Origin of the sequence: Mediterranea massiliensis (genome assembly GCF_900128475.1) — a bacterium.
Classification (GTDB): Bacteria; Bacteroidota; Bacteroidia; order Bacteroidales; family Bacteroidaceae; genus Bacteroides; species Bacteroides massiliensis_E.
The window spans coordinates 543,222-658,564 of sequence record NZ_LT635838.1; the positions used below are offsets into that span (position 1 = coordinate 543,222).

87 protein-coding genes and 3 pseudogenes (2 of these 90 cut by a window edge) are annotated in these 115,343 nt (G+C 51.7%); 38 read left to right on the top strand and 52 right to left on the bottom strand.

The genetic code is table 11. The annotated features are described in order from the left end of the window. Together BQ7483_RS12190 and BQ7483_RS12195 are read left to right on the top strand one after the other, a co-directional pair. A protein-coding gene (locus BQ7483_RS12190) for a TonB-dependent receptor (RefSeq protein WP_204246014.1) crosses the window boundary here: on the top strand, window positions 1-1,250 show its 3' end. Its footprint begins 1,450 nt before the window's first position; the window shows 1,250 of its 2,700 coding nt (coding positions 1,451-2,700); its start codon lies beyond the left edge, outside the window; its stop codon occupies window positions 1,248-1,250. A 225-nt stretch (window positions 1,251-1,475) separates the two neighbouring features. Next, complete coding sequence (locus tag BQ7483_RS12195; RefSeq protein WP_072546066.1) at window positions 1,476-2,627, top strand: hypothetical protein; 1,152 nt, start codon at window positions 1,476-1,478, stop codon at window positions 2,625-2,627. Window positions 2,628-2,704: 77 nt separating this feature from the next. Here BQ7483_RS12195 and BQ7483_RS12200 read toward each other — a convergent pair whose 3' ends face one another. The 3 genes from BQ7483_RS12200 to BQ7483_RS12210 form a co-directional block, all read right to left on the bottom strand. Then, complete coding sequence (locus BQ7483_RS12200; protein ID WP_072546067.1) at window positions 2,705-3,961, bottom strand: mechanosensitive ion channel family protein; 1,257 nt, start codon at window positions 3,959-3,961, stop codon at window positions 2,705-2,707. A 25-nt stretch (window positions 3,962-3,986) separates the two neighbouring features. Then, a complete protein-coding gene (locus BQ7483_RS12205; RefSeq protein ID WP_072546068.1) occupies window positions 3,987-4,991 on the bottom strand; it encodes a DUF4435 domain-containing protein in 1,005 nt (334 codons plus the stop codon). A 62-nt stretch (window positions 4,992-5,053) separates the two neighbouring features. Then, window positions 5,054-5,905, bottom strand: coding sequence for an AAA family ATPase (locus tag BQ7483_RS12210; protein ID WP_072546069.1), 852 nt, complete (start codon window positions 5,903-5,905; stop codon window positions 5,054-5,056). Between the two features lie 295 nt (window positions 5,906-6,200). On the opposite strand from BQ7483_RS12210, the pseudogene BQ7483_RS12215 reads away from it, so the two are divergent. Next, window positions 6,201-6,716: pseudogene (locus BQ7483_RS12215) on the top strand (Arm DNA-binding domain-containing protein); the annotation flags it as partial. 205 nt (window positions 6,717-6,921) lie between these two features. Here the strand turns inward: BQ7483_RS12215 and BQ7483_RS12220 are convergent. The 8 genes from BQ7483_RS12220 to BQ7483_RS12255 all read right to left on the bottom strand — a co-directional run bounded on the left by BQ7483_RS12220 (window position 6,922) and on the right by BQ7483_RS12255 (window position 16,463). After that, window positions 6,922-7,950: a DUF4857 domain-containing protein gene (locus BQ7483_RS12220; protein WP_072546070.1), complete on the bottom strand. Its 1,029-nt coding sequence runs from the start codon at window positions 7,948-7,950 to the stop codon at window positions 6,922-6,924. A gap of 25 nt (window positions 7,951-7,975) precedes the next feature. Further along, window positions 7,976-8,647: a hypothetical protein gene (locus tag BQ7483_RS12225; RefSeq protein ID WP_072546071.1), complete on the bottom strand. Its 672-nt coding sequence runs from the start codon at window positions 8,645-8,647 to the stop codon at window positions 7,976-7,978. A 24-nt stretch (window positions 8,648-8,671) separates the two neighbouring features. Then, a complete protein-coding gene (locus tag BQ7483_RS12230) occupies window positions 8,672-9,559 on the bottom strand; it encodes an ABC transporter ATP-binding protein (protein ID WP_072546072.1) in 888 nt (295 codons plus the stop codon). A 166-nt stretch (window positions 9,560-9,725) separates the two neighbouring features. After that, window positions 9,726-10,301 (bottom strand): PepSY-associated TM helix domain-containing protein, encoded by a 576-nt coding sequence (locus BQ7483_RS12235; RefSeq protein ID WP_072546073.1) that lies wholly within the window; start codon window positions 10,299-10,301, stop codon window positions 9,726-9,728. Further along, window positions 10,285-10,869, bottom strand: coding sequence for a hypothetical protein (locus BQ7483_RS12240; protein WP_072546074.1), 585 nt, complete (start codon window positions 10,867-10,869; stop codon window positions 10,285-10,287). Before BQ7483_RS12240 ends, BQ7483_RS12235 begins: the two co-directional genes overlap by 17 nt. A gap of 18 nt (window positions 10,870-10,887) precedes the next feature. Continuing rightward, a complete protein-coding gene (locus BQ7483_RS12245; protein WP_072546075.1) occupies window positions 10,888-12,444 on the bottom strand; it encodes a DUF6850 family outer membrane beta-barrel protein in 1,557 nt (518 codons plus the stop codon). 45 nt (window positions 12,445-12,489) lie between these two features. Continuing rightward, a complete protein-coding gene (locus tag BQ7483_RS12250) occupies window positions 12,490-13,704 on the bottom strand; it encodes a DUF4876 domain-containing protein (RefSeq protein WP_072546076.1) in 1,215 nt (404 codons plus the stop codon). A 20-nt stretch (window positions 13,705-13,724) separates the two neighbouring features. Then, window positions 13,725-16,463 carry a TonB-dependent receptor gene (locus BQ7483_RS12255; protein WP_072546077.1) on the bottom strand — a complete coding sequence of 913 codons (2,739 nt, stop codon included), beginning with the start codon at window positions 16,461-16,463 and terminating at the stop codon, window positions 13,725-13,727. 219 nt (window positions 16,464-16,682) lie between these two features. On the opposite strand from BQ7483_RS12255, the pseudogene BQ7483_RS12260 reads away from it, so the two are divergent. The 3 genes and pseudogenes from BQ7483_RS12260 to BQ7483_RS12270 form a co-directional block, all read left to right on the top strand. Beyond that, window positions 16,683-16,829: pseudogene (locus tag BQ7483_RS12260) on the top strand (site-specific integrase); the annotation flags it as partial. Then, on the top strand, window positions 16,826-17,197 hold the full coding sequence (locus tag BQ7483_RS12265; RefSeq protein WP_072546079.1) for a virulence RhuM family protein: 372 nt from the start codon (window positions 16,826-16,828) through the stop codon (window positions 17,195-17,197). The pseudogene BQ7483_RS12260 and the gene BQ7483_RS12265, both read left to right, overlap by 4 nt. 271 nt (window positions 17,198-17,468) lie before the next feature. Beyond that, window positions 17,469-18,509 (top strand): annotated as a pseudogene (locus BQ7483_RS12270) (primase-helicase family protein); the annotation flags it as partial. Between the two features lie 680 nt (window positions 18,510-19,189). Here the strand turns inward: BQ7483_RS12270 and BQ7483_RS12275 are convergent. Then, on the bottom strand, window positions 19,190-19,753 hold the full coding sequence (locus BQ7483_RS12275) for a Crp/Fnr family transcriptional regulator (RefSeq protein ID WP_021928157.1): 564 nt from the start codon (window positions 19,751-19,753) through the stop codon (window positions 19,190-19,192). A 157-nt stretch (window positions 19,754-19,910) separates the two neighbouring features. On the opposite strand from BQ7483_RS12275, the gene BQ7483_RS12280 reads away from it, so the two are divergent. The 3 genes from BQ7483_RS12280 to BQ7483_RS12290 all read left to right on the top strand — a co-directional run bounded on the left by BQ7483_RS12280 (window position 19,911) and on the right by BQ7483_RS12290 (window position 22,951). Continuing rightward, complete coding sequence (locus BQ7483_RS12280; RefSeq protein ID WP_021928755.1) at window positions 19,911-20,237, top strand: DMT family transporter; 327 nt, start codon at window positions 19,911-19,913, stop codon at window positions 20,235-20,237. Window positions 20,238-20,252: 15 nt separating this feature from the next. Then, on the top strand, window positions 20,253-21,455 hold the full coding sequence (locus BQ7483_RS12285; RefSeq protein WP_072546245.1) for an MFS transporter: 1,203 nt from the start codon (window positions 20,253-20,255) through the stop codon (window positions 21,453-21,455). Window positions 21,456-21,814: 359 nt separating this feature from the next. Further along, window positions 21,815-22,951, top strand: coding sequence for an AAA family ATPase (locus BQ7483_RS12290; protein WP_072546080.1), 1,137 nt, complete (start codon window positions 21,815-21,817; stop codon window positions 22,949-22,951). A 134-nt stretch (window positions 22,952-23,085) separates the two neighbouring features. Here the strand turns inward: BQ7483_RS12290 and BQ7483_RS12295 are convergent, their stop codons facing one another. The 3 genes from BQ7483_RS12295 to BQ7483_RS12305 all read right to left on the bottom strand — a co-directional run bounded on the left by BQ7483_RS12295 (window position 23,086) and on the right by BQ7483_RS12305 (window position 29,642). Then, window positions 23,086-24,387: a DUF3472 domain-containing protein gene (locus tag BQ7483_RS12295; protein WP_083535728.1), complete on the bottom strand. Its 1,302-nt coding sequence runs from the start codon at window positions 24,385-24,387 to the stop codon at window positions 23,086-23,088. Window positions 24,388-24,790: 403 nt separating this feature from the next. Further along, the gene (locus BQ7483_RS12300; protein WP_072546082.1) at window positions 24,791-26,350 is read right to left on the bottom strand and encodes a RagB/SusD family nutrient uptake outer membrane protein; all 1,560 of its coding nucleotides are present in this window, start codon (window positions 26,348-26,350) and stop codon (window positions 24,791-24,793) included. 25 nt (window positions 26,351-26,375) lie between these two features. Further along, the gene (locus BQ7483_RS12305) at window positions 26,376-29,642 is read right to left on the bottom strand and encodes a SusC/RagA family TonB-linked outer membrane protein (protein WP_072546083.1); all 3,267 of its coding nucleotides are present in this window, start codon (window positions 29,640-29,642) and stop codon (window positions 26,376-26,378) included. Between the two features lie 302 nt (window positions 29,643-29,944). Here BQ7483_RS12305 and BQ7483_RS12310 point away from each other — a divergent pair, with 302 nt between their 5' ends. Next, window positions 29,945-31,450, top strand: coding sequence for a hypothetical protein (locus tag BQ7483_RS12310; RefSeq protein WP_072546084.1), 1,506 nt, complete (start codon window positions 29,945-29,947; stop codon window positions 31,448-31,450). A gap of 368 nt (window positions 31,451-31,818) precedes the next feature. Here BQ7483_RS12310 and BQ7483_RS12315 read toward each other — a convergent pair whose 3' ends face one another. Together BQ7483_RS12315 and BQ7483_RS12320 are read right to left on the bottom strand one after the other, a co-directional pair. Then, window positions 31,819-34,320 carry an autotransporter outer membrane beta-barrel domain-containing protein gene (locus BQ7483_RS12315; protein ID WP_139247648.1) on the bottom strand — a complete coding sequence of 834 codons (2,502 nt, stop codon included), beginning with the start codon at window positions 34,318-34,320 and terminating at the stop codon, window positions 31,819-31,821. Between the two features lie 938 nt (window positions 34,321-35,258). Further along, window positions 35,259-38,153: a hypothetical protein gene (locus tag BQ7483_RS12320; RefSeq protein WP_072546086.1), complete on the bottom strand. Its 2,895-nt coding sequence runs from the start codon at window positions 38,151-38,153 to the stop codon at window positions 35,259-35,261. 768 nt (window positions 38,154-38,921) lie between these two features. Between BQ7483_RS12320 and BQ7483_RS12325 the strand changes: the two genes are divergently transcribed. Further along, on the top strand, window positions 38,922-40,484 hold the full coding sequence (locus BQ7483_RS12325; protein ID WP_072546087.1) for an ATP-binding protein: 1,563 nt from the start codon (window positions 38,922-38,924) through the stop codon (window positions 40,482-40,484). A gap of 273 nt (window positions 40,485-40,757) precedes the next feature. Here the strand turns inward: BQ7483_RS12325 and BQ7483_RS12330 are convergent, their stop codons facing one another. Then, on the bottom strand, window positions 40,758-44,195 hold the full coding sequence (locus BQ7483_RS12330; RefSeq protein ID WP_139247649.1) for a hypothetical protein: 3,438 nt from the start codon (window positions 44,193-44,195) through the stop codon (window positions 40,758-40,760). 1,207 nt (window positions 44,196-45,402) lie between these two features. Continuing rightward, window positions 45,403-46,722 carry a site-specific integrase gene (locus BQ7483_RS12335; RefSeq protein WP_235847356.1) on the bottom strand — a complete coding sequence of 440 codons (1,320 nt, stop codon included), beginning with the start codon at window positions 46,720-46,722 and terminating at the stop codon, window positions 45,403-45,405. 952 nt (window positions 46,723-47,674) lie between these two features. Here BQ7483_RS12335 and BQ7483_RS12345 point away from each other — a divergent pair. The 9 genes from BQ7483_RS12345 to BQ7483_RS12380 all read left to right on the top strand — a co-directional run bounded on the left by BQ7483_RS12345 (window position 47,675) and on the right by BQ7483_RS12380 (window position 59,338). After that, on the top strand, window positions 47,675-47,992 hold the full coding sequence (locus tag BQ7483_RS12345) for a hypothetical protein (RefSeq protein ID WP_072546091.1): 318 nt from the start codon (window positions 47,675-47,677) through the stop codon (window positions 47,990-47,992). Further along, window positions 47,943-50,249, top strand: coding sequence for a hypothetical protein (locus tag BQ7483_RS12350; protein ID WP_139247650.1), 2,307 nt, complete (start codon window positions 47,943-47,945; stop codon window positions 50,247-50,249). Before BQ7483_RS12345 ends, BQ7483_RS12350 begins: the two co-directional genes overlap by 50 nt. A gap of 105 nt (window positions 50,250-50,354) precedes the next feature. Continuing rightward, window positions 50,355-50,759 (top strand): DUF1573 domain-containing protein, encoded by a 405-nt coding sequence (locus BQ7483_RS12355; RefSeq protein ID WP_072546093.1) that lies wholly within the window; start codon window positions 50,355-50,357, stop codon window positions 50,757-50,759. 213 nt (window positions 50,760-50,972) lie between these two features. Further along, window positions 50,973-52,718, top strand: coding sequence for an ATP-binding protein (locus BQ7483_RS12360; RefSeq protein ID WP_072546094.1), 1,746 nt, complete (start codon window positions 50,973-50,975; stop codon window positions 52,716-52,718). Window positions 52,719-53,388: 670 nt separating this feature from the next. Further along, on the top strand, window positions 53,389-53,514 hold the full coding sequence (locus BQ7483_RS18185) for a hypothetical protein (RefSeq protein ID WP_262493922.1): 126 nt from the start codon (window positions 53,389-53,391) through the stop codon (window positions 53,512-53,514). A 97-nt stretch (window positions 53,515-53,611) separates the two neighbouring features. Then, window positions 53,612-56,056, top strand: a complete 2,445-nt coding sequence (locus tag BQ7483_RS12365) for a hypothetical protein (protein ID WP_072546095.1) — start codon at window positions 53,612-53,614, stop codon at window positions 56,054-56,056. A 336-nt stretch (window positions 56,057-56,392) separates the two neighbouring features. Continuing rightward, window positions 56,393-58,012, top strand: a complete 1,620-nt coding sequence (locus tag BQ7483_RS12370; RefSeq protein ID WP_072546096.1) for an ABC transporter ATP-binding protein — start codon at window positions 56,393-56,395, stop codon at window positions 58,010-58,012. A 16-nt stretch (window positions 58,013-58,028) separates the two neighbouring features. Beyond that, the gene (locus tag BQ7483_RS12375) at window positions 58,029-58,889 is read left to right on the top strand and encodes a hypothetical protein (RefSeq protein ID WP_072546097.1); all 861 of its coding nucleotides are present in this window, start codon (window positions 58,029-58,031) and stop codon (window positions 58,887-58,889) included. After that, window positions 58,886-59,338: a hypothetical protein gene (locus tag BQ7483_RS12380; RefSeq protein ID WP_072546098.1), complete on the top strand. Its 453-nt coding sequence runs from the start codon at window positions 58,886-58,888 to the stop codon at window positions 59,336-59,338. The genes BQ7483_RS12375 and BQ7483_RS12380 overlap by 4 nt, the downstream gene beginning before the upstream one ends. A gap of 12 nt (window positions 59,339-59,350) precedes the next feature. On the opposite strand, the gene BQ7483_RS12385 is transcribed toward BQ7483_RS12380, so the two are convergent. Beyond that, window positions 59,351-60,466, bottom strand: coding sequence for a nucleotidyltransferase domain-containing protein (locus BQ7483_RS12385; protein ID WP_072546099.1), 1,116 nt, complete (start codon window positions 60,464-60,466; stop codon window positions 59,351-59,353). A 211-nt stretch (window positions 60,467-60,677) separates the two neighbouring features. On the opposite strand from BQ7483_RS12385, the gene BQ7483_RS12390 reads away from it, so the two are divergent. After that, window positions 60,678-60,878, top strand: a complete 201-nt coding sequence (locus BQ7483_RS12390) for a PqqD family protein (RefSeq protein WP_317041274.1) — start codon at window positions 60,678-60,680, stop codon at window positions 60,876-60,878. A 176-nt stretch (window positions 60,879-61,054) separates the two neighbouring features. Here the strand turns inward: BQ7483_RS12390 and BQ7483_RS12395 are convergent, their stop codons facing one another. The 4 genes from BQ7483_RS12395 to BQ7483_RS12410 all read right to left on the bottom strand — a co-directional run bounded on the left by BQ7483_RS12395 (window position 61,055) and on the right by BQ7483_RS12410 (window position 66,990). Further along, window positions 61,055-62,227 carry an OmpA family protein gene (locus BQ7483_RS12395; RefSeq protein WP_022021637.1) on the bottom strand — a complete coding sequence of 391 codons (1,173 nt, stop codon included), beginning with the start codon at window positions 62,225-62,227 and terminating at the stop codon, window positions 61,055-61,057. Window positions 62,228-62,463: 236 nt separating this feature from the next. Further along, window positions 62,464-63,570 (bottom strand): methylmalonyl Co-A mutase-associated GTPase MeaB, encoded by a 1,107-nt coding sequence (meaB, locus tag BQ7483_RS12400; protein ID WP_022021638.1) that lies wholly within the window; start codon window positions 63,568-63,570, stop codon window positions 62,464-62,466. Window positions 63,571-63,572: 2 nt separating this feature from the next. Continuing rightward, on the bottom strand, window positions 63,573-64,643 hold the full coding sequence (locus BQ7483_RS12405; protein WP_072546100.1) for a DUF1573 domain-containing protein: 1,071 nt from the start codon (window positions 64,641-64,643) through the stop codon (window positions 63,573-63,575). Window positions 64,644-64,857: 214 nt separating this feature from the next. Further along, on the bottom strand, window positions 64,858-66,990 hold the full coding sequence (locus tag BQ7483_RS12410; protein WP_072546101.1) for a cation:proton antiporter: 2,133 nt from the start codon (window positions 66,988-66,990) through the stop codon (window positions 64,858-64,860). A 302-nt stretch (window positions 66,991-67,292) separates the two neighbouring features. Here BQ7483_RS12410 and rplU point away from each other — a divergent pair, with 302 nt between their 5' ends. The 5 genes from rplU (at window position 67,293) to BQ7483_RS12435 (ending at window position 73,238) form a co-directional block, all read left to right on the top strand. After that, complete coding sequence (gene rplU / locus BQ7483_RS12415; protein WP_022021641.1) at window positions 67,293-67,610, top strand: 50S ribosomal protein L21; 318 nt, start codon at window positions 67,293-67,295, stop codon at window positions 67,608-67,610. Window positions 67,611-67,633: 23 nt separating this feature from the next. Then, entirely contained in the window at window positions 67,634-67,903 is a 270-nt protein-coding gene (gene rpmA / locus BQ7483_RS12420) for a 50S ribosomal protein L27 (RefSeq protein WP_022021642.1), read from the top strand. A gap of 131 nt (window positions 67,904-68,034) precedes the next feature. Continuing rightward, window positions 68,035-69,309, top strand: coding sequence for a serine--tRNA ligase (gene serS / locus BQ7483_RS12425; RefSeq protein WP_022021643.1), 1,275 nt, complete (start codon window positions 68,035-68,037; stop codon window positions 69,307-69,309). A gap of 101 nt (window positions 69,310-69,410) precedes the next feature. Beyond that, window positions 69,411-70,622 carry a glucose/galactose MFS transporter gene (gene gluP, locus BQ7483_RS12430; RefSeq protein ID WP_022021644.1) on the top strand — a complete coding sequence of 404 codons (1,212 nt, stop codon included), beginning with the start codon at window positions 69,411-69,413 and terminating at the stop codon, window positions 70,620-70,622. A 267-nt stretch (window positions 70,623-70,889) separates the two neighbouring features. Continuing rightward, window positions 70,890-73,238: a bifunctional dihydroorotate dehydrogenase B NAD binding subunit/NADPH-dependent glutamate synthase gene (locus BQ7483_RS12435; protein ID WP_022021645.1), complete on the top strand. Its 2,349-nt coding sequence runs from the start codon at window positions 70,890-70,892 to the stop codon at window positions 73,236-73,238. Between the two features lie 160 nt (window positions 73,239-73,398). On the opposite strand, the gene BQ7483_RS12440 is transcribed toward BQ7483_RS12435, so the two are convergent. Next, window positions 73,399-74,304, bottom strand: a complete 906-nt coding sequence (locus BQ7483_RS12440; RefSeq protein WP_072546102.1) for an IS982 family transposase — start codon at window positions 74,302-74,304, stop codon at window positions 73,399-73,401. A gap of 371 nt (window positions 74,305-74,675) precedes the next feature. Between BQ7483_RS12440 and BQ7483_RS12445 the strand changes: the two genes are divergently transcribed. After that, window positions 74,676-75,035, top strand: a complete 360-nt coding sequence (locus BQ7483_RS12445) for a hypothetical protein (protein ID WP_022021646.1) — start codon at window positions 74,676-74,678, stop codon at window positions 75,033-75,035. A 150-nt stretch (window positions 75,036-75,185) separates the two neighbouring features. Here the strand turns inward: BQ7483_RS12445 and BQ7483_RS12450 are convergent, their stop codons facing one another. Next, window positions 75,186-75,935 (bottom strand): LytR/AlgR family response regulator transcription factor, encoded by a 750-nt coding sequence (locus BQ7483_RS12450; RefSeq protein ID WP_022021647.1) that lies wholly within the window; start codon window positions 75,933-75,935, stop codon window positions 75,186-75,188. Between the two features lie 137 nt (window positions 75,936-76,072). Further along, entirely contained in the window at window positions 76,073-78,103 is a 2,031-nt protein-coding gene (locus BQ7483_RS12455) for a tetratricopeptide repeat-containing sensor histidine kinase (protein WP_407657215.1), read from the bottom strand. Between the two features lie 284 nt (window positions 78,104-78,387). Here BQ7483_RS12455 and BQ7483_RS12460 point away from each other — a divergent pair, with 284 nt between their 5' ends. The 9 genes from BQ7483_RS12460 to glmM all read left to right on the top strand — a co-directional run bounded on the left by BQ7483_RS12460 (window position 78,388) and on the right by glmM (window position 89,181). After that, on the top strand, window positions 78,388-78,951 hold the full coding sequence (locus tag BQ7483_RS12460; protein ID WP_022021649.1) for an L-threonylcarbamoyladenylate synthase: 564 nt from the start codon (window positions 78,388-78,390) through the stop codon (window positions 78,949-78,951). A gap of 5 nt (window positions 78,952-78,956) precedes the next feature. Then, window positions 78,957-80,747 carry a chloride channel protein gene (locus BQ7483_RS12465; protein ID WP_072546103.1) on the top strand — a complete coding sequence of 597 codons (1,791 nt, stop codon included), beginning with the start codon at window positions 78,957-78,959 and terminating at the stop codon, window positions 80,745-80,747. 37 nt (window positions 80,748-80,784) lie between these two features. After that, the gene (gene fmt / locus BQ7483_RS12470) at window positions 80,785-81,753 is read left to right on the top strand and encodes a methionyl-tRNA formyltransferase (RefSeq protein ID WP_072546247.1); all 969 of its coding nucleotides are present in this window, start codon (window positions 80,785-80,787) and stop codon (window positions 81,751-81,753) included. Window positions 81,754-81,783: 30 nt separating this feature from the next. After that, window positions 81,784-82,434 (top strand): ribulose-phosphate 3-epimerase, encoded by a 651-nt coding sequence (gene rpe, locus BQ7483_RS12475; protein WP_022021652.1) that lies wholly within the window; start codon window positions 81,784-81,786, stop codon window positions 82,432-82,434. A gap of 12 nt (window positions 82,435-82,446) precedes the next feature. Continuing rightward, entirely contained in the window at window positions 82,447-84,537 is a 2,091-nt protein-coding gene (locus BQ7483_RS12480) for a ComEC/Rec2 family competence protein (RefSeq protein WP_235847358.1), read from the top strand. A gap of 109 nt (window positions 84,538-84,646) precedes the next feature. Further along, a complete protein-coding gene (locus tag BQ7483_RS12485) occupies window positions 84,647-85,879 on the top strand; it encodes a Cof-type HAD-IIB family hydrolase (protein ID WP_072546104.1) in 1,233 nt (410 codons plus the stop codon). Window positions 85,880-85,993: 114 nt separating this feature from the next. Continuing rightward, the gene (locus BQ7483_RS12490; protein ID WP_072546105.1) at window positions 85,994-87,031 is read left to right on the top strand and encodes a DHH family phosphoesterase; all 1,038 of its coding nucleotides are present in this window, start codon (window positions 85,994-85,996) and stop codon (window positions 87,029-87,031) included. Window positions 87,032-87,139: 108 nt separating this feature from the next. Continuing rightward, the gene (locus tag BQ7483_RS12495; RefSeq protein WP_072546106.1) at window positions 87,140-87,751 is read left to right on the top strand and encodes a BamK family beta-barrel-assembly machinery protein; all 612 of its coding nucleotides are present in this window, start codon (window positions 87,140-87,142) and stop codon (window positions 87,749-87,751) included. Between the two features lie 41 nt (window positions 87,752-87,792). Beyond that, on the top strand, window positions 87,793-89,181 hold the full coding sequence (glmM, locus tag BQ7483_RS12500; RefSeq protein ID WP_072546107.1) for a phosphoglucosamine mutase: 1,389 nt from the start codon (window positions 87,793-87,795) through the stop codon (window positions 89,179-89,181). Window positions 89,182-89,247: 66 nt separating this feature from the next. On the opposite strand, the gene BQ7483_RS12505 is transcribed toward glmM, so the two are convergent. The 19 genes from BQ7483_RS12505 to BQ7483_RS12595 form a co-directional block, all read right to left on the bottom strand. Beyond that, a complete protein-coding gene (locus BQ7483_RS12505) occupies window positions 89,248-89,763 on the bottom strand; it encodes an NUDIX hydrolase (RefSeq protein WP_072546108.1) in 516 nt (171 codons plus the stop codon). 6 nt (window positions 89,764-89,769) lie between these two features. After that, complete coding sequence (locus BQ7483_RS12510) at window positions 89,770-90,144, bottom strand: HepT-like ribonuclease domain-containing protein (RefSeq protein WP_022021659.1); 375 nt, start codon at window positions 90,142-90,144, stop codon at window positions 89,770-89,772. After that, window positions 90,137-90,430 carry a nucleotidyltransferase family protein gene (locus BQ7483_RS12515; protein ID WP_022021660.1) on the bottom strand — a complete coding sequence of 98 codons (294 nt, stop codon included), beginning with the start codon at window positions 90,428-90,430 and terminating at the stop codon, window positions 90,137-90,139. Before BQ7483_RS12515 ends, BQ7483_RS12510 begins: the two co-directional genes overlap by 8 nt. A gap of 78 nt (window positions 90,431-90,508) precedes the next feature. Beyond that, window positions 90,509-91,732 (bottom strand): S-adenosylmethionine:tRNA ribosyltransferase-isomerase, encoded by a 1,224-nt coding sequence (locus tag BQ7483_RS12520; RefSeq protein ID WP_072546110.1) that lies wholly within the window; start codon window positions 91,730-91,732, stop codon window positions 90,509-90,511. 86 nt (window positions 91,733-91,818) lie between these two features. Next, the gene (locus tag BQ7483_RS12525; protein ID WP_072546111.1) at window positions 91,819-94,404 is read right to left on the bottom strand and encodes a hypothetical protein; all 2,586 of its coding nucleotides are present in this window, start codon (window positions 94,402-94,404) and stop codon (window positions 91,819-91,821) included. Window positions 94,405-94,417: 13 nt separating this feature from the next. Next, entirely contained in the window at window positions 94,418-95,719 is a 1,302-nt protein-coding gene (locus tag BQ7483_RS12530) for a TlpA family protein disulfide reductase (RefSeq protein ID WP_235847359.1), read from the bottom strand. Between the two features lie 398 nt (window positions 95,720-96,117). Next, a complete protein-coding gene (folE, locus tag BQ7483_RS12535; protein WP_072546113.1) occupies window positions 96,118-96,714 on the bottom strand; it encodes a GTP cyclohydrolase I FolE in 597 nt (198 codons plus the stop codon). A 76-nt stretch (window positions 96,715-96,790) separates the two neighbouring features. Further along, window positions 96,791-97,246 (bottom strand): SPOR domain-containing protein, encoded by a 456-nt coding sequence (locus BQ7483_RS12540; protein WP_072546114.1) that lies wholly within the window; start codon window positions 97,244-97,246, stop codon window positions 96,791-96,793. 122 nt (window positions 97,247-97,368) lie between these two features. Further along, window positions 97,369-98,124, bottom strand: a complete 756-nt coding sequence (gene tpiA, locus BQ7483_RS12545) for a triose-phosphate isomerase (protein WP_072546115.1) — start codon at window positions 98,122-98,124, stop codon at window positions 97,369-97,371. A 43-nt stretch (window positions 98,125-98,167) separates the two neighbouring features. Beyond that, window positions 98,168-99,502: a BT_3928 family protein gene (locus tag BQ7483_RS12550; RefSeq protein WP_083535729.1), complete on the bottom strand. Its 1,335-nt coding sequence runs from the start codon at window positions 99,500-99,502 to the stop codon at window positions 98,168-98,170. Next, a complete protein-coding gene (locus BQ7483_RS12555) occupies window positions 99,492-100,034 on the bottom strand; it encodes a DUF1599 domain-containing protein (RefSeq protein WP_022021668.1) in 543 nt (180 codons plus the stop codon). Before BQ7483_RS12555 ends, BQ7483_RS12550 begins: the two co-directional genes overlap by 11 nt. A 108-nt stretch (window positions 100,035-100,142) precedes the next feature. Further along, window positions 100,143-101,006 (bottom strand): M23 family metallopeptidase, encoded by an 864-nt coding sequence (locus BQ7483_RS12560; RefSeq protein WP_072546117.1) that lies wholly within the window; start codon window positions 101,004-101,006, stop codon window positions 100,143-100,145. A 271-nt stretch (window positions 101,007-101,277) separates the two neighbouring features. After that, a complete protein-coding gene (recG, locus tag BQ7483_RS12565; protein WP_072546118.1) occupies window positions 101,278-103,374 on the bottom strand; it encodes an ATP-dependent DNA helicase RecG in 2,097 nt (698 codons plus the stop codon). Next, a complete protein-coding gene (locus BQ7483_RS12570; RefSeq protein ID WP_072546119.1) occupies window positions 103,371-104,039 on the bottom strand; it encodes a 2-C-methyl-D-erythritol 4-phosphate cytidylyltransferase in 669 nt (222 codons plus the stop codon). The genes recG and BQ7483_RS12570 overlap by 4 nt, the downstream gene beginning before the upstream one ends. 4 nt (window positions 104,040-104,043) lie before the next feature. Next, window positions 104,044-104,595, bottom strand: coding sequence for a DJ-1 family glyoxalase III (locus tag BQ7483_RS12575; RefSeq protein WP_022021672.1), 552 nt, complete (start codon window positions 104,593-104,595; stop codon window positions 104,044-104,046). Window positions 104,596-104,618: 23 nt separating this feature from the next. After that, window positions 104,619-105,401, bottom strand: coding sequence for a TonB family protein (locus BQ7483_RS12580; RefSeq protein WP_083535730.1), 783 nt, complete (start codon window positions 105,399-105,401; stop codon window positions 104,619-104,621). Window positions 105,402-105,481: 80 nt separating this feature from the next. After that, window positions 105,482-105,895: an ExbD/TolR family protein gene (locus BQ7483_RS12585; protein WP_072546121.1), complete on the bottom strand. Its 414-nt coding sequence runs from the start codon at window positions 105,893-105,895 to the stop codon at window positions 105,482-105,484. Continuing rightward, a complete protein-coding gene (locus tag BQ7483_RS12590; RefSeq protein WP_022021675.1) occupies window positions 105,889-106,605 on the bottom strand; it encodes a MotA/TolQ/ExbB proton channel family protein in 717 nt (238 codons plus the stop codon). The genes BQ7483_RS12585 and BQ7483_RS12590 overlap by 7 nt, the downstream gene beginning before the upstream one ends. Then, window positions 106,602-107,318 (bottom strand): pyridoxine 5'-phosphate synthase, encoded by a 717-nt coding sequence (locus tag BQ7483_RS12595; RefSeq protein WP_022021676.1) that lies wholly within the window; start codon window positions 107,316-107,318, stop codon window positions 106,602-106,604. Before BQ7483_RS12595 ends, BQ7483_RS12590 begins: the two co-directional genes overlap by 4 nt. 105 nt (window positions 107,319-107,423) lie before the next feature. Between BQ7483_RS12595 and BQ7483_RS12600 the strand changes: the two genes are divergently transcribed. Then, a complete protein-coding gene (locus tag BQ7483_RS12600; protein WP_072546122.1) occupies window positions 107,424-108,296 on the top strand; it encodes an NAD kinase in 873 nt (290 codons plus the stop codon). Window positions 108,297-108,528: 232 nt separating this feature from the next. Here the strand turns inward: BQ7483_RS12600 and BQ7483_RS12605 are convergent, their stop codons facing one another. The 5 genes from BQ7483_RS12605 to rfbA form a co-directional block, all read right to left on the bottom strand. Continuing rightward, window positions 108,529-108,804, bottom strand: coding sequence for a hypothetical protein (locus tag BQ7483_RS12605; RefSeq protein ID WP_072546123.1), 276 nt, complete (start codon window positions 108,802-108,804; stop codon window positions 108,529-108,531). 195 nt (window positions 108,805-108,999) lie between these two features. Then, a complete protein-coding gene (locus BQ7483_RS12610) occupies window positions 109,000-110,142 on the bottom strand; it encodes a dTDP-glucose 4,6-dehydratase (protein ID WP_072546124.1) in 1,143 nt (380 codons plus the stop codon). An 83-nt stretch (window positions 110,143-110,225) separates the two neighbouring features. Then, window positions 110,226-111,140 carry a dTDP-4-dehydrorhamnose reductase gene (gene rfbD, locus BQ7483_RS12615; protein ID WP_072546125.1) on the bottom strand — a complete coding sequence of 305 codons (915 nt, stop codon included), beginning with the start codon at window positions 111,138-111,140 and terminating at the stop codon, window positions 110,226-110,228. A 242-nt stretch (window positions 111,141-111,382) separates the two neighbouring features. After that, the gene (gene rfbC, locus BQ7483_RS12620; protein ID WP_072546126.1) at window positions 111,383-111,940 is read right to left on the bottom strand and encodes a dTDP-4-dehydrorhamnose 3,5-epimerase; all 558 of its coding nucleotides are present in this window, start codon (window positions 111,938-111,940) and stop codon (window positions 111,383-111,385) included. 64 nt (window positions 111,941-112,004) lie between these two features. Then, entirely contained in the window at window positions 112,005-112,907 is a 903-nt protein-coding gene (rfbA, locus tag BQ7483_RS12625) for a glucose-1-phosphate thymidylyltransferase RfbA (RefSeq protein WP_072546127.1), read from the bottom strand. Between the two features lie 282 nt (window positions 112,908-113,189). On the opposite strand from rfbA, the gene BQ7483_RS12630 reads away from it, so the two are divergent. Then, window positions 113,190-114,539: an ATP-binding protein gene (locus tag BQ7483_RS12630; protein ID WP_072546128.1), complete on the top strand. Its 1,350-nt coding sequence runs from the start codon at window positions 113,190-113,192 to the stop codon at window positions 114,537-114,539. A gap of 109 nt (window positions 114,540-114,648) precedes the next feature. On the opposite strand, the gene BQ7483_RS12635 is transcribed toward BQ7483_RS12630, so the two are convergent. Beyond that, a protein-coding gene (locus tag BQ7483_RS12635) for a glycosyltransferase family 2 protein (RefSeq protein ID WP_072546129.1) crosses the window boundary here: on the bottom strand, window positions 114,649-115,343 show its 3' portion. 52 nt of this gene lie beyond the right edge of the window; the window shows 695 of its 747 coding nt (coding positions 53-747); the start codon falls outside the window, past its right edge — the gene reads right to left on this strand; it ends in the stop codon at window positions 114,649-114,651.

Below are 115,343 nucleotides of genomic sequence, written 5' to 3' on the forward strand. Positions count from 1 at the left end.
AGGAAACCATGCGCTACTACGGCGACCTGAACGAAGAAGAGTGGGTAGGAAACGTCGACCTGAAGTACAACTGGACCGAACAGAACTTTGTCAAGATGGGCGTGGCCTACAAGAACAAGGACCGCGACTACATGGGCACCCGCTTCTACTACAACGTCAACAAGCTCAACCCCACCATCGACAACATCTACGACACCGACAGCTTCCTCAACCAGGAGAACGTGGAGAACGGCAACATCGTCATCGAACGCAAGATGCAGCCCCACGACACCTACCGTGCCGGCATGGACATCTATGCGGGCTACATCCAGACCGACTTCTATCCGCTCAGCTCGTTGCTCGTCAACGTGGGCCTGCGCTACGAAATGACCAAGCAATGGGTGGAATATGCCATCGAAGGCGACCAGAAGTACCAGCGCCGCCGCGACCTGAACAAGAACGACCTCTTCCCTACGGTGAACCTGAAATACACCGTCAACGACAAGAACAACCTGCGCATGTCGCTGTCGCGCACCGTGACACGCCCCTCGTTCATCGAGATGGCCCCCTTCCTTTACCAGGAATCCTACGGTTCGGCCCAGATCCGCGGTAACGAAGAGCTGCAGAACGGATACAACTATAACTTCGACCTGCGCTACGAACACTTCAACCAGAACGGCGACATGCTGTCGGCCACGGTCTACTACAAGTTCCTCGACAAGCCCATCGAACGCATCCAGAAGCTGCAGGGCGGTGCCACGATGCACTCCTTCCAGAATGCCGACCAGGGTATGGCAGCCGGCGTGGAAGTGGAACTGCGCAAGCAGCTCCTGCCCGACCTGCGACTGGGAGCCAACGTTTCCTACATGTACACCAACGTGAAGCTGCCCGAAGGCGGTGCCTACACCAACAAGGACCGCTCCTTGCAAGGTGCCTCGCCCATCCTGATGAATGCCGACCTCACCTACTCGCCCCGCTTCGGCGAAGACCGGCAGCTCAACCTGTCGCTCCTCTACAACCTGCAGGGCAAGCGCATCCATGCCGTCGGCGTATCGCAACTGGGCGACATCGACCAGATGCCCGTCCACACGCTGAACTTCAACGCCAGCTACAGCTTCAACCGCCACTTCAGTGCCAAGGTACAGGTGAACGACCTGCTGAACCGCGCCATCGTCTTCAAGCAGGAAGTGCCCAAGACCGGCGAATACATCGAAGTGGAACGCTTCAAGGAAGGCACCAGCTTCGAAGTGGGAGTCAGCTACAACTTTTAATGAAACAATGACTGTAGCAGTAGTTTACTACGGATAAACCGACAGTTTAATACGGATAAACCAAGAGTTTAATACGGATAAACTGACAGTTTAATGCTGATAAACTGAGAGTTTATTCCGGTCAAACCAAAAATAAACTGGTATACTACTGTCCTTCAGCCACTTGAATGTAACACTATCAGTAAGTATAAAACTTAAAAACTTAACCATTTAAAACTTTCAATTATGAACAGAAAATTGTTTTCAATGGCCCTTCTGGCCGGGATGACCCTCTTTGCTGCCTGCAGCAACGACGAAACAAGCAACAACGGTGACAACGGCATTGCCGACGGTACGACCCTGAGCGGCACCGTTACCGAAGACGTGACCCTGAAATCGGGCAACACCTACAAACTGAGCGGTGCCTATACCGTTGAAGAAGGCGCTACGCTGAACATCGAACCGGGCGTGAAACTGATTGCTGTCTATGACGACAACGTGGACTATATCCTCATCAAGCAGGGGGCCAAAATCAATGCCAAAGGTACGGCCGACGCTCCCATCATCATGACTTCCGAGAAAAAAGAAGCCGGAGCCTGGGGCGGCATCCACATCTGCGGACGCGCCCATACCAACGCTGAAGGCGGCAAGGGCAGTTCGGAAATCGGCGGTGCCGAATATGGCGGCAACGATGACAAAGACAACTCGGGTACCCTGCAATACGTCCGCCTGGAGTACACCGGCTATGCCTTCGACGAGGAGCACGAAGCCAACGGCATCAGCTTCTACGGTGTAGGCAGCGGTACGACGGTAGACCATTGTGTAGCCTACAAAGGTTCGGACGACGGCTTTGAGTTCTTCGGCGGCTCGGTCAACGTCAGCAACATGGTAGTCATCAGCTGCAGCGACGACTCGTTCGACTGGACCGAAGGATGGAACGGTACGGGCACCAACCTCGTAGCCTACCAGGAAGCTGAGTCTACCCTGGGTTACGACTGCGACTGCCTGATCGAGGCCGACAACAACGAAAACAACTACCAGGCCACTCCGATAGCCCACCCGACACTGAAGAACCTCATCCTCGTGGGTAACGGCGGTTCCAAGCAGGGCGTACGCCTGCGTCGTGGTACACAGGTAACCCTGGACAATGCCCAAATCTGCGGCAAAGGCAAGGCATTGACCGTAGAAAGCACCGAAACCGAAACAGCGCTGACCGACGGCACTTCGAGCATCACCAACACCACCATCAGCAACAACGTGGACAGCGAAAAGGGCATCTACACCAACGATGTGTTCACAGCCGGTACCGGCAACAAGGTCGACACCAACCTGAACTATGCTTCGCTGGACGACATCAAGGCTGCCTGCAGCTGGATGGCCGGAAGCTGGGTAGAATAACGCGACTCACTCTTTGAAATAACACACACTTTTTCCTGAAGGAGGCATGCCATGCGGTGTGCCTCCTTCTTCTTTTCTTATTTCTCAGCCAATCTCTGGAGGTCGGCCCCCGACGGCGACTGAAAGACCCGCAGTCCGAACTCGGGAATGATGGCCAGCACGTGGTCGAAGACATCGGCCTGCACGCCCTCATAGGGTATCCAGTCCTTGATGGTGGAAAAGAAATACAGTTCGACGGGCAGGCCGTGGTCCGTAGGCTGCAGGTGGCGCACCATGCAGTTCAGCTCCTTGTTCACCACAGGCAGGCTCTTGAGGTAGGCGGTGAGATAGGCACGGAACACGCCCAGGTTCGTCTGCCGGCGGCCGTTCACCAGCACCTCGTTGTCGATGCCGTTTTCTTCATTATAAGCCTCGACGACGGCTTCCGTCCGATCGATGTAATCCTTCAACAGCTGTATCTTGCGGTACTTCTCCAGCATCTCGGGCGTACAGAAACGCACGCTGGTCATGTCGATGTTGATGCTGCGCTTCACGCGGCGGCCACCGCTCTCGCGCATGCCGCGCCAGTTCTGGAAGGAGTCGCTCACCAGCAGGTAGGGCGGTATGGTGGTGATGGTGTTGTCCCAGTTGCGCACCTTCACCGTGTTCAGCGTCACCTCGATGACCGTACCGTCGGCCCCATATTTGGGCATCGTAATCCAGTCGCCCACCTTCAGCATGTCGTTGGCCGAAAGCTGCACGCCGCTGACGAAGCCCATGATGCTGTCCTTGAACACCAGCATCAGCACGGCGGCCGAAGCACCCAGACCGGCCAGCAGCGAGTAGGGCGACTTGCCCAACAGCTCGGCCACAATCACGATGATGCCTATCAGCCACAGCGACACCTGCAACGTCTGGAGCAGCCCCTTCAGCGGACGGTCGCGCATGGACTCCTTCGCACTGTAGACGGTATAGGCCGCCTTCAGAAACGCATTGATGAAGAACAGGAAGGAGAAGATGATGTAGATGAAACACAGGCGGCGGATGAAGTTCAGCGTCACCGAGTCGGTCTGCGCAAAGGCCACCGGCAGAAGCAGGTAGATGACCACGGGCGCCACCATGTGGCTCAGGTAGACCATTACGCGACGGTCGAAGAGGATGTCGTCCCACGTCGCTTTCGTCTTCTGCACCAGGCGGGCAATGGCCCGGAGCAGCACCTTGCGGCAGATGAAGTCGGCGGCAAAGGCCAGCACCAGCACCAGGGCAAAGGCAATGAACTGGTCGGCCCACCCGGCTGTCTGGGGATTCATGCCCCAGGCTATCAGAATTTCGTCGATATTGTTCAGCAGTTCCATAAATAAGTTTCTTTTTGTTAGAGGTTCATTCTTCTTTCATCGCCAGAATCCTCTCCACCGACTCGCGCATCCACTGGTAGAGGTAGAGGCCCTTGTAGCCGTCATTCTTCTTCAGCATCAGCTGGACGGCCGCCTGGCTGTTCTCGTAGCTGGTCAGTTCGTTGTGGAACTGCTCGTCGTGGATGGCCAGGCGCTTGATTTCCTTCTCGCGTTCGCGGCGGAGCTGGGTGCAGACGGGGTTGAGCAGCTTCATCACCACGCCGTCCATGATGTGATGCCCCTGGATGTAGAGGTAGGTTGTGTCGGGAGTCAGGCCCAGCTGCGTCAGCTCCTCACCCAGGGCATCGATGTGCTCGATGGTCTGCGGAAAACGGGTGCGCAGTTCCGAGAGTTTGGCGTCCACCCGTTGCTTCATGTCGTCCTGGCAGCGGTAGAGGTGGTTCAGGCTGACGTCCTGCAAGCGTACGCACTGGTTGAAGTCGTACATGGGAAACGTATTGGTGTCGTGCTGGCGGTAGAACCACACGTGCCAGAGGAAGAGCGGATAGGCCACGCGCGAATAGCGGCGCATGAACTCGGGGAAGTCTACCAGCTGGCGGTCGTTGAGCGTGGCCTGTACACAGACCTCGTGCAGGCTCTCGGCATAGCACAGGTAGTTCTCGATGGCATAGGCATAGGTCTGCAGCACGAAGGGGTTCTCGTTGATGCGGCGCGACAAGACCGTGCCGCCCTGCATCAGGAAGTCGTAGTCGCTGTCCACACAGGCAATGAGGCTGCGCCCCAGCTCGTCGGCATTGAGCGTGTTGAGCAGCACGGTCTTCTTCCCTTTGGACAGGGAGGTCTGCGAAGGCAGCATCACCTGGAAGTAGCATTCGTCGGTTTCGAACTCGGAGAGCAGCGTGCGCCAGAAGGCCACGTCGTCGTAGCTTTCCACATAGGCCACGATGCGGCGGCGCTTCTTCCGCGGCGACAGGCGGCGGGCCGCGTCCAGGTAGGCGGAGGTGAGGTTATGGCGGAGAGTGAGAGACATAAAAATGAAGAATGAAGAATTGAAAATTAAGAATTAAAAATTAAGAAAATAGAGGCGGCGAATCAACTTTCCATTTTCAATTTTCCATTCTCCATTTCCTTCGTTATCTCGCTCACCTCCGTCACCGCGTCGAGCCAGCCTTCCATGATGACGGCGGGCGAGTGGGTACTCAGGATGAGCTGCATCTGCGGGTTCAGGCGTCGTATCATGCCGATGAGCTTCTGCTGCCACTCGATGTGGAGCGAAGCTTCGGGCTCGTCCATGAAGAGCACGCTGTGCGTACCCTCGCGCACAAGGACGGTGAGCAGGATGACCAGCATCTGTTTCTCGCCCGAAGAGAGCTTGTAGGGCAGCAGGCGTTCGCCGTCCTGATAGAAGGCGATGTCGTTGCTGCGGCGGTCGATGGTCTTGCGCGTATAGCTGAAGAGCTCGTCCACCAGGTCCTGGAAGAGCCGCTTGGGACGGGAGAGCTGCGGAGCCTGGGCACGCTGCTGCTCGTCGCCGTTGAGGAGCTCGATCATGCGGTTGCCTACGTTCACCTGATAGTCCAGATAGCGGCGTTGCAGCAGGTAGAGCTGCCAGTCCAGTTCAGTGTGGACATTGGGATCGGCCATTCGGGCGGTGAAGTCGCCCATGACGAGCGGGCGGTCGTACGAGCGGATGACGTCGTAGGGGATGCACGTAGCTTCGGCCGGGTCGAAGAAGAGGCGCACGCCGGCCACCTCGCCGTTCTTCATCTCACCCGAGGTGCGGTGTTCCAGGTAGCCGACGGAGCGGTTCAGGATGGTTGTCTTTCCCACCCCGTTGATACCCGAGAGGATGTTGACGTCGGGGCGCAGGTCCCACGCCACGTCGTAGCGGTGCCACAGGCCGTCAATCTCGATGCGGCGGATATAGTTGGCTTGTATTTCCATATCGTTTGAAGTTTAGACAAGCAAACTTACGCAAAATCTATGGAAAAACCTCCAAAATTCGGCAGATTAACGCAATGTAATCTGTGAATTAAGTAGTTAGGAGAAAATCGCGGAAGTTGGATAGAGGGCTGAATAGCGTTTCAAAGCGGATTGGAGAAAGAGAACGGTTTCCTAATCGTTACCCGTCAGAAATGCAGATTTAACAGTCACCGTTCCGTTTGCGCCGCTCTGCGTAGGTTTGCTTGTCAAGGTTTAACTCGTTGATTTATAGTTTTTCAACCAAAAAAGAACGAGTATGACAAGGAGCACATTTCGCGTGCTGTTCTATGCGAACGGCAGCAAGGAGAAGAATGGAACTGTCCCCATCATGGGACGGGTTACAATCAACGGAACGGTGGCGCAGTTCAGTTGCAAGCGGAGCATCTCAAAAGAACTTTGGGATGCAAAGGGCAACCGTGCCAAAGGCAAGAGTTTGGAGGCAAGGGAAACGAACCTTGCGCTTGACAACATCAAGGCGCAAATCATCAAGCACTACCAGCGCATATCCGACCGTGAGGCGTTTGTGACGGCAGAGATGGTGCGCAACGCCTATCAGGGCATAGGCGGCGAGTATGAAACGCAGCTCAAAGCCTTCGACCGTGAGAACGAGGTGTTCAAGAAGCGTGTCGGCAAGGACAGGAAACTGGCGACTTACCAGTCAAGGGTAGTGGCAAGGAACTATGTGGCGGCGTTCATCAAGTCGTTCTACAAGCGCAGCGACATGTCGATGCTGGAGCTTACGCCCGACTTCATCAAGGAGTTTGCCACCTATTACCCAAAAGTCCGTATCTTTGCATCGTGTTTTTCATAGTATTAGATTTTAAGGTTAACAAAGGTTGGAGTACAGCGGTACTCCTTTTTTTATGTCCGTAAATCAAATAAAATCAAATTCACATAAACAAAGAAAGTCAGCAGCAGAAAATAGTGCTACTGACTCTCCGACTAAAAAACAAACCGTAGAAACAGAAGTATGCCTGTCAAAACCGGGGTTTTACGAACTTATCATCAGGAGATGTAAACGACAGCCCCGGAACCGAACGACGTATGTCTTTATAAGCATATTCTTTTATCAGCGAATAGTCGGTGGCATCTAAGGCATAGTAGTAATCATCTTTGTCTGTCGAACGTTTCACAGTCCAATCAAACATGTTTCCGAAAATGGTCAATTCATCTTTTGTGGGGTCAAAAGCGGGAATGGCAGATTTGATGACACTCCCGTCGCTCTGAATCACATAGAAATGATGTCGGCTGTCTACCATGTATCCTAACGTCTGACGGCTGCGGAATTCGGTGATGAAGACGTATTCCGGACGCACATTGTCGGGCAGCCGAATGGCTTTTACATACGGACAGCCTTTCGTACATTTCAAGTGAAACAGTTGGTGGTTAGCGTCCAGCACCAAGTATCCTTCGTCGTAATCTTTACGGGTGGTAGGATTGCCCGAAGCATAGCTGGCGGGAAAAACAAAACCTTTTTGGAGCAACATGTCGGTAAACAGCTTGCTTTTCGGTTCGTCTATCCGGTTTGTCTCCATGCAGATAAACTCAATGCCTTTACCGGTAAAACGGAAAGCGTCATCGGGCATCTTCAGCTCCACCCGCTTGGACATCGATTCCATCAGGAAATAAATTCCCGTTTGGGGAGCGTTGATTGCCGAAGGCACACTTTTAAAGGTAAAGTTTGTCATTTGAATGTCTTTCGGGCTGACTGCTTTGCCGCAAATGGTATCGGGAAAACGCTCGTCTGCCGTAAGCTGACGCACATAAAACGAAGGAAGCAGGCTGTCTACCTGTTGCTGCGTATAGGTGTTTCCCTTTGTATCGCTGCGTCGGATTTGCTTGTTCGCGTCCGTCTGAATGAATATGAAGTCGCCCAAAACCGAGCTGTACATCGTAAACGGGGTTTTCACCGGTTTGGCTGTAAAGAATGCGTAACACCACGGCAACTGCCATACCAGCAGAACCGCCACGGTGAGATAAAGAAATATTTTACTGAATCGAATCATCTTTGTTTCATTTTTTAATCATTAATCAGTCTTGTTTACCGGCTTTAAACCGCACCACGGAAATCCATGAAAGCGAAGCGATGAGCAGCGTGTACAGGGTCAGCACGGGCAGGAAGCTGTTATAGGCCTCGGGTGCCGGAGCCAAGAAGTAGATGCGGCAAATCAATGCGGCAATAATCAGATTCAGCACCCGGCGTTTCCATGTGGGTTCCAGACAAATCCACGCCACGAACAAATAGCCTGCACCACCTGCCAGAAACCACGGAACTGCCGACAGCAGAATATGCCGAACCAACTCGCCCGTAAAGTGCTGGGGCAGGTAAATGCCCATGATGATGAAACTCGTGGCGAAACATGCAGCCAGCGCAAGCAGCCCGAAAGCCAGAATAGCCAGAATCATCTTCTTCTGCGAGTAAGGCAGATGCAAAGTCAGCTTCAAGCACTTGCGTTGCATTTCGGGAAAAAACTGTACGGCTGCCAGCAGGATACCGGTAAGCAGCGGAACATATTGCAACAAATCTACAAATATGGCATCTTTCTGAACCATAACCACCCACAGATGGTCGATTCCCTGCATGGCTATCACGCGACTGACGCGAAGCATGGAGTATCCCGTGATTCCTATCATGAACAGGGTGGCCAACAGCAAATACCAGCGTGTTTTTATCCACTCTTTATAAAATATGGCTTGTATCATACGTTTCTCTTTTTCTGTTTAATGTTAATACTTTCCGGTAAGCCCGATGAAGGCGTCCTCCAGACTTACGTGTTCGTACCGCAAATCGGTATAGGGGACTTGCGACTGTTTCAAAAGTCCCTCCATTTCGGCAGGCGGAAGGAAAGAATGGGTTTCCAGTGTCTGCCGAATCACCGCCGGATGATAACAGCTCTCCGGCAAGTGAGGCTGATAGCCTTCGGGTACGGTACAAGTATATCGTCGGAGGTTCTTCATCAATGTTTCAACAGGCTGCTGGATAAGAATAGAACCGTAGTCCATAATGATACAGTCATCAATCAGCCGCTCCATATCCTGAATAATATGAGAAGTCAGGAAAACGGTTTTATTTTCAGAGCGGGCATAATCGCGCAGATAGTCGACAAAAAGCCGACGATAGCCGGGGTCAAGCCCTAAAGAGAAATCGTCTAAAATCAAAAGTTCGGGGTCTTGGGCAAGAATCAGCCCCAACGCCACTTGCGAACGCTGCCCGTTCGACATGCGCGAGATGCGCTGCCCCGGAGCCACTTTCAGCTTATTCATCAAGTCGTAATATGCCTCCTTTTTCCATTGCCCCGGATAGAAAGAAGCATAAAACTTCTCTATCTGTGTAATGTTCATAAACTGATACTGAACATGCCCTTCCAGCAGCAAGCCGATGTTCCGGCGCAGGGCGGGATTCATGGTTTGAATATTCTCTCCGAATATGCGGCACACCCCTGAACGCGGTTGAAGATAACCGCTCAAAATATTGATAGTTGTTGTTTTCCCTGTACCATTCTTACCCAGCAGTCCTAAAATACGTCCCTGAGGTACATCGAAGCTCAGGTTCTCATAAATTTTACGTTTGCCGTAATAATGAGTCAGGTTTTTACATTCTATTATTGCACTCATTCTTTATATCTTTTTCCGTTTTTTGATACCTTGAAAAATTCTACCCATAGGACGAACCAACTCTAACCATAGAACTGATGAATTCTACCCATAGAACCGACCAATTCTACCGCATGAATTTTACAGGACTAACCGTCACTGATTCCTCCCTGATTATCAACAAGTTTTAAAAACACGCAAGGAAGATGACCGGTATTAGAATACCGATGACCAGTTCTATACCTCCCCTGCCCCATAATCCCTTCGGCCCTTTAATCATCACAATGCCGCTGAGGGTGATTAAAATCAGGCAGACAGCAAAAGCATCGGCAAACCAAGTCCACCATTTGCCGGGATTAAAATGAAGCTGCACCATCGGGGAGATGAGCGGACGGCGCTTCAATCCTTCATACACCGCATCGTTCGTCCGGGTGTCAATCACCAAGCTGGAGCCTCCTTTCAGGAAAACTTTTATCCTATCCGGTTTCGGGTAATAATATTTGGTGAAATTCTCCGCTTCGTCCAACGGTTCCAGCAATGCCAGAATCACCTTGTCATTCACCTTGTTTTTGTCAGACAAGTCCGCTGTTACCTTATACTCTTTCCGCGTAACCGTATAATGAGGATTTATGCTATCCCGATGGTTCATTACGAGACCTGAGACAGCATAAATCAGAATCATTCCGGCAAAGAAGAATGAGAGTTCGCGATGAACCGTCCTAGTCCATTTGCGAAACGCCGCTCCTTTACTCTTGAATTTCATAAGAACTTGCTTCCAAGTAATAGAACGACAGGTAATCTTTTCCGGTAGCTGTTTTTCTTTCAGCTATCTTCGCACGGAAATCGGCAATGCGTGCTTCGGGAGTATTCGCTGTTTCGCCGCGTGCTTTCTTCTCCGAATCACATCCGGCAGCCGTTTCGCCATGAGATTTTTCGGTCTGCGCTTTCAGCCGGCTTTCCCAGTTTTGCAGATAAGCCTCATCAACGCGCTGCTCTTTCAATGTTCCGGCAACCGTGACAATGGCATTGACGCAACGGGTATCAAACGAGCCTAACGGACCGGCTTCTACCCGGATCGTCTTAGTATCGTCGCTGCCCATCAAAAACATTTTCGTAGCGCCATGCTTGCAGGTGTGTGTACAAATCCCCTCAATCGTTACCTCCTTGTTTACCAGCGAGTCGGCATCCGAGAGCAAATCATCAATGCTTAACGCCGACGGAGCAGCCTGTTCCGTTTGTTCAGACTGACTTTGCTTATTACTGTTTCCACAAGAAGTAATCATTACCATAGCTGCCATAAAAGCGGCAGCAACCATCAATTTAGTTTTCATACATTATCATTTTTAGTTTTAGAAAAAGACGCCCAGTGAACAAGCGGCATACCGGGCCGTTCCGCATTTTTTATAATAAGTGCCCTGCCATTGGAATGACAACGACAAACTGTATTTCTTTATCGGATAGTTTCCCTGCAAGCGGACTCCTGCCCAGCCGTAACTGTCGGACAAGTAAGTGATATTCGCCAACAAGGTTTGTGCCGATGATTTCGAAGTATCCAATCCCGGCAAAGCATATTCAGCCGAGAGGTTGGCGTAATAACCGCCGTTGGCTTCTGCCGCCAACTGCAAACGGTTTATCTGATAGTGCAAACGGGCACGCAACGAACCGGACAATGCCGACAGATGGACGAAACGAGACACCGTGTTGTAATCGGCCCTCCACCGATGACAAGTAACGTTAGGGATGATTGCTCCACCCCATGTCCGTTCACCATACGGGAGTTTCTCCCACAGTCCCTCTACCGAAATCCTGCTGTCGGCAATCTTTATCCCCGGCGAGGTACTAATCAGTGTTCCGTACGAACTCCCGCCAGCCTCACCGTAGAGATTTTCCGTTCCCTTACGGACTGTATATTTCGTTTTCAGCTTTACACCGAAAGTATTTCCCTTCCAAGAAGTCCGCAGCCAACTCACATTCCCATCCAAGTTTGTAGTACCCAGCTCCAGCAATGTGAGATTATTGGCACTGCTCAGTTTCTTATCCAGAGCCATGTGGTCCATTGAAACCACGGCAGATATTCCCTGTTCCGCATCTGCCGGCAGGATGCCCACACTTCCTTTCCACTGCATACCTTGATATTTTGTTCCGGTCTGATTCCCTGCAAAACGCGCATAATCCATCCCCAGCCCCAATACATGGTATACCGAAGTAGAACCTTTGTCGGCAAGAAACGAAATCTCACTGTTCTGCTGGTAGTACCGGAAATCGGCGGATACTCCTATACGATACGTACCCAAACGATAGCCTCCTCCTGCGGAGAAAGAAAGATCGGAAGCCGTATTGCGCGGACGTGGGTCTTTATCCCGATAATTATGAGAAGCTCTGTAACCTCCGGTCAGCCCCCATGTCCAACGCCCCGATTCATCGGCATATCCACCATTGAAATAATAAGTCTCTCCCTTCAGGAAACCACCTATTGAATCGCCTGTTACATAAGGAGCCACCAACTCCCAGTCGATGTTCTCGTTCCACAATACATTGTCTTGTTTCCGGCTTCGGTATCCGGCAGACCCAAACACCCGATTATGCTCCGACAGAATAACAAACGAATGTACATCTACTCCGACGTGAGCATCGTTATCGCCTTCTTGCTTCAAAGCTGCCCTGCCCTTATCATGACGGACGGCGTTTACATCCACACTTGTCCACGTATACGGAGTGTAATAATAATACAGTGCCGGATTCTGCCATACTTCACCGCGAAATCCGGTTGCGAACGAGCCCATACGGATTACCTTATCAGGCAATGAAAGCGTATCGGCAACCGTTTGTCCGACGGTTTTCTGCACATTCGTCCCAATGAAAGCAACCAATAACGTTATAACTATTCGCATCCGGATTCGTATCATAAAACAAACAACAAAGATTTATTATGTCAACAAAAACGTTTCTGATTATTCGGCAAACAAACTCGGAGTGGCAGCCGGCGTGAAATCAACGGTAGAGTTGTTCGTGTCTTGCAGTACCTCGCGGTCATTGTCCGTATAAGCCACCTTACGCATTACACACTTGCCGATGTTTTCTGCCACGGTGTTATTTACGCCGATATAGGTATGCCCCATATCCAGTTCGGTAGCCGTAACATTCCACTGCCATTCATTGGTAGCACCGATATTCACAGCGTCTATCACCCATTCGTTAGGGAATTTATATTTGCTCTGAGGCTTGCTTACCGTTCCGCTTTGCAATACATACGTGTAGTCGTAAGTATAATCTGCGATATACTGTTCTTTCGTCATTCCTTCGGGCAGTCTGCCGATGGCATAAGCACGGTTACCCTGCTTGTTCAGTATCCAAATGGTCTTGGTATAGCAATAATAGATATCCATATTGGGAACAGCCGGATTGTCTACGTCTTGTTTCGATTCGATGTACCATTCAAAGTTGGCATTGCTCAGGTCGATGGAGTTCGGGTTAGCCTCTTTGTGGTTGATGGCGTTATCGCAGATAATAAAAGACTCTCCCGGTTGTATCGGATAATCTGTTCCGTTGCCCGGTACTACGACCACAGAACCTACCGCAATCGCTTCGTTCATGATATCCGGGTCTACCGACTGATATTTCTGTGTGGTGGTGAATTGCGATTCCATGAATACCAGTCCGTCTGCATACAGAACCGTATCCGAGTTGTTGTAGATGCGCACGTATTGGTCTCCGTTATACTGCTTTCCGGCCTCGTTATAAGTTCCGGGGAGGAATATTTCGGCAATCACGAAGTCGGCATCGCCTGTATTCACCACGTGTGCCGTCAAGTCCAGCTTGCACGAACCGCCCGAAACTGTCACGTTCTGCTGTACTCCCTGCACGTTTACCTCTACCGAAGTTCCGTTCTGCGAATATGTCCCCTTCCCGATGAAAGTAACGTTATATAATCCATCCGCTAACTGAATAAGGCTGGTAGGGTAACTTACATCGGTCTTAGCAGATGTATTCACGTTCTCGAATGTATAAGTACCGGAGGTTATCTGCAACCCCTCGATTGTTGTATTTACAGTGGCAGAAATACTTACGTCGGACATGCTTACTCCTTCGTCGTCACTACATGCGCTGAATCCCAATGCTGCCGCAAAGAGAACCGCCAGAGCTAATTGATTTTTTTTCATATTCATTACTTTTTTATTTTAGATTATTAAAAAGTCAAGTTCATTTCCATGCCGAAATAAGGCGATTCCGGTGTCCGGCGTTGCAATACTCCCCTCAAGGTGTAATCGGGATAAATGCCCAAGATGCGGTTTACGTAAAACGACAGATTCAGGTATTTACCGATTCGCTTGCTTGCCTTTAAGTTGACATCCATGTAGAAAGGCACGGTGGTACGTTCGAAATAGGTAGCCGAATACTTTTCTACCAGATGCTGCAACTGGATGTTTTCTGCATCTTCGGCACGGAAAGGATAGGTTTCGCCCGACTGGTCGATGTAACTTACCGGCATACCATCGTTCCACAGATTACGGCGATTAGTGTACCATGTACATTGCAGTGAAGTTGAAAAGGTCAAGCCCAAACGCTGGAGATAGGTGTCAAACATAAAGTTGGTATTAAACGCCTGACTTTCTGTTCCTTCTTCGCCCTCGTATAATCCAACGTATTCCAACTGCTTATTATCCAGCAAAATGGAGGAAGCCTTATATTTCGGAACGTCTGAGCTATAAATGTTTTTTATCCACGCCCCATACACCGTAACGCGGGTTTTCAGCAGTTCGATTCGTTTGGATGAGAATTGAAACTCCACGCCTTCTTTCTCTATTTTCATCACGTTGCCCACGGTAGAATATACGTCAAGATTATATTCGTCGGTATAAGCCAGTTCCGACAGTTCAGGAGGAGCAGTCAGCGTAGAGCCGTCAATACTCGACGGGTCATAGAGTTTATAAGCCAGCGATTTGTAATATGTCAGGTCGCCGAAACCGTTGTTCATCCGCTCGCGGAAGTAAGTAACAGACAAGCGATTCCCTTTATAGCCTATATCGGCGCGAACCTCCCACTTCCGGTTACGTGCCGGCTCTAACTGATAATTGGTATTGTCCCACTTATACGTCATCATGTTGATGCGACGGTAATCGGGATTGGTATGATAATAATTCAACTGAATCAAATCGACATACTTCAAGTCGGGGTAAAGCTGCGAAATAGTAGGCATACGGCTTATCCATCCCAAACCGCCGGAAAAAGTGATATTCCATCCATTGAATGCAGGCAAACGCCATTGCAAATCCAGACGGAGGTCGGGATATACCTTGCCTTTCATCTCGTATTGGTTGTCAAGCCCCAACAGCGACTGCAAGCGGACACCCGCCGTAAGAGACAGTTTATGGCTTTGTACGGGAAGATGTAAAACCTCTTCGGCATAGAAGGCAAAAGGTTGCATCCCCGGCACGTCTTTAAAACGACGCGGACGGGTACTCATGCTTTCACTGATGGGGCGCGTGACGTCGAACACTTGTCCTTCGCCCAAATTCTTCTGATAATTCCACTCCACGCCCATGTTCGTCTCGTTACGCAACATGCCGACAGGAAAAGCCAAGCGGGTGCGTGCCGCAGCCGTAACGTATAAGGGCTTACCGTCGATTTCCATTTGTGCCACGTAATTGTATGGTAAATAGATACCGTCAGATTCTCCTTCTTCTTTCTGAATGGATATGGCTGCCGGACGGTTGAGGGAGACCGATTTCGTTTCACGCATTTTCTCCCATTGCTGGCTGACAGAGGTGGTCAGGTTTATCTCCCGAATCCATGAACGGTCGGGAAACTTCATATTCCATTTGCCTGCCACCTTCAGGCTGTTGAAATCCGACTTGTAAGCGTCTTCTTTTACGGTGGCATCCTTGTCACGTTTTGCATCGTCGAACGAACCGGTATAATCGGTACTGATATTCCAGTGGATGTTACGCTCGTTCCACAGCCACTTGCTATCCAGACGGGCAGACGCCGTGAAGCGCGTATAGTTTTTCACACTGTTGCGCGGGTCAATCTTTGCATCCAGATAATTGACATCGGCATTTAAAATATAACGTCCGTTGCCGTCCAGCCTGATTCCTTTACCTACCGAAAACAGTTTGCTGGTTTTATCGGCTTTGAAGCGTGCAGACAAGGGACTTTCGCTGGTTTTGCGCTGGATAATCACTGCGCCGTTCGACACGTTTCCGTACGCCACAGAAGGAATACCTCGGATAATCTCCACCTTCTCGATATTGTCGGTGGAAAGGGTACGCATATCCACTCCTTTCGCCATCGTGCTGGTGGCGTTTACGCTGGAGGTGCTGCCCGGCATGTATTGCAGGTTGGCATCTGTATTCAGGGACACACCGTCGACGAAAAACCCCACGCCCAACGAAGAAAGCGCCGATGTCTGACCGGTTTCGCGGATACGAATCAGGTTTGCCTGCCCCATCTGGGGGTCGGCCGACTTACCTCCGGGTACCAATTCCATCAAGTCGCTGAAACTGCTGGGCTGAAGGTGTTTCATCGCCGTGCGGTCGATTATGGATGCACTGGCGGCGTACTTCGACTCGGAAGCGGTTACAACAACCTCGTTCAGCGCCGTTGCCGAAGACTTTAAATAAAACGTTTCTGAAATATCCTGAACAACCTTTACTTCTTTTTCTACGGTATCATATCCTAAATACGAAACAACCACCCGATAAGTTTCGGGCCGGATGTGGGGGAGTTCAAAACGCCCGTTCGCATCTGTAATGCCTCCATAAGCTATTTGTTTCCCAACAAATAGCTGAACCGTTGCATAATCTAACGTTTGATGGGTCTGTTTATCTAACACAACACCTCTAAACGCAAATGTCTGCCCCCATAAAAAAGATACATTACCCAATGTTATGAACCAAAGAAGTACGTATATACTTTTGCAAACCATCTCATCCTTTATTTGGTTTACAAAAGTACGAATCGCCCACAGCTGCGGCAATACCCACTTTTAGGTATTAAAAGGTGATTTCGGGCAGGCGCAATACCTAAACATGAGTATTTTGCTTTTGATTCATTTCCAATGGGATATCGTCTACGCTCATCCCCCTCAAAACGCTACCGCAAGCGTTGGTCATCTCATGCGGTAGCGTTGACCGATTCTACCCATAGCGTTGAGCGCATTTTGGGACATACGAACATCGAAACGACCCAAATCTATGCGAAGATAACCGTGGAGAAGCTGGATAACGACCTCACGATGCTGGGCGACAAGTTGAGCAAGTCATTCGGTAACATCAAGGTGGCAGGGATATGAAACGGGCAACAATCACGATGGACGGAAGCGGCAGGGTTGCCGTACCGTCCGATATAGCCAATGTGTGGATGAGCGAAATGGAGTTGGTAACGCTGTTTGATGTAATCGCCCCGACACTCCGTGCCGCTGTCCGAGCCGTGTATAGGAGCGGAGTGTTGCAATCTTGCGAAGTGGAAAGGCGCATCAGGCTGCCAAACGGTTATTATTTGGAAGTGTATGCGCTGCCAATGGTAATGGCACTGGCTTTCCGTATCAACACATCCAATGCCGCAAGAGTGCGTAATGTCTTGCTGGAAAGGCTGTGCTTGCGAAAAGACAGACAAATGCTTTGGCTTTCGTTAGGTAACAGCATATCGTGTAAGTGTTAGCGAGTGCGGTTGCGTGTCACTACGCCCATGCACTCACACAATCCAAGTCTGCCCGAAGAAGTACCATTTTCCGCTTCTTCGGGCTTTTTCTTTTCGCCTTTTGATGACTGATATTGTCCATCTTACTGCATTTTCTTATCCGTCGGTTTCTTTTGCGCCGTTCTGCATAGTTTTACATATCAAGGTTTTAGCCGTCCTGCCGTAGCTTTGCAACCATGTTTAATCCACCTGACGACAAGGTGTCGGCGGCACTAAAACCTATATTTGAAACATGGAAAAGAAAGAAGAATTTATCCGTGTAGGCACCACGCTCTACAAGATTGTGAACCAGCCCCGCATTGACAGCGGCTATGTGAGGAGACGAATCGCATGGAACGCCGAGACCCTGCGACAGGACTACGGCAAGGACTACATGGCGGGCATCCCGAAGTATGACGGCTTCTGCACCGTACCCGACCATGTAGGCTACCAGCCCGTAGTCGGCAAGTTCCTCAACCTCTACGAGCCGATAAGCCATGTTCCCGTGCCGGGCGATTTCCCCTGCATTCGCTCGTTGGTGGAACACATCTTCGGCGAACAGTACGGGTTGGGCATGGACTACCTGCAACTGCTGTATCTGTATCCCGTTCAGAAGCTGCCCATCCTGTTGCTCGTGTCCGAAGAGAGGAATACGGGCAAAAGCACGTTCCTGAACTTCCTGAAAGCCGTATTCCAGAACAACGTGACGTTCAACACCAACGAGGACTTCCGCAGCCAGTTCAATTCCGACTGGGCGGGCAAGCTGCTCATCATGGTGGACGAGGTGCTGCTCAACCGCCGTGAGGACAGCGAACGGTTAAAGAACCTCAGCACCACACTATCCTACAAGGTGGAGGCGAAAGGCAAAGACCGTGACGAGATAGGCTTCTTCGCCAAGTTCGTGTTGTGCTCCAACAACGAGCATCTGCCCGTTATCATTGACGCAGGTGAAACACGCTATTGGGTGCGGAAGATTGTGCCGCTACGGAATGATGATACCGACTTCCTGCAAAAACTGAAAGCGGAGATACCCGCTTTTCTTCATTTCCTGCAACACCGGCAGCTATCCACCGAAAAAGAAAGCCGAATGTGGTTCAACCCGAAGCTGCTGGAGACGGAAGCCCTGCGGAAGATTATCCGAAGCAACCGCAACCGTTTGGAGATAGAAATGACGGAACTCCTGCTCGACATCATGGCAAGCGTGGGCGTCAGTTCTGTTTCTTTTTGCCTCAATGATATTATCCCGTTGCTCGTCTGCTCGCAAATCAAGTCGGAGAAGCTGGAAGCCACCAAGACCGAGGCGAAAGCGGCACTCGTGGCAAAAGTAGGTTCTCTTTTGGGTAGCGGCAGACTGAAAGAGTTGGAAGCCGACAACCGAACCTTGCAAGGCGAGGTTGCCGCCCGTGACGAGAGTATCGAATTATTGCAAAAGCAGATGGAGCGGCAGCAGGAGGAACACAGCCACCAATTGATGGAACTGCAAGCCAAGTACCGCAGGGAAATGGCGGACAAGGAAGCGGCACACCAAGAGGAAGTGTCATTCCTAAAATCCATTATCCAAAAAGCCAAGAAATGGTTTCCGCCGTTTCAAGAGCTGGTGTATATGGAGAAGTTCTGCCTTAAAGTCGGCTTCAACGAAAGGCAGACTGCCACGCTCATCAGCGGCAAACCGCTGTTCTACGTGGGCGAGCTCTATTCGGAAGAGCACAGGCGGAAGTTCACAACCGAGGAAGCAGGCTTCCAAGTGGTAAAAGACCCGAAAGACAAGTCCAAGCTTGCACTTGCCATCAACGGGCAAGTGATTGGAGAGTGGTTCAAGGAGCAGTTTGGCAGGCTGTTCTCATCCGTTAAAAGGACGGTTGAACCGCTTAGGAGAGGCAAGGGCATGGGATTATAAACAATACCAACGGAAGAATAGCAAGTTTGTGTTTGGGGCAGACCAAAACCGCTTGCTATCCTCAGTTGGTTGAAACGTCATTTTATTTGTGCCCGAATCCTACTCAAACTTGCCTGTGTGATGCCTAAATAGGTGGCGATACTTCCTAACGGCAACCGCTGTAACAAATCAGGCTCTTTCTCCAACAACTCGTGATACCGTTCCGAGGCGACGGCTGACAACATGGAAATCAGCCGTTCCTCGGCAGCAAGCAGTTCCATTTCCGCATAACGCCGTCCCCAATTGGCTATGTGCAAATCCTTCAAGAATAGCTCTTTCAGTTTTTTCCTTTCCAATACATATAAGACAGAATTTTCCATCAGCTCCATTGTTTCATACCCCGGTTCGTCATTCACATATCCTTTCATGGAAACAATAGTCGCCCCTTCCTTGCCGACCCAAAAGGTAATTTCTTTCCCCTCTACCGAAGTATAGGCGCGGACAATGCCTTTCTTGATGAAAAAGATGTCTTTTTCGATCTTGCCATATTCCAACACTTGGAATCCTTTTGGGTATGAGACTTCCGTCAGGCATTGCCGCAACTTGTCCAAAGACGCATCCGGCATGGCATATCTCTGGTTGATGATTTCCTTTATATCCATAAGTCATTTTGTTGTGGTACAAAATTATAAAATAGCGCACAGAAACAGCTGCTAACGGCTGTTTTTTTGTCAAATGCAAAATCCGTTTTTACCAAATGTAAAAAACGGTTAGAAATTACTTGCTTACTTTTGCACCCGAATTTAATAAATCATAGGTATGAATTGGATAATTTTATTTTTGGCAGGATTGTTTGAGGTAAGCCTTACATTCTGCTTGGGAAAAACGAGAGAGGCATCAGGTATTGGTTTTTATCTGTGGGGAAGCGGTTTCTTGGCTTCCACGGTATTGAGTATGGCATTACTTGCCAAAGCGGTTCAGACTTTGCCTTTGGGCACGGCATACGCCATTTGGACGGGTATCGGAGCGGTCGGCACGGTCTTGATTGGGATATTCGTTTTCAAAGAGCCGGCCACTCCCATACGGCTTTTCTTCCTGTTCACGCTCATTGCCTCCTTGATTGGATTGAAAGTTGTGTCATACTGAAAGGAGGAATAAATGATGAAATATGAATTGAGAGAAAACCACGGCATTCCGGCACCTCTGCTGGCTCTGCTGGCAGTCGCTACCGGGCTTTCCGTTGCCAACTGCTACTACAACCAGCCTTTGTTGGGCAGCATGGCAAAGGATTTTGGGGTAAGCGACTTTTCTGCCAGCATGGTTGCGACATTGACCCAGATAGGTTATGTAGTCGGACTTGTGTTTGTCATTCCGCTTGGCGATTTGGTTTCACGAAAGCAGCTGATATTGACCAATTATATCATTTCATCGTGCGCATTGCTTGCCATAGCACTTGCCCCTAACATCTATTGGGTGTGGGGCGCATCCTTGCTTGCCGGAGCATCTTCGGTTATGCCGCAGTTCTTCATCCCGTTGGTGTCTTTCCATTCAGCACCAGCACACAAGGTACGCAACGTGGGGATTATACAGTCCTGTCTGCTCATAGGCATTCTTGGCTCACGGGTGTTAAGTGGTTTCCTGGCTGATATGTGGGGATGGCGTTCCGTCTATTTTGTGGCTTGTGTGTTTATGCTCGGATGCTTTCTTATGATTTACAAGATGCTTCCCGTTCTGCCTGCTCGTTCACGTGAAAATTATGCGGGTCTGATGAAATCCTTGTTGCGTCTGCTTGCCAAATACCCGTACTTGCGTATCGCTTCGTTGAGGGCGGCATTGGCTTATGGCTCGTTCTTTGCGTTGTGGAGTTGCCTTGCTTTCCGGATGAAGCAAGAGCCATTCTTTGCGGATGACGATATTATCGGGGCACTCGGTTTGTGCGGATTGGCAGGTGCGTCTACGGTTGTATTCATTAGCGGCTATATCCAGAAGTACGGCGTAAGGTTCTTCTCCATTGTCGGGGGATGTGTTATCTTGGCTGCATGGTTGTTGGCATTTTTTGGAAATGACAGCTACTTGTGGATGATAATCGCCATCCTTTTGATTGATGCAGGAATGCAATGCATCCATTTGTCAAATCAGACCAGCGTGGTCTCCCTTGACGCATCCGCCATCAACCGAGTCAATACCGTTTATATGACCATCTACTTTCTGGGCGGTTCTGCTGGTACGTTCGTTTCAGGTCTGTTTTGGCAACATTACGGATGGGCAGGCGTGGTAGGAGTAGGAGTTGCCTTTACCGTGGCTTCCTTGTTCGTTAATTGCTTCCAACCAAGACTGCATAAGGATGAATGCTCAATATTCTGACTAAAATAATTTTTGGAATGATCCTTTCAGTCTGAATATTTTTCATACCTTTGTACCGTAAGAGTTTCCCGAACAAGCAAAGCGATGCAGACCACGGCAATTAGAACGGTTACCAACTCATTACCCGAAAACGAGGTAATTCTTCTAACTCTCTTGATTTCAAAGAGGTATATTCCTTATACAGATTTACGGAAAAAGTTTGGAAAAACCTTGGAATTGTCCAGATAGTGTTATCCCAGGGTCGAATAACCCGACAGAAAGCTTCCTTGAAAAGGCTGTAATATTTTTATTAGTAATAAAGTTGTTAGTAAACATATTATTGCTTACTTTTGTTTCATCAGAATAAAAATTGCACGCACATGGAGAACAAGCCTTTCATATTCGGTGTTGCAACGTCGGGAGACAACTTTACCGATCGGGAAAAAGAGACGGAACGTTTGTTGCAGAACTTTCGCCATGGGGTAAACACAATACTGATTTCACCCCGCCGTTGGGGAAAGACCTCATTAGTGCAGAAAGTATGCCGGCTGGCACAATCCGACAAGTTGAAGATTGTGTATCTTGATATTTTTTCTTGCCGCAGTGACGGGGATTTCTATGACGCATTCGCTTCTGCCATCCTCAAGCAAACATCTTCAAAATGGGAGGAATGGGTAGAAAACGCCAAATTGTTCCTGTCGAGGATTACGCCCAAAATCTCCATCGGGCCCGATCCCATGACGGATTTTTCCATATCGCTTGAAATAAATCCCCAAAGCAACGATATTGATGAAATCCTGCAGCTTCCTGAGAAAATAGCCCAAAAGAAAGGATGCAATATCGTTGTTTGCATTGATGAATTCCAACAGATAGCAGAGTTCAAAGATTCCAAGATATTCCAAAAGCGTTTGCGCTCGGTGTGGCAGTTGCAGAAATCCGTATCCTATTGCCTTTTCGGAAGCAAAAAACATCTGATGAATGAACTGTTCGAGAAAAAGAGCTACCCGTTCTATAAATTCGGGGATGCGATTTATCTGTCAAAGATCGGGACACAGGATTGGATAGAGTATATTTGCAGACGGTTTGAGGTGACCGGAAAACATATTTCAGAAGAATTGGCCGAGAAGATTTGTCAGAAAGTGGACAATCACTCTTCGTATGTGCAGCAGTTGGCATGGCTGGTATGGATTCATACGGATAAAACCGCAACAGACCAAGATTTTGAGGCTGCATATCAGGATATCATCGACCAAAACACTCCGTTGTTCGAAAAGCAAACCGAAAGTCTGACCACCTATCAGATGAATTTCCTGCGAGCTGTGATAGACGGCATTCACAGCGAGTTTACCACCCAGGAAATTCTGCATAAATATCAGCTCGGTTCGTCGGCCAATGTCAGTATCGTCAAGCGGGCTTTGGTCAAGAAAGAGCTTATCGAAATCGAGAAACGCCAAGTGGTGATTCCCGATCCGATAATGGCCGTGTGGCTGAAGCGGGAATTAGGAAGGTTCGCTTGAAATCTATCGACTCGGCTCCATTCAATAATCAAGTATGCATCACCTGTCTATTGAATTTAAAGGAATGCATCAAAATGAAAAGGCACTAAAGGCTGTATCATTCACCCAATTTCTCAGTGAGCGCAACGATGCATTTACTCCGTTTTTCCAAGTTTATCCAAAGCCTCCCAATCAATCTGTGGGGGCTGTGTGTTGTCGTAAGCAGGTAGAGGGAAGTGCGTACCTGCCTGGACATTCCCGTTGAAGAAGCCACCCATTTTCAGGAACAGCGCCTTTCCGTCAGCAGTTTGTCCACCTGCATAGTCCAGACGCACACCGGCCTGTGCAGTGCCGTCGTTGGTAAAGGTCGCATGCAAGGGACGCACCCAACGGCCGTCCGTCGTACGTGCCCATTGGTTCTGAAACTGCACCTTGCGCGTCAGATAGCCTTGCTCCGGATTGAAACTTTCCAGGAAAGAATGGGGATGGGTGTACCAGGTGTCGGTTTGTGGACGCAGGAACTCAGCAATGAGACGCCACTGTCCCTCCTCTGTGGCATAAAAGTAGGCCGTGTATATCGTGTTTCCCTTTCCATCGGGACGTACATGCATCAGGAACGGGTATGTCGTACCAGCTTTCCAGGGATAATTCATAAAACTTTGGCCGCCCGAGCCCTCATTGCCAAACTCTCCGATTCGCACTCCATCGCCACGGCGCAGCATGCGGATGCGCTGGTCTTCGGGAATATTGCGCGGGTCTTGTGTGTCAAACGGGCTCCACACGGAAAAGAGGATGCGCCGCTCTGCCTTTGAGTTATATTGCATGCCAAAATATCCTTCGCCAAAGCCTGCCACCATATAGTAGCTATGCATCACTTCACCATCCTGCGGAACGGTCACTTCGTTATAGAACCATTCATAATCATTCCCCTGCGGCAGCGTATAACCCAAGTGTACAGACGGGCCGCGGCGCCCCCAGTAATTAGAGAAATCGTGTACACAGGTCACTTTGCCATCTGCGTATGCAACCATCAGGTCGGTAATGTTGGCAAAGTTCCCGCCATCACGTTTCTTTCCTTTGAGGTCCACCTGGACATAACCTGGCTCACTGATCTTGACTTTCATATTGCCGGCAATGGTCGGTTCATCGTTATCGAACCTGACATCCTGTTCCTTACCGTTGCATATCATGCGCATCGTGGCGTGCCCCTTGCCTTGAAGCGACAAAGTAATGATCTGCGGCTTGTCGATATGAAAGTATGCGCTGACAGTGGTCTGGGGACTACTCCAGTTTTCCACGCCGTTATCCGATATACGGACCTTATCGGCACGTTGGGTAACATAAGCATTCCCTGCAAAGGATACGGACTGCACCCGTGATTGTGCCAGCATTGTGATGCTTGTCAGTGAAAATAATACGGCCATGATGTGACCTAAAGTTAATTTATACAGCTTCATGGTGCGATTTGTTTTATTGTATGAACCATTGTTTGATTTAAACTTTCAACTATCAGCAAATAAGCAAATTGTACGCATCATTGGCTTTCCAGCAAACTGGTTGCAGGCAAGTCATTGATGGCTATCTGCCTGTTGATGCACAACTTCATCGCAAAAATCATAATAATCCCTGGAATCTGCAAGGATTTTACTGGAAATCGTGTCCATACACTCGGGAATGTACCTTGCAGAGGCGTTGTTCCCAAGTGTTCGGCCCAGCCTGATCGGGAAGAGATGTTAGGATAGCCGCCACATATAAAGGAAGGCCGGGAAGCGCCGGCTTCCACAGAAACCGGGCCTCCCGACCTGACATCAGAGAGAATAGATGAAGAAAAATATGAAATTGGTTAGGGTAAAGAGATTCTCACTCGATGTAGCTGTCCAACGCGCCGTTGTAGTCCACTTCCTTGGCGGGATAGACCCACGTCCACTGGTTGGCCTCCTCGGGCTGAACGCTGACGGCAAACTGGGGATGGAAGCTGCCCTGGGGATGGGCGTGGCGGACCAGCGGCTCACGCCAGCGCTTCAGGTCGAACCAGTCGAAGCCTTCGCCCCAAAGCTCGATGCGGCGGTAGAGCTTCACCTCGTCCAGGAGGTCGGCGCCCGTCTTGGTGCAGGTGTACTGCGGGTCGCGCCCGCTGTCCTTCACCAGCGCCTTCAGCAGAGCCTGTACCTCAGTGTCCTTGCCGTCGAGGTGGCAGTCGGCCTCAGCCTCGATGAGGTACATCTCCGACGAGCGGAAATGGTTGAGCTGGCCGATGCCGGGCTGGCCGGTGCAGAGGAACTTGAACTGCATGTAGGCATAGATGAGACTCGTGCCATACAGCTTGTCGGCATAGTCGCGGCGCGCACGCTCCAGCAGAGGACCGGCGGTGACACGGCCGTTGGTGGTATTATAGGCATCGCCTTCAACCGGGGCCAGGAACATCCGGCGGCGCACGTCGGTCGCGGGAATGCGGTCGTAAAGCTCCTTGCTGATGGCACAGGGATAGGTGCGGCAGATGCTGGCACTGGAGTTGCTGCCCTGATAGGCGAAGAAGGAGAAGTAGTAGAGCGTCTGGTCGGGGGCGCTGTAGCTGCTCCAGATCCATTCACTGTTGGGAGTGCTGAAGCCGCCGTCCACGTAATCGGCGTTGCTCATCAGCGGATAGTCCTTGCGGGCCAGGGCGGCATACTTGGCAGCAGTAGCCCAGTCTTCACGCGTCAGGGCAGCGCGGGCATAGGTGGCATAGGCTACGGCCAGGTCAGGGCTGTAGTTGTCGCCACGGTCGCGTAACAGACCGCTGCGGGTATAGGCGTCGACGGCCGCGTCGAGGTCGGTATAGATCTGTGTATAGACCTGGGCCAGCGTCGAGGCGGGCAGATCGCCGTCCGAAGTGTCAAGCCTCAGCGGCAGGCCGCGCGAAGCTCCCTGACGGCTGTCCGTCCAGCGATGGCAGTAGAGCTGGCTGAGCATCAGATAGGCATAGGCACGGACGGTGAGCGCCTGCGCGCGGATGAAGAGGCGCTCGGCCTCCGTGCCTGCGGCATGGTCGATGTTGACCACGATGCGGTTGGCATTGCCTATCAGCTTGTAATAGTAGAACCAGGGGTAGTAGCAGTAGAGCACCGAGTTGCGCTCCAGATACGTGGTGGGGTTGATGATGGGGGTCCACCCCGTCAGGTTGCACTTCTGGAAGTCGTTGCCCGTATAGTTGCCATACAGGGTCTTGATGGTGCCTTCGCCGTTGAAGCCCTGCTGCCCCAGGTACTGCTGGGTCATCATCAGGCAGAGTCCATTGACGGCCAGGCGGGCATTTTCGGTTGTCTCGAAGACGGTTCCCGTGTCGGTGGACGCCTGAGGCAGGGTGTCGAGGTAGTCGGCCGAGCAGGCAGTAAGCAGAGCCGCGCCGACGGATATGTAGAGTAGATTCTTCAGTTTCATACGTTTCGTTTTAATCGGATATGGTTTACAATTTCACACTCACTCCCACGGAGAAGATGCGCGGTGTCACCAGGTAGTTGCCCTGACCGCCGGCAAACGACTGCTGGGGATTCATGCCCAGACGGGCGGCGAAGGTCCAGAGGTTCTCGCAGCTGACGTTCAGGCCCACGCTCTGCAGCCCCATGTGCTCTACCCACGCCTGCGGCAGGCGGTAGGCCAGGGTCAGGTTCTTCACCACGAGGTAGTCGGCCGAAGTGAGCCAGCGGGAAGAAACGGCATTGTTGTCCGAACTCAGCGTACTGTTGATTTGCGGTATGCCGTCCTTCTTGATGCGGTTGGGCGAATTCTCGTCCATCCCCGCGGGAGCCTGCATCCACGACTGCATGATGTCGGCATGGTAGTTGCCGGGGCTGGTGCCGGTCGACATCAGCGACTGGTAGACACCGTCCATCGTCTTGCCGCCCAACGAATACGTGAAGAGAGCAGAGAGAGTGAACGACTTGTAGCCGATGGTCCCCGTCAAACTGCCATAGACCGTGGGCAGGGCCGACCCGTGGAACTCCCGCTGGCCGTAGGTGGTGTTGGTGACGTAAGGCACTCCGCCTATAACCGTCGCCTTTTTGGTGATGTCAATGCCGCTCTGCTTGTTGCCCAGCGTGGTGCCGTCGGGCAGGGTGACGAAATAGTCGTCCAGATTGGCCTTGTAGAGCGAGTTGCCCGTCAGCTGGTCCACACCCTCGAAGGTGTAGGTGTAGAATTCGTAACGGCTTCTTCCCTCTACAATCTTGTAGGCACCGGAGATGATACCGTCCTTGTTCTGGTCGGGCAGCTTCACAATCTTGTTTTTCAGATAAGTGGCATTGGCTGCTATGTTGAAAGTCCAGTTGCGGTTGCGGAACACGTCGATGTCGGTATTGACCTCGATGCCTCGGTTGGAGATGGTACCCAGGTTGCGGGTCACCGTAGCCTCGGCCGATCCGGAGGACGTTCCTCCCGCCGACAGGGGCAGGTAGATGTCGAACAGCAGGTCCTTGTTGCGCTTGTCAAAGTACTCCACGCTCAGGTTCCAGCGGTTGAAGAGGCGTGCCTCGACGGCCACGCCATAAGCCTCGCCCGTCTCCCACTTCAGGTCATACGAATCGTTCTGCGTCAGGTAGAGCGCACCCTTGTGGGCGTTCTGCTCCACGCCGTAGAGGCTCATGTAGCCATAGAATCCGGCTCCGGCATCGTTGCCCACCTGTCCGTAGTTGGCGCGCAGCTTCAGGTCGTTCACCCAGCGGACATCCTTCATGAAGGCTTCCTCGCTGATGATCCAGTTGGCACCCACACTGCCGAAGTTACCCCAACGGTTGTTGCGGTGGAAGCGCGACGAACCGTCGCGGCGGAAAGACACTTCCAGGTTGTAGCGGTCGCGGTAGTTGTAGCGGACGCGGCCCAGATAGCTCTCCGTCCGGTAATTGCTTTCGTAACCGTCCAGACTGGTGATTTCGGTAAAGTTGTTGAAGTTGGGACGGTCGGGGAAGATCTGCGACGTCTTGAAGCCGTACAGGTAATCGTAGTTGTACGAATAGTTTTCGTGGGCCATCAGCACGTCCAGCAGATGAGCGCCGAACAGGTGCGTCCACTTCAGCTGCTGCTGGAAGGTGTAGCTCTTATAGCGGCCTATCACACGCAGCCCTCGTCCGTTACTGCCTTTTCCGTTGCCGATGACGGCGTTGTCGTAGGCCGTGTTGTCGGACTGGCTCAGGTTCATGTCGCCCTTCACGGTAAAGGTGAAGTCCTTCAGGAACTTGACATCCATGTATGCGATGCCCTGCAGGGTGTTGCGTACGGTCTGGTTCTTGTCCAGCTCGTTCTCCCACACCACGTGGCGGTCCTGATACTGGTTGCGTGTGGCTATCTCCACTCCCTTGTCGTCGGTGTAGTAACCGGGGTCGTACTGGCGCTGGCCATCGGCCGTCAGACGATAAGAGCCGTCGGCGTTGTGCAGATGCACCGGATAGATGGGGGCAATCTGGCGGCAGTACATGAAGGCGTTCGTAAACGAGGCCCCTTCGTCACCCGCCGTAATCTGCGAATTCTGGTGAGTGCCCGACAGGTTGACACCGGCCTTCAGCCACTTCACCGGTGTGAGGTTGACCGATACACGGGCCGACAGACGGTCGAAACTGGAGTTGCGCACGTAGCCGTCCTCGCTGAGATAGCCCAGCGAGAAGTAATAGTCGCTCTTCTCGTTGGCCGCATTGCCGCTGAAAAGGTATTCCTGGCGGTAACCGTTGCGGATGGCCGCCTTGTACCAGTCGAGGTCGTCGGCATAGCCGGGCAGCATCTCCACGCCCGCAGCCAAACGGCCGTTGGCATCGAACAAATCCTTGTCGGGCTTGTTGAAGATGTTCAGATAGAGCTGCTCGCTGATGAGGTTTTCGCTGGCATAGCGTGCCGCCACGTCGGGAGCGTCGCCGGCCGAGATGCGGGCGTTACGCAGGTTCTGCCAGCTGGCTTCCATGAACTGGCGCGCGTCGGTGCGGGCATATTCCTTGATGCCGCGCGTGTAGACGCCCTGGTTCACCTTGAGGTCGAAGCTCAGTTTGCCGGCCGTACCTTTCTTGGTGGTGATGAGGATGACACCGTTCGAAGCACGGTTGCCGTAGAGGGCGCACGAAGCGGCATCCTTCAGCACCGACAGGCTCTCGATGTCGGCCGGATTGATGTCGGCGATGCTTCCGCTGAAGGGTACGCCGTCCACCACATAAAGGGGCGAACTGGAGCCGTTCACCGTGCCGATACCGCGGATGCGGATATCGGGAGCACTGCCCGGAGCTCCATACGTGTTGTTAATCTGTACGCCCGAAGTGCTGCCCTCCAGGGCGGAAGTGACGCTCGACGTGGGCCTCAGCTCAATCTTCGACTGGTCTACCGATGAGATGGCACCCGTGAGCGACGAACGCTTGGCCGTGCCGTAGGCCACCGTCACGAGCACTTCGTCCAGTACCTGCTGGTCGCTTTCGAGTACCACTTCCACACGCGGCGCAATGGCTACTTCGCGCGACTTCATGCCTACAAACGAAATGACCAGCATCTTGGCCGAAGCCGGCACGCCGTTCAATACAAACTTACCGTCAACGTCGGTGATGGTGCCTTGTGAGGCACCTTTCACCAACACCGAAGCTCCGATGACGGGTTGGCCGTCTTCAGCGGAAGTGACGATTCCTTCCACTTGCTTCGTCTGTGCCTGGAGCACTCCCGCGGCCAGGCACAAGGACACAATCAATAACAAAACTCTCTCTTTCATAAAAAACTCAAATAGCGTATTATATAGGTTGTTTCTCTTCTGTTCGTTTTCCATGCATCCCTTGCGGAGATGACTTTCGGCGGCAAAATTAGAGGATATACAGCAGGCGCACAAGAAAACCTGATGTACATCAAGCAACGACACATATATTTGAATTTCAGCAAGATAGATGGTTCACCAGCTGTACAACCGATGTACAATCCACTTTCCAACCCTCAAAAAGAGCAAAAAGAAGGGTAGAAAAACAAAAAAGTCAGGAAAGTGTAGGTAATCCGAAAGTTCTGCATATATTTGCATTTTATATGAAGTATCCTTTGCTATTCCTTCTGCTTGCCTCGTGGTTCGGCGCGTGCACCCATCGCCACGACGACTTCCCAAAAGACTTTTGGGACAGCATCGCCCTGCACGATTCCATCCTGTTGCCCGACAGCCTCCTCCAACAGGGGCTCCACCAGGCCATCGCCGCCGACGATTCGTTCCACACGAGCCTCCTCTATTTTCTCCAGGGGCGCAAGCTACATCAGGACTACTTCCTGCTGCGGGCACAGGAGTGCTACGAGAAGAGCCGCCAATACCTGCCCGCCGGTGCCCGTCCCCGCCTGCGCATGGAACTGGACATCGCCCAGGCCGATCTCTGCCGCTTCAACCACTTCGCCGAACGGGAAACGTCCCTGCTGGACCACGCCCTTGCGCTGGCACTGGAAGAGCAGGACAGCCTGATGCTGGTACGCATCGGCCTCATCCGCAACCGCCACTTCAAGACCCGGAAGGAATTTACGCGAGCGATGGACGAACTCCACCGGGCCGGGCGTTTTGTCGGCGCCGCCCCTCCCCCGCACAAGGCCGAACTGCTGGCCGAGATGGCCGTCGTACATCTTTATATGGAACAACCTGACTCCGCCCTGGCCGACATCGGGCAGGCCGTTGCCCTCGGAGCGGGCCGTCAGAGCTACTACCGGGCACTGGACAAGGGCATCCGCTTCCACCTGGCCCACCACGATTCGGCCCTCTACTATTTCCGCACGATAGCCGAAATGTTCCCCTTGCGCCGCAAGGCAGAAGCCTACCGCTACATGTCCGAGACCCTCCACCACCGTGGCAACCCGCAGAAAGCGTTCGACTTTCTGCGCGAACATGTGCGCTACCGCGACTCGCTCGAGGCCGACAAGCGGGCCGAGCTGCTGGACAAGATGCACGCCATCCGCGAATACCGCCAGCAGCAGCAACAGATCGAAGAAGGCGAACGCCAGCTGACGCACCGCCTGCTGCAAGTCTACCGCCTGGCCGCCGTGGTCTTCGTGCTCATCATCCTATGGGGAGCCCACTACATCTTCACCCGCCGCCGGCAGGCACGGCTTCAGCGCGACCTGATGCAAGCCCGGCTGTCCCGACAGGAAGCCGAGATACGCTGCCTGCGCGAGCAGGAAGCCAAGGAACAGCTCGAAAAAAACCGGCTGGTCCAGAAGGTGGAATACTTCAAGCAGCTGAACGAAATCACCATCCCCCTACTGATGCGCAGCCGCACGGCCACGGGTGCCCTCCACCTCTCGGCCGACGACTGGCAGACCCTGCGCAACAACACCGACACCTGCTTCGACGGCTTCACCCGCCGCCTCAAGGCCGCCTGGCCCCAGCTGAACGACGAAGAGATTGACTTCTGCTGCCTGGTAAAAATGGAACTTCCCCTGGCCGTGCTGGCAGAAATCTACCACATCGCCAAGGGAAGCATCTCGCGCAAGAAGATGCGCCTCAAAGAAAAAATCGGCATCACCGACATCAGTTTCGACGAGTTTGTGGCGGGATTCTGAGGAATTTCCTTGCTCCGCCCGGCATCCCGCACGCCATGCGGGTTCCACGAAGCACTGCATCAGCCCCCCATACCGAGCGACCACCTGCCCCCGTCATCCCGCACTCGATGCGGGATCCACGAAGCACTGTTTGATCCGATACATTATCAGGAAGGTTACGCCGCCCCCAAAGATAGTTAGCAGACTAAAGTAGATAGCCGACGGCATAATGCCGGACGTAGCTCATGGCAAAAAGGTTGGATTCATCCAAGTTAAACTTGACTTGTTTGAGGATAAAGCCTGGAGTCAGAGTATGACATGATGGGCGAACACATAAAAAGGGCGTACCCTTTTTGGATACGCCCTCTTGATATTCAGTTCTTAATATTTTATTGGAAAGCAATTTTTGTACCGTTGCTGTTGTTATCCAATACGTTATTAGTAGAACTTCCTTGTACATTGATTGTAGTTGTTCCATCACCATCTCCAGTAACTCTTAACACAGCATTGCTATTAATAGTCAATGTTGCAGGACGGTTAACTGCACCGCTCATTGTTACATTATTGGCTGCCTTAATCGTTGCAAATACATTGTTCAGAACTAATGTAGCGTTAGCAGCCACTTTGATAGCATCGATCTTGAACCGCTGATCGGTTGCCGTGCTGTAGTTACCACTGATTCTTGCATTAGCACCTGTAGCAACCACGGTCACAGCGCCATTACGCATGCGGCTTCCGGTCAAATCTACACTTGTATATTCGCCATCAGCATTTGTTTCATCTACAGTCAGTGTAGCAGACAGCCAGAGGGTATTGGCACGTACATCCACTGTACTTGTGCTGGCGTTTTCTGCGATTTCCTGAACGATGTTACCCATCTTGTCCTCCGATGCAGTCAGGAAGTTACCGTCATTGAAGTCCAACTCAGTGATGATGATGTTACCAGTTGAGTTGTTATTGATACGAGTGGTTGAAGTGGCGTTAGCGTAAACATCACCTGTATTAGTATTCAAGAATACACGACCGCTTTCATTGTTATCGATGCGACCATGGTTTACAGAATTTTCGTTTGTCGCCAAGTCACCAACAGAAGCTTCTGTACCGATAATACCGGTGTTGATAACATAACCACAGGCAGCGTTACCCACAGGATTAACCAACCTACGGATCATACCGGCATTGGTGATTGTACCGAAAGCAATGTTTGAATCACCATTCATAACCTTTACATTCTCAACGATTTCCTTACCGGCAGCTACATTCATCTGGCTGTAGTTCTTAATATACAGGTACAGGCCGTTGCTGACACTTACTTTAGCATTTACATTCAACGTACCATAGTTCTCGATATCTTTGGCCAATTTCAAGTTGCCGGCAATGTTCAAAGTTGCATCGCTCATTACTTTAATTGGAGAAGCGCAAGATTTCTTCATAGACTGCGTACCATTTACAAGTACTTCTTTTACAGTGTTGAACTTGAATGCATCCAAAGCACCATCGGCAACATCGCCTTCGATGGTTACACTATAAGTACTACCCTCAATTTTAGCCTCAGTGATAGCGCTACCTGCCAACTCATCGTACATTTCCTTGGTGATGTTCACGTCAGCTTTCAGTATAGCCGTGATAGCTTTAGCCTGATCAGCATTCCAATGAATCAAGTTAGCCAAGTCTGCTTCATTGTAAACGTCCATCGTTGCAGGTTTGTCGAGGCTGGTATCATCAAAAGTCACTTCCACTTTATTTCCTGTACCGATAGAAGTTAAATTGTCATTGGTCAGCACATTCGTAGTAGTCGAAGTATTCGCATCGTTGGCAGTATACCAGTGATTCAACTGTATGTCACTGATAATACCTTTGTCGGTATAAATATCCAATACGATTTGGTCTTTGTTACCATCAGACAAAGTAGTTTCTACAATTCCTGTCTGCGGGGCCACCATCGCGAGAACATTGATAGAACCTTGGGGTTGGATGGTACCGTTTCCATTGATAGTTACTTCCACCTTACCATTGCTTGTTTCGGCTTGGTCATAATCCAATACGTCACGCAAAGCAGCTTCCTTGTCATAAGTTCCCCAGCTAGCTACATAGTAACCACCTGCATTTACTCTTGTATCCTCAGCAGGGTCTTGTACATACTGTGCTACGTTGAAATGTTCATCATTTGTCGGAGAAACTCCGTTGTATTGAATAGTCGATGTACAAGTAGTAGGATTTACCGTAGCTTTATCAAACACCCTTGCACCACGCAAAACAACACGTTCAATCGTGTAGGTATTTGTACCAGTATTGGTGATTGTAATACCTGTTGAACCAAATACAGGAATCATGGTAACGGCAACTGCTTCACCTTCTTTGTCACCGGCCTCTACCTTGCCATAACCCACGAACGAGTTATTCTCCGTGTAAGCCTTCATCAAAGATTCCTTATCTGTGCCTTCCAATACCTGTTCTCCGGCTGTGAACGTATATGCATCGCGTAAGCCCATATTGGCATTGTACGGATAAGCAAAGAAGTAGTTACCCTCACACAACTTAGCCTCTGTGCTCCAAACGCCTTCTGCATCGCGCGTGAACTTGTAGTTCGTCTGGATGTAGTCAGTCAGTGTGAACCATTGGTGCCACACTGTGTTTTCACCCCGATAATAAGAGGTAATTTCATCCATCAGGCAAGCACCGATTTGGTCACCTTCTCCCCAAGAATATCCGTCCGTTCCGTATGCCAAACGTGTTTCAGCTGCACCTTCCACGTTCAGCGTCACGTTCTCCACCAATTGACGGCCGTTCAGCATCGGAGTCTGTTGACTCATGCTTTCAAACTCGTCCTGAGTACAAGCAGCAAACAGTGCGGGAAGCACCATTGCCGTCAGTAAATTTTTTGTTTTCATTGTCATTAAACTGTTTTTAATATTAATATTAAACTTCAATCTCTTTTTGCTTAGAAGGGGAATCCTCCTGTACCGCTTTCATCAATAGTCGGATCATTGCTTCCTTCGAAGCCCTTCTCCACAGCTACCTCCAGAACTTCCACTTCCGGAGCTACATAAAACTTTTCCATTTCCATAATTTTCAGTTTTTAAATGTTAGTAATAAAATAAATATCTGTTTCAGTCAATAGTCAGTTGCTTCTTCTTTTGCGGTTTCCATCGGGCGTTTCCGCCGCACGTCTACACCTTATTATATATATAGGCTTCCACGCCTCCCCGCTTCTCTCACCACCCCCTTCCACAGCACACTACAGGGCACATTTCTGGCTGCAAAGTAACGAACAAATTTCCTAAATAGATTTTGATGGTATGTGACTGATAATTAATCAAATGCATTTGATGAAGATTGTAATGGAACGGGGAAATGAGCGCTATCAGGAATTTGCAGTTCGCAATATATTGGGCTTGTTATCAACAGATTATCTGCTGTTGATGGAATATCAGTGGGACTGACATTGTCTGGCTGACACCACATCCTGACACTACAGTCCGTTCATGCAAACTGCTGCCTGCAAACGGATTAGGGAACGAAGTGGACGGGTGCAGAGGTGACAGTGACACCACAATACGACACCACTGCCGAAACGGATGTCTGGATAACACACAAAAAAATCCCCGCCTGTCAACGGTTGTGACAGGCAGGGATCATACACTATAATAAAACTACAAATGGGGCTGATATGGGAACATTCTTTTACACCACCTCTTTCGCTTCCAGTTCCCAGCCGCGGAACACCTGGGTGAGGAGGCGCAGGGCAGTAGGGTTTTAAAACAATCAAAAAAGGGTGTGCCAGTAAAGGCACACCCTCTTTTCATATGATTACATTCCAGTGAATGTATTAATTGGCGGGATTGCCACTCCAATGGTATCCATTAGAATTATCTTCTTTGCAATCGTCTGCATTAGCAATATATGATACTGTACCGACATTGTGGATAGTACCATAATTTGTTATTATCAATTCAGCTTCCGACGAACCACGCAATGTAGCACCTTGCTCGATAGTCAGTTTGGCAGGTTCAGCAACAATAAGTACAGCATTTGATTTAGAACCAACTTTCCAATTGTATATTACCAGTTCACCGTCCTTTATAGTAGAAGGTTGGCCGAAGCTCAATTGGTTTGTTTTAATTTCAAGTCTCTTGCCTCCCTCAAATGTTACAGCACCAAAGATAACTCCATTAGTGAAAGAGCCGTCTACACCTGCAAGAGTATTGTCTGTATAAGGTTTCAGAGTTCCTGACTGAATCCACAATTGATTAGCCTTAGCTTTTGTTACATTGTCTTGCAACTCTTTGATAGTCATTCCGGTAACATCTTCTACTGCATACTGACATGTTTGAGCAGGACCATAAACAACATCAGCCATGTTGCTGTTGTTAATTGTACCAGTACCACTCATTTCTCTTGTATAAGATCCCTCACCAGTTACGATGCTTCCATCATTTGATACTTGATGCAACATACCATCGTTTGCGATAAATCCTTCTTCTTCATTCTTAATAAATGTATCAGAAGTATTGACACCAATCAACTTAGCTTCAGGATAAATATAGATATACCCCTTGTTTTCACTCCATGGTTCATTGCTTATCAGGATAACTGTACCATTGATATAAATGCTAGAACCTTCATTGGTGTCATAGTTGTATTCACCGTTCTCTATTCTCCCAATAAAGGCATCGGCCGTTTCAAATCTACCAGTATTGGTGAATACATTCTTTTCTACATTAAGAACACCGTTATTGTCGAACTTATCCTTATTCTCGATGTCGCCATTAACAGTCAATGTAGCAGCTTCCTCAATTGTCACTACAGCATCATCCTTACCGCAGTTAATGCAATCATTGTCATTGGTAATATTGCCTGTGATAGTAGCATCTTTTGTTACATTCATTTGGGCTTTATTTTCTACCTTGGCTTCTACTGTGCTACCCTCAAGAACAAATGTACCGCTGTTTTCAATGGTATATGCATTTACCTTGCAAGCTCCAGCATTCAGGCTGCCACCCAGTTCTACGTGGATGTAAGAAGCGTTCAGATCAGCATCCTTTGCAAGAGTCAAGGACTTGAAGATGTGCAGGTCTTTGATTCCAGATACTTTTTCTTCAGAAACCTGGTCTGCCTCGACTACAACATTTACCCCCTTATATTCGAACTTGTTGATACTGTTTTCTGCCTTCAGAATAACCGGAGTATTGTTATGGTCGCCAAGAGTATGCTTAAATATCAACGTTACGTTTACGCCATGTTCTTTCTTGTAGGTATCGATCAGACTGACAACTTCATCTGTGATTTCCAGGCCATTGCCGTAAGGATAAACCTCAAAGTCAACATCTTGAGTTGTTGTGATGCTGGACAAACGAGAGTTGATCAGGTTGATCAGGTCGGCAGTTGTTTGAACACGGATTTCTTCTCCCTGTACGAATGACTGGTCATCGAATTTAAGTTGGGCGGTAGGAATTTCCATGCCGCTTTCCCACAGCTTAAATTTGTCCAGATCAAATACCTGGTTGTCAGCCGTTCCGCGCAGGTTGATCAAGATACCGGGTCTCCATGAACCCTTCATGTCGTTTGAACCCTGATCCCACATTTTACCGTAAACAACAACTTGCATATCCGTCCAGTCAAAGTCTGGCATTTCGAATGCCGGTAAAGCGATAGATACGCCCAGAACTCTGTCACTGGGATCACCTGTATTGTTGGCTTTCAGCAGGACACCGCCTTCTTCTTCATCCGGGAAATTGAAAACATACTCGAATGCAGTATTTGTATCTTCCAGACCATACGGAACCTGCTTTTCGGTGGTTGCATACTGTACCATCGAACGGGCAACCTTCTGGGTGAAGTATTCGTCGTAATAAAGTCCTTCAGCAATCGTATTGTCGCATTCATCCTTCAATACGTCGATTTTTCCACCTGCTTTTTCAATTTCGTTATATTTATTATAGATAAAAGTCGGTAAAACTCCATCAGGTTTTACATAAGCTACTGTAGGAAGCGGCTTATCGCCGGGTGCCTTGAAGACAATCTTCTCTGCGACAAAGTCATTGGCAGCCTGGTTCTCGATAACAAATTTGGCATAGGTCAAAATCGGCTTAAACTTCACATCGATAGTCAGCTTTCCAGTTTCATCGGCTTTCTGGTCGCGATAAATCTGCTTGTAGTCCAGCATGAACTGGTTGTCGCGATTGACATAGTACTTGTCCGTTCTGGTAGAATGATGCTTCAGTTCTACATTCGGATTGATGTATTGCCACAAGTCGCGACGATTGGTTGCCTCGTCGTTCTTCCGGTACATAACAATGTAGTTTCCTTCAACCAATTGGGATGCGCGGTTAATCCATTTGCCATCTTCCTGAAGAACATAACCATAATTGGATTGGATGTAATTGACGGGCTTATACATCTCCCACCAATTGGACTGGTATGTGAACGGTGTTTTATTGGCATCAGGCCATTCACCGTCCGGGTAACCGTTTACTATTTCGATATCACCACGGAATTCATCCATCAGATAGAGGCCGAGGGCATCGCCCACATCAGGTGTGGCAGTTTCCGCATTGTAACGGGTTGTAGGCTCATCCGTCTTAAAGTCCACAACTCCCACAACAGGACGTCCAGCCAGCGGATCTGTTGCTGGAGTAGCGGGCGCATCAAGAAAATCTTCTTGCGTACAAGCTGCAAAGAGTCCGGACAGTGCAGCCGTCATTAACAAATACTTTGTTTTCATTTTTTAAAAATTTAATGTTAATACATACATCCAATAAAGTTAAGCAGGGACATCTTCGCTGAAGTCTACGCTTCCTTCAAATCCTTTTTCTACTTCCACTTCCAAGATTTCTACCTCGGGAGCTACATAAAACTTTTCCATTTCCATAATTTTTAGTTTTTAAATGTTAGTAATAAAATAAATATCTGTTTCACAATAGTCAGTTGCTTTTTCTTTCGCGGCTTCCGCCTGGCGTCTACACCTTATTATATATATAGGCTTCCACGCCTCCCCGCTTCTTTCACCACCCCCTTCCACAGCACACTACAGGGCACATTTCTGGCTGCAAAGTAACGAACAAATTTCCTAAATAGATTTTGATGGTATGTGGCTGATAATTAATCAAATGCATTTGATAAAGATTGTAATGGAACGGGAAATGAGTGCTATCAGGAATTTGCAGTTCGCGATATATTGGGCTTGATTTCAACCGATTGTCTGCTGCTAACGGAATGTTGGCGGAACAAACGCATCCTGACTGACACCCCATCCTGACACCACAGCCCGTTCCGGCAAACCACTGTCTGCAAACAGATTAGGGAACGGAGCAGGGAGGTGCAGACGTGGCGGTGACACCAATATCTGACACCACGACAAAAATGGATGTCAGGATTATTAAAATACAATGGGATGCGGCTCGGAAGAATCAAACTGAAAATTGCATTTTCATTTGCTTCTCCTCACACCTTTGCGTATCTTTGCCATAGTGTAACACAAATTGCTACCCGTATGAAATACCCCATAGGAATACAGAGCTTCGACCGGATTATTGAAGACGGTTATGTGTACGTAGACAAGACGGAGCTGGTCTACCGCCTGGCGCATGAAGGCAGCATCTATTTCCTGAGCCGTCCGCGCCGCTTCGGCAAGAGCCTGCTAGTCTCCACGCTGAAGAACTATTTTCTGGGAAGGAAGGATCTGTTCAAGGGTTTGAAGATAGACCGCCTGGAAACGGAATGGAAGGTCTATCCGGTGTTCCATATCGATTTCAACGGTGGAAACTTTGCCGAACAGGGCGTGCTGGAGAAGTGGCTGGGCGGCTGCCTCGACATGTGGGAGCATGAAATGGGCTACAAGCCCAACGGGGAGCTTCCTTTGGGACTGCGCTTCATTGAGCTGCTGAAATATGCCCATCAGCGGAGCGGGCTCCGTGCGGTAGTGCTGGTGGACGAATACGACAAGCCCATACTCGATGTGCTGGATACCGACAGAAACCTCGAGGAGGAACACCGCAACATACTGAAAGGCTTCTACTCCGTGTTCAAGGGGGCCGACGAGCATCTGCAGTTTGTATTCCTGACGGGAGTGACCAAGTTCTCGCAGGTGAGCGTGTTCAGCGGCTTCAACCAGCCTTTCGACATCAGCATGCACGGCAAGTATGAAACGTTGTGCGGCATCACGCAGGAGGAGCTCGAGGCCCACTTCCGCGAGCCCATCGGCGGCATGGCGGAGTTCTACCAGTGTACATACGAAGAAATGCTGGGCAGGCTCAAGGCCCAGTACGACGGCTATCACTTCAGCGACCGGATGACCGACATATACAATCCCTTCAGCCTGCTCAACGCTTTCGATGCGCAGCGCATCTCCGACTACTGGTTCAAGAGCGGCACGCCGACGTACCTCATCCGCCTGCTGTCGCACACCAACGAGAACCTGAACGAGATAACCGGCAAATACTACGCCCCGAAGGAGTTTGTCGACTACAAGGCCGATGTGGAGCGTCCCCTGCCCATGATCTATCAGAGCGGATATCTGACCATCAAGGAGTTTGACAGGGATTACGGGACGTTCCTTCTCGATTTCCCGAACAAGGAGGTGAAGGAAGGGTTCCTGTCGATGGCGGCGGCCAACTATTTCAATACCCGTGAGCATGTGGACTCCTGGATCAGGAAGGCCTGTTCGCAGCTGCAGAAAGGGCAAGTGGAGGACTTCCGCGCCGGGCTGACCTCCTTCCTGGCCAGCATCCCCTACACCATGCGGCGCAAGGCGGACGAGCGGGAAAAGGAACGCTACTTCCACTACACTTTCTATCTCATCCTGCGTCTCATCAGTGTCTATACCGTCTATACGGAGAAGGCCCAGAGTCAGGGACGGGTGGATTGTGTCGTAGAGACCCCCGCCTACGTTTACATCTTCGAGTTCAAGCTGGACGGTACGGCCGCCGACGCCCTGCGGCAGATCGGGGAGAAGGGCTATGCCCGCGAGTATACCGCCGACAACCGCCGGCTGTTCCGCATCGGTGCCGTGTTCTCGTCCGAGACGGGAACCATCAGCGACTGGGTGTGCGCCTGACGCGCTTTCCCCACAGCCTGTACTTCATTTCTCCCGTCCCGGCATCCCGCACTCGATGCGTGATCCACGAAGCACTGCATGAGCTTCTGACGAAGTGCTTCCTGATACCCTGATGAAGCACTGCATGAGGGTCTGACGAAGCACTGCATGGCACCCAGACAAAGCACTGCATGAGAACCTCACAAAGCACTGCATGACAATCATACACAAAAAAGGCCGGAATCTTTGCAAGTTCCGGCCTCTTTTATGTTAGTCAAAAGGGATTACTCAGAATCACTTGTCATTCTCAAAGTCACCATATTTAGCGCCTTTGTTCATCGTTTCTGCAATTTCACCCCAAGCATGACCTTCTCTCAAGTCTATGGTACCATAATTTGCTTTTACGTAGAACCATGTCTTGGCGTTTGTAGGCATATCCTTGGCCCCAGCCAAAACTTCAGCTGCAGAAGCTACAGATGAATCGGCTTGATGGACGCGACATTCTTCTATATCCTCATTTCCGTAATATAATGCATATACACCACCTTGTACAGCAACACAATAACCATTATAACTATCAATTGTTTTCTTCGTACCAGAATATAATAACTGGGCAAAGATTTCAGGAGTTACTGCCAAGTTTGTTTGTGGCCAACTTTCTGCATTTTGAACATTATTCATTCTTTTACCTTCAAAGAACTCGATTCTTATTCCAGATGTACCTTTTTTACCTTGCCATTTGCCATCCGCATTCTTCTTGAAGTATGTGCTAATAAAGTTAGATAACTTAGCATATTCTTCATCACCCATAGAGTAAACATCCTCTGCAGGTTGGCTCAACTGACCGTTATTGATGAGGCTACCACCTTCGTTGATGAGTGCGTAGATATAGTTAGGACTACCAAAGGTGCTGCTTGCTTCAGTGTCAATCCAGCCATTGTTGGTCAGCTTACCGGCTACAACAATTTCATTGTTGCCCTTACTAACCATCACATTCACCTTCGGGTCGATTGTCAACTCTGCATTCTTCGATGATTTGATAGTGGTTACATTTACAGTTCTTCTATCTTCTTTTTTATTGGTTGAAGCAATAATCGATGTGTTGGTACCATTAGCAGTAATAGAGCTCAAGGTAATGCCCTCTACTTTCTTGATGTCCAAACCGGCATTGTTGCCCAAAACAAAATTGATCTTGTTATACAAATCTTTTGCTACATCAGCCAATTCCAATACTACACCATTTACGGTCACCTTATTCAAAACTGTCAAAGCTGTCTGCAGTTTCGGAGCAGCTAAGCTGTATTGTTCATGGTTCTTCACGATCTCATCATATTCTTCCTGTGAAGTCAGAGTCGTTTCAATCGTACCTGTTACATTAGGCTTAATTGAGCTACTTTCTGAATAGTAGTTATTATAGACTTCATATTGGGTTGCATCTGCCAATACGACACTACCATTACCATCGTTATCAGTTACAGAACCGCGTGTCAACTGAATCAGCGCATAGGGATCTTCACCAACGGTGATGGTACCATTACTATTAATTCTATTCACAATCAGCTCGCCGTTGTTGTTGATTTCACCCTTAGTACCGGTAGTAAAGGTATTATTCAATATCGTAACATCTACCTTACCACCATACGTACCCTTGTACTGAACACCGGATTCGATATTGATGATACCGTAGTTATCAAGTTGTTTCAAATCAACAATACCGCGAATCTTATTGTTCATGCTATTCTCGAAGCCCTTTACGTTGATGGTAGCTGCAGCAGCATTGGTAAGCTTAAACTCTCCAGACAGACGTCCGTAAATGTTCATCACACCTTCGTTGGTTGCGTCAGCCAACAGGATAGCCTGTGTCTTATCACTATTATCATCAAGTACTTCAACCTTGACATCTTCCTCAATGGTCATCGTACCACGGTTTACCAATTCCTCGAACTGTACTTCCGTACCTTTCTTGATGACAACCTGAGCATCAGAAATCAGTCTGATGGCACCGGTAATGGTCTGCTGAACTCCATCTACGTCTTTATTTTCTACAGGATTGCCTTGTTCACCATAGAAATCCTTAATCGTGTTTTCAACATCCATATCAAATACAACAGAAGCATTCTTCTGGTCAACCACATACAATTCCGGACGGTCTTCATAGTCGAGGATAGCGCAAGTCGGGTTGAACTTGTATTCATTCTGACCAACCAGATACAAATCAGCATCACCTTCATACTTAACCGGGAATGCGGGGAAGTAGTGGTCAGCATCAACTGTAATCTTGCTGTCCTTTGCAATCTTCACCAACGGAGTCTTCCATGCGTTTTCATTACCAAAGTCACGATAGTGGGCATTGATGTAGTCGATGGTATAGTTCCAGTCTTCCGTAGTTTCTACTGTAAACTCATCGTTCTGATCGAACAGGGTGATGTTGGTTTTACCGCCACCGATGATCAGGGTCTGTTCAGGCATGCCATACTTCTTGCCACGCTCCAGCGTACGTTTTTCAACTACTTTGCCGTCTTCGTCATACGAATTCAGATAAGTCTTGTAAATACCCTCGCTGGTGTAAACGTCCAGCTCAAAAAGGCCCCATGTGTCATCTTCCTTATTCAGCTTTTCTTTAAAATCCTCACGTGTGTACGTGCCTGCAGGAACCACTACCATCAACTCCATTACATCGTCCTTGCTATTGAAGACGTACGGAGTTTCCAGCTGGAACTGAAGGTCGTTGCAGTAATCGTCGGCATCGGTTTTACCTATTGTTTTTAGGTCACCGTTGTCATCTTTCAGAGAAATGGCATCTGTCACCAGCTTCAAGGCTGCCTTGATCTGCTCATCGCTGACCATCGTTCCGTCTGCATTTCTTGTTATGATGGCACCATTATTCTTGAACCAATTCAAATAAGGCTGTTTCCCATTATCGTCCTTTGCGACTTTAATGCTATACTGAATTTTAGCGATTTCCTGTGGGTCGATAGTCAGCGCGCGGGCAAACTTTTGTTTTTTGTCGTCACTACCTTTGATGACAACCTTGTTCACCGTAAAGTTGCCCCAATATTTGTCTTCGAGGTCAGCCTTGAACGTGAATTTCAGCACGCTGTGTGCACTGGTCAGGGTAACGGGCGTCTCAATGGGTTCGCCGTCGGCAATGGCCATGTCCATAATAGGAGACACGAAGAAGTTCTGTCCGCCGTTCGACGTGGTACCTACCTGCTTGAGACCGGCTTCTTCACCGGCGTTAACCTTCTGGATGCGGTCGATTTCAGCCTTAATCTGACCTCTTTTGGTATTGTTGCCGTCATACAGGTTGTAGAACATATATGCACCTTGTACCACCGTTGTCGGAGTAGAGAACTCGGCCGATGCGGAAGGAGCGTTGATATTGGGAGCAAACGGATAATTGGTGATGGTGTAATTATCATCAGCTGTAGCGATGAATTTTATATCATCACTTCCAGCATCAGCCTTGTAGTCAACAACCACACCACCAATCTTATCATCGGCGCTTTCCCACAGCCAGTCGATGGCAGTACCGTTGGTCGTACCCACGATACGGGTCTGGGCATCTTCCTCACCGGCCTTGCTGGCGTTCAGGATCAGCTCTCCCTTTGCACGATTTTTCAGCACAGAATCCACCAACGAGTTGTTCTGTACTGTTTCAAAGTCATCATTGGTACAAGCTGCAAACAGGGCAGGAAGCACCATTAATGCTAAATAATACCTACTTTTCATTTTTTATTCGTTTAAATTAATACTTTGTTTACAAAATCAAGACAGAAATTCCACCGTTAGAAATCCTCTTCAGGACCTGTACCTTCCAAGCTTCCTGCGAAACCCTTCTCAACTTCTACTTCCAGAACTTCTACTTCCGGAGCTACATAAAACTTTTCCATTTCCATAATTTTTAGTTTTTAAATGTTAGTAATAAAATAAATATCTGTTTCAGTCAATAGTCAGTTGCTTTTCTGTTGCGGTTTCCGCCGGGCATTTCCGCCGCGCGTCTACACCTTATTATATATATAGACATTCACGCCTCCCCGCTTCTCTCACCACCCCCTTCCACAGCACACTACAGGGCACATTTCTGGCTGCAAAGTAACGAACAAATTTCCTAAATAGATTTCAGATGTATGTATCTGATTATCAGCCATTAAAAAGACTGGAAAATATAAGAATGATACAGAAATGACAATGAATAAGAATCCGCCTTCCTGTCTTTATCTTCCTTGCAGCCAGCCGGTTATGGAAACGGAGAACGGAGAACGATGTTACACTTCTACAGGATTGACACCAGATTCCGACACCATCCAGCGTGTTGCCAACCTGTTGATACAATGTCGATTGTCTCGATTTACGGAGGACGATGCAGCAGAAATGACACTACCTTGTGACACCTGCCGCAGTGTCGCGCTCCCCTTCATAAGCACAGTGGAGCCGCCGACAGACCGATTGGACGGACGTACCAACCTGCCGTCCCTGGGAAACGTCGGCTTACAAAGAATCCTAACACGGTGGAGCCGGAAAGTCTCTCCCGAGAGAAAAAGCCCCATCATTCATGCATGGCTAAAAAAGACGACAATGGAAATAGAAAAATAATGCTCTCAATGCCATGTCCGGTCTGGGGCAATCGTTTGCTCGGCTTAAAGCGGTCATTTACCCAGCTTAAAGCAACGGCTTGCCCAGCTTAAAGCAGTCGTTTGCCCAGCTTGAAGCAACCGTTTGCCCCGCTTAAAACTCCTGCATGCCCTGGCCGGACTACGGTGCCGGGCCAAATGAGAATTCCTCCAAGGAGGCTCAACAATAAAATGGGAGCAAATACAATGTCATCCCGGCCTTGAGCCGGGATCCAGGGTCGCACAGAGAGTGGATCGTGGATTCCGCGTCAAGGGCGGGATAACCCGATGTCAGCGCGTCTTCTTTTTCAGTCGCCTCGCCTCGGTTATACTGCGATGGCCTTGTCTTTCTTCAGCAGCAGGAAGAAGCTCGACATCATCTCCTTCGACGAGGCCCGCATGTAGCGCTGGAACGCCTGCATGGAGCGGTGGCCCGAAAGCGTCATGATGTAGTTGGCCGGATAGCCCCGCTTGTAAAGATTGGTCACGCAGCTGCGCCGGGCCGTGTGGAAGCTGATCAGCCTGTATTTGGGGGCGGTGTGCAGCGTGGCCCTGCCGCCTCTCACTTCCCGATAGCTCACCGTCTCGTCCAGGCGGCTGCGTTCGGCCAGCAGGCGGATGATGCGGTTGGCCTTCGCCTTGTCTATCACGGGAAAGCCCTCCCGTCGGTAACGGCCGACGAGCGGAGCAATCTCCTTCAGGATGGGTATCGTCACCTTTTCTTTGGTCTTGGTCTGGTAGAGCGAGATGACTCCCTTGTCGATCTCTGCTTCGTTCAGCCGCCTCAGATCGCTGAAGCGGAGGGCCGTATAGCAGGCGATGACAAACATGTCCCTCACCTCACGCTCCGCCCCGTCGCGGGTTTCGACGGCCGCCAGCTTGCTGATTTCCTCCTCGCGCAGATACACCGGCTCGCTCACGTCGGCCGGCAGCGACGTCTGCACCCGCCTGAAGTAGTCGTTGCTTGTCATCTCGTTGTCATAAGCGCGGTGCAGCAGATTTTTTATGACTTTCAGCGTGTTGACCACCGTGTTCTGCGTGTAGTTTTTCTCCAGGTGCTTCCCGAACCGGTATTTGTAAAGATAATTAGTGAAATCCGCAAAGAATCTGCGATCGAAGTCCTCGAACGAGCCGATGGGTACCTTGCGTGTCCGGTCATAGTCTTCCAGCCGTCCCAGGGCAGTCAGGTAGGTGTTCCTCGAATTCTCGTTGCCGCGTCTGCCCCGGCGGTTCACCTCCTTCACATAGTCCTGCGCCAGCTGCCGGAGGTAGAGCAGCGGATGTCCGCTCCGGTCGGCCAGGCTCCGTGTCTCACCCACGACATGCCTCAGTACGCTCTCGGTCAGAAAGTCGCCGCGGGCTGCCAGGCGTTCGTCGGTATCGTCCACCGCCTGCTCCATGCGGTCTAGCTGGCGGTTGATGTGTTCCAGCATTTCGCGATCCCTTCTGCTGACCCTCCCGTCGGGCCTGCAGCGGTAGGCGGCCTTGTCCCAGAAGCGCGGTTTCACCCGCAGCCCCGTGTAGAGCCTCACCCGCCGTCCGGACAGGGTCATCACCAGCATGACTTGTGTCAGCTTCTCCGCGTCACACATTTGTTTCAGATTGAAGTGCACCTTCAGTTCAGAACCGCACTTCGAATACGACATACTTCTTTTCATAATTTAAAGTGTTAGATTAATGGACCTGCAAAGATATGGACTGCCGCTGTCTTCATCCGTTTTCCGCCGGCACAAGGCACAAAAAGCTCCGTAGGTCGGCAGGGCTGGGGAAGGGACGGGAAAGAAGCGGATGGGCCACACACCCTGCATGGAAACCGGAATTCGTACAGACATGAACGCCCGCACAAGAAATAATAAAAACAGCTGAAAGCAAGGTCCGAAAAAGAAAAGACACCCATATCTACTGCCAATGAACCAGGAAGAAGCCGCCCCTTCACTGATGCCTTGGGGAAAGATTTGAAAACATTTTTAAGAATAATCTAAGAAAAATGCACAAAATTGTTTGCTATTACAGAGAAAAGCTATATCTTTGACCCTGAAATAAGCACAAAAAATAAGGCTGAACAAGTGAAAAAAGAGTAAATGATGAAAAAAAAACAGATAGAAGCAAATTACTCAACAACGGGCAACCTTCTGGAGAAATGGAAGAGGGAAACGTTAAAATACGGTTCATCCGGGTTCATAAATACAAAAAAAAGACTTTTTATTTTGTATTTAGGAAATTTGTTCGTTACTTTGCAGCCAGAAATGTGCCCTGTAGTGTGCTGTGGAAGGGGGTGGTAAGAGAAGCGGGGAGGCGTGGAAGCCTATATATATAATAAGGTGTAGACGCGCGGCGGAAATGCCCGGCGGAAACCGCAACAGAAAAGCAACTGACTATTGACTGAAACAGATATTTATTTTATTACTAACATTTAAAAACTAAAAATTATGGAAATGGAAAAGTTTTATGTAGCTCCGGAAGTGGAAGTTCTGGAGGTAGCTGTGGAGAAGGGCTTCGCAGGAAGTCTGGAAAATGGTGGCTCTGAAGACATTACTTTCGGCTAAGCTGCTATTTTTCTGAGAAATATATTTATTATTAATAATAAAAACAAATCAAATGAAAACAAAAGTAGTTTTGACATCATTCGCTTTGGCCGCTGCTACAGGCTCTATGTTTGTAGCATGTAACAATGAGGATTTTGTTACTGAAAACGGCGCAATCGAGCAGTCTGGCATGATTGAACTGAGCGAAAACTTTATGATTGGCGCAGTGGGTGTAGACAATGCCTCTACACGTACTCACTGGGAGTTAAACGACGACGTGCTGACTAATGTTTTTTCTCCTATCGCAAAGAGTGTAGGTGGAAATAACTCTATTCCTATAAATGGAGTTGGTAGATGCTCCATCTATCGGTCTTTGCTGGATTGGAAATAGCGGAGCAGGAGAGCAGGTTTATACGAACTATGAATTCTTCCACAACGGTTGGTTGGGTAAGGCTCAGGAAAGTGCAGTTTTCAATCCTTGTGACGAAAGTGACTTGACTAATGGCTGGTTGTACTCGGATTTGAAACTTTCCGCTGCTGCTACTGACGGTAAAGAAGCTGTAACAAAGGCTATGTTGTCTTCTAGTGGTGTTATTGGTGATAGTAAGTTGGGAGCCGATGGTACAACAGCCTTGACGATTGATGGGATGAATCTCAACTCTGGTGTTTACAAGACTTGTAACAAGGCTATCTTTGGCGGACAATACATCGCCTATTATCCGTACAACGCAGATTTTAAGGATGCCGGTGCCATTCCTGCCACTTCAGTTGTTGAGTTCAATGAAATGATGAAGAACGATGCAACAGATTTTCAGCTGTCTGACAACACTTTCCGTTACACAAATGTGGCTACCATCACGGGCGGACAACAGGCAGAAGGCTTTGGCTTCAAGAATCTGTCGGGCGTTGTTCGCGTCGTTCTGAAGAGTGCCGACGATGGTGATTTGACTAAGAGTATTAAAACAGTGATGCTTTACAGTCCCGCCAGTTCTTTCGTAAAGGAAGCGTTGCTGAGTCCCGCCAAAATTGCTGCCGGTGCAACAGGTACAGCACTTTACTCAAAGGTGGTTGCTACCAGCAAAACTATCTTGGTTAACATGGAACCTTCTGCTAATAAATTAACAATCACTAAAGATGGTGGAAATGATTCCAAGGTTTATCTGACTGCTCTTCCTGCCAAGATTTCTGATCTGACCGTGATGGTACAAGCTGATGATGATACATGGGCTGAGTGTAAAATCGGTGATTTTGAGATTGCAGCCGGCGAAGGTAGAGAACTGGTAGCTACATATTCTGCAAAAGATTTCAAGAAAGTTTATTATGCTGTCGACCAGGCAACTTTAAACGCTGCTATTTCAGCTTGCGGTTCCTTAACTGAAGACAAGGCAACTATCATCAAAGTTTTGGGTGATATCACTTTAACAGAGGCTACAACTACTGTTCCGGCATGGGTGACCATTGAGGGAGACAAATTGATTGTTCCGGAAGATAAGACTTTGTCCTTGGACATCAATTCAGCTATCAAGTCTGCTGTTGTAGTAGAAGGTAAGAGCTGCTGTTCAGGAACCGCTGGCGGTAAGCTTTCTGTAGCTGGTGCTACCATCTATGGCAATGTTACAACGACTGTCGGTGAGGCTACTCCTGCCAAGCCTGGTACGATCGAATTTACTGCTACTGGCGCTGTTGTCGACGCCAATGCTGTTATCGAATCAGAAGGAACTGTTAGCTTCGCAGATAATTCAAAAGTTGCAATATACGGTACGTTGACATTGGATAAGGGTGCGACGGCCACGGTTGCAGATAAAGCTGAAGTCGCCGTAAAAGGTGGTACAGTCAACAACAACGGTACTTTCGAAGTGAAGGGTGACTTCAGTATGCTGGATGCCCAAGGTACGACTGTTGCTTCTGCGGGTAAGAACTTCAAGAACAACGGTACATTCATCGACAATGTTGGTTCTAAGGTAGGCGGTGCTACCCAGTACATGACTTTCGGCGAAAACGGAGACTATATCTGTAAGGTTGACGGTGAAAACCGTATGAACGAAGCTTACGAGAACAAGACAGCTTGTAGTACTATTGAAATCATTAGTGGCGGTACTTTCTACTTTGCAAAGGCTCAACAACACAATGGTAAGGATGTGAACATCATCGTTTCTGCAGCATCAACAATATTTGACCCGGCTAAAGCCATTACTATCGGTAAGTTGACTGTCAATAGTGGTGATTTGAGAATAGAAGAATCAGATGCTATTTACGAATTAAAGGATGGTAAAAATGTACTTGTTGGATATGCAACAATTATAGTGAACGGGAATCTTGATGCCAAAGCTAAATTGGCTGTAGCAGCTAACGTTCGTGATTTGCAGATTAATGGTGACGTAACTATTGCTGACGTGTTTAATATAGGAACTGATGTTCGTAACATGACAGCCAAGAATCTGACCGTTGTGAACGGTGGTCATGCTAAGTTCTATAATCGTGATAAATCTCAAGACAAGACTCTGGAAGTCAGCGGAACCATTGAAGTCCAAAAGGACGGTTCTTTCACAATCGTAGAAAAAGCAGTTGGTATGAACATCGCTTACGTGACTTGTACGAAGTTGGTTGAAGGCGGTAAGTTCAGCGGTAAACCGATTGTAGTGGAATGAGAACAAACCTTTCTTCCTTAACAGAAGAAAGCGATAAATAACAGGACAGGCCTCCGGTGGTTATCCGGAGGCCTGTTTGTTTTTAATATAAAACATATATCCATTATGCAGATTACTCGATTGATAAGTATTGCATTAGCAACTGTAATGGTGGTTTCCTGCAATCAACAAGTTAATAAAGAGAAAAAAGACATTTATGAAGGGAAAATCGTCTTTAAAGACACAATCCGACAGTTGGGACTGTTTTCTATAGCTAATCCCATTCAAACGTGTGAATTTAGCTTCAAAAATACAGGAACGGTACCGGTAGTTATCCTCCATGTGGAACCGTCGTGCAAATGCATCTCCGCGGAATATTCACAAGAAATTGTACATCCCAGAGAAAATGGGAAAATTATCGTTACTTTTGATGGGAATGGCAGCCAATCCGGCTATTTTGATAAAAGTGTACGGGTGCGTATCAATTCCCCGCAAATATACACTTTGCGTGTTAAAGGAATGATGAAATGATTAGTTCAAGCCGCCAATAGAGAAATGATTGTATTACACACAGGAAATGGTTTTGAATTGGCAATGGAAAAGGCTACTCTATTCTATTTCTCGGTTTGCACTATCTTTCGATAAGACAGGCTGCACCTCGGAAGTAAAAGCAAAAACACGGCTTTTGCTTTGTACTTCTCTCGGTTTGCACTATCTTTGCTTTTAGGATTAAACATCACCGCCATGAAGAAACTACCCTACGGACTTTCGGACTTCCCCCGACTCATCTCGGAGGACTACTACTACGTGGACAAGACCCGCTACATCGAGCTGCTGGAGAACCAGCCGAACTTTCTGTTCCTGCTGCGCCCCCGCCGCTTCGGCAAGTCCTTGTTTATGGCCATGCTGGAGACTTACTACAGCATCGACTACCGGGAGAGGTTCGACGAACTGTTCAGCGGGCTGTACATCGGGCAGCACCCCACGCCGTTGCGCAACAAGTATCTGGCGCTCCGGTTCAACTTCTCGGAAGTGACCTCCAACCCCGATGAGGTGGAGCGGTCGTTCAAGGCCTACTGCTGCATGGTGATCAAGGATTTCATCATCGGGCACGAGGCCCTGCTGGGCAGTGACGTGTGGAAGGTGGTGAAGGCGGACGACACCGATCCCAGCGCCATGCTCTCGGCTCTGAACCGCCATATCTCGCGTACGGGCTGCCCGCACATCTATCTGCTGATTGACGAGTACGACAACTTCACCAACACGCTCCTGGCCACGTACGGCACGGAACGCTACCGCCGGACGACCCATGGCGAAGGCTTCATCCGGGAGTTCTTCAACACCATCAAGGCCGCCACGACCGGACCGGGCGCGGCCATCGACCGCCTGTTCATCACGGGCGTCAGCCCCGTGACGATGGACGACGTGACCAGCGGCTTCAACATCGGGACGAACATCAGCCTGCTGCCGCAGTTCAACGGCATCATCGGTTTCAGTACGGAAGAAGTGCGCCGGATGGTCGGCTATTACCAGCCGGAAGGTGCGCTGCCCGCAGACGTGACGGTGGACGGCCTGCTGGAGGAGATGAAGCCGTGGTACGACAATTACTGCTTCTCCTCACGGAAAGCGGACGAACACATGTTCAATTCGGACATGGCACTCTACTACCTCAACAACTATATCCAGCAGCAGATGCCGCCCGAGGCGATGGTGGACAACAACATCCGCACGGACTACGGCAAGCTGCGCCACCTGGTGCAGGTGGACAGGCGGTTGGGCAAGAACACCTCCGTCATCCAGCAGCTGGTGTCCGAGGGGCGCGTCACCGCCTCCATCGCAACCTCCTTCCCCGCCGAGCGGATGGTGGAGACGGACAACTTCAAGAGCCTGCTGTTCTACTTCGGAATGCTGTCCATACAGGGCACGGACTTCGGGGACACCATCCTGGGCATCCCCAACCTGACGGTCCGCGAGCAGCTGTACACCTATCTGGTGGAGGCGTACCGGGACGCCTCGCTTTTCGCGCTCGACTTGTCCGTCCTCTCCGACCTGGTCAAGGGCATGGCTCTGCACGGCGAGTGGGAACCGGTGTTCCGCTACTTTGCCGCGGAGCTGGAACGTCAGAGCGCGGTGCGCGAATTCATCGAGGGCGAAGCGCACGTAAAAGGCTTCCTGCTGGCCTACCTGGGCCTGACCAGGGGCTACACGATCCTGCCCGAGCACGAATCCTCAAAAGGCTATGCCGACTTCTACATGATGCCCGACCTGCAGCGCCAGCCCGACATCGCCTACAGCTACCTGGTGGAGGTGAAGTACGCCCGCCGCGACGCCACCCCCGCCGATTTGGCTGCCCTGAAGGAGCAGGCTGCCAGTCAGTTGCACCGCTATGCCGCGGACGAGAAGGTGCAGAAGAGCAAGGGGCACACCACCCTGCGCCTCCTCATCCTGCTGTTCCGCGGCTGGAAACTGGAGGCGGAAGAGGTGGTGTAAAAGAATATTTCTCTATCAGCCCCCATTTGTAGTTTTATAGAGTGTATGTACCCCGCCCGTCGCAACCGTTGACGGGCGGGGATTTTTTTGTCCGTTATCCTGACATCCGTTTGGGTAGTGGTGTCGTGTTGTGGTGTCAGACCGTCCTCTTCTTTACCTCTGTTTCCTCTCCTTATCCCTCGCACACAGCTGTTTATCGATTTCATGACTGGTGCCGGAATCTGGTGTCAATCCCGTAGAAGTATAATATCATTCTCTGTCTCCCGTTTCCATAACCGGTTGTCAGCAAGGAGGATAAGGACAGGAAAGCAGATTCTTCAAGATTGTCATTTCAGTAGTATTTTCACATTTCTCAGTTTTCGTAACGTCTGATAATCAGCTACATATATCTGAAATCTATTTAGGAAATTTGTTCGTTACTTTGCAGCCAGAAATATGCCCTGTAGTGTGCTGTGGAAGGGGGGTGGTGAAAGAAGCGGGAAGGCGTGAATGTCCATATATATAATAAGGTATAAGCGCCGCGGCTGAAGCTGGACATCGGAAGATGAAAAAGTTTCATTCACCGGTAGAGAAGAGAATAGATATAAGTAGAAAGGAGATATCAAAAAACATTTTGTCGAACATTAAACAATTATTTATTAATTATTAACAATTTAAAGCTAAAAAAATTATGGAAATGGAAAAGTTTTATGTAGCTCCGGAAGTGGAAATTCTGGAGGTAATGGTTGAAAAAGGTTATTCTGCATCAGCATCAGATCCTAGTTTCGGTGGTGGTGATGTAAATCTGCCGGAATAAGAAGAGGCGAAAGTCTGTTCTTTTATGAGAGTTTAAGGTGAGTTTCACTATTTGAAGCAAATCGAAAAGAAACGTAAACAAATTATTTATAAAGAAAATGAAGACAAGACATTTGGCTGCGATGGCAATGCCATTGCTTTTGGTAGCCTGTTCGCAGGAAGAACTGCTGAACAGCAATGAAAACACTTCCTTGAGTAACCGCAAGGTAGTGGAAAATGTGACCATCAGATTCGATGAACCTACTACACGTCTGGCCTTTGATGGCAAATACAAGTGGGAAAACGGAGACAAGTTCGGAGCCTGTCTGATGGATGAATTTTTGGGCGAAAATCCTACTTGGTTCTCTCAATTTGAATTGCAAGACTATATCCAAAGTAACTATCCTTTCACACGTCAGGAAGGCGGTAACTGGACAAATACGGAAGCTGTAATGCAGGAAGGTAACTACTTCTTCTACTATCCGTACAACAGCAACCTGGGTGGCAAGCGTACTCCTATCCGCATTATCGTTCCTACAAACCAGGTATTGGAAGACGGCGCTGCCACTTCAAGTGTACTGGATAACCAGCTGTTTGCAGCATATGCACCGATTGTAGCCGACCCAACAAAAGGCGATCATGAGGTTATCACCAACCTGACGATGGAACCGTTGCTGGCTTTCCCAGCTTTCAACATTACCAATAATACGGGTAACCCGTTCACTGTATACAGAATTGCAATTACTGGTACAGACGAAGGAGCAAATCCTATAAATTTCCCTACTGTACTGGAAGTGAAACCGGCAACTGGTGGTTTTGAAAACTACAAATTTGCAAGCATGAATGCAGATACTCAAAGAGCAGAAATCATGAAAATTGTCAGCAAGAATGACGACGATGTTACCTCTAAAGTTTGCTTGGTATTCGGCGAAAAGGGTCAGACGCTGAACAACGGAGATAAATTCACTTCATACATCATGCTTCCTCCTGCAAGCATGCTGGATAATGGTACTGATGGTAAATTGGACGGCCTCAAATTGGAACTCTACACAGACAAGGGACTGGTTACAGTTGCATTGAATTCAAATGATCCAAATGATACTAATAAAGATGATATCAAGGTTCAGAATCCTCTGACGACGTATGAATACAACGATGGCCATATCACTTACATCACATTGGATGAAAAAGCTTTTGCTACTCCTAATTCAATGGAAGTCTCTTCTACTCGTGACCTGGAAGACTTGGTTACTTGGAACAAGAATACACAGGGTACCATTAAAGCCAATATCGCCAACGATGTAACCTTGAGCAAGGCCGTTTACGATGTATTGGCTGCCAACAGCAAACTGAATCTGCAACTCGAAGGTACAGCAAAAGTAACGATTCCGACTGATGCTCCGGCCAATGCCCTGAACCGCGTTCAGTTTGTAGATGGTAATAAGCTTGCTGTTATTAATGAAGCCAACCTGACTCTGAGCGCCAACTTTGCAGCAGTTGCTCCTGCTTCTCTGACCAACGAAGAAGGTGCCAGCATTGTTGTAGCAGGTAATGCATTTACTGCGAACAATTTGGTTAATAAGGGTACTATTACATTCGATAGTGCAAATGATAAAGCAATTACCCTTACTATAACTAAGGCAGATGATTTCACAAATGATGTGACTGGTAAAGTTGTATTTGCATCAAATGCAACTTATACCGAAAATGGTATTGAAAACTGGGGCGAAGTGACAATCAATGAAAAGACTACCTTGAAAGGTAAGATTGACAATAATGCCATAAGTGTTACCGGTGGTTATGTAGATGGTAAAATTTATGTAAATGGTAGTTGGACTTTGGTTGGCATTCTGGGTAAAAATAACGGTAAGATTGTAGTTGCCAAGACTGGTACAATAGTAGTTCCAAGTGGTGCTGCCTACAACAACACGGGTTCCTTCCCTTATAACATTGGTTCTAAGGTATATACATACGATGCTATGATTGAGAACAGCGGTGTCATCAACAATATTACCAACAATTCATTTATTATAATGGAAGACGCTGATGCCCGTCTGCAATCCAACCCTGATAGCGAGGGATTGGTTGACAACACAGTTCGTAGCCCGTATGTACAGAAATCCACTAAAGAATCAATCTATGTAGATGTTTCTGGTGAAAAGAAAGCTTCAGAAGTAGCAAATCTCGTTAAACAAAGTAATGCTAAGATATTGTATATTTCAGGTACATTGACCATTGATCCGGCCGAAAATGAAACAGAAGTTGCAATTATTGGTGAAGAAGCTGACTTGTCAGTAATAGTTGATGGAAACTTGAACATCAAGGGAGAAGACGGTAACAAAGTATGGTTCAAGGGTGCTACAAACCAACCTAAATTTATTGTAGAAAGTGGTACTACTATATTGGAAAGCGGTGCAAAATTAGGTTTGGGAACAGGTACAGTTGAAGTTAATAATTCTGCCAAACTGATTATTCAGGCAGGCGCTGAAATCCTGTGTGGAATTGATAAACTTGCAACAGGAAATGTAGAAGTTTACGGAACATGGACTAAGAACTCAAAATAAGATTCTCTTGAATAGTCCTGTATAGGATTAAGGGGATAAGTCAGAATTGTGTTAATCTGGTTTATCCCCTTTCTTTGTATAATACAGAAACAGAAACCGTCAGACCTCATTCATGCTTCCTCCAATTTTTCCCTTAGGAAATAATCGGATGCAAAAATATAGTTCAAAAAAATGTTTTTACCCACATAATACCTTGTAGACCCCACATCCAGTGCAGGAGTAGCATAAGCGATCGGGGACGACTGGGGAAAGCAGAAGGACGAAGAAAAGCTGAAACTTTTTTCTCCTCCCCAAATTTGCATAAACCACGGCAAGCGAGTAACTTTGCGACCTGTTATGATAAAAGAAATCCTTGCCCTGCTTCCTCCCAAAGCCCGCCGGCGCAGCTGGCAGGTGGCCGTGGCGGTACTGGTACGCGCCGTGCTCGACTTTGCGGGCGTGGCGGCACTGATACCGCTACTGCTGGCTGTGCTGCGCCCCGAGGGCAGCCGGACGCAGATGCTGCTGCTCTGCCTGGCGGTGATGGGCTTCGTGGTGCTGAAGAACGCCCTGGTCGTGGCCCTGGCAAGGGTGGAGAGCAGCTTCCAGCTGGAGGTGTACCGCGACTTCAGCCGGAGGATGTTCGTCAACTACTACCGCCGGGGCCTGCTGTTCCTCAAGAGCAAGAGCAGCGTGCAGCTGGGACACGAGGTGAACTATGTATGTTACCTGTTCTGCCTCTGCGTGCTCTCGCCCCTCTTCCGCATAGCGGGCGACGCCATCCTCATCCTCTTCATGATGGTGACCCTGGTGGTGTGGGAGCCCGTGGCCGGCCTGCTGCTGTGCGCGGCCTTCCTGCCGCTGGCCCTGATCTACACCGCTGTGGTGAGACGCAAGCTGCGCCTGTATGGCCAGGAAGAGCTGGAGGCCAGACGCAGGCAGAGCCGCACGGTGGTCGAGGCCTTCCGCGGCTATGCCGAGCTGGAGATAGCCCAGGCCTTCGGCACCTCGCTGACGGCGTTCGACCAGGGCATGCAGAGCATCGTGCGCAGCCGCCTGCGCATGGAACGCTACCAGCTGTTCCCCCAGTTCCTGAGCGAAGCGGCCATCGTGGCAGGCATCGCCCTGCTGATAGGAGCCGGTCGCGGCGACCTGAGCATCGTGAGCGGCGTGTTTGCCATCGCCGCCTTCCGCCTGATACCAGCCATGCGCAGCATCCTGAACAGTTGGGTGACGCTGCAGAACGCCTCCCACTCCATCGAGATTGTCCGGGACGGACTGAACGAAGCCAGCGCGCCCGAAGAGGGAGAGGAAGAGCCGTTCACCTTCGAACACGAGCTGACGCTGCACAACCTGGGCTTCGCCTTCCCCGACGGCAAGTTGCTGTTCAGCGGCGTGAACCTCACCATCCGCCGGGGCGAACGCATCGGCGTGAGAGGGCCCAGCGGCTCGGGCAAGTCGACCCTGTTCAACCTGCTGCTGGGGTTCCTGGAGCCTACAGAAGGAGAGATACGGGTGGACGGCCGGAAGCTGACCCCAGCCAACCGCCACGGGTGGCACCGACTGGTGGGCTACGTGCCGCAGGAAATCTTCATCATCGAGGGCTCGCTGCTGGACAACGTGGCCCTAGGCGACGCGCACCCGGACCGCCAACGCGTCATGGAGGTGCTGACACAAGTGAGCCTGAAGGACTGGACAGCAGAACTTCCCCAAGGGCTGGACACCCCGCTGGGCGAATACGGCAGCCGCCTGTCCGGCGGGCAGAAGCAACGCATCGGCATCGCACGCGCGCTCTACAAGAAGGCCGAGGTGCTGTTCTTCGACGAGGCGACCTCGGCACTGGACAGCCGGACGGAAAGCGAAATCAACCAGGCGCTGGAGGAACTGTCCGAGCAATACCACGAACTGACCCTGATCATCATCGCCCACCGCGAGAGCTCGCTGAAGGTGTGCGACCGCATATTTGACTTAAGCTAAAATAAGAAATGAGAGTATGATACAAGACTATCTGATTGCAGGATTCCGCCTCCGCATGGAAGGCGATCCGCTGGTAAGGGCCGTAGAAGCCATCGAAGGCTTCAAACCTTTTGCAGCCGAAGCTACCGGAGAAGCCCAAATCCACCTCGCATGGACCGAAGAAACGGCTCCCGACTTCACAACCAAACTCTATCAAACAGAACAGGAACTGACAAAGAACTGCTTCGGACGTTACGAAAAAGGTTACTTGTTTGCCACACGCTACCACGCATACGACGACCATCCCCTCCAGATATGGGTACCGCAAGGAGCGAACAAGGCCTATGTCCACGGGAATCTGGACCACAACCTGCTGCGCTTTGCCTGCTGGATTGCCTTCGGCATCCTGATAGCCCCCCATAAGGCAGTGGCTATCCATACGAGCGCCATCGTGTTCCGCGACAAGGCGGTGCTTTTCCTGGGCGAAAGCGGTACCGGCAAAAGCACCCACACCCGCCTGTGGCGGGAGAATATTTCGGAAGCCACCCTGCTGAACGACGACAGCCCCATCGTCCGCATACACAACGGCATTCCCTACGTATATGGCAGCCCCTGGAGCGGAAAAACGCCGTGCTACAAGACGGAGATGCATGAGCTCGTAGGCTGTGTGCGCCTGTCGCAAGCTCCCTACAACGAAATCAGGAAGCTGAACGTGATGCAGGCATACGCCGCCCTACACCCGTCGTGCCCTCCCGACTTCGCCTATGATGAAAAGCTGTACGACTCCATCAGCGAGGTCCTGAACGACATCCTGACCCAAGTGCCTGTCTACCACCTGGCCTGCCTGCCCAATGCGGAAGCGGCACACCTGTCCTGCAAAACTATCTTCGGAGTATGAGAAAGATTGTGGTAGAGAACGACTTCCTGGCCGAGGCGGCCGAAGCCTTGCGCCAGGGGAAGGCCGTGAAGGTGCGCATCGACGGACAAAGCATGTATCCGTTTATCGTCGGAGGAAAAGACGTGGTGGAAATTGTGCCCCTGAGCGTCGACGAGGAAATGCATGCCTGGTGTTGCCCCTTCTACCAATGGGAAGGCCGGTACATGGTGCACCGGTACGTGGGCAGCGCGGGAGACGAATGCCTGATGCAGGGCGACGGCAACCTGATGCGCCTTGAACGTGTAAAGCGAAAGGACGTGCTGGGCCTGTTGCGCTACATCTACCACGCTGACGGCAGCGTACAGGACTGCACGGACCGGAAGTGGCTCCGGCGCGGGGCCCTGTGGTACCAGCTGCGGCCTTTCAGAAGAGGGTTGCTGTTTGTATTGAAACGGTTCCGGAAACCTTAAGAAGCGGGATTCTTAACGCATCCGCTTCTTCCATTGCATGGATGCCGAGTGCAGCGCCAGCGCCAACGGATGCCAGCGGGCTTCCTGCGGTACGATGGCCCCCCACTCCCTGCTACGCTTCAGCACGCGGACGAACGTATGCCACTTGCCGCTCCAGTAGCCCTCAGGGCGCTTGGACTGGGCGGCATTGTGCTTGCCGAAGTTACCGCCTGCCCAAATGTCAGTCAACAGCCACTCGGCAGTAGGGATGTCCGCCGCCTGGAATGGAACAAGCAGATGTTCCGCAGAAAGTCCCAGATAGCGGACGACGATGACGCCAAATACCCTGGCTGCCTTTTCCAGGCCCAGGCTCTTCAGCAGGGCGGCTGTCTCCTCCTTGCCCGGCAGGTCGCGCTGGGCATACAGCATGCAAGCCCAATCGCAGATCTGACGAAGCCCGATCCCCTCGTCCAGAAAATGCTGGACGGCATGCAGCAAGACGAAAACCGTGTCAAACGGCAACGGCGGCAACGTCACCTCAGCGGCCCCTATCGTCCGCTTGCGGCAGTCGCCACCGGTATACCAGCGCCTGATTTCACGCTGCAGCCTGCGGTTGGCGCCGGGGGCGCTAAGCTGTGTCATGATCCGGTGGTTCTCGACAATGACACCATGCCAGGTGAAACTGGCATGCTTGTACAATTCCTCTTCCTCGGAAGAGGCCTCCAGCCTCAACAGTTCGTTAGCCCGTTCATAATAGTCCAACCCTGTAAAGAGGTCGATGTCACCGCATTGGCGGTGCAAAGGCTCCCGATAATTCTGCGCCAGCCCCTGACCTTTCATCAGTACCGGCTCGATGCCCTCCTTGCGCAAGAGCGCATACAGATTTCCCAGTTCGCGGTTCAACAGGCGGTTGTTTTCCTCCATCTGCAACACGACATTGCACCATTGCAGGTAAAGGGCCCGAGGAGGCAGCTTGTCCTTTGGCAGAGACTGCACGCCGTCGAACACGACTCCCAGCAAAGCCTGCGCGCGAGCCGACCGATAGATTTCTTTCCAATCGGTCTGATTGTCAAACAACTGGGGATTTGCCTGCTTCCCCCACAAACCGGCCCTTATCAGTTCAAAGAATTGTTCCTGTAATGTCGTCATAAAATAGAATCCAGATGGTCAAAACGAGTGCAAATATAGCATAAAGTGATATTTTAATCAATTTTTTCCCCACAATCCTACCATAATCTTAAAAATAATTGTTATTTTTGTCGCTGGAATATCCATTAATGATTATCGAATTATGCACATTAAAGATATGTATAAAGTTCGTCAAATTGCTGGCGAACATATCATTGTGGGGCAAGGCGCTATGCATGCCGACATGACCAAAGTGATTTCTCTCAATTCTACAGCATTGCTGCTTTGGAACGAGTTACAGGGACGCGACTTTACAATAGCCGATGCTGCTGCTGTTTTGACGACTCACTTTGGCATAGACCATGACCGTGCCGAGGCCGATGCCCGTTCGTGGGTAGAGCGTCTGGTTGGATGTGGCGTGATTGCCGAATAATTCCCCCCTTTTCCATTCCATCAGCAAAAAGCCATCTTTTCAGATGGCTTTTTTATTGTACGAACTTACATCCAATAAAAATGGCGTGTGACAAACACACGCCATTCCATTATCAGACAAGAGATGCCCCCTTTCTTCGCGAAAGGAGGTATCATCTATAAGAAACTGTTCTCAATTTATTTGGAAGATTCCACCAATACAACTCGGTTCAAAATCGGCTCACCAAACGAATCAACAGCCTCGGTCTTGCCCACAGACAGACGGGAAGCGTCTACTCCGTATTCGTCTACCAAGACTTTAATGACAGCTTCGGCACGCTTCTTGGCCAATTGCTGGTTGAATTCAGGCGTACCCGTAGCCGAATCAGCATATCCGTTGACTACATACGTGCTTTCGGGGTTGTTCTTCATCGTTTCAGCCATGTAGGAGAGGTTCATGGACTCACGCTTGGACACCTTGGCAGAACCAATCGTGAAGAATACGGTACGAGGAGTAACATCCTGTTTTACGATTACTTGAGGTTCTGGCTTCTGAGCAGCCTCTTTCTTGGCTTGGTCCAAAGCAGAAGTCAATTGCTGGTTTTCTGCTGCCATTTCCTTGATTTTATTACGCATATGGTCCAGCTCGGATTCCGAAATGAGCTGTGGTTTGGGTTTGTCAAATCCACGTTTTGCAAAACGATAAGTTACGCCGACCGTAGCACTGACTACACCATCATAACCCTTACCACCCAAACCGGCATCAAATTTGTCTTCCATACCAACAATGCTCAGTTCCAAATTAATGTCCCAAGCATCTGAGATACGGAAACGGTTGAGCAAACCTGCATTGGCAGACATGCACTGACGATGAGCCTCCGTATAGCTATGAGTAAAGCCGAAACCTACATAAGGGATAATCTCATATACACGATTAGGATTGTAACCGCCAAACAAGGCATTCAGATTGAACATGGCGTCGGCATGCAGATTCATGTAATTAAAGCGCTGCTTGTAACCGCCGTCCACCATATCACCCGTAGTATAATCTGTCAACGCAGACGGAGCAAAACCTCTGGCCTGCAAACCGCTATACTGCAAACGCCCTCCGATACCCGGAGTGAACCACTTACCAACAGCGATGTTGATTGTCGGACTTATCCGCTGACCAAAATTACCTACATTGGTATCAAAGTCACCCATCAACACACTTCCACCCACACCGGCAGAAATAAACCAATTGTCCCAAAACTTATTGGTAACCACTGCATACTTGTCCTGATCTGCATCAACGGACGGTTTTGCCTCCGACTGTGCCATGGAACCCAAAGCAACACCCGACATTGCCAATAACATTAAAATCTTTTTCATAATCTCAGCATTTTAAAATTAATATAAACATATTCGCTCACAAACCTTACCCGCGAAATATCTTTGCAACTTATTTATATTAATAAGGTACCAAAGGTTAAACTTCACAAGTATATTGAGACAAATATATAGTTTTTTTTAATATAACACAATTTTTTCAACGAATATCGCCCAATGATACGTTAATAACTATTAATTAAGAATAGAAAGGCGCCTTTTAAGCAAAATACTATACATTATTTTCCCTTCATATCCTCAAAATAGGTATCAAGCAACGACTTGGCGGCTACAAACGACGTCAGGTTTCCTTGCAGGACCTGCTGCTCACGGTCGGCCAGCATCGACTGGATTTTGGGATTGTGGTAAAAGCTGTCCTTCAAATGTTCGTTGATGCTCTCGTACATCCAGTATTTGCTTTGCTCGTTGCGACGATAATCGAAATAGCCGTTGGCTTTTACAAAATCTATGTATTGGTACACCATGTTCCAAATTTCTTTTACTCCTAAATTATAGAAGCCGGAATAGATAAGAACCTGGGGCGTCCAGCCACTTTCGGGAGCCGGAAACAGGTGGAGGGCATTGCGGAACTGGGCAGCTGCCAGACGGGCACGCTCCACATTGTCGCCGTCGGCTTTGTTGATGACAATGCCGTCGGCCATCTCCATGATGCCACGCTTGATGCCCTGCAGTTCGTCGCCCGTTCCCGCCAACTGGATGAGCAGGAAGAAATCGACCATGGAGTGGACAGCAGTCTCGCTCTGACCGACACCGACCGTTTCCACAAAAATCTTGTCAAAACCGGCCGCCTCGCAGAGGATGATTGTTTCACGCGTCTTGCGGGCTACGCCACCCAGTGAACCGGCTGACGGGCTGGGACGGATGAACGACTTGGGATGAACCGACAGCTTCTCCATACGGGTCTTGTCGCCCAAGATGCTGCCCTTGCTGCGTTCGCTGCTGGGGTCGATGGCCAGCACGGCCAGCTTGCCGCCATATTGTTCGAGTACATGGAGGCCGAAGACATCGATGGACGTACTCTTGCCGGCACCCGGCACGCCACTGATGCCCACTCGGATGGAACTTCCTGAATAAGGAAGGCACTTTTCGATGACCTCCTGAGCGATGGTCTGATGCTCGGAGCGCACGCTTTCGACCAACGTGACAGCCTGACTCAAAACAGTCACATCACCCTTGACGATGCCGTCCACGTATTCGGCTACCGACAATTCACGCTTCTTGCGCCGCGGACGATTCTTCAGATAGGGGTTCACAGATGCAGGCTGCTCCACGCCGGCATTGACGGTCAAGCCCTTGTATGCTTCGTTGTTTTCGGGATGTTCCATAGTTATTTGGCTTTAATGTTGATGGTTACTTTCGGATGGATCGGGTCATTGGTGATCAGCAACAGACGCAGGTGACGGCGATGTTTGCCGATGTTCCGTTTGGTGACAGATACCCGCAGGCGGGTAGACTCGCCCGGAGCCAGCACCGTTTTCTTCAAACGGACATTCACAGCCGGATGGAACACCTGCAATTTGCTGATCTGCAGGGGAGAACGACCGGTATTGGTCAAGGTGATGTCCTGATGGGCCCGTTTCTTCCGTGCCAGTGTCTGGCTCAAGTCGATGCTGTCGGCCAAAAGGCTGATGACAGGCGCATTGAGACGTTCGGCTTCAGTCAGGTTGGAGAAGTCGGGAAGCAGAACGGCGGAAACCGATATTTCGTTCTCCTCACCGACCTTGTCGCCCAGGAAGCGGGACAGATAGACAGATGACTGGGTCAACCCCAAGTCTGTCAGCTTCTCGGAGTTCAGCGTCAACTTCACCGTGCCACGCTCGCCCTGTTGCAATACTTCCGGATTGCTTTCCATCGTCAGATAGGAAGGGAGATGCATCAGCACGGGCTCGTAGGGCTTGTCCGAGAGATTTACGACACTGAGGTACATCACTGGATGCTCTCCGCGCTGTACATCGGGGAAGTCTATCTCATTCCGATCGATGCGTATCTGACCGATCTGATAGGGATGTGTACGGGTAAAGTCACTGATTTCGGTCACCACTTCCCCGTCGAACTTCAGGTAGACCAGGTGGGGAGCCGCATTGGTAAAGATGGCGACCGACTTCTGAAAATGTCCCAAGGCTTCGGCGTCGAAGGTTACGTCCACCGTTCCCTTTTCGCCAGGCGCAATGGGTGTCTTGGTCCATCGGACATCGGTACAGGCACAATCGGGCTCCACCTCACTGAGAACCAGCGGTTCATTGCCCGTGTTGGTGACGGTATACTGCACCGTAACGGGACGCTTCCACTCAATTTGCCCCAAGTGTTGCATCTGCGTGCTCGACGTGAAGCGTGCCTGCGCGGCAACACCCGCCACCAGGCATGTACAAAGCGTTATGATAGAAAAAAATCTTTTCATCCGTTTCAAAGGTTATCATGATTACAGATTGCAAATGTACAAAATTCGGGTTGAAGAAACACCCCTTGACCCACATTTTAGGCAAGATTTAGATTCAGGCTTGTCAAGCGAATCCGCCAACCCTTTCTCTACCAACCCGACAAGTGCACGACAAAGCACTGCTTTCCCCAAAGAAAAACGATGTTTTCCCCTAAAGAAAGCGATGGGACACGACTTACTTCCGACCACGATGCTGGAAGAACCAGCGGAGGATGGAGGCAGGAATGGTGTGAGTAAAGGAGTTGACTTCGTCGCTCCGCTCGTCGACACGGGCAAAATACTGGGCGGCGTCCTTGTCGGAGAGCACCCCGTCGGCCTGCATCTGACGGATGGTGCGCCGTTCGTTGCTCAGCACCATACGGATGGCTTTTTGTGTCAGAGCGTGGTTGTAGGCCTTGGGGAAGTCGGCAGCCAAGCGCCCGATGACATGGTTCATGCCTTCGATGTTGTGCTCCACTTCCCGACGAAGCGCCTGCAGGAGGCCCGTCTGCGACGGTTGTACCAAGCCCGACGAAGCCAGGTCGTCGAGCAGCTTCAGGTCTTCGCGCTGCAGAATGATGAAACCGCGGCCCAGGTCGTAGATGATCATGATGCGCTCGCGGAAGTAGAAGCCCGTCCAACGGCTGAAGTAGGGCAGCTTCTGCATGCGGTAGAGCGCCTGCGTGCGGCTGCAGAAGTCGAAAATGGAGCGACGGAGGTCCAGCGGATAGGTGCCGTCGTGATCATATAGTTCGTCGAGCGAGTTCATCAGCCGGCGGAAGGCCGTCTGCGAAATGATGCCTTCGTCGTAGATTTCACGGCTGAAAGCCTTCTCACGGTCGAGCACCCGCAGACGCAGTTCGGCCAGCACGTCCTGCGAACGGGCAGCAGACAGAGGAGCCTTGTCGGGAAGCGGAGCCACGTAACCAGCCACCTTCTTCCAGTTGGCTCCCGCCAGCGGTTCGCGGGTCTTCAGGCGTTCGAAATATTTCTCCCCGCTCTCGCGGATACGTTCCTGCACGCGGCGCTCCATCAGTATCCGAGCCGAGGGCACATGGATAAGCCCCAGCTTACCCAGCAGCCAGCGCGTGGTAGTGGCGTTGATGCAGAGGGTCAGCGTCACGATGCCCGCCGTGAAGAACAGCACCTGGCTGCGAATGTCCTCGGGGATGGCAGGCGTATAGGACACCATCAGCGCCAGCGTCAGGCCCAGGGCACCACGCAGGCCGCCCCAGGTGAGGATGACCGATTCGCGCTTACTCAATCCATAGCCCAGCCGCTTCATCAGCGGATAGAGCATCATGATCATAAGGAAGCGGAACACGTTCAGGCCTACATAGATGAGCAGCAGTACGCCGAAGTGCGACCACGTGAAGTCCACCTTGACGGCAATCACCACGCCCACGATGATGAACACCAGCGTATTGGCCATGTAGGTCAGCAAGTCCCAGAAGCTCTCCATGAACTCGTTGACCTGCGGCTTGAGGCGCGGCTTCCCCACATAGGCAATGGTCAGTCCGAAAGCCACCAAGGCGATGACGCCCGACAGGCCCAGGTAATATTGCGACAGGATGAACACCAGATAGGCCGAAAAGATGATGACACTGTTCTGGATGAGCGCCTCCGAGTTGATGCGGGTGATGAACCAGATGACCACACGGGCAGCCATATAGCCCAGCAGCACACCGCCGGCCACCACCTGCACGAATTGCATGACGGGCGACACCTCGCTCTGCCCCGCCGCCGTATAGACACCGAAGAACAGCATGAAGCAGACGATACCCGTGCCGTCGTTGAGCAACGATTCGGCATCAACCAGCGTGGAAAAGCGCTTGCTCGTCTTCAGCTCATGGAGCAGGGCCACGACGGCCACAGGGTCGGTAGCACTGATCAGGGCGCCGAACATCAGCGCAAAGGGCCACGTCCATTGCCCGTAACCGGGCACTGCAAGACTGATGACCATCAGCAGAACAGCCGTCAGGAGCATGCAGATGACCAACCCCGGCACGGCCAGCAGCGTGGCGTTGGCCAAGGTCTTCTTGAAAATATGCAGATTCAGCTCATAGGCCGCATCGAATATCAGCACAGGCAGGAAGATGTAAAGGATGAAGTCGGGATTGATGTTGGCCACCCCCGTCAACGCCTCCCCCACCTCGGGCACGGCACGAAACAGGCCGTATCGGTCGGCCAGCCCCACCAGCAATCCGACGGCAAACAACGCCACCGTATAAGGTACGCGCGAACGGCGCAACAACGACTTCAGCAAAGCGCCGACCACCAGACCTCCGATAGCCAGCAACAAAGGCACGAGCAAAGCAAATTCTTCCATAAAGCCCAAAATTACAATCAAAAGTTAAGCCTTGCAAAGATAACATAAACTACGAGAAACGCCAAGCGGAAAACACAGATTTCCACTCCCCGATTCCGAAGCGCGGCACGTCCCCTCCGCCCCTCTCCATCCCAGCCCCGCTATCACGTTGAAAAAGAAGCGAAAATATCGGGCAAACATTTGCACATCTCGGATAAAAGCCGTACTTTTGTGCCCGATTATTCCGAAACGGGTCCGACAAAGAGCTTTCCAAGTGATTGGAGACCACCCGACGGAGCTAACTTATACATTATATATAAGAAATGTACGCAATTGTAGAAATCAACGGCCAGCAGTTCAAGGCAGAAGCTGGCAAGAAACTGTTTGTACACCACATCCAGAATGCAGAAGCAGGTGCAACAGTAGAATTTGAAAAAGTACTCCTGGTAGACAAAGACGGCAACGTAACCGTAGGCCTGCCCACCGTAGAAGGCGCCAAGGTAGTTTGCGAAGTAGTATCTCCGCTGGTAAAAGGCGAGAAGGTCCTCGTTTTCCACAAGAAGAGAAGAAAAGGCTTCCGCAAGCTGAACGGACATCGTCAGCAGTTTACAGAGTTGAACATCAAAGAAGTAGTAGCTTAATCAATTTAAAACAGTAAGAAGAAATGGCACATAAAAAAGGTGTTGGTAGTTCTAAGAACGGCCGTGAATCAGCAAGTAAGAGATTAGGCGTTAAGATATTCGGTGGCGAAGCTTGCAAGGCAGGCAACATCATCGTTCGTCAGAGAGGTACAGAATTCCATCCGGGCAAGAACATCGGTATGGGCAGCGACCACACTCTCTACGCCTTGGTAGACGGAACTGTACAGTTCAAGGTTACCCGTGAAGACAGACGTTACGTATCTGTCATTCCGGCAGAAAGCGCAGAAGCATAAGTTTTTGCCTCATATAACAAAAGGCACAAGGGATGCAATCAAAAAACGGTTGCATCCCTTTCTTTTTAGGAAAGAATGAGTTACCTTTGCCGGGTAAAAAACGAAAAAAACAATTCTTAATCCAACAAGATATGCTTACCATCAAACAAATCACTGAAAATACAGACGCGGTAGTCCGCGGACTGGAGAAGAAGCATTTCAAGAATGCCAAGGAGGCCATCGAACAGGTATTGGCCCTGAACAACAAACGTAGAAGTACACAGACTTTACTCGATAACAACCTCGCCGAAGTCAACTCCCTGTCCAAGTCCATCGGCCAGCTGATGAAGGAAGGCAAGAAGGACGAGGCCGAAACCGCCAAGAGCCGTGTGGCCGAACTGAAGGAAGCCAACAAGACCCTGCAGGCCGACATGGACCAGGCCGCACACGACCTGCAACAGCTGCTCTACACCATCCCCAACGTTCCCTACGACGAAGTGCCCGAAGGCGCTACGGCCGAAGACAACCTCGTGGTAAAGATGGGCGGCATGGAGACCGAACTGCCCAAAGACGCCCTGCCCCACTGGGAACTGGCCAAGAAGTATGACATCATCGACTTCGACCTGGGTGTGAAGATTACCGGCGCAGGCTTCCCCGTATACAAAGGCAAGGGTGCCCGCCTGCAACGCGCCCTCATCAACTTCTTCCTCGACGAGGCACGCGCTTCGGGCTACACGGAAGTGATGCCCCCCACAGTGGTGAACGCCGCTTCGGGCTACGGCACCGGCCAGCTGCCCGACAAGGAAGGACAGATGTACCATTGCGAGGTGGACGACCTCTACCTCATCCCCACGGCCGAAGTGCCCGTGACAAACATCTACCGCGACGTCATCCTCGACGAGAAGCAGCTCCCCATCAAGAACTGCGCCTACACCGAGTGCTTCCGCCGCGAGGCAGGCTCCTACGGCAAGGACGTGCGTGGCCTGAACCGCCTGCACGAATTCTCGAAAGTAGAGCTGGTGCGCATCGACACCCCCGAACACAGTCGCCAGAGCCATCAGGAAATGCTCGACCATGTGGAAGGCCTGCTCCAGAAGCTGGAACTGCCCTACCGCATCCTGCGCCTCTGCGGCGGCGACATGAGCTTCACATCGGCCATCTGCTACGACTTCGAAGTGTATAGCGAAGCACAGAAGCGCTGGCTGGAAGTAAGCTCCGTGTCCAACTTCGACACCTACCAGGCCAATCGCCTGAAATGCCGCTACCGCACGGCCGACAAGAAGACCGAGCTGTGCCACACGCTGAACGGCTCTGCCCTGGCCCTGCCGCGCATCGTGGCCGCCCTGTTGGAAAACAACCAGACACCCGAGGGCATCCGCATCCCGAAAGCACTGGTTCCCTACTGCGGCTTCGACATCATTGATTGAAAATAAAGAATTGAGAATTGAAAATGGAAGGATGGCATTCATTCTTCATTTTCAATTCTCAATCATCAATTAAATAATTCTAACCCCATAATCTATTCATCATGAATGCAAAAAACAAAAGTTTCGCATTGCCGCTGACATTCGTCGGCATCATGTTCTTCGCCATCGGCTTCGCGCTGGGCATCAACTCACTGCTCGTACCCGTCCTGCAAGGTTCGCTGGGCATCTCGAACGCTGCTTCCTATCTGATTATCGCCGCGACGTTCATCCCCTTCCTTATTTTCGGCTACCCTGCCGGACTCACCATCAAGGCCATCGGCTACAAACGCACGATGTCACTCTCGTTCATCATCTTTGCCGTAGCCTTCTACCTGTTCATCCTCTCGGCCGACTACAAGAGCTTCAGCCTCTTCCTGCTGGCTTCGTTCATCAGCGGTGCTGCCAACGCCTACCTGCAGGCCTCCGTCAACCCCTACATCACCATCCTGGGTCCGCTGGAGAGTGCCGCCAAGCGCATCAGCATCATGGGTATCTGCAACAAGCTGGCTTGGCCCATTCCGTCCATCTTCATCGTGTGGTTGCTGGGCAAAGACGTGAACCTCATCGGCATTGAAGACCTGAACAAACCCTTCATCATCATCATTTGCGCCTTCATTGCCCTGGGCATCATGGCTTTCTTCGCGCCCCTGCCCGAAGTGAAGGCTGAAGGTGAAGACGAGGACGACACCACTTCCAGTGCATCGAGTTACGCTGCCGGCAAGACGTCCGTCTTCCAGTTCCCCCACCTGTTGCTGGGCTGTCTCGCCCTGTTCCTCTACGTGGGCGTTGAAACCGTTTCGCTTGGAACACTCGTCGATTATGCCAACTCGCTGGGCCTGCCGGGTGCGGCCAACTACGCTTGGATTGCCCCCATCGGCATCGTCATCGGCTACATCTGCGGCATCATCTTCATTCCGAAATACATCAGCCAGGCCGCCGCGCTGAAGGTGTGCTCCATTCTGGCTGTCATCGGCTCGCTGCTCGTCGTGCTCACGCCGCAGGACATCTCCATCTACTTTATCTCGTTCATGGCGCTGGGCTGCTCGCTAATGTGGCCTGCCCTATGGCCGCTGGCCATGGCCGACCTGGGCAAGTTCACCAAAGCCGGTTCGTCGCTGCTCATCATGGCCATGTTCGGCGGTGCCGTTATCCCCACCCTCTACGGATGGTTGAAGGACGTGACCAGCCCCCAGCAAGCCTACTGGCTCTGCCTGCCGTGCTTCCTGTTCATCCTCTATTATGGTGTGTCGGGATATAAGATCCGCACGAAGTAAGATACAGATTTCAGATTTCACATTTTAGAATTCAGAATTCTGATTTTAGAATAAAGGAGTTAAGCCAAACGCTGGGGTTTCGCACACCCTGGCATTGGCTTAGCTCCTTTACTTTTGACTTCTGAACCCCTTCTTAACCCTTTCCCAGCTCCTCTTATCCTAACTTTCTTCCTCTTCTTTCTTTGATTTTAACAAATAAGCCGTATCTTTGTATAATCTATCAATCTGAAAGCAATTACGTAATTATACCAACAAAAAAACAACGAAATGAATAAAATCATCAGCAAAGAACAATTTTCAGCGAAAGTGTTCAAGTTCGAAGTGGAGGCTCCGCTCATAGCCCGCTCGCGCAAGGCCGGCCACTTCGTCATTGTCCGTGTGGACACCAAAGGCGAACGCATGCCGCTGACCATCGCCGGCGCCGACGTGCAGAAGGGTACCATCACGCTGGTCGTACAGGAAGTGGGCCTCTCGTCCACCAAGTTGTGCCAGTTGAACGAAGGCGACTACATCCTCGACGTAGTAGGTCCACTGGGACAAGCCACACACATCGAAAAGTTCGGCACCGTGGTATGTGCCGGCGGCGGTGTGGGTGTAGCCCCGATGCTACCCATCATCCAGGCCCTGAAAGAGGCGGGCAACCGCGTCATCTCTGTCCTGGCCGGACGCACCAAAGAACTGATAATTCTCGAAAATGAAGTAAGGAAGTCATCGGACGAGGTCATCATCATGACCGATGACGGCTCGTATGGCAACAAAGGACTTGTGACTGAAGGCATCGAAAGCGTCATCAAGCGCGAGAAGGTGGACAAATGCTTTGCCATAGGCCCTGCTATCATGATGAAATTCTGTTGTTTGCTGACTAAGAAATACGACATCCCCACAGACGTGTCACTGAACACCATCATGGTCGACGGAACAGGAATGTGTGGTGCCTGCCGCATCACCGTGGGCGGAAAGACCAAATTTGTCTGTGTGGACGGTCCTGAATTCGACGGTCACCAGGTGGAATGGGACGAGATGTTCAAGCGCATGGGATCGTTCAAAGACGTGGAACGTGAAGAAATGAGCCATCTGGAGGCATCTGTCTGCCATGCCGTCCCCGCTGAAGCCTCTCCAGCCGTAACGCCGGCTGCACGGCCCATGACGGACGACACCCCGATGGAAGAACTTCTCGACCGCAAAGCTCCCTGGCGTGAGGCCCTGCGCAAGAGCATGAAGCCGAAGGAACGCACCGCCATCGCCCGCTGCCCGATGAACGAACTCGACCCCGTCTACCGCGCTACCACCCGCACGGAAGAAGTAAACACAGGCTACACCAAGGAACAGGCCATGACCGAGGCCAAACGTTGTCTGGACTGTGCCAACCCCACGTGTATGCAAGGCTGCCCCGTCAGCATCAACATCCCCTCGTTCATCAAGAACGTAGAGCGCGGCGAGTTTCTCGAGGCGGCCCGCGTGCTGAAGCACACCTCTTCGCTGCCCGCCGTCTGCGGACGCGTCTGCCCGCAGGAGAAGCAGTGCGAAAGCCAGTGCATCCACCTGAAGATGAACGAACCCGCCGTAGCCATCGGCAACTTGGAGCGTTTCGTAGCCGATTATGAGCGCGAGAGCGGCAACATCATCCTGCCCGAACTGGCCCCCAAGAACGACATCAAGGTGGCCGTCGTGGGTTCGGGTCCTGCCGGACTGAGCTTTGCAGGCGACATGGTGAAGTATGGCTACGACGTCACCGTCTTCGAAGCCCTGCACGAGATTGGCGGCGTATTGAAATATGGTATCCCCGAGTTCCGCCTGCCCAACAAGATCGTGGACGTGGAAATCAACAACCTCGAGAAGATGGGCGTGAAGTTCGTCAAGGACTGCATCATCGGCAAGACCGAAAGTGTGGAAGAACTCCAGAAAGAAGGCTACAAAGGCGTATTCATCGCCTCGGGCGCCGGCCTGCCTAACTTTATGAACATCCCCGGCGAGAACAGTGTGAACATCATGTCGAGCAACGAGTACCTGACGCGCGTCAACCTGATGGACGCCTCCAATCCCGAAACCGACACCCCCATCAACCCTGCCAAACGTGTCATGGTGGTAGGTGGCGGCAACACGGCTATGGACTCCTGCCGCACAGCCAAACGCCTGGGGGCTGAAAAGGTATACATCGTCTACCGCCGCAGTGAGGCCGAAATGCCCGCCCGTTTGGAAGAGGTGAAACACGCCAAAGAAGAAGGCATCGAATTCCTCACTCTCCACAATCCCATCGAATACATTGCCGACGAGAAAGGGGCCGTAAAGCAGGTCATCCTCCAACAGATGACTTTGGGCGAGCCCGATGCCAGCGGCCGACGCAGCCCTGTCCCCATTCCTGGTGCCACCGTTACGCTTGACATCGATATGGCCGTAGTGGCCGTAGGCGTATCGCCGAACCCCATCGTACCCAAGTCCGTCAAAGGATTGGAACTGGGCCGTAAGAACACCATCGCCGTCAACGATGACATGCAATCATCCATCCCCACCATCTATGCCGGCGGCGACATTGTGCGCGGAGGTGCCACCGTCATTCTGGCTATGGGCGACGGACGCCGTGCAGCGGCAGCCATGCACCATCAACTGCATGGATAAGCCCTGCCCTTGACCACAAAAATTGCAGGCCACATCCACCTGCACGAAGCTGTGCCACAACGTAGAAGCCTATCCGCTTCCACGCTTGGCACAGCTTTTTTGATGATTACATTCCTCTTCACATGCATTTACTTATTATAACGTGAGTTCGAAATAAGAATCAGAAGATAGCCAGTTGCCCGTCATTGATAAAGTTCACATCAATGGCGGGCTTCTTCTCAAAAAAACAGTATGCCGCGATAGCAGACAGCGTATTTGCAATGAAGTTATTGAATGAACGGTGTCTGGAATGCTCTATCTGCGCAATGTTCTTCAGTTCGTCATTGACCGTTTCAATCAAGGCTCTTTTTCTGAGCAGGATCTTGTCGGCGATGCTCATCAGTGAATTTTTCATATTGTTTTTGACCTTGGTGACAAGTTGTATGCCGTTAAGGAAAAGATTCTCGAACAGAGCCTGGCCAATATATCCTTTGTCGGCACATAATTTCCCCTTTATGTTTTCCAGGAACCGGCCTTGCTTCAGAGGCTCGCGGTCATCCACGTTTCCGGGAGTGAGCGTGAAATTCAGGATTTCGCCCTTGTCATTGATTATCAGGTGCAATTTGAATCCGAAGAACCAACCCATGGAACTTCTCCCACGCTCGGCAAGCCCCTCAAATGTTTTGTGAATCAATATACGTTGGTTGCGACAGACACGCAGGACTGTAGAATCGACAAAACTGATGCCGGTACATGTCCCCAACAGGACTTTCTTGATGAAAATGGTCAGGGGGAGCAGTAATTCCTTCTCCAGTTCCACAAAACGGTTATAGGAAACCTGTCTCGGGAAAAGGTGCTTCAGATGTTTGCAGACATATTCCTTGTAATAATGCTTGAAGCAGCGGAAACCGCCCGAGTGAAACAGGATAAGAATCACCATAATCTCTGCATCGCTCATACGGTTAGGCTTGTTACGATGTCTAGCCTTCTTGTCTTCAATCATATATTTTTCTTGTTGCAACGCAAATTCCTTGCAAAAATCATCGGCCATACAATAAATTTCCGTAATTTTAGACTCTGAGAACATAGCGGTAATCGTTTAAATGTTATAATTGAGTACTATAAATTTAATACTTTTATCGCTATGTTTCTAATTTTCAATGAGATATTTATTTACTTATATCGAATTCACGTTATTATAACAATATGACACAAGCGCACCCTATTTTATTACAATTATGCTACAAAATAAAGAATAACCATCCATTTTCACACCTTAATTTTGATTTATATCAAGAAATGACATTCCCAACAGCACTTTTCCCCTTATTTGTTTTTATGTTATAAAACATGCCCGTATATTTGCATCGGTAAAAAGAAAGAGACCTGACACAAAGTCAAGTTTCAATAGGTATTAGCATTTAAAGATTAGTTTTTTAGGATTAACAACAAAGCATTATGAAACGTTTAGGATTAACATTAGCGGCAGCATTCTGCCTGACAGCTGCAACTTTTGCAGCAGGTAACCAACCGGTAGTTGAATCAGCCAAGTGGGATGGCAACATCAATGTATCCAAGCTGAGCAAGTACTTGAACCTGGACAGCAAGCAACACGAAGAAGTGGCCAACATCTGCGAATTCTTCAACGCCGAAATGTCGCGTGCAACATCTTCCAAGAAAAACCGCGAACAATTGTTGCGCAACGCTGTATATGGTAACCTGAAGCTGATGAAAAAGACTTTGGATGAAAAGCAGTATGCTGACTACACCAAAGTACTGAATGTAACTTTGCGCAACAAAGGTATTGACATCAAGTAAATATCCGTTCCCTTTGAGGATATGATATAAACTCACATAAAAAGAAAGCGTTGGAGGCATTTCTCCAACGCTTTTTTTTCGTCAAGCACCGTCATCAAAGCAACGATGCGGACTCCCTAACCAATATATAGATAATTGGCCGTCCTACTTTCACAAGCAAAAACGTTCCTGCAATTCTTTCTTGTATTTTTTGGAGACCTGCAACTCCGTTACCCGATCAAAAGGCGGATACAGCAGGCAGTGATTATCCTTAATGAGCATCAGATAATCTATGTTGATGATGTAAGATTGATGAATCTGAACAAACCTGGGAAGACTATGCACAATCTGCTCGGCCGTCATGCCCCGACGCAAAGTCAAAGGCGGCTCGTTATTCAGAATCACTTCCCACAATTTACGCTCTGACGAATAGCGGAAAAAACCAATTTCACCAGTCCGCAACACCCGCATATCGTTAGTGGGGGTATAGACCATAAACGTCTCACTGACCGAAGGAGTGACAGGAGTCGAGATTGTCCGCTGTCCCATCTGCATCTGTTGCAGAAAACGCTTCAGGATATCCTCCAAGTCCTGGTGCTGGAATGGTTTCAGCAGATAGTCGAAGGCCGACTCACGGATGGCTTGTATCATGTATTTGTCATACGCTGTATAGAACACGACCCTCATGTTCCAGACAATGCTGTCGCGGATGTCCTGCAAAAGTTCCATACCGGTCATATCAGGCATTTCAACATCCAAGAATAACAATTCAGGATGGACCTTGTCTATCAACCGCTTGGCCAGACGCGCATTCCGGGCCACACCCTCCACCGAGAATTCAGGCTTCGCCTTCAATTCGAGCGCCAGATTGTCCGCAGCAATTTCGTCGTCGTCCACTATAACTACCTTATATGTATACATGTAATATCTACTTGTTTTCGAAGCGAATATAAGAATTTTATTACGGATAAACAAAATTTAAAACACCGGCTTCGTACTATCCGTCAAAAATCCTATATTATTCTATCAAAAAACAGGATTATCCTTACATTCTTTTTTTACAGGCGATAATCATAATCCGGCGGCAAGAGGAACGAGACCCGACAGCCCACACTGCCATCCGGCAAATTTACATTGTGCACCGACACATCGATTTCCTGACGATTCTTGGCATTCAATATCTGGATGGTCTGCATGATGACCTTCATGCCCGTACCCGTTCCCCGATTCCGACTGCTGAGACGATAGCCTCCGCCATTATCGGTGATACGGATAGCCACACCGCCCGACGGATGGCGGTCAATGTCTATCCAGAGGTTACGGTCACCGTCCTTCCCGCTCAGGGCATGCTTCACGGCATTCTCTACCGGTATCTGGATGAGCATGGAAGGCAGCAGCACCTGCGAAGGAGACACGTCATCGGCCACTCGGATGGTCGGATGGAACAAAGCTCCCAACGAGCGGCGTTCCAGTTCAATGTAGGTTTTCACGAAATCAAGCTCCTCTTCCAGGGTTACACACACCTGTTCTGCCAATTCCAAATTACGCCTCATCAACTTGACCAGTGAAGCCAGTTCCGTCTTTTCCGCCTCCTGCTTGCGCGACAGCATCTCCTGGTTCAGTACATTGAAAATGAAGTGTGGAGACAGACGGTTACGGATATTTTCCAACCTCAGCGACGACACCATGCGCCGGTTCTCGGCCTGCATCAGTGCCCTTTTCTTTTTATTGTACAGATAAAGGAAAACCGCCAGCAGCAGGCAGACAACGGCTACCATGGCCACAATCAATTGTGTCTGACGAAGCTGCAACACCTGGTTCTCGGCCTCACGTATCATGATCCGATGGCTCAACAGCGTAGAATCCTGCTGATAGCGCAGAGCCAAGTCGGCCGTATGCATACGCACCCGTTCGCTACGGATGGAGTCGTCCAAGCGCAGGTTGTTCTTCTGGTAAAGGTATGCCTGGCGGAAGTCGCCCGTTTCTTCGTAATATTGCTGCAGATAACGGTTGCGGATATGTACCATGTCCGGATCGATGTCGGCAGGCGTCACTCCATGCGCCAGCACCTCGTATGCACGCGGGAAGTCCTTTCGTAGCAAAGCCATTTCGACGGTCTGCGTATCGAGATAGTAAAGAGCGGTCGTATGGCCGATGCGTTCGAAGAAGGGACGGCATTCGTTCATGTACCGGGCCGCAGAATCGGGCATCGCCAGTTGCAGGAAACAATCGCTCAAATTCAGACGCCCCAGGTTCAGCTCGAAAATCATGTCGGGATAGCTTCCAGCCAGATGGATGAGTTTTCGGAAGTAAGTCATGGCTGTCCGGTTGTCTCCCCGATAATAATATGAGGTACCCCGGTTGTTCAGATAGATGTATTTTTCATACGGAAGCATGTGGTCATACTCCTTACCTGCCAGATTATAGTAATGGTCACACTGGTCAAAATCACGCAAAGCCACATAGACCTGGGCCAGACCATAGTAGATGGGAGTACGCCGCTCCGAAGGCAACTGCAAGGAGTCGCAGAGCAATAAAGCCCTTCTGTACCACATGGCTCCCTCGTCCAGACGCCCCAAACGGTTGCAGGCGTCGGCCAGATTCATCAGGATATCCGGGACCCCGTCGGTACGCGTTCCTTTCATCCGCCATTCGTAAGCCTGCTGGAAAGCCAGCTTGGCCGAGTCCATATAACCTGTCCGCCCCCAAAGATTACCCTTCATGTTCAGGCATTCCGACTTCAAGTCGGCCAAAGCAGGCGAGAAAGGCCGATGTGCCACAAAATCGTCTATTTTGCGGGCCACCAGCCAGGCCGAATCCATCTGCGATGTCATCAGATAGGTCTTCAGTGTCAGCGACAGATAGTCATACTTCACCAGGCTGTCGTGTGCCTCTTCCATCCGCTTCAGAGCTTCGGACCTCATCCAGCGGGGAGCTGTCGAAATGGAGTCGGCATGTCGGGCAAAGAACTGCTCGAAGGCTTCCAACTCCGACTGGCTGTTCCCTCTGTCCTGCTGTGTACACGAAAGGAAGCCTATCGCAACCAGCAGCCAGCAGAAATAAAATATCGTTCTCAACCGCCTTTTCATATTTTGTTTTATCAAGTGCTCTTGTCAAAAAACTATTGCAAAAGTAACCCTTTTCCAACAATAACGGCAAAAAGGAAAGAATAATCTTATACCTGTAACCTGTAAAAACTCATCCGGATAGCAACGAAAACCCATAAACAGAAGATTGGGACGTTGCCAAGATAAGAAGAATCCGCCAAACGGCCAAATGTCCACGCCAAAACCAAAAAAGCAGGGACGGACTTCCTTTAATGGAATAAAATGCCTACTTTTGCGTAAGAATCACTTTAAACGGACTTTACAAGATGAACGAAGAGATAAAGAAAGCCTGCCAGGTGATGCGCGAGGGCGGAGTGATACTCTACCCCACGGACACCATCTGGGGCATCGGATGCGACGCCACCAACGAGGAGGCCGTGCGCCGCGTGTACGAAATCAAGCACAGGGCCGACAGCAAGGCCATGCTGGTGCTGGTCGATTCGGCCGTCAAGGTAGACTTCTACGTACAGGATGTACCCGAAGTGGCCTGGGACCTCATCGAACTGGCCGACAAGCCGCTGACCATCATCTACTCGGGCGCCCGCAACCTGGCCCCCAACCTCCTGGCCGAAGACGGTAGCGTGGGCATCCGCGTCACAGGTGAGGAATTCTCCAAGCGCCTGTGCCAGCAGTTCCGCAAGGCCATCGTTTCTACGTCAGCCAATGTCAGCGGACAGCCTTCGCCACAGAACTTCAGTGAAATCAGCGAAGAAATCAAGTCGGCCGTTGACTATATCGTAGACTACCGCCGCGAAGAGACCGGCAAAGCCAAACCGTCGAGCATCATCAAGTTGGACAAAGGCGGTGTCATAAAAATCATCAGACAATAAAAAGCATGAAGGGAGAACGGAAAAATCTGCTGCAGCGGCTCCTCGTCTGGCGCGAGAAGAACATCAAGGAAAAACGGTTCATCCTGATACTCAGCTTCCTGGTTGGTATCTTCACGGCCCTGGCCGCCCTGATACTGAAGATGCTGATACACTGGATACAGACCTTCCTGACGGAAAACTTCAACACGACCGAGGCCAACTACCTGTACCTGGTCTACCCCGTAGTGGGTATTTTCCTGGCCGGGCTGTTTGTCCGCTATGTGGTGAAGGACGATATCAGCCACGGAGTCACCAAGATTCTGTATGCCATCTCGCGCCGTCAGGGACGTATCAAGCGGCACAACACGTGGTCGTCCATCATCGCCAGCTCCATCACCATCGGATTCGGCGGTTCGGTAGGAGCCGAGGCCCCCATCGTGCTGACCGGCTCGGCCATCGGTTCCAACCTGGGCAGTATCTTCAAGATGGAGCACCGCACACTGATGCTGCTCGTGGGCTGTGGCGCGGCAGGTGCGGTGGCCGGCATCTTCAAGGCGCCCATCGCCGGACTGGTCTTCACGCTGGAAGTGCTGATGATAGACCTCACCATGTCGTCGCTGCTCCCCCTGCTGATATCGGCCGTGACGGCCGCCACGGTGTCCTACGTCGTGACGGGACAGGAGGCCATGTTCCAGTTCCACCTGGACCAGCCCTTCGAACTGAGTCGCATTCCCTACGTCATCATGCTGGGCATCTTCTGCGGACTCATTTCACTGTACTTCACCCGTGCCATGAACTCGGTGGAAGGCGTTTTCGGCCGGCTCAAGAAGCCTTATAAGAAACTGATGGTGGGCGGTGCCATGCTGAGCATCCTCATCTTTCTCTTCCCTCCGCTTTACGGCGAAGGCTACGACACCATCGAACTGCTGCTCAACGGCACGACCAATGCCGAATGGGACACGGTGATGAACAACTCCTTCTTCTACGGTCACGGCGACCTGCTGCTCGTCTACCTGATGCTCATCATCCTCTTCAAGGTATTTGCCTCGAGCGCCACCAACGGCGGCGGCGGTTGCGGCGGTATCTTCGCCCCCTCACTTTATCTGGGCTGTATCGCAGGCTTCGTCTTCTCCCACTTCAGCAACGAGTTCGACGTGACGGCCTACCTGCCCGAGAAGAACTTCGCTCTGATGGGCATGGCAGGCGTGATGAGCGGCGTGATGCACGCCCCGCTGACAGGTGTCTTCCTCATCGCCGAACTCACGGGTGGCTACGACCTGTTCCTGCCGCTGATGATTGTATCTGTCAGCGCATACCTCACCATCATCGTCTTCGAGCCCCACAGCATCTACTCCATGCGTCTGGCCAAGAAGGGCGAACTGCTGACCCACCACAAGGACAAGGCCGTACTGACCCTGATGAAGGTGGAGAACGTAGTGGAGAAAGACTTTGTCGTGGTCCATCCCGAAATGGACTTGGGTGAAATGGTGCGGGCCATCTCGAAGTCGAAACGCAACATCTTCCCCGTCACCGACCAGGAAGGCAAGCTGTTGGGCATTGTCCGGCTGGACGACATCCGCAACATCATGTTCCGCCAGGAACTGTACCACCGCTTCACAGTGAGCAAGTTCATGACCTCAGCCCCCGGCCGCCTCTACGACACGGACAACATGGAGCAGGTGATGCAGACCTTCGACGACACCCAGGCCTGGAATCTGCCCGTCGTCGACCAGGAAGGCAAGTACCTGGGCTTCGTCTCGAAATCGAAGATATTCAATTCGTACCGCGAGGTACTGGTACACTTCTCGGACGAGTGACCACTGAAGAGATATTCCCAAACGATAAATGAACAACATGAAGAAAGAAGACTTGAGAATCGTATATATGGGCACGCCCGACTTTGCCGTGGAGGCCCTGCGCTGCCTCGTGGAAGGTGGCTACAACGTGGTGGGCGTCATCACCATGCCCGACAAACCGGCCGGACGCGGACACAAGCTGCAATACTCGCCCGTCAAGCAGTATGCGCTGGAACACAACCTGCCCCTGCTCCAGCCCGAGAAACTGAAGAACGAGGAGTTTCTGGACGCCCTGCGTGCCTGGCAGGCCGACCTGCAGATTGTCGTGGCCTTCCGCATGCTGCCCGAAGTGGTGTGGAACATGCCCCGCCTGGGCACCTTCAACCTGCACGCCTCCCTGCTGCCCCAATACCGCGGAGCTGCGCCCATCAACTGGGCCGTCATCAACGGCGAGACGGAGACGGGCATCACCACCTTCTTCCTGAAGCATGAGATTGATACGGGCGAGGTCATCCAGCAGGTACGCGTCCCCATTGCCGACACGGACGACGTGGGCATCGTCCACGACAAACTGATGATGCTGGGCGGCAAGCTGGTAACCGAAACCGTGGACGCCATTCTGGACGGCAGCATCCACAGCATCCCGCAAGAGGAGATGGGCGTGACGGGCGAACTGAAACCGGCTCCCAAAATTTTCAAGGAAACGTGCCGCATCGACTGGAACCAGCCCGTGAAGCGCATCTACGACTTCGTGCGCGGCCTCTCACCCTACCCCTCGGCCTGGACCGAGCTGGTACAGCCCGACGGAACGACGGTGGTACTGAAAGTGTTCGACACAGAAAAGATTTCCCAGGCGCATAACCTGAAGCCGGGCACCCTGCTGACCGACGGCAAGACCTACCTGCGCGTGGCTGCAGCCGACGGCCTCATCGGCATCCGCTCCCTGCAACTGCCGGGCAAGAAGCGGCTGAAGACCGACGAACTGCTCCGCGGCTTCCACCTGGACGAGACTTTCAACGTACAATAATACAGCATTCAAAACGTATATAAACAGCCTATGAAACCCATTATATCCCCTTCCATCCTGTCTGCCAATTTCAGTAACCTGGCCCATGACATCGAGATGCTGAACCGCAGCGAAGCCGACTGGCTGCACATCGACATCATGGACGGTGTCTTTGTGCCCAACATTTCGTTCGGTTTCCCCGTCCTGAAACATGTGGCCAAGCTGGCACAGAAACCGCTCGACGTACACCTGATGATTGTGCAGCCCGAAAAGTTCATCCCCGAAATCAAGGCGCTGGGCACGGAAATCATGAACGTGCACTACGAGACCTGCCCCCACCTGCACCGCGTGGTGCAGCAGATACGCGAAGCGGGCATGAAACCGGCCGTCACCATCAACCCGGCCACCCCCGTCCTGCTGCTGCAGGACATTGTCCGCGAAGTGGACATGGTGCTCGTCATGGGCGTCAACCCCGGCTTCGGCGGGCAGAAGTTCATCGAGAATACCGTGGAGAAGGTGCGCCAGCTGCGCGAACTCATTGCCCGTACCGGCTCGAAAGCCCTGATTGAAGTGGACGGCGGTGTCAACCTTGAGACCGGTGCCCGGCTGATGGAAGCCGGTGCCGATGCCCTCGTGGCGGGTAATGCCGTTTTCTCGGCCCCCAATCCCGAAGAGGTCATCCACGCCTTGAAGAATCTGTAAATCTTCCACCAGTTGTTTCTCCAGGGACTACAACAGCATCCCTTTCTGAGGCTTCTGCTGCCGCTGGCCGCAGGAATCGTGTGCGGAGACGCACTTCTGCACGCCTTACCGACGGGGCTGCTCCTGAGTCTGGCCGCCCTGGCTGCAGGCATGCTTGTCATCAGCCACTGGCTGAGCCGCCAACGCCTGTTCGGTGTTTCCCTGCATGCCTTGCTGGCCATCACCGGCTGCCTGCTGCTGCAACGCCAGCTGGCGCAGGCCGACTTTCCCTTTACCGGAAAGGCGGGCTTCTACAAGGTCGTCATCCACAGCCAGCCGGAAGCCAAGGCGCGCAGCCTGCTCTGCCCCTCCCTCGTGCTGGAATGCGGAAAGAACGACACCGTCCTCACACCTGCCGCGTCCAACAAGCAGTTCCTGCTCTACCTGCCGCCCGACTCCGCCGCCCGCTCCCTGCAGCGGGGAGACATTCTGTGGATACACGCCCGTCTGGCACCGCCCGCCAACCAAGGGCTCCCCGATGAGTTCGACTACGCCCGCTTCCTGCGCCTGCGGGGGGTATGCGGCACGGCCTACGTGCCTGCCGGCCAATGGCAGAAAGCCGGACACGACTTCACCCGCACCCTGCGCCAACGGGCTGCCGACCGCCAGGCCCGCATCGTGGAGCAATACCGCCGCCAGGGCTTCGAAGGCGACGAACTGGCCATCCTCTCCGCCCTGACCGTAGGCGACAAGGACGACCTGAGCGAAGACATCGTCGAGACATACTCCGTGACGGGAGCCAGCCACGTGCTGGCCCTGTCGGGCTTGCACATCGGTTTCCTCTATGCCCTGTTCTGGTTCCTGGCCGCCCCGCTGTGGAAGCGCTGGCGCCTGCTGAAACTTCCCCTGCTGCTATTGCTCGTGGTCCTGCTGTGGGGCTTTGCCTTCCTGACGGGACTCTCGCCTTCGGTAGTCCGCTCCGTCACCATGTTCAGCATCCTGGCCTTGTCCTACCTGCAGGTCGAAAAGCCACTGACGGCCAACACCGTGGCGGCCACCGCCTTCCTGATGCTGCTCGTCCGCCCCACCTGGCTGTTCAACGTCGGCTTCCAGTTGTCATTCTGTGCGGTAGCGGCCATCCTGTTGTTCTATCCCCGCCTGAACAGCCTGTACCGGGGAAAGAACCGGTTCATCGGCAAGGTGTGGAGCCTGATGAGTGTCTCCATAGCCGCCCAGCTGGGTACCGCTCCGCTGGTGGCGCACTACTTCGCACGCTTCTCCACCCATTTTCTGCTCACCAACCTGTGGGTCATCCCGATGGTCTCCATCATCCTCTATGCCGCCGTGGCCTGGCTGGCACTCAGTCCCTTCGCAACCTTACAGGCGGCCCTCACTCCCTGCATCGAGAAACTGATTCAGGGACAGAACTACGTCCTGCAACGGATCGAGCAACTGCCCTTTGCCTCCATCGACCACCTCTGGCTGGACACTGCCGAAGTCCTCCTCATCTATGCCACCCTGCTCACCGCCTGCCGGTACCTGCGCCGACGGACGGCGGGCCACGCCTACACCCTGCTTTTCACCCTATTGATATGGGCTGGCTACCATACACTGAACATCACAACCAGCAGACCCTCCCAAAGCATCGCTTTCTACAACGTAAAAGATACTCCTGCCGTCCATTGCCTGACCGGCGGGAAGCATTCGTGGCTGGTCTGTGCCGACAGCCTTCCCCGCACGGAATGGCTCCAACGCTCGCTGGCCCCCCACTGGAACCACCAGCGCCTGCTTCCCCCGCAGGTGGTGACAGGACGCTACCAGGCTGACGGCCTCAGCCTGCACGACAACATCGTGACCTACGCCGGCAGCCGCATCTGCCTGCTGAACGACAACCGCTGGCGCGACCGCCGCTCGCCCCGTCCCCTGCCCGTGGACTACCTCTACCTGTCGCGCGGCTATCAGGGCGGCATCCACGAACTCACCTCCCTCTTCCGCATCGGTACCGTCATCGTCGACGGCTCTCTGTCGTCCTACTACCGACAGCGCATCGCCGACGACTGCCTCCGGCTGGACATTCCCTGCCGCTATCTGGAGAAGGAAGGAATCATCCGCATCCCGCTCTGACAAGGCCAACGAGCGGAAGGCCTTCTGCTACATTGACATTTTTTAATGTAAAGAACTCGGAAAAGTCGGACAATTGGGTTATCTTTGAAGAACATCAAACTTTACGGATATGAAATACAAGCTTTTGGTTCTCGATGTAGACGGAACTCTGCTCAATGAAGAGAAAGTCATCAGCAAACGTACCCTTTCCGCCCTGCTGAAAGTACAGCAGACGGGCGTGCGCATCGCACTGGCTTCTGGGCGCCCCACCTATGGGCTGCTCCCCATCGCCAAGTCACTGGAACTGGGGCTATACGGAGGTTTCATCCTGTCCTATAACGGCTCCCAGATCATCAATGCCAAGAACGGCGAAATCCTGTTCGAACGGCGTATCAATCCCGAAATGATACCTTATATCGAAAAGAAGGCTGTCAAGAACAATTTTGCTCTGTTCACCTATCACGACGACACGCTTCTGACCAACAGCCCCGACAACGTGCATGTCCAGGAGGAAGCGGCACTGAACAACCTGAAAATCATTACGGAAGAAGAGTTCTCCACCGCCATCGACTTCGCCCCCTGCAAATGCATGCTGGTGAGCGACGACGAAGAGGCGCTCACCGGCCTGGAGATCCACTGGAAGAAACGGCTCGACGGTGTGCTCGACGTCTTCCGCTCGGAGCCCTATTTCCTGGAAGTGGTGCCCTGTTCGGTAGACAAGGCCAACACGCTGGCTGTCCTGCTGGAATACCTGGGCATCCAGCGCGACGAAGTCATGGCCATCGGCGACGGCGTATGCGACGTGACCATGATCCAAATGGCCGGCACGGGCGTGGCAATGGGCAACTCGGTGGAATCGGTCAAGATCTGTGCCGACTATACAACAGACACCAACGCCAACGACGGCGTGGCCCAAGCGGTAGAGAAACTCATCCTGACCGAGATACGCGCCACCAAGATTCCACTCGACCAGCTGAACGCGCAGGCCGAACATGCCCTGATGGGCAACCTGGGCATCCAGTACACCTACGTCTCGCAGGACCGGGTGGAAGCCACTATGCCAGTGGACCACCGCACCCGCCAGCCTTTCGGCATCCTGCACGGCGGAGCCACCCTGGCCCTGGCCGAAACCGTAGCCGGACTGGGTTCGATGATACTCTGCCAACCCGACGAGTTTGTCGTGGGCATGCAGGTGAGCGGCAATCACATTTCCTCGGCCCACGAGGGCGACACGGTGCGTGCCGTAGGCACCATTGTCCACAAGGGACGCTCGTCGCACGTGTGGAACGTCGACGTGTTCACCTCGACCAACAAGCTGGTGTCGTCGGTACGCGTAGTCAACAGCGTCCTAAAGAAACGCTGATCCGACCAGCCACGCACGGCCTTCCCAAATAAAACCATCCGCTCCTTCGCTCGGAAACAAACTTTTTCGTACTTTTGCCGTCGCATTATTCACTTAAAAGACAAAAAGGTACACATGTTAAGCAAAGTTATCGCCCAAGCCAACATTGACCACTTCGCCAAATGGCTGGACCGCGCGGAGCGGATGGTTATCGTCACACACGTAAGCCCGGACGGCGACGCCATCGGGTCCTCCCTGGGATTGTGGCATTTCCTCAACTCACAGGACAAGACGGCCAATATCATTGTGCCCAACGCCTTCCCCGACTTCCTGAAATGGATGCCGGGCAACAAGGACATCCTGCAATACGACCGCTACAAGGAGTTTGCCAACCAGCTCATCGTCGAAGCCGACGTCATCTGCTGCCTCGACTTCAACGCCCTGAGCCGCATCGACGCCATGGCCGAAGCTGTCAGGAACTCGTCTGCACGCAAGATTCTGATTGACCATCACCTCCACCCCGAAGACTTCTGCAGCATCGTCATCTCCCATCCCGAGATATCGTCCACGTCGGAACTCATCTTCCGCCTGATCTGCCGCATGGGATACTTCAGCGACATCACCAAGGAAGCGGCCGAATGCATCTACACCGGCATGATGACCGACACGGGCGGATTTACCTACAACTCCAACAACCGCGAAATCTACTTCATCATCAGCGAACTGCTCTCCAAGGGCATCGACAAGGACGCCATCTACCGCAAGGTGTTCAACACCTATTCGGAAAGCCGCCTGCGCCTGATGGGACATGTACTGACCCAGATGAAGGTCTATCCCGAATACCATGCCGCCCTGATATCACTTACCGGCAAGGAGCAGAAGCAGTTCAATTACATCCGGGGCGACAGCGAAGGATTTGTCAACATCCCGCTCAGCATCAAGAACGTCATCTTCTCCTGCTTCCTGCGTGAAGACACCGAGAAGCCGATGATCAAGGTATCCCTGCGCTCGGTGGGCAAGTTCCCCTGCAACCAGCTGGCAGCCGAATTCTTCGGCGGAGGCGGACATCTGAACGCCTCGGGTGGCGAATTCTATGGCACTATGGAAGAAGCCCGCCAGGTATTCGAACAGGCATTGGAGAAATACAAACCCCTGCTCAACGCCAAAGGATAAAAAGCCAAGAGTAAAGGTTAAAAGATACGAACTTTACTTCCGTATCTTTCAATATTCAAGGAAATCAGATACTTTTGCACGAAATTTCTATTAATTACTGATTGTCAGATGAAGAAACTCATATTATTCCTTTTTATATTGCTAAGCGCCAGCTTTGCCTTCCAGGCTTGCGACGACACAAAGACCTATGCCGAAATGTTGGAAGAAGAAGACGATGCCATCGCCGATTTCATCAACAAGGAAGGTATTAAGGTCATTAGCCAGACCGAATTCTTTGATAACGACTCTGTGACGGATGTCGAGAAGAACGAGTTTGTCCAATTGGCAAGTGGCGTATATATGCAGATTGTAGACAAAGGTTCGGACAATCCGGCCGATACCGTCAAAGACAATGAAGTTATATTGGTTCGCTTTATGGAATACAGTTTACTGGACAAGGATACCACCATAAGCAATCTATCACTTCCCTATTTGGTTGAAGAATTCCGATACACAGCAACCTCATCATCCATTGCAGGTATTTTCAGCCAAAATAGTAGCCTCATGTATTCATGGTATGGTTATACTGCAGTACCTGCCGGATGGCTGGTTCCTATGCCTTACATCCGCGACAGAGCTCATGTGCGTCTCATTGTCCCTTCTAAAATGGGACATCAGGCAGCCATGCAGAATGTCTATCCCTTTTATTATGACATAAAAAAATACCAATTTTACCGGTAAGGAATATTCAACTAACCCTTTAAAATTATAAATTATAACCTATGACTCTAATCAAATCTATCTCTGGAATCCGCGGAACCATTGGCGGCAGCACAGGCGAGGGACTCAATCCGCTCGACATCGTGAAATTCACTTCTGCGTATGCAACCCTGATCCGCAAAACGTGTACCGTAAAAAGCAACAAGATTGTAGTGGGCCGCGACGCCCGCCTCTCCGGCGAAATGGTGAAGAACGTAGTGGTAGGTACCCTGATGGGTATGGGATGGGACGTGGTTGACATCGACCTGGCCTCCACACCGACTACCGAACTGGCCGTCACCATGGAAGGTGCCAGCGGCGGTATCATCCTCACCGCTTCGCACAACCCCAAGCAGTGGAATGCCCTGAAGCTGCTGAACGAAAAAGGCGAGTTCCTGAACAAGGAAGAAGGCAACGAAGTGCTGCGCATCGCTGAAGCCGAAGCCTTCGAATACGCCGAAGTAGATAAGCTGGGTACTTACCGCAAGGACCTGACCTACAATCAAAAGCATATCGACAGCGTTCTGGCGCTCGATCTCGTTGACGTAGAAGCCATCCGCAAGGCCGACTTCCACGTAGCCATCGACTGCGTGAACTCCGTGGGCGGCATCATCCTGCCCCAGCTGTTCGAAGCACTGGGTGTGAAGCATGTAGAGAAGCTCTACTGCGAGCCCACCGGCAACTTCCAGCACAACCCCGAACCGCTGGAGAAGAACCTGGGCGACATCATGAACTTGATGAAGGCCGGCAAGAACGACGTGGCCTTCGTGGTTGATCCCGACGTAGACCGTCTGGCCATCATCTGCGAAGACGGACGCATGTACGGCGAAGAATATACGCTGGTCAGCGTGGCCGACTACATCCTGAAGCACACACCGGGCAGCACCGTGTCGAACCTGAGCTCTACCCGCGCCCTGCGCGACGTAACCCGCAAGTACGGACAACAATACTACGCTTCGGCTGTGGGCGAAGTGAACGTCACCACGAAGATGAAGGAAGTAGGTGCCGTTATCGGCGGTGAAGGCAACGGCGGTGTCATCTATCCGGCCAGCCACTACGGACGCGACGCTCTGGTAGGTATCGCCCTCTTCCTGAGCCACCTGGCACACGAAGGCAAGAAGGTGAGCGAACTGCGTGCCACCTATCCTGCTTATTTCATGGCCAAGAACCGTGTGGACCTGACGCCCGACACCGACGTGGACGCCATCCTGGCCAAGGTGAAGGAACTCTACAAGAACGAAGAGATCAACGACATCGACGGCGTGAAGATTGACTTCCCCGAGAAGTGGGTACACCTGCGCAAGAGCAACACGGAACCCATTATCCGCGTATATAGCGAAGCCCACACGCAGGAAGAAGCCGAAGAAATCGGCCAGCAGATCATGAAGGTGATTGCCGAACTGGCAAAATAAATTAAGAACTGATAATGAAGAATGAAGAATTGCCTTTCGAGGAATTCTTCATTCTTTTTTTATGTCTTATTCCTCATTTTTCATTAAAAGAACTTTCTCCACTTCCCCCTCGAAGTTGGGTGTGAAGATACCCTTGCCCAGATTGGCACGGATTTCCTCCACAGGCCAGAAGCAGCCGCCGTCCAGTTCGTCACTGGGACAGACCGGACCGTCGTACACCGTCTTGTAAGTAAAGACCAGTTCGCGCTCGCGAGCCGACTCGAAGACATAGTGTGTCACCCGTTCGGGAGTGAAGTCTGTTATGCCCAGTTCCTCGCGCACCTCGCGACGTAGAGCCTGTTCCACGCTCTCACCCAAGTCCACATGGCCGCCTACGGCTGTATCCCACTTGCCGGGCTGAATGTCCTTCCATTCGGGACGCTTTTGCAGATAGAGTTCGCCGCGCGAGTTGAACACATGCAGATGGACCACGGGATGCAGCAGCCTGCTGCCGTTGTGGCATTCGCCGCGCGTGGCGGCACCGATAATGTTTCCTTCCTCATCGACGAGGGGAAACATTTCCTGATTGTTGTCTTGGTTCATAAACAGTTATTCAGTAGAAAATTTCTGTATCAGCTCGATGATGACAGGCCGTATGGAGGGCAAGTCTTCTTTAATAGTAGAAAAGACTATCTCTTCGTCAATGTTCATATATTCGTGCGAAATAAGATTTCGCATGTCGTAAATGGCTCTCCAAGGGATGGTTTCATAACCGCTGAAAGGAGCTTCAGGTTCCTTCAGTAGTTTGCCGACCTGTTCTCCGATGGCTTGCAACCGCATAACACATGAGTCAAAAATCATCATGCCGCCGGGAGTAAGCAGAAACTCATCGGCACAATGAATGTCCTTGCAACGTTCTTCAATGATATCTATCGCTTCCAATATCTGTTGCAGACGGTCGTATATCGTATATTTCTTATACATAAACGATGTCATTTAAGATGTTATCCTTCAACAAAGGACGTAGGGAGTTTCTGAAGCGGACCAAATCCACGTTGCAGCCGAAAAGGGTTTTCAAGGCTTCTTTAAGCTCATACATCAGAGACAGGGAAGGCTTCTCCACTTCCACAACAATATCAATATCACTGTCTTCCGTATTCTCCTGACGGGCAACAGAACCAAATATACCGATATTGATAATGCCGAATTTCTGACCGGAGGTTTGCTTGAAACCCTTCAGTTTCTGTTTGCATTCTTCTAACTGTAACATATCCTAAAGCTTTTATGGATTGCACAATACAAATATAGGAATTTCTCCCTTTTATACAAACACTGGCCTGATATAATCTTACGGTATCAGCAGCGACGAGTCACCATAGCTCAGGAAGCGGAAGTCATGGGCCAGGGCATAGTCGTAGATAGTGCGCCAATCACCGTGTACAAAGGCCGATACGAGCAGCAGCAGCGTACTTTGCGGCTGGTGGAAGTTGGTCACCATTGCCCGGACGATGCGGTAGTCATAACCCGGAGCAATGATAATCTGCGTACTGGTGTGCAGGGCTTCCATGCCATGGCGGTCCAGATAGTCGCGGACAGCAGTCAGGGCGGCAACCGATGCAGGGGCCTCACCCTCCAGGTCGTAGGGCTGCCACTGACGGACGTGCAGTTCATCTTCTGTGGCGTCGGGGTTCCGCAGCAGGGTGACGCCGATGTGGTAGAGACTTTCGAGCGTGCGTACCGAGGTGGTACCTACGGCCACGGCCTGCCCGCCGTGGGCTATCAGCTTGTCAATCGTGCCGCGCGACACGGAGATGTATTCCGTGTGCATCTCGTGTCCCTCAATTTCCTCACTCTTCACGGGTTTGAAGGTACCGGCTCCCACGTGCAGCGTCAGTTCCTCCAGGTCCACACCCTTTGTCCGCAAAGCATCGAGCACGCGGGGCGTGAAGTGTAGGCCGGCGGTAGGTGCGGCCACGGATCCCTTTATCTTGGAATAGACCGTCTGATAGGTCGTCTTGTCGCTCTCCTGCGTCTCGCGGTTCAAGTAGGGCGGGATGGGCAACTCGCCGAACACTTCGAGGATATCGGCAAAGGTAACCTCGGGATTGTCCCAACGGAAATCCACCCAGTGACTGGTGCCACGGCACTCGCCCCGCTCGGCAGTCAGTGTCAACGGACGTCCCTTCACCGTCATCTCGCGGCGCAGGGGGCCTTCTTTCCATTTCTTCAGGTTGCCTATCATGCAGAGCCAGGCGGCATGCTCCGTCTGCTGGAAGTTCAGCGCATAGTCGTTCGGCTCGATGGGTTCCAGGCAGAACACCTCGATTAGTGCTCCCGTCTCCTTGCGGAAATGCAGGCGGGCCTGGATAACCTTCGTATTGTTGAACACCATCAGGCTGCCTGCCGGCAGATAGTCGGGCAGAGAAGTGAAGCGGTCTTCGGTCACCGCGCCGTGGCGGTAAACCAGCAATTTGGACTGGTCGCGTACGGGCAGTGGGAACTTGGCAATGCGTTCGTCGGGCAGCGGATAGTTGAATTCGCTGATACGGATATGTCTGGGGTCTTGTTTCATGATTAATGTATTTCTTTCGGATGCAAAGGTACGGATTATCGGGGAAAATGCCGCGCAGACGCCCCCGAAGTTTTCCTCCCTACCCCTCACCAGTCCAGGCTTCCTATGCGCCCGCCGTCATCCAGCACATGGACCGTAACGCGCGGACGGCGGCAACGGCTGTTGTTGAAAAGACGCACCGTGGCACGTCCCTGTCCGTCGGTCATCAGTTCCGGCTGCCAGTACAGTGTCCGGCGGTAATCTTCCTCACGGGGCAGTACCCGATAATCCGGCGAATAGAACTCTTTAACCTTGCTATAGCCCTCAAGCCACGTCTTGCGCACACCTTTCGCCCCCTTGGCAGGTATTTCTCCCTCCGGTTTCGTTTCAATCAATACGACACAACCATACAGTTTGTCGATGTTCATCGGCGTGAACCGCGGGTCAGCATAGCGGCACATGGTCATCACATCTTCGCTGACATAGATGGACTTGATGGACTCCAGCGTCAGACTACGATATTTGTTGAAGTCCATTTCCTCGTGGCGGGTACGCTCATAGTTGATGACAAACAGGGCAAACCGGCCTTTGTAGAACAAGTATTCCTCACCCGACGGACTATGCACACGAGAAAAAGCCGGATTCATATTGATCATCAGCTCGTGGATGTCGTCGCCCACAAAGCCGTTCCGGTCCTGAATGTCGTCTATCTCCGAGGCCACGTCGTAGTAGGCTATGGACTTGGTGCGGGCCTGATAGACATCGCTGGCCTTGTCGCGCTTGCGGGCTTTCACCTCCACCTCGTCCAGGTGGTGTATCTTCTCGTCGATGCCCAGGCGTCGCAACGAGTCTTCGTAGGCCTGAAGGAACAGATTGTAGTCTTCCTCCACCTGCACCGTATCGGCCGGTTCGTCGGCCGACGGCCCGACTTTCTGTTCCCCGCCGGGTACCCGTACCTGCATCTCGGCCAGCGGATACATGCGGGGCGCGGGAGCAAACACACGGTCCAGCACGATGCGGTGGTCTTTCTTCTTCCCTTTCTCAGTCACGGCCAGTATCAGGTTCCACTTCCCCTCTATCTGCGAAACGAAGGAGAAACGCCCTAGGCTGTCGGTGGTAAAGAGGCCGAAGGACTGCTGCCTGCCCGCCTCCGGGTCTTCGCCGGGACTGCTCAGGAAGGAAGACACTTCCACCCCGGCACGCGGTTTGCTGCGCACCATCGACACCACCGTGCCGTGCAGCTCGATGCCCTGCTCGGGCAGGTATTTCAGGTCGAAGGGGCGTACACCGGCCATGCTCTCCCAGTCGTACCTCCTCCAGCCCTGCACCATCAGCAGCTCGTCCAGCGCACGGCGGTGCGCCAGGTCATCGGATTCGAAATACCAGGCGGGACGGTGGACGTACCCCTTGATGTCCGACATCAGCAGCAGGTCGGTCAGCAGGCTGTGGCGGTTCTCCACCTCCTGCCAGCCGTCGCGCACTGAAACCGAGAGAGGCGCCTGCACGGGGCGACCTTCCGCATCCCGGACCTCAACGTCCAGACGGATGGAGTCGTAGGGCTGATAGGCAGCCTTGTCCAAACGGACCGCCACCGACAGGGTGTCGGGCTGTCCGGCAAAAATCAGGCGATCGGCCACCAGCCGGCCGGAAGGTTCGAACCACACGACCTGCGCCACGCCTACGGGCAGGTCCCGCTTGTCCAGCCCGAAACGGACGGGACGGCTACGGGTGACCGTCAGCATGCTGAAGTGGTAGAGCTGCCCTCCGCCGATGACTGCCATCCCCAGCACACTGCCTGGCGTGCGGGCGTTCTTCTGTACCGTCACCAGCAGGCTGTCCGGCGAGCTGAGGTTGTTCACCGAGCAGGCAAAGCCCTGCTCTCTGGCTTCCGGCAGGTCGAAACGGTATCGCTTTTCATTCCAGATGACTTCGGCCTGACTTTCTTCCTCACCAGCCGTATAGGTAAAGCTGCCTTTCCCTTCGTGACCCGTGGCAAAGGTAAGGCATTCGCGGCCCTCCTTGTCCACCACGCGCCCCGACACGTCCACCGGATTGCCATAGGCATCCGTCGCCTCGAAGGCCACACGCACCGGCACATCCTTCACCAGATAGCCGCCTTCGGGGTAGAAGCGGAGGTTCAGTTTCTTCTCCTTCCGCGGCCGCTTGCGTTCCTGCGGATACTTGCCTACCCGCGGACTGATTTCCTTTTCCACATAGTGGCCCGGCACCTCCGGCTTGTCGAAGACGGGGATGATGCGCGAAAAGACCGAAGCCTCATCGAAATTCAGCATGTATTTGGTATAGGCCCGCACCTCGTAGAAGCCGGAATAGAACGGTAGCTGCGTCAGGGCGAAGTGGCCGTGACAACGGCCGTTCCTGACAGGGAGAATCTGCTTGGACACAATCTCGCCTCCGGGGTTGAGCAGCTCCACATACAGCGTCTTGCTCCACTCCGTGGGACGGTTCAGTCCGGAGCCCACCACGTAGCACTGGAACCAGATGTCGTCGCCCTGATAATAGCTGGTGTTGTCGAGGTGCAGGGCCACCTTTTCCTGCGGCAGCGCCTTGCCGAACTGCTCCACGCGGCGGGCCAGCGCCGTCAGCGGCCCGGCTATGCTATCCGGAATCTGTGCCAACGCTGCCAGAGGGAAGAACCCCCACAGCAGCAGTCCCATTATCCCATACCTGTTCATCGTACAGTCTCCTTTACTTAGCCGCTTCCTGCAACTGTTCTTTCAGCTTGTCCCACTGCTCGGGCGAGGCGGCCGTGCTGAAACGGATGTTCCCCTGCTTGTCGAAGATGACGCAGCGCGGAATGCTCAGGGCCCCCTTATGGCCGAAGGTATCATAGATTTCCTGATGGAAGGCCTCCTGATCACGGACGTGTTCGCCTTTCAGATTGTAGTGCGCGGCCATCTTCCGCCACTTTTCATCGTCCTCCGGACGGTCGATGGAGAGGTAGAGCAACACCACATCGTTGGCCGCAGCATACTCCTGCAACGGACCGACGTGGGCAAACGACGCACGGCAGGGACCACACCACGTGGCCCAGATATCCATGAAGATGACTTTCCCTTTGTATAGGTCGGTCACGTCCTTAATCGTCTTGGCCGAGCTGACATCGGGGAAATGAATATCGGCAGGGATTGTTGTTTCGTTGAAGGCACGGTTCTTGGCCACGGCACGGTCCACCCACGGCATCCATCCGCTTTCGGGATAGAGGCGGCGGAACTCGTCGGCCAGCGGAAGCAGTTGCGGGTCATAACGCTGCTGCGACTCGTCTTCGAGGAAGAGCTGGGCCAGAGCAGCTTCCTGCGCCTTGCCCGTCAGCCGGTGCGTAAAATCGTAGAAAGCCAGCTGCACGCCTTTCTCCACTCCTTCCGGCTTCGGATCGCCCTTGGTATAGTAACGGATACCGGTATCATAACTTGCCGCGTCGTAGAACGAAAGGGAGAAAGGGCTGCCAGGATGATTGATGGAGCAGAAGGCCGTCATGCTGTCCAGCTGGGCCAGCCATTCCTGCTTCGTGGCCTCGGACGAGCGGAAGACAGTAGCCAGCACCTGGTTCTGGAAAGCCAGCAGCAACTGCATGCGTATGTCCTGACGGGCCTTGGCACGCAGGTCCTCGTCCACACCTTCCACCTCCTTGTCCAACGACAGGGCATAGTCCGTCAGCTTGCGGCATACCGATGTAGCCACGGTGTCGCGGGCAATCTGCCAACGGTCGCCTCTCCGTGCACGGATGGCGAACACATCCTCGTACAGCTGGTCCAGCAGTTCCGCCACACGGACCGTCTTGTCATCCTGCCCTTCGGTAATGGTCATCGGCTTTTCGGCCCATCCGTCCAATTCAATCCGCATCGTTCCTTCCTTGGCAAGAAGTGAACCCATGTTCTTCTTTCCATACAAATAGAACCGAACCCGTTCGTATTCTCCTCCGGGCAGCGTCAGCGTGAACGTGCTGTCCGCCTGCAACTTCAACGTATCAAACGTCTGCGAATTGAACATTCCGCCAACCGACCGCTGACAAACCAGAAGTGCCCCGTCCGCATGACGCACGGACCCTGTAATGTGAATCTCCGGACGGGAGGTGCAGGCTGCACACAATCCGCCCAAACATACTGCCCCAAGGGCAGCTTTCCAAACTTTTCTGCTGATGTATTTCATTGTTCCCAAGATATTAATTAAGCAGGCCGAACATGGCCCAGCCACAAAAGTAATGTTTTTTTACATTTAAGCAATTCTCATCCGATTAATTCAAGCATGATTGAGCCTCAACGGAAGCAATACTTACAGAATACATAAAACAAAGTCCATAATTAGCGGTCTAACTATGAACATTACAGTGCTAACTATGGACTTTACGTCGCCAACTATGGATATTGGTGAATGTATCTTTGTATGGACTACAAGGCGGTGGAGTGATGCTTGATGAGGTTCATGAACTCCTCGCGGGTCTTGGCCTGGTTGAAGGCACCGGTAAAGTCGGAAGTCGTGGTAATGGCATTCTGCTTCTCCACGCCCCGCATCTGCATGCACATGTGCTTGGCCTCGACCACCACCATCACGCCCAGCGGATTGAGCGTCTCCTGGATGCACTCCTTGATCTGGAGCGTCATGCGCTCCTGCACCTGCAGGCGGTGGGAGAAGATGTCGACCACACGGGCTATCTTGCTCAGACCGGTGATGTAGCCGTTGGGGATATAAGCCACGTGCGCCTTGCCGTAGAAGGGCAGCATGTGGTGCTCGCACAACGAGAAGAAATCGATGTCCTTCACAATCACCATCTGGCTGTATTCTTCCTTGAACTTGGCCGAACGGAGCACTTCGTGCGGGTCCATCGTATAGCCCTTGGTCAGGGTCAGCATGGCCTTGGCCACACGTTCGGGAGTCTTGAGCAGCCCTTCACGCCCGGGGTCCTCGCCCAGCAGGGTCAGGATGCGTGCATAGTGTTCTTTCAGTTCGTCCAACGCAGGAGAGGTGATGATTTCTTTTTCCAACATGATTTCTATAATAATGATTGACTGGTTTTACATAAACAGACGCTACCGGGACGACACGCAAGCCGTCCGCCAGGCGTCATAAGGGTATCTGAATCTGGTCGCGGACAATGGAAACTTCCTTGAACTCGCCGGTAGCCCGCAACTTGCGCATCATGGCATCGGCCTCCTCGACACTCCGATAGTCGCCCACGCGGCACAGCCACCGTGGAGGGGAAAAGAAGGAATAGACCGGCAGGTCGGGGAACAGCTCCTTGACAGACGCCGCTACCGAATGGGCCTCGTTCTTGGCCTGACGGGTATTGCTGCCTGCATACACCTGCACGCGGTATCCGGCGGCACGAAGGGTCTTGCGTTCGCCGGTAGACGACGGAACGGCTCCCCGTCCCAACAAAGCCTCAATACGTTCGTCCTGATGGATGGTCACCTTTCCCTGACCGGGAACGTTCCGTTCCAGACTCTTCACGATATTGTCCTGTGCCGCGGCAGACAGGAGGAAAGAAAGGCCGGCAAGCGCCAAAAGCAAACGTTTCATGTGATTCGGTATCTGAATGAATGGATTGAATGATAAAAAAGAGAAGAAGGAAGTGCCCCGCCGGCTGCATGGCCACCGGCGCAGCACTTCCCCAAACAGGTCGGCATGCCGACTCCTGTGTATTAATTAAAAGCGTCGATGATGCCCTTGAAGTCGGCAGCTTTCAATGCAGCGCCGCCAATCAGACCACCGTCAACATCGGGTTTTGCAAACAGTTCCTTGGCATTGGAGGGCTTGCAGCTGCCACCGTAGAGGATGGAGCAGTTGTCAGCGATTTCCTTGCCATACTTCTCGGCTACCTGCGAACGGATGAAAGCATGGATTTCTTCAGCCTGCTCGGGAGTGGCAGTCTTGCCGGTACCGATGGCCCAAACCGGTTCGTAAGCCAGAATAATCTTGGAAAAGTCCTCGGCAGACAGAGAGAATACGGAAGCCAGCTGTGCGGCAACCACTTCGTTCTGCTTACCGGCTTCGCGCTCTTCCAGTACCTCACCGATGCAGAAGATCGGAGTCAGACCGTGAGCCAGAGCCAGTTTCACCTTCTCTTCCAGGATTTCCACTGTCTCGTGATAGTAGGCACGACGCTCGGAGTGACCCAGGATGACATACTTGGCACCGGTAGAAGCAACCATAGCGGCCGAAACTTCACCTGTATAGGCACCCGATTCCTTGTCGGCGCAGTTTTCTGCACCTACACCGATCTTGGCGGGGTCAACCAACGGAGTAACCGATGCCAGGTGGATAAACGGCGTGCAGATGATTACATCACAGTTAGGCTTTTCGTCAGCCAACACTTCGTTCAATTCTTTTGCAAGAGCAATGCCCTCCTGGAGGGTCTTGTTCATTTTCCAGTTTCCTGCAACAATGTTTTTTCTCATTTTGTTTTTACATTAAGGGGTTAATACCACATATATTTCATTTTTACTTTTCTTCTTCTGTACGCTCCTCTATGAGGGCTTCTCCCTCAATCGGCACGAGCTTCATTTTCTCCCTCCGCCTGACAATCAGGATATCCAGGGCCAGAACCAGACAGAGCGGAACGACGAACCACAGCAAGATACGCCCCATGGTCTGCCACAGGCTGACCGTTTCCGGCTGTCCCAACGGAATCTTCTCCAGGGCATCGACCAACACATATTCATCGGGCAGATTGCCGTCACTCCACTTGTGCAGGATGGTGCCGTCCTTCAGGAGGAACATGCCCGGATTGGAGCGGATCATGGTCTTCAGCGCAATGTCGTCGGACAGGCAGAAGGGATATTCGGCTCCCGTACGGTCGGCCCACAACTGGATTGCGTCTTCTTCCGAAGAGGTCAAGGCATAAAAGCCGTAGCCATGCTCCACGCTGTAGTCATATATCTCGTTGATGAGGTCGATGTTGCTGTCGTCGGCCTCCTCGATGCGGTGTGCCACCAGCAGGAACGTATAGCCCTTGCGCGACAGAACGCTGTCCGTAATATCCTCGCCCGTCTCCAGGCTCTGCATCGAGAAGTCGTGGATGGGAGGTTCGTACCCCTTCTCCTTCAGCACCGTACGGGCTTCAACAAAGGTCCACGTACTGTCCGGATAGTTGTCCAGCGAAAACTCCCGTCGTTCTCCATTTTTCTCCAGGATGAAACGCGTATCGTAGACAGGCAGTTTCTCACCTCCGGGCACCTCCATCGCCTGCTTGATGTTCACTCCTATCCGGTAAGGACGGAAATCAATCACGGGCAGGTTGTGCTGGCAATAGACCGCCAAGGCAAAGACAAACAAAATGGTATACACCGAAAACACCCACTCCGTCTTACGGCTGATGAAGCGGACCACCTCCCTGTGCCAGCGAAACACCGACACAGCGGCCAGAAGCAGAACGACGTTCTTGCCGAACGTCTGCCAGTTGGTCAGCACCACCGCATCGCCGAAACAGCCGCAGTCCGACACCGGATCGGCAATGGCCAGATACAACGTCAGGGGAGTCATGAAGATCATCAGTAGCAATGCCAGCCAGGCGCTTACCGTCTTCCGGATGCCCAGAAACATGTACACGCCGACGCAAAATTCCACGGCCGCCAGCAGGATGCCCACAAAGAACAGCAAGGCAGAAGGGAACCAGCCGATGATGCCGAACGCCGTCAGGTAGTCCTGCAGCTTATAGAATGTGCCGAACGGATCGACAGCCTTGACAAAACCGGAAAAGATGAACGTACCTCCCAACAGGAAGCGGCAGACGTTCACCCACACCTTCTTGACCTTATGTATTCTTTCACTCTCCAAATTCAATCTTTATCAACCCGAAAACCGAGTAGTTTATCATATCCATATAATTGGCATCCACACCTTCGGACACCAGCGTCTGTCCGGCCAGGCTTTCTATCTGCTTGGTGCGGTAAATCTTCATCAGAATCAGGTCCGTGTACGAACTGATGCGCATGCTGCGCCAGGCCTCATCGTAATCATGGTTCTTGGCCAGCATCAATTCCAGCGAAGCCTTGGCATATTTGTCATACAAGGCCAAAGCCTCTTCGTTGGTAATATCAGCCTGCTCGGCATATCCCAGTTCCAGCTGGATGAGTCCCACAATACCGTAATTCACGATGGCTATGAATTCCGAACGGATACCTTCGTCCACCAGCGCCACCCCCTTGGTCTCGATGCTGCGGATGCGGTTGGCCTTGATGAACAGCTGGTCGGTCACCGAAGACGGACGCAGGATGCGCCACGCCGGCCCATAGTCGTGAAGTTTCTTCGCAAACAGGTCACGACAGAGGGCGATGACATGTTCGAATTGTTGTTTGGTATCTTTCATTTCCTTACAAATAGACTGCAAAGTTAGGAATAATTAAGGAATAAAGAAAAGAGGGCACTCTAAATTATATTAAAGCACCCTCCGACCTTATCAGATTGTTTACGTTTTTTACGAGCAGCGAAGCACCTGTCCGGGACGCAGTGTCGTTTTCTTTGAAATGCGGTTCAGCTGACACAGCTTCTGGACGGTCGTCCCTTGACGGGCCGCAATCTTCGACAGGGTATCACCCTTCTTGACCTTATAGAACAAGTTGCCTCCCGAAGACTTGCTTCCCGAGGCTTTCTTCGTCTTTTCAAATGTATAGGTATCGGCCACGATGTCCTGCTTCTCGAAGTCGAACATCTTGGCGGGGTCGAGCGCCACGCCCAGGAAGCGGGTCTCGAAATGCAGGTGCGAACCCGTGGAGCGTCCCGTATTTCCACCCAAGGCAATCGGTTCACCGGCCTTGACCAGCTGGTCTACATCTACCAGTTGCTTGGACAAGTGTCCATAAATGGTTTCCAGCCCGTTGTCGTGACGGATCACCACATACTTGCCATATCCCTTGCGCCGTCCTTCATTGGCCACGATACGCACACGGCCGTCAAAAGCGGCACGGATGGTATCGCCGATATAGACCTTGATGTCGAGACCGTAGTGGGCTCTGCGGCGACGCGGACGATAACCGAACACGTCTGTAATGCGTGTATGGTCGGTCGGCATGCAGAAACCGGTCAGGTCAATGGTATATTTGTCGGGGACAATGGCATCGCCGTATACATGAACGGACTTTGTATTCCAGGAGGGGTAAATATCGAAAGCAGGATACATGGACTGCTCCACGCGAATCTGCTTCTGCAATGCCAATGAGTCTACACTTTTCAGTTTTCTATCGATGGGTGCCTGGCGGGCAATGAGGTCCTGCGAGAAAGAATTCAGGCTCACCATTGCTGCGGCAGCACAAAAAATCAGTTTAATTCCACTTAAATTCATTCCGTATTCGTCCTTTGTCTTTTTAGTCGATATCCGCCCGAGTTTCGCGTCATCCGACCTCATCCGCACGAGTGAAATATCCGTTTTTCAAAAAATTCTCTCAAAGGTAGCATTTATATTTGAAAAGGTGTATCCCCCTTAAACATTTTTTTCTTTCGCAAACCGTACCACGCAGATACAGTGCTATAAAACAAGCTATATATCAGCAAGATACAATAAAACATGTTTTGCAACATATTCATCATTCTGTAACAGGCAGCAACGTTTTTTGTCAGCTGATGGCCGCCCAGTTGACATTGCTCTTGCGTAAGGCCTTCAACTGCTTCCACAAGATTTCATTTTCAGGCAAGACTCCCTGCGGATCCGTTTCTACAATCTTCTGGGCCACCCCGCGCACATATTGCAGCAACTGGCCGTCACGGGCCAGGTCGGCAATCTTCAGGTCAAAGGCCACCCCGCTCTGCTGCGTACCTTCCAGGTCGCCCGGTCCGCGGAGTTTCAGATCGGCCTCGGCTATCTCAAAACCGTCGTTGGTACGCACCATGATTTCCAGCCGCTTGCGGGTATCTTCGGCCAGCTTGTAGCCGGTCACCAGGATGCAGTACGACTGGTCGGCTCCACGTCCCACCCTTCCGCGCAACTGGTGGAGCTGCGACAATCCGAAGCGTTCGGCATTCTCGATGATCATCACCGAGGCATTGGGCACATTCACACCGACCTCGATAACCGTCGTCGCCACCATAATCTGTGCCTCGCCCGAAACGAACAGCTGCATCTGCGCATCCTTCTCGGCGGGCTTCATCTGTCCGTGCACCTTGCACACGCGGCAGTCGGGGAAGGCCTCGCAGACATGCAGATACCCTTCCTCCAGATTCTTCAGGTCAATCTTCTCGCTCTCCTTGATGAGCGGATAGACGATGTACACCTGCCGCCCCTCTTCAATCTGCTTGCGCACCGAGCGGTACAGGCTCTCGCGCCGGTTGTCAAACTGGTGGATGGTGGCTATCGGTTTGCGACCGGGAGGCAGCTCGTCGATGACCGACACGTCCAGATCGCCGTAAAGCGTCATGGCCAGTGTGCGGGGAATGGGCGTGGCCGTCATCACCAGCACATGGGGCGGCTGCACGCTCTTGGTCCACAGCCGGGCCCGCTGCGCCACGCCAAAACGGTGCTGCTCATCAATGACCACCAGCCCCAACGAGGCGAAATTCACCGAATCTTCGATCACTGCATGCGTACCGATCAGGATCTTCACCTCTCCCTTCAGCAAGCCCTCCAGAATAGCTTCCCGCCGCTTGCCGCGGATAGACCCCGTCAGCAGCTCCACGTGTATGTCCATGCCGCACAACAATTCACGTATCGTCTCGAAATGCTGGTTGGCCAGGATTTCAGTGGGAGCCATCAGGCAGGCCTGAAAGCCGTTGTCCAGCGCAATGAGCATGCTCATCAGGGCCACCAGCGTCTTTCCACTTCCCACGTCGCCCTGGAGCAGACGGTTCATCTGGCGTCCCGAGCCCAGGTCGTGACGGATTTCCTTCAGCACCCGTTTCTGGGCGCCCGTCAACTCGAACGGCAAGTTACGCGTATAGAAAGTATGGAAGATTTCCCCCACCCGGCTGAACACATAGCCCCGATATTTGCACTGGCGGTCGTGCGCATAGCGCAGGATATTCAGCTGCACGTAGAACAGTTCTTCAAACTTCAGGCGGTACTGGGCCTTGCGGAGCAAGTCGGCATTGCCGGGGAAATGGATATTGATCAGCGCCTCCGTCAGCGGCATCAGATGATGCTCCGCGACCAGCGCGGGCGACAGCGTCTCGGACAACGGTTCCTTAATCTGCTGGACCAGCGTCGCCACCAGCTTCTCAATAGCGTTCGAGTTCAGGAACGACCGTTTCATCTTCTCCGTGGTATTGTAATAGGGGCGCAATCCCATGCTGGACATCTGTACCTCCGAAACCAAGTCGATGTCGGGATGGGCAATGTTGATACGGCCGTTGTAAGCCGTCGGCCTCCCGAACACGATGTACTCCTGATGCACCTTATACTTACCTGTCAGGTACTTGATGCCCTGGAACCACACCAGGTCCACAAAGCCCGTTCCGTCGGTAAAGTGGGCAATCAGCCGCCGATGGCGTCCTTCTCCCGCCACCTCGAAACTCCGTATTTCGCCCTTCAGCTGAATGTAGGGCATGCTGCCGTCCAGCTCACGGATGGAGTAGATGCGGCTGCGGTCCACGTATTTATAGGGGAAATAATACAGCAGGTCGTGCAGGGTACAGATACCCGCTTCCTTGTTGAGCGTAGCGGCCCGTTGCGGTCCTACGCCCGGCAGATATTTGATGTCACAAGCAGCCAGGTCTGTCATTTTTCCAACAAAGCCGAAGCCACTTTCAGGTCAAAAGGTGTCGTAATCTTGATATTCTCTCGGTTGCCTTCCGTCAGCGCGACAGGCACTCCCATCGCCTCGACCACCGATGCATCGTCTGTAAACAGGGGGGTATAAGGCTGTTCGTAAGCCTCCTTCAGCAAAGCAGCGTCAAACACCTGCGGCGTCTGCACCAGCCGGTATTCGTCGCGCGGCACCGTGACACTTCCACCTGCCGCCTGTAGGTGCCTCACGGTCTCCACCACGCCGATGCATGGCACTACCGCCCTCCGGATCTGTGCCTCGGCATAACAGCGTTCGATCACTTCGGACGAAACGAACGGACGTACACCGTCGTGCACTCCCACCAGCGCCGGCGTTTCGACCAGCGCCAATCCGTTCTTCACCGAATGGAAGCGCGTCTCGCCCCCGTCCGCTATCCGGTGGGGAATATTAAAACAGTGCTTCCTACACAGTTCCAACCAGAAATCCTGCTGGCTGTGCGGAAGCACCAAAATGATTTTTATCTCCGGATTGCAGGCATAAAAGGCTTCCAGCGTACGCATCAGTACCGGCCTGCCCCCTATGGGCAGAAACTGCTTGGGCAACTCCGTACCCATACGCAGTCCCTTGCCACCGGCCACAATCAGAGCATAGTGTGTCATATCCTTATTTGGTCAGACACATCACATTCTTCAGTTCCTTCGTCTTCTCTCTGCCGCAGAGGTGTTCCACCAGTGCCAGACCGAATTCGATGGCAGCACCCGGACCTTTGCCGGTGATGAAGTTTCCGTCCTTCTCTACCATGGCACCCGTATATTCGGCACCCTCCAGATACTTGTCAAAACCCGGATAGCAAGTAGCCTTCTTACCCTTCAGCAGGCCCAGGTTGCCCAGCACCATGGGAGCGGCACAGATGGCGGCAATCGCCTTGCCCTCGGCAGCCTGTCTCTGCAACTGGCGGCGCAGGTCCTCGCATTCGTTCAAGGTCGTGGCTCCGGGCAGTCCGCCGGGCAATACCATCATGTCTGCGTCAAAGAAGTCACAGTTTACGATGTTCTTGTCACACAACACCGAGATGCCGTGCGAGCCTTTCACAATTTCATCGGGGGTTACAGACACCATTGCCACGTTCAGTCCGGCGCGTTTCATGATGTCAACAGCCGCAAAGGCTTCCATTTCTTCAAAACCGTCTGCAAAGAATACATAAACAGTTCCCATAGTCAAGTTCTCCTATTTTTTATTTATTTCAGATTAAAATAATACGTAATTGTTCCCGCCTGGTTGTTCAGGCCGCTCACCGCGTTGAACCGTGCCTTCTTGGCCGCGTCCTCCGCCGCCTTGCGCAAGGCCGGGTTGACGGTATTGGTCTGGCGGTTGATGCTGGTGGCTATCACCTGTCCGGCCGGGTTGACCGTGATGTTCACCACCACCTTTCCTTCGTCCTGTACGTTGTACACCGGCTTGGGCAGTCCGCCGGGTCCGATCGAACGTCCGCCCAGGCTGAACGTACCGTAACCGCCGACACCCGTCGTCGCCCCTTCGGCAGCATTGCCATCGGGACTTCCCTGAATGCCGGTACCGGTCGTATTTCCCTTACTGCCCATCTGGGCTCCCTTGCCGAAGGCTCCGGCCACCTTGCGGCGGGCCGCTTCTTCCGCTTCCCGGCGTTCGCGTTCCGCCTTGGCTTCGGCCAGCTTGCGGGCTTCCTCCGCCTTTTCGGCCTCTGTCTTCTCCGGCTTCTTCACTTCCTTCTTTTCGGGAGTCTTCGTTTCCGGTTTCAGGGCCACCGTTTCTTCCAGGTCCTGCGTCATCAGGTCCTGTTCGGTAGCCTCCTGCGGTTGGGGAGTTGTTTCCTCGGGCATCACGTCCACATCCACCAGCGACGGGTCGGCCTGCCCCCATGCGTCGGGCACTTCTCCCAACATCACAGGCATACCGCCCTCCTCCGCAGGTGCCGGGACCACAAAGCCCGCCCATATCAGAAAGACGATGAGGAGCACATGCACCAGCACGGCCCCTGCCATCCCTATATATTTACCTTTCTCCTTTTGAGTCACCGCACGTTTCCTTTCCTGTTATATTGACACATACCTTCCACCGCCAGTCAACGCCCCTCCGGCGGACGCGTGGCAAGCACCATCTTGAAATGGTTCTCGTTGGCGATGTTCAGCACTTTCACGATTTCACGATAGGGCACCGACTCGTCGGCATAGAGCGCCACATACATTTCCGGTTCCTTCTCGGCACACGACTGCAGGAACGGTGTCAGTTCCTCCAGCGTGATCGCCTGTTCACGGTCATTGCCGAAAGCCGCATAAAAGTTCAGATCCTTGTCGATGATGACCCTCGTCAGCGGTTTGGCCGACGTCTGCTGTTTGCCTTGTGGCAGCAGCACCTTGATGGCGTTGGGCGATACCACCGTCGACGTGATCATGAAGAATATCAGCAGCAGGAATATCACGTCCGTCATGGACGCCATACTGAAGTTGGGCGATATTTTGGCTCTGCGTTTCAACATGGCTCGTTCAGTAAATCCATGAAGGCCATGGTCTTGGCTTCCATCTTGTTCACCACTCCGTCGACCAGCGTCACCAGATAGTTGTAGGCAAACATGGCGATGATGCCCACAATCAGGCCGCCGACCGTCGTAATCATAGCCTCGTAGATACCGCCGGACAGCAGTGTAATGTCGATGTTGTTACCGGCATTCGCCATTTCGAAGAAGGCACGCACCATACCCGTCACCGTCCCCAGAAAGCCAATCATCGGTGCGCCGCCGGCAATGGTTGCCATGATGGTCAGTCCCTTCTCCAGCTTGGCCACTTCAATGTTTCCCACGTTCTCGATGGCAGCCTGCACGTCGCTCACGGGACGTCCCAACCGGCTGATACCTTTCTCTATCATACGTGCCGAAGGCGTGTTCACACTGCGGCAGTAGGCCAGTGCCGACTTGATTTCTCCTCCCAGAATGTAGTCCTTGATCTTATCCATGAACATGGGGTCTTCCTTTCCCGCCTTGCGGATGACATAGTTCCGTTCGAACAGAATATAGAAGCAGAGCACCGAGAGCAAGCCCAGCACCACCATAATCCAGCCGCCCTTCACGGCCATACTCCACAAGTTCATTTCTTCAGCGCCGGCCACCGGAGTCAGAACCGGATTGGCACCCGCAATCGAGTCGGCCATCGCCGGAGCCACTTGGGCCCATAGCATCATCATTGCATTCATTGACAAAGACAGTTTTTATATTCCCGGATGGTACGTTCCAGTCCCAGGTACAGCGCGTCACAGATCAGCGCATGCCCTATCGACACCTCGTCCAGCCAGGGGATGTTCTTATAAAAGTAATTCAGATTCACCAGGCTCAGGTCGTGACCGGCATTCAGTCCCAGTCCCAGGCTCCTGACCGCCTTGGCAGCCGTCACAAACGGAGCTACCGCCGCCTCCGGATTCTTCACGTAGCCCGAAGCATAGGGTTCCGTGTACAGTTCCACCCGGTCGGTACCCGCCTTGGCCGCATATTCGATCATCTCCACGTCCGTCGACACGAACACCGACGTACGGATGCCCGCTTTTTTGAACTCCTCGAGCACCTCGCTCAGGAAAGCCAGGTTCTTCTTGGTGTCCCATCCCGCGTTCGAAGTCAGCTGAGTGGGGCTGTCGGGCACCAGTGTCACCTGATGCGGTTTCACCTTCAGCACCAGGTCGATGAACTCCGGAGCCGGATAACCTTCGATGTTAAATTCCGTATGCAGCAGCGGACGCAGGTCGTATACATCCTGCCTCCGTATATGCCGTTCGTCGGGCCGCGGATGTACCGTGATGCCGTCTGCCCCGAAACGTTCGCAGTCCAGCGCCACCTTCAGCACATCCGGCACATTACCGCCGCGCGCATTGCGCAGCGTTGCTACCTTGTTTATGTTTACGCTCAGTTTAGTCATAATTCAACCGTTTGTTCCGGGCAAAAGTACAAATAATAGTCATAAGTTAACAGGAATATTATAAAAAAATAGCATCTTTGCAAAGCTAATAACAAAAGAAGCCGTATGAAATTTGCCATCTTCGGAAACACGTATCAGGCCAAAAAGTCCTCGTACGCCGAGCGTCTGTTCAGTATTTTGACCCGCCACGGAGCCGGAATCTGCATCTGCAGGGAGTTCTACCGCTTCCTGACGGAAGAACTGCATCTCCAGCTCCCCGCTTCCGTCGAGCTGTTCGACGGCGACCGTTTCGAGGCCGACATGGTCATCAGCCTGGGCGGCGACGGCACGTTTCTCCAGGCCGCCAGCCGTGTCGGGGCCAAGAACATCCCCATCCTCGGCATCAATACCGGCCGTCTCGGCTTCCTGGCCGACGTGTCGCCCGACGAGATGGAGACCACCCTCAACGAAGTCTACGACCGTCACTACAAGATCGAAGAGCGCAGCGTGCTCCAGCTCACGTGCAACGACCGCAACCTCATGCGTTGCCCCTATGCCCTCAACGAGATAGCCGTGCTCAAGCGCGACAGCTCGTCCATGATCAGCATCCACACCGCCATCAACGGCGCTCCGCTCACCACCTACCAGGCCGACGGCCTCATCGTGGCCACGCCCACCGGCTCCACGGCCTACTCGCTCAGTGTGGGCGGCCCCATCATCGTGCCCCACAGCAAGACCATCGCCATCACTCCCGTCGCCCCCCACAGCCTCAACATGCGCCCCATCGTCATCTGCGACGACTGGACCATCACCCTCGACGTCGAGAGCCGCAGCCACAATTTCCTCGTGGCCATCGACGGCCGCAGCGAGTCGTGCCGCGAGACCACCCGCCTCACCATCTCCCGGGCGCCCTACACCATCAAGGTCGTCAAACGTTTCGGCCACATCTTCTTCAATACCCTGCGCAACAAGATGATGTGGGGAGCCGACATCCGGTAAAACAAAAATCGGGCGAAGCCGCCTCCCAGCCGCCCCGCCCGATTTTCCGTATCCTGTTCTTTATCTGATATATTGTCCTTCAACTCAATTATTCGTAATATGCTTCACCAAAATACGTCCTTGATTCTGCTCTTTCCTTTCCGCAGCTTCGTAAGTAGACAGATAGCCCTCCGCCACCAGTGTTTGGGGCAGAATACTCAGAAAGCCCTCCGCTTCCGGTAAAATTCGGATTTCACATGTCTGCATAGATTTCCTTCAGTTTCTCTTTGCAGGCATTCCTAAATTGCTCAAGCGTCACACCCCGTTCCCATTCCTGCGCAAAAGTATCCGATACCTTCTGCCGTTCCACGAAGTTCAGTACGGACTGCACGTCTTCCAACGACTCCATTCCCATAATCTGTTTCACCAGCCTCACTTTCAGAGCATCTATGCCTCCATACCCGGCAATCGGCTCATTTACCTCCTGCCTGCATGCCTGCTGCCTATCATATTCCTCAGTCGTCTTCATATCCGTTTTCCTTTCCTGTTTTCCTTTGTATAACAAAGGTATACAATTCCTCTCAGAAAAGCAAATTTCTATCACACAACCTTCCTATTCTCAATGAATCGGGCGAAGCCGCCTCTCAGCCGCCCCGCCCGATTCATTGAGAATTGATAATTGAATATTACCCCTCTATATTTGATATTTGATATTTGACACCTGTCATCTCCCATACATCGTTTCATAGAACTTCTGATAATCCCCGCTCGTCACATTGTCCATCCACTCCTGGTTGTCCAGATACCAGCGCACCGTCTTCTCGATGCCTTCCTCAAACTGCAGGCTCGGCTCCCAGCCCAGCTCCTTCTGGAGCTTCGTCGAGTCGATGGCGTAGCGCATGTCGTGGCCCGGGCGGTCCGTCACGTAGGTGATCAGGTTCATGTCCTCCCCTTCCTTGCGGCCCAGCAGACGGTCCACCGTGTTGATCACCACCTTGATGATGTCGATGTTCTTCCACTCGTTGAACCCGCCGATGTTGTACGTCTCGGCCACCTTGCCGTGGTGGAAGATGACGTCGATGGCCCGTGCATGGTCTTCCACATACAGCCAGTCGCGCACGTTCTCGCCCTTGCCGTACACCGGCAGCGGCTTGCGGTGGCGGATGTTGTTGATGAAGAGCGGAATCAGCTTCTCCGGGAACTGGTACGGACCGTAGTTGTTCGAGCAGTTCGTCACGATGGTCGGCATGCCGTACGTGTCGTGGAAGGCACGCACGAAGTGGTCGCTGCTCGCCTTGCTGGCGCTGTATGGGCTGTGCGGATTGTACTTCGTCGTCTCGTAGAAGAACTCCTTGCCGTAGGCCAGGTGATGTTTGCCCGACGACGCCTTCGTGGTGAACGGCGGCTCAATGCCTTCGGGATGCGTCATCTCCAGCGCGCCATACACCTCGTCCGTTGAGATGTGGTAGAACCGCTTGCCTTCATACTTCTCCGGCAGGCTCTCCCAGTACAGCTTCGCCGCCTGCAGCAGGCTCAGCGTGCCCATCACGTTCGTCCGTGCGAAGGTGAAGGGATCCTTGATACTTCGGTCCACGTGGCTCTCCGCCGCCAAGTGGATGATGCCGTCCACCTTCTCCTCCTGCATCAGGCGGTAGAAGGCGTCGAAGTCGCAGATGTCCATCTTCACGAACTTGTAGTTCGGTTTGTTTTCCACATCTTTCAGATTGGCCAGATTGCCCGCATACGTCAGCTTGTCCAGATTGATGATGCGATACTCCGGATACTTGTTCACAAACAGTCTTACGACGTGTGAACCGATGAAACCGGCTCCGCCGGTGATTACTATAGTGCGTTGAAATGTTAACATTTTAATGGAAAATTGAAAGTTGAAAATTGAAAATGAAACTAACTGTCATCCTGAACGCAGTGAAGGATCTCATCCTTTGATGGTCAATGGCAGAGCGCCTGCATGTTTCGCAGACACACCTTCAGCGAATCCATCCAGTAAGGGATGCGGATGCCGAAGGTCTCCTTGATCTTGGTCTTGTCCAGTACCGAATAGGCCGGACGGTTAACCGGGCTGGGAAACTCGTTGCTGTGACAGGGCTGGATGTTGCATGCCGTATGTCCCGACAGGGAGGCAATCACCTTCGTAAAGTCATACCACGAGCATACCCCTTCGTTACTGAAGTGGTAAATGCCGTTCTTGCTGTAGCCCTGCTTCGGCTGTTCCCGGGTATAGTCCTCCAGTATGGTACGGATGGCCAGCGCCAGGTCGTAGGCATACGTCGGCGTGCCCGCCTGGTCGAACACCACCTTCAGTTCGGGCTTGGTGGCCGTCAGGTTCAGCATCGTCTTCACGAAATTTTTTCCGAACTCGCTGTACAGCCAGGCCGTGCGGAGGATGACGTAGTCACATCCCGCAGCCAGGATATTCTGTTCCCCCTCCAGTTTGGTGCGTCCGTAAGCGCCGGTCGGCGTACCTTTCTGGTCCTCCTTGCAGGGAGTGTTATAGGGATCTCCGCCGAACACGTAGTCCGTAGAGACATGTACCAGCAGTCCGCCCACTTCCTTCATGGCCTGCGCCAGGTTGCGGGGAGCGTCTGCGTTCAGCACGCGGCAGAAAGCCTCGTCGCTCTCCGCCTTGTCCACGTTGGTATAGGCCGCGCAGTTCACGATGCACTGCACGCCCTGTTCCCGTACGATGCGACGCACAGCCTCCAGATTGGTGATGTCGAGCAGCGTCGTTTCCAAGCCTTCCGCCTCCACCACATCTGTAAAGATACAATGCCAGTCCGTGTTTTGGCTGACAATGCGCATTTCCCGGCCCAACTGACCGTTGGCACCGGTCACTAATATCTTCATTTCGTTTAATTGAAAATTGAAAGTCGCAAATTGAAATTGATAGTAACTGTCATCCTGAGCCTGTCGAAGGATCTCATCCGCTCCTGTCATCCCGGCCTTGAGCCGGGATCCAACATACACAAAGCCGAAAATGGTTCCCGCATCAAGTGCGGGATGACACTGCAAATTTATAATGAGTCCTTCTCCGTTCCGCTCAACATGACAAGTCTACTCCATCATAGACAATACTTAATATTTTATATTTAATATTTGATAAACGGTGTTTCAAAGTCCTTCAGCAACGGATGTTTTGTATCCTTCTCACTCAGTATCGCCTTCTCCGTCGGTATCCGCCAGTCGATGCCCAGACTCTCGTCCAGGATGCTGATACCCCCGTCCGCTTCCGGATGGTAGAAGTTGTCGCACTTGTACTGGAACACCGCCGTCTCGCTCAGCACCGCAAATCCATGCGCGAATCCCTGCGGGATGAAGAACTGCCGGTGGTTGTCCTCCGTCAATTCCACGGCCACATGCAGCCCGTACGTGGGACTTCCCTTGCGGATGTCCACCGCCACGTCCAGCACCGCCCCCTTCACACACCGCACCAGCTTGCTCTGCGTGTACGGTGGCCGCTGGAAGTGCAGACCGCGCATCACGCCATAGCTCGACATGCTCTCGTTGTCCTGCACAAAGGTGACAGGCCCCACCTTCTCATCAAACTCCCGCTGCGAGAACGACTCGAAGAAATACCCCCTCGCATCCCTGAAAACGCGTGGCTCGATGATCACCACGCCCTCTATACTTGTCTTGATTACGTTCACTTTATTAATTGATAATTGAGAATTGATAATTGAAAATTAATTCTTCATTCTTAATTCTTCATTTTCAAAGGTTCTCCTCCCCCGTTCGTTCCACCTCGCCGATTACCTGCAGCAGATACTGTCCGTACTGGTTCTTCAGCATCGGCTGAGCCAGTTCGCGCAACTTCTCTTCGGTAATCCATCCCTTGCGGAAAGCGATGCCCTCCAAACAGGCAACTTTCAAGCCCTGGCGTTTCTCGATGACCTCAATGAACGTCGAAGCCTCGCTCAGCGAGTCGTGCGTACCCGTGTCCAGCCAGGCAAAGCCACGGCCCAAGGTCTGCACCTTCAGCTCCCCGTCCTCCAGGAAACGCTGGTTCACGGTCGTAATCTCCAGCTCCCCGCGGGCCGAGGGCTTGATGTGTTTGGCCACGTCCACCACCTTGTTCGGATAGAAATACAGCCCCACCACCGCATAGTTCGATTTCGGCTGTTTCGGTTTCTCCTCGATAGAGAGGCAGTTTCCCTGCTTGTCAAACTCCGCCACGCCGTATCGTTCCGGGTCGCTCACCCAGTAGCCGAACACCGTCGCCTTTTTCTCCTCTTCCGCCGTGCGCACCGCCTCCTTCAGCATCGCGCTCAGTCCGTTGCCGTGGAAGATGTTGTCGCCCAGCACCAGGCACGCCGCATCGTCGCCGATGAAGTCCGCCCCGATGATGAACGCCTGTGCCAGCCCGTCCGGACTCGGTTGTTCCGCGTATTCAAAGCGTACGCCGAAGTCCGAACCGTCGCCCAGCAGCCGCCGGAAGCCCGGCAAGTCCTGCGGAGTCGAGATAATCAGAATCTCACGGATACCCGCCAGCATCAGCACCGAGATGGGATAATAGACCATCGGTTTGTCAAAAATGGGAATCAGCTGCTTGCTGATACCCTTGGTGATGGGATACAGGCGCGTACCTGTTCCTCCCGCCAATACAATACCCTTCATATCTAATCGTTCTTAAGGTTCTCCATTTGCGTTATTTATACAAAGTTAGGCAATCCCCCCGACATACCCAAACCTCCGCAAACAAAAAATCGGACGAAGCCGCCCTGTCGCTGCTTCGCCCGACTTTTCACAATACTTGATACTTAATATTCAATACTTCCATCTCCGACTTTTCACAAATTTACAGTTATATTATATCTGACTTTTTACAGAAAACAGTCCGTTTCATGTCTGACTTTTTACAAAAAGCATTATCTTTGCCCCAAAAAGGGAAGATACTGTATGAAGAAAGAATATTATCCAAGAGCCATTGACAAGTACCTGTTAGAATGGAAAAACGAAAAAAGGCATAAGCCCTTGCTGCTTCGTGGAGCAAGACAAGTAGGAAAGTCCTCCGCCGTACGCCAACTGGGGAAAGCCTTCACCCATTTTGTCGAGGTAAACTTCGAGAGAGATCGGGAAATCATGTCCATATTTGCAGGCAACCTCAAGCCGCAAGACATTGCTTCCCGTCTGTCCGCCTTTTATGGCACTCCCATCATTCCCGGAAAAACCCTGTTATTTTTGGACGAGATTCAGGCGTGCCCCGAGGCTATACATAGTTTGTGGTTTTTTTATGAAGACTATCCGGAACTCCATGTGATAGCCGCCGGTTCATTACTCGAGTTTGCCCTGAAAAAAATGTCCTCTTTCGGAGTAGGCCGGGTACGTTCGCTGTTCATGTATCCCATGTCCTTCGACGAATTCCTGGTAGCGACAGGCCATACAGGCTGGGCGAATGCCAAACAAAGTGCTTCGCCCGACAATCCCTTGTTCGAAGCCTTGCATGGCAAACTGGTGGAAACATTCCGCAGCTACCTGATGGTAGGCGGGATGCCCGAAGCCGTCACCCAGTGGGTAGAAACGGGAGACTATCTGAAATGCCAGCAGGTACAAGACGACATCATGCTCGCCTACGAAGACGATTTCTCCAAATACGAGACCAAGGCAGACCCAATGTTGCTCCGCCAGACCCTCCGCAGCGTCACCTTGCAGATAGGCAGCAAGTTCGTTTTCAGTCAAGTGCAGGGCAACTATCGCAGCGAGAAAATCAAAGCCGCCCTGGAGTTGCTAAAAGATGCCGGACTCATCAGACCAGTCATCCATACGGCAGCCAACGGTGTTCCCTTGGGCGTCGAGACAAACGAAAAGTTTGTAAAGTATCTGTTTTTGGACAGCGGGCTCTTGTTACGTCTGTTAGGACTGGAAAACACAAGCGGCCCGTCCGAGATGTCCCGATTCATTCTGGTCAGCACCGCATCCGACTTAGTCAACAAAGGACATGTTACCGAAATGGTAGCTGGATTGGAAATGCTCAAATACAATACTCCTACCCAGCGTCACGACCTGTACTATTGGCAGAACCTTTCACGCGGAGCACAGGCGGAAGTCGATTATGTCATTGTCAAGGACATGAATATTGTACCGATAGAAGTCAAGGCCGGCACCAGCGGTTCCATGAAAAGCATGTACCAGTTCATGACCGACAAAAACCTCGGATACGGCATCCGTACTTCTTTGGAAAACTTCGGCAAATTGGATAAGATAGACATCCTCCCCCTATACGCCCTGTCCAATCTATTCCAATCATAAGAGGTAAATTTCCAACAAAAAACGGGCGAAGCCGCCTCTCAGCCACTCCGCCCGATTTCTCACATTTAATATCTGATACCTAATATTTGAAATCTATCCACAAAGACAATCAAATCAGCGCCTTTTTAATCCCCCGATAGGCATAATTCAAAAAATAATAGCAGGAACGAAACAGTCCTATCTTCTCCACATTCCGATAAATATCCCATTGCCAGGACAGGGTTTTCAGTTTATTGGATGACACAGAATTCCCGCGAACTCGATACAAAGCCTCCACCGTATTCGTATTTCGGGCTACATACCCTCGTTTTAGGATTTCCAGCCATAAGATGTAATCCTCGTGCGAATGATTTTTGAAAAACACCTTTCCCACCTTGTCCGTGTCATAAACCGCAGTCAAGCAACCTATCACATTGCCCAACAGTAATTGTTTATAAGTTGCCATAGAAGGAGCTTTTATAAGACGATTATTCCGTTCTCCCTGTTCTGTCATTTTCTCATAGTTGGAAAAGCAAATCGCCATATCTTCATATTGCTCAAACATCTTCAACTGTCTTTCCAGTTTATTGGGCAACCAGATATCATCACTATCCAAGAATGCAATATACCTACCATGAGCATGTTTCACCCCGATATTTCTGGGGAAAATAGGAGAACCGGATGGAGTATCATTCTTAAAATATTTTATCCTCCCATCTATACGTTCCATTCCCTTTATTATATCAGCAGAATCATCTGTAGAGCCATCATCCACGACCACCAATTCCCAGTCCCGATACGTTTGTTGCCTTACAGACTCTATCG

What these genes read in the sequence shown, in the direction of transcription:
- BQ7483_RS12195 (WP_072546066.1), top strand. Translation starts at nt 1,476, where the DNA reads ATGAACAGAAAATTGTTTTCAATGGCCCTTCTGGCCGGGATGACCCTC.
- BQ7483_RS12200 (WP_072546067.1), bottom strand. Translation starts at nt 3,961, where the DNA reads ATGGAACTGCTGAACAATATCGACGAAATTCTGATAGCCTGGGGCATG.
- BQ7483_RS12205 (WP_072546068.1), bottom strand. Translation starts at nt 4,991, where the DNA reads ATGTCTCTCACTCTCCGCCATAACCTCACCTCCGCCTACCTGGACGCG.
- BQ7483_RS12210 (WP_072546069.1), bottom strand. Translation starts at nt 5,905, where the DNA reads ATGGAAATACAAGCCAACTATATCCGCCGCATCGAGATTGACGGCCTG.
- BQ7483_RS12220 (WP_072546070.1), bottom strand. Translation starts at nt 7,950, where the DNA reads ATGATTCGATTCAGTAAAATATTTCTTTATCTCACCGTGGCGGTTCTG.
- BQ7483_RS12225 (WP_072546071.1), bottom strand. Translation starts at nt 8,647, where the DNA reads ATGATACAAGCCATATTTTATAAAGAGTGGATAAAAACACGCTGGTAT.
- BQ7483_RS12230 (WP_072546072.1), bottom strand. Translation starts at nt 9,559, where the DNA reads ATGAGTGCAATAATAGAATGTAAAAACCTGACTCATTATTACGGCAAA.
- BQ7483_RS12235 (WP_072546073.1), bottom strand. Translation starts at nt 10,301, where the DNA reads ATGAAATTCAAGAGTAAAGGAGCGGCGTTTCGCAAATGGACTAGGACG.
- BQ7483_RS12240 (WP_072546074.1), bottom strand. Translation starts at nt 10,869, where the DNA reads ATGAAAACTAAATTGATGGTTGCTGCCGCTTTTATGGCAGCTATGGTA.
- BQ7483_RS12245 (WP_072546075.1), bottom strand. Translation starts at nt 12,444, where the DNA reads ATGATACGAATCCGGATGCGAATAGTTATAACGTTATTGGTTGCTTTC.
- BQ7483_RS12250 (WP_072546076.1), bottom strand. Translation starts at nt 13,704, where the DNA reads ATGAATATGAAAAAAAATCAATTAGCTCTGGCGGTTCTCTTTGCGGCA.
- BQ7483_RS12255 (WP_072546077.1), bottom strand. Translation starts at nt 16,463, where the DNA reads ATGGTTTGCAAAAGTATATACGTACTTCTTTGGTTCATAACATTGGGT.
- BQ7483_RS12265 (WP_072546079.1), top strand. Translation starts at nt 16,826, where the DNA reads ATGAAACGGGCAACAATCACGATGGACGGAAGCGGCAGGGTTGCCGTA.
- BQ7483_RS12275 (WP_021928157.1), bottom strand. Translation starts at nt 19,753, where the DNA reads ATGGATATAAAGGAAATCATCAACCAGAGATATGCCATGCCGGATGCG.
- BQ7483_RS12280 (WP_021928755.1), top strand. Translation starts at nt 19,911, where the DNA reads ATGAATTGGATAATTTTATTTTTGGCAGGATTGTTTGAGGTAAGCCTT.
- BQ7483_RS12285 (WP_072546245.1), top strand. Translation starts at nt 20,253, where the DNA reads ATGAAATATGAATTGAGAGAAAACCACGGCATTCCGGCACCTCTGCTG.
- BQ7483_RS12290 (WP_072546080.1), top strand. Translation starts at nt 21,815, where the DNA reads ATGGAGAACAAGCCTTTCATATTCGGTGTTGCAACGTCGGGAGACAAC.
- BQ7483_RS12295 (WP_083535728.1), bottom strand. Translation starts at nt 24,387, where the DNA reads ATGAAGCTGTATAAATTAACTTTAGGTCACATCATGGCCGTATTATTT.
- BQ7483_RS12300 (WP_072546082.1), bottom strand. Translation starts at nt 26,350, where the DNA reads ATGAAACTGAAGAATCTACTCTACATATCCGTCGGCGCGGCTCTGCTT.
- BQ7483_RS12305 (WP_072546083.1), bottom strand. Translation starts at nt 29,642, where the DNA reads ATGAAAGAGAGAGTTTTGTTATTGATTGTGTCCTTGTGCCTGGCCGCG.
- BQ7483_RS12310 (WP_072546084.1), top strand. Translation starts at nt 29,945, where the DNA reads ATGAAGTATCCTTTGCTATTCCTTCTGCTTGCCTCGTGGTTCGGCGCG.
- BQ7483_RS12315 (WP_139247648.1), bottom strand. Translation starts at nt 34,320, where the DNA reads ATGAAAACAAAAAATTTACTGACGGCAATGGTGCTTCCCGCACTGTTT.
- BQ7483_RS12320 (WP_072546086.1), bottom strand. Translation starts at nt 38,153, where the DNA reads ATGAAAACAAAGTATTTGTTAATGACGGCTGCACTGTCCGGACTCTTT.
- BQ7483_RS12325 (WP_072546087.1), top strand. Translation starts at nt 38,922, where the DNA reads ATGAAATACCCCATAGGAATACAGAGCTTCGACCGGATTATTGAAGAC.
- BQ7483_RS12330 (WP_139247649.1), bottom strand. Translation starts at nt 44,195, where the DNA reads ATGAAAAGTAGGTATTATTTAGCATTAATGGTGCTTCCTGCCCTGTTT.
- BQ7483_RS12335 (WP_235847356.1), bottom strand. Translation starts at nt 46,722, where the DNA reads ATGTCGTATTCGAAGTGCGGTTCTGAACTGAAGGTGCACTTCAATCTG.
- BQ7483_RS12345 (WP_072546091.1), top strand. Translation starts at nt 47,675, where the DNA reads ATGAAAACAAAAGTAGTTTTGACATCATTCGCTTTGGCCGCTGCTACA.
- BQ7483_RS12350 (WP_139247650.1), top strand. Translation starts at nt 47,943, where the DNA reads ATGGAGTTGGTAGATGCTCCATCTATCGGTCTTTGCTGGATTGGAAAT.
- BQ7483_RS12355 (WP_072546093.1), top strand. Translation starts at nt 50,355, where the DNA reads ATGCAGATTACTCGATTGATAAGTATTGCATTAGCAACTGTAATGGTG.
- BQ7483_RS12360 (WP_072546094.1), top strand. Translation starts at nt 50,973, where the DNA reads ATGAAGAAACTACCCTACGGACTTTCGGACTTCCCCCGACTCATCTCG.
- BQ7483_RS18185 (WP_262493922.1), top strand. Translation starts at nt 53,389, where the DNA reads ATGGAAATGGAAAAGTTTTATGTAGCTCCGGAAGTGGAAATTCTGGAG.
- BQ7483_RS12365 (WP_072546095.1), top strand. Translation starts at nt 53,612, where the DNA reads ATGAAGACAAGACATTTGGCTGCGATGGCAATGCCATTGCTTTTGGTA.
- BQ7483_RS12370 (WP_072546096.1), top strand. Translation starts at nt 56,393, where the DNA reads ATGATAAAAGAAATCCTTGCCCTGCTTCCTCCCAAAGCCCGCCGGCGC.
- BQ7483_RS12375 (WP_072546097.1), top strand. Translation starts at nt 58,029, where the DNA reads ATGATACAAGACTATCTGATTGCAGGATTCCGCCTCCGCATGGAAGGC.
- BQ7483_RS12380 (WP_072546098.1), top strand. Translation starts at nt 58,886, where the DNA reads ATGAGAAAGATTGTGGTAGAGAACGACTTCCTGGCCGAGGCGGCCGAA.
- BQ7483_RS12385 (WP_072546099.1), bottom strand. Translation starts at nt 60,466, where the DNA reads ATGACGACATTACAGGAACAATTCTTTGAACTGATAAGGGCCGGTTTG.
- BQ7483_RS12390 (WP_317041274.1), top strand. Translation starts at nt 60,678, where the DNA reads ATGCATGCCGACATGACCAAAGTGATTTCTCTCAATTCTACAGCATTG.
- BQ7483_RS12395 (WP_022021637.1), bottom strand. Translation starts at nt 62,227, where the DNA reads ATGAAAAAGATTTTAATGTTATTGGCAATGTCGGGTGTTGCTTTGGGT.
- meaB (WP_022021638.1), bottom strand. Translation starts at nt 63,570, where the DNA reads ATGGAACATCCCGAAAACAACGAAGCATACAAGGGCTTGACCGTCAAT.
- BQ7483_RS12405 (WP_072546100.1), bottom strand. Translation starts at nt 64,643, where the DNA reads ATGAAAAGATTTTTTTCTATCATAACGCTTTGTACATGCCTGGTGGCG.
- BQ7483_RS12410 (WP_072546101.1), bottom strand. Translation starts at nt 66,990, where the DNA reads ATGGAAGAATTTGCTTTGCTCGTGCCTTTGTTGCTGGCTATCGGAGGT.
- rplU (WP_022021641.1), top strand. Translation starts at nt 67,293, where the DNA reads ATGTACGCAATTGTAGAAATCAACGGCCAGCAGTTCAAGGCAGAAGCT.
- rpmA (WP_022021642.1), top strand. Translation starts at nt 67,634, where the DNA reads ATGGCACATAAAAAAGGTGTTGGTAGTTCTAAGAACGGCCGTGAATCA.
- serS (WP_022021643.1), top strand. Translation starts at nt 68,035, where the DNA reads ATGCTTACCATCAAACAAATCACTGAAAATACAGACGCGGTAGTCCGC.
- gluP (WP_022021644.1), top strand. Translation starts at nt 69,411, where the DNA reads ATGAATGCAAAAAACAAAAGTTTCGCATTGCCGCTGACATTCGTCGGC.
- BQ7483_RS12435 (WP_022021645.1), top strand. Translation starts at nt 70,890, where the DNA reads ATGAATAAAATCATCAGCAAAGAACAATTTTCAGCGAAAGTGTTCAAG.
- BQ7483_RS12440 (WP_072546102.1), bottom strand. Translation starts at nt 74,304, where the DNA reads ATGTTCTCAGAGTCTAAAATTACGGAAATTTATTGTATGGCCGATGAT.
- BQ7483_RS12445 (WP_022021646.1), top strand. Translation starts at nt 74,676, where the DNA reads ATGAAACGTTTAGGATTAACATTAGCGGCAGCATTCTGCCTGACAGCT.
- BQ7483_RS12450 (WP_022021647.1), bottom strand. Translation starts at nt 75,935, where the DNA reads ATGTATACATATAAGGTAGTTATAGTGGACGACGACGAAATTGCTGCG.
- BQ7483_RS12455 (WP_407657215.1), bottom strand. Translation starts at nt 78,103, where the DNA reads ATGAAAAGGCGGTTGAGAACGATATTTTATTTCTGCTGGCTGCTGGTT.
- BQ7483_RS12460 (WP_022021649.1), top strand. Translation starts at nt 78,388, where the DNA reads ATGAACGAAGAGATAAAGAAAGCCTGCCAGGTGATGCGCGAGGGCGGA.
- BQ7483_RS12465 (WP_072546103.1), top strand. Translation starts at nt 78,957, where the DNA reads ATGAAGGGAGAACGGAAAAATCTGCTGCAGCGGCTCCTCGTCTGGCGC.
- fmt (WP_072546247.1), top strand. Translation starts at nt 80,785, where the DNA reads ATGAAGAAAGAAGACTTGAGAATCGTATATATGGGCACGCCCGACTTT.
- rpe (WP_022021652.1), top strand. Translation starts at nt 81,784, where the DNA reads ATGAAACCCATTATATCCCCTTCCATCCTGTCTGCCAATTTCAGTAAC.
- BQ7483_RS12485 (WP_072546104.1), top strand. Translation starts at nt 84,647, where the DNA reads ATGAAATACAAGCTTTTGGTTCTCGATGTAGACGGAACTCTGCTCAAT.
- BQ7483_RS12490 (WP_072546105.1), top strand. Translation starts at nt 85,994, where the DNA reads ATGTTAAGCAAAGTTATCGCCCAAGCCAACATTGACCACTTCGCCAAA.
- BQ7483_RS12495 (WP_072546106.1), top strand. Translation starts at nt 87,140, where the DNA reads ATGAAGAAACTCATATTATTCCTTTTTATATTGCTAAGCGCCAGCTTT.
- glmM (WP_072546107.1), top strand. Translation starts at nt 87,793, where the DNA reads ATGACTCTAATCAAATCTATCTCTGGAATCCGCGGAACCATTGGCGGC.
- BQ7483_RS12505 (WP_072546108.1), bottom strand. Translation starts at nt 89,763, where the DNA reads ATGAACCAAGACAACAATCAGGAAATGTTTCCCCTCGTCGATGAGGAA.
- BQ7483_RS12510 (WP_022021659.1), bottom strand. Translation starts at nt 90,144, where the DNA reads ATGTATAAGAAATATACGATATACGACCGTCTGCAACAGATATTGGAA.
- BQ7483_RS12515 (WP_022021660.1), bottom strand. Translation starts at nt 90,430, where the DNA reads ATGTTACAGTTAGAAGAATGCAAACAGAAACTGAAGGGTTTCAAGCAA.
- BQ7483_RS12520 (WP_072546110.1), bottom strand. Translation starts at nt 91,732, where the DNA reads ATGAAACAAGACCCCAGACATATCCGTATCAGCGAATTCAACTATCCG.
- BQ7483_RS12525 (WP_072546111.1), bottom strand. Translation starts at nt 94,404, where the DNA reads ATGAACAGGTATGGGATAATGGGACTGCTGCTGTGGGGGTTCTTCCCT.
- BQ7483_RS12530 (WP_235847359.1), bottom strand. Translation starts at nt 95,719, where the DNA reads ATGTTCAATTCGCAGACGTTTGATACGTTGAAGTTGCAGGCGGACAGC.
- folE (WP_072546113.1), bottom strand. Translation starts at nt 96,714, where the DNA reads ATGTTGGAAAAAGAAATCATCACCTCTCCTGCGTTGGACGAACTGAAA.
- BQ7483_RS12540 (WP_072546114.1), bottom strand. Translation starts at nt 97,246, where the DNA reads ATGAAACGTTTGCTTTTGGCGCTTGCCGGCCTTTCTTTCCTCCTGTCT.
- tpiA (WP_072546115.1), bottom strand. Translation starts at nt 98,124, where the DNA reads ATGAGAAAAAACATTGTTGCAGGAAACTGGAAAATGAACAAGACCCTC.
- BQ7483_RS12555 (WP_022021668.1), bottom strand. Translation starts at nt 100,034, where the DNA reads ATGAAAGATACCAAACAACAATTCGAACATGTCATCGCCCTCTGTCGT.
- BQ7483_RS12560 (WP_072546117.1), bottom strand. Translation starts at nt 101,006, where the DNA reads ATGAATTTAAGTGGAATTAAACTGATTTTTTGTGCTGCCGCAGCAATG.
- recG (WP_072546118.1), bottom strand. Translation starts at nt 103,374, where the DNA reads ATGACAGACCTGGCTGCTTGTGACATCAAATATCTGCCGGGCGTAGGA.
- BQ7483_RS12570 (WP_072546119.1), bottom strand. Translation starts at nt 104,039, where the DNA reads ATGACACACTATGCTCTGATTGTGGCCGGTGGCAAGGGACTGCGTATG.
- BQ7483_RS12575 (WP_022021672.1), bottom strand. Translation starts at nt 104,595, where the DNA reads ATGGGAACTGTTTATGTATTCTTTGCAGACGGTTTTGAAGAAATGGAA.
- BQ7483_RS12580 (WP_083535730.1), bottom strand. Translation starts at nt 105,401, where the DNA reads ATGGCAGGGGCCGTGCTGGTGCATGTGCTCCTCATCGTCTTTCTGATA.
- BQ7483_RS12585 (WP_072546121.1), bottom strand. Translation starts at nt 105,895, where the DNA reads ATGTTGAAACGCAGAGCCAAAATATCGCCCAACTTCAGTATGGCGTCC.
- BQ7483_RS12590 (WP_022021675.1), bottom strand. Translation starts at nt 106,605, where the DNA reads ATGAATGCAATGATGATGCTATGGGCCCAAGTGGCTCCGGCGATGGCC.
- BQ7483_RS12595 (WP_022021676.1), bottom strand. Translation starts at nt 107,318, where the DNA reads ATGACTAAACTGAGCGTAAACATAAACAAGGTAGCAACGCTGCGCAAT.
- BQ7483_RS12600 (WP_072546122.1), top strand. Translation starts at nt 107,424, where the DNA reads ATGAAATTTGCCATCTTCGGAAACACGTATCAGGCCAAAAAGTCCTCG.
- BQ7483_RS12605 (WP_072546123.1), bottom strand. Translation starts at nt 108,804, where the DNA reads ATGAAGACGACTGAGGAATATGATAGGCAGCAGGCATGCAGGCAGGAG.
- BQ7483_RS12610 (WP_072546124.1), bottom strand. Translation starts at nt 110,142, where the DNA reads ATGTTAACATTTCAACGCACTATAGTAATCACCGGCGGAGCCGGTTTC.
- rfbD (WP_072546125.1), bottom strand. Translation starts at nt 111,140, where the DNA reads ATGAAGATATTAGTGACCGGTGCCAACGGTCAGTTGGGCCGGGAAATG.
- rfbA (WP_072546127.1), bottom strand. Translation starts at nt 112,907, where the DNA reads ATGAAGGGTATTGTATTGGCGGGAGGAACAGGTACGCGCCTGTATCCC.
- BQ7483_RS12630 (WP_072546128.1), top strand. Translation starts at nt 113,190, where the DNA reads ATGAAGAAAGAATATTATCCAAGAGCCATTGACAAGTACCTGTTAGAA.